This window comes from Nocardia sp. NPDC058658, from assembly GCF_042716665.1.
Lineage (GTDB): Bacteria > Actinomycetota > Actinomycetes > Mycobacteriales > Mycobacteriaceae > Nocardia.
Genome location: NZ_JBHXRR010000002.1, coordinates 274,832 through 385,658, shown reverse-complemented (window position 1 = coordinate 385,658; position 110,827 = coordinate 274,832). Strand labels below are relative to the sequence as shown.

General features: G+C 66.4%; 119 protein-coding genes, 1 tRNA gene and 1 pseudogene (1 of these 121 only partly in view). 46 read left to right on the top strand and 75 right to left on the bottom strand.

Annotation, left to right across the window (positions count from 1 at the left end; all coding sequences use genetic code 11):
* The 6 genes from ACFWUP_RS07170 to ACFWUP_RS07145 form a co-directional block, all read left to right on the top strand.
* Positions 1-603: the 3' portion of a hypothetical protein gene (locus tag ACFWUP_RS07170; protein ID WP_379231661.1), read on the top strand. The gene continues 477 nt to the left of window position 1, outside the view; 603 of the gene's 1,080 nt are visible here — the last part of the coding sequence; the start codon falls outside the window, past its left edge; its stop codon occupies positions 601-603.
* Positions 604-643: 40 nt separating this feature from the next.
* Positions 644-1,372, top strand: coding sequence for a lytic transglycosylase domain-containing protein (locus ACFWUP_RS07165; protein ID WP_379231659.1), 729 nt, complete (start codon positions 644-646; stop codon positions 1,370-1,372).
* Positions 1,373-1,487: 115 nt separating this feature from the next.
* Positions 1,488-2,774 carry a phosphopyruvate hydratase gene (eno, locus tag ACFWUP_RS07160; RefSeq protein WP_379231657.1) on the top strand — a complete coding sequence of 429 codons (1,287 nt, stop codon included), beginning with the start codon at positions 1,488-1,490 and terminating at the stop codon, positions 2,772-2,774.
* Positions 2,775-2,797: 23 nt separating this feature from the next.
* Positions 2,798-3,361 (top strand): septum formation initiator family protein, encoded by a 564-nt coding sequence (locus tag ACFWUP_RS07155; RefSeq protein WP_379231655.1) that lies wholly within the window; start codon positions 2,798-2,800, stop codon positions 3,359-3,361.
* Complete coding sequence (locus ACFWUP_RS07150) at positions 3,358-3,873, top strand: DUF501 domain-containing protein (protein WP_379231653.1); 516 nt, start codon at positions 3,358-3,360, stop codon at positions 3,871-3,873. The genes ACFWUP_RS07155 and ACFWUP_RS07150 overlap by 4 nt, the downstream gene beginning before the upstream one ends.
* Positions 3,874-3,902: 29 nt before the next feature.
* Positions 3,903-4,859, top strand: coding sequence for an exopolyphosphatase (locus tag ACFWUP_RS07145; protein WP_379231651.1), 957 nt, complete (start codon positions 3,903-3,905; stop codon positions 4,857-4,859).
* Between the two features lie 25 nt (positions 4,860-4,884).
* Here ACFWUP_RS07145 and ACFWUP_RS07140 read toward each other — a convergent pair whose 3' ends face one another.
* From ACFWUP_RS07140 to ACFWUP_RS07130, 3 genes are read right to left on the bottom strand one after another with little or no spacing between them, the layout of a single operon-like run.
* A complete protein-coding gene (locus tag ACFWUP_RS07140; RefSeq protein ID WP_379231649.1) occupies positions 4,885-5,313 on the bottom strand; it encodes a type II toxin-antitoxin system VapC family toxin in 429 nt (142 codons plus the stop codon).
* The gene (locus ACFWUP_RS07135; protein WP_379231647.1) at positions 5,310-5,525 is read right to left on the bottom strand and encodes a type II toxin-antitoxin system CcdA family antitoxin; all 216 of its coding nucleotides are present in this window, start codon (positions 5,523-5,525) and stop codon (positions 5,310-5,312) included. Before ACFWUP_RS07135 ends, ACFWUP_RS07140 begins: the two co-directional genes overlap by 4 nt.
* Before the next feature lie 44 nt (positions 5,526-5,569).
* A complete protein-coding gene (locus tag ACFWUP_RS07130; protein WP_379231645.1) occupies positions 5,570-5,836 on the bottom strand; it encodes a YdeI/OmpD-associated family protein in 267 nt (88 codons plus the stop codon).
* 193 nt (positions 5,837-6,029) lie between these two features.
* Here ACFWUP_RS07130 and ACFWUP_RS07125 point away from each other — a divergent pair, with 193 nt between their 5' ends.
* Entirely contained in the window at positions 6,030-7,109 is a 1,080-nt protein-coding gene (locus ACFWUP_RS07125; protein WP_379231643.1) for a hypothetical protein, read from the top strand.
* A gap of 44 nt (positions 7,110-7,153) precedes the next feature.
* Positions 7,154-7,774: a YdeI family protein gene (locus tag ACFWUP_RS07120; RefSeq protein WP_379231641.1), complete on the top strand. Its 621-nt coding sequence runs from the start codon at positions 7,154-7,156 to the stop codon at positions 7,772-7,774.
* A 138-nt stretch (positions 7,775-7,912) separates the two neighbouring features.
* Here the strand turns inward: ACFWUP_RS07120 and ACFWUP_RS07115 are convergent, their stop codons facing one another.
* From ACFWUP_RS07115 to ACFWUP_RS07095, 5 genes are all read right to left on the bottom strand, one after another.
* Positions 7,913-8,371 (bottom strand): hypothetical protein, encoded by a 459-nt coding sequence (locus tag ACFWUP_RS07115; protein WP_379231639.1) that lies wholly within the window; start codon positions 8,369-8,371, stop codon positions 7,913-7,915.
* Between the two features lie 57 nt (positions 8,372-8,428).
* Positions 8,429-9,775 carry a lipase family protein gene (locus ACFWUP_RS07110; protein ID WP_379231637.1) on the bottom strand — a complete coding sequence of 449 codons (1,347 nt, stop codon included), beginning with the start codon at positions 9,773-9,775 and terminating at the stop codon, positions 8,429-8,431.
* 250 nt (positions 9,776-10,025) lie between these two features.
* Positions 10,026-10,099, bottom strand: a tRNA-Leu gene (locus ACFWUP_RS07105).
* Between the two features lie 116 nt (positions 10,100-10,215).
* Positions 10,216-11,727, bottom strand: coding sequence for an APC family permease (locus tag ACFWUP_RS07100; protein WP_379231635.1), 1,512 nt, complete (start codon positions 11,725-11,727; stop codon positions 10,216-10,218).
* Between the two features lie 54 nt (positions 11,728-11,781).
* A complete protein-coding gene (locus ACFWUP_RS07095; protein WP_379231634.1) occupies positions 11,782-13,269 on the bottom strand; it encodes a peptide MFS transporter in 1,488 nt (495 codons plus the stop codon).
* Between the two features lie 163 nt (positions 13,270-13,432).
* On the opposite strand from ACFWUP_RS07095, the gene ACFWUP_RS07090 reads away from it, so the two are divergent.
* Positions 13,433-13,879, top strand: a complete 447-nt coding sequence (locus ACFWUP_RS07090; RefSeq protein WP_379231632.1) for an SRPBCC family protein — start codon at positions 13,433-13,435, stop codon at positions 13,877-13,879.
* Positions 13,880-14,020: 141 nt separating this feature from the next.
* On the top strand, positions 14,021-14,863 hold the full coding sequence (locus tag ACFWUP_RS07085) for an MHYT domain-containing protein (RefSeq protein WP_379231630.1): 843 nt from the start codon (positions 14,021-14,023) through the stop codon (positions 14,861-14,863).
* A gap of 36 nt (positions 14,864-14,899) precedes the next feature.
* On the opposite strand, the gene ACFWUP_RS07080 is transcribed toward ACFWUP_RS07085, so the two are convergent.
* From ACFWUP_RS07080 to ACFWUP_RS07045, 8 genes are all read right to left on the bottom strand, one after another.
* Positions 14,900-15,112 carry a hypothetical protein gene (locus tag ACFWUP_RS07080; RefSeq protein WP_379231628.1) on the bottom strand — a complete coding sequence of 71 codons (213 nt, stop codon included), beginning with the start codon at positions 15,110-15,112 and terminating at the stop codon, positions 14,900-14,902.
* 35 nt (positions 15,113-15,147) lie between these two features.
* Positions 15,148-15,303, bottom strand: coding sequence for a DUF6131 family protein (locus tag ACFWUP_RS07075; protein ID WP_379231626.1), 156 nt, complete (start codon positions 15,301-15,303; stop codon positions 15,148-15,150).
* A 170-nt stretch (positions 15,304-15,473) separates the two neighbouring features.
* Positions 15,474-15,734, bottom strand: a complete 261-nt coding sequence (locus tag ACFWUP_RS07070) for a hypothetical protein (RefSeq protein WP_379231625.1) — start codon at positions 15,732-15,734, stop codon at positions 15,474-15,476.
* An 83-nt stretch (positions 15,735-15,817) separates the two neighbouring features.
* Positions 15,818-16,549, bottom strand: a complete 732-nt coding sequence (locus ACFWUP_RS07065) for a GntR family transcriptional regulator (RefSeq protein ID WP_379231623.1) — start codon at positions 16,547-16,549, stop codon at positions 15,818-15,820.
* 106 nt (positions 16,550-16,655) lie between these two features.
* A complete protein-coding gene (locus ACFWUP_RS07060) occupies positions 16,656-17,195 on the bottom strand; it encodes a hypothetical protein (protein ID WP_379231621.1) in 540 nt (179 codons plus the stop codon).
* Positions 17,196-17,349: 154 nt separating this feature from the next.
* Positions 17,350-17,946, bottom strand: a complete 597-nt coding sequence (locus tag ACFWUP_RS07055; protein WP_379231619.1) for a DUF305 domain-containing protein — start codon at positions 17,944-17,946, stop codon at positions 17,350-17,352.
* 66 nt (positions 17,947-18,012) lie between these two features.
* Complete coding sequence (locus tag ACFWUP_RS07050; RefSeq protein ID WP_379231753.1) at positions 18,013-18,474, bottom strand: DUF6153 family protein; 462 nt, start codon at positions 18,472-18,474, stop codon at positions 18,013-18,015.
* Between the two features lie 51 nt (positions 18,475-18,525).
* Entirely contained in the window at positions 18,526-19,101 is a 576-nt protein-coding gene (locus ACFWUP_RS07045) for a hypothetical protein (protein WP_379231617.1), read from the bottom strand.
* 127 nt (positions 19,102-19,228) lie between these two features.
* Between ACFWUP_RS07045 and ACFWUP_RS07040 the strand changes: the two genes are divergently transcribed.
* Together ACFWUP_RS07040 and ACFWUP_RS07035 are read left to right on the top strand one after the other, a co-directional pair.
* Positions 19,229-20,377 carry a class I SAM-dependent methyltransferase gene (locus ACFWUP_RS07040; protein WP_379231615.1) on the top strand — a complete coding sequence of 383 codons (1,149 nt, stop codon included), beginning with the start codon at positions 19,229-19,231 and terminating at the stop codon, positions 20,375-20,377.
* 149 nt (positions 20,378-20,526) lie between these two features.
* Positions 20,527-21,399 (top strand): Bax inhibitor-1/YccA family protein, encoded by an 873-nt coding sequence (locus tag ACFWUP_RS07035; RefSeq protein WP_379231613.1) that lies wholly within the window; start codon positions 20,527-20,529, stop codon positions 21,397-21,399.
* Positions 21,400-21,531: 132 nt separating this feature from the next.
* Here ACFWUP_RS07035 and ACFWUP_RS07030 read toward each other — a convergent pair whose 3' ends face one another.
* Complete coding sequence (locus ACFWUP_RS07030; RefSeq protein WP_379231611.1) at positions 21,532-22,920, bottom strand: cystathionine beta-synthase; 1,389 nt, start codon at positions 22,918-22,920, stop codon at positions 21,532-21,534.
* Between the two features lie 113 nt (positions 22,921-23,033).
* On the opposite strand from ACFWUP_RS07030, the gene ACFWUP_RS07025 reads away from it, so the two are divergent.
* Both ACFWUP_RS07025 and ACFWUP_RS07020 read left to right on the top strand, forming a co-directional pair.
* On the top strand, positions 23,034-23,903 hold the full coding sequence (locus ACFWUP_RS07025; protein WP_379231609.1) for an SGNH/GDSL hydrolase family protein: 870 nt from the start codon (positions 23,034-23,036) through the stop codon (positions 23,901-23,903).
* A 61-nt stretch (positions 23,904-23,964) separates the two neighbouring features.
* Positions 23,965-25,185, top strand: a complete 1,221-nt coding sequence (locus ACFWUP_RS07020; protein ID WP_379231607.1) for an acetyl-CoA C-acetyltransferase — start codon at positions 23,965-23,967, stop codon at positions 25,183-25,185.
* Between the two features lie 80 nt (positions 25,186-25,265).
* On the opposite strand, the gene ACFWUP_RS07015 is transcribed toward ACFWUP_RS07020, so the two are convergent.
* Positions 25,266-26,231, bottom strand: a complete 966-nt coding sequence (locus ACFWUP_RS07015) for an Rpn family recombination-promoting nuclease/putative transposase (protein WP_379231605.1) — start codon at positions 26,229-26,231, stop codon at positions 25,266-25,268.
* A 58-nt stretch (positions 26,232-26,289) separates the two neighbouring features.
* A complete protein-coding gene (locus ACFWUP_RS07010; protein ID WP_379231603.1) occupies positions 26,290-27,207 on the bottom strand; it encodes a LysR substrate-binding domain-containing protein in 918 nt (305 codons plus the stop codon).
* A gap of 143 nt (positions 27,208-27,350) precedes the next feature.
* Here ACFWUP_RS07010 and ACFWUP_RS07005 point away from each other — a divergent pair, with 143 nt between their 5' ends.
* Entirely contained in the window at positions 27,351-28,571 is a 1,221-nt protein-coding gene (locus ACFWUP_RS07005) for a Glu/Leu/Phe/Val dehydrogenase dimerization domain-containing protein (RefSeq protein WP_379231601.1), read from the top strand.
* 133 nt (positions 28,572-28,704) lie between these two features.
* Here ACFWUP_RS07005 and erm read toward each other — a convergent pair whose 3' ends face one another.
* From erm to ACFWUP_RS06990, 3 genes are all read right to left on the bottom strand, one after another.
* Complete coding sequence (erm, locus tag ACFWUP_RS07000; RefSeq protein WP_379231599.1) at positions 28,705-29,529, bottom strand: 23S ribosomal RNA methyltransferase Erm; 825 nt, start codon at positions 29,527-29,529, stop codon at positions 28,705-28,707.
* Positions 29,530-29,779: 250 nt separating this feature from the next.
* Entirely contained in the window at positions 29,780-30,943 is a 1,164-nt protein-coding gene (locus tag ACFWUP_RS06995) for an NAD(P)-binding protein (protein ID WP_379231597.1), read from the bottom strand.
* On the bottom strand, positions 30,940-31,563 hold the full coding sequence (locus ACFWUP_RS06990) for a TetR family transcriptional regulator (RefSeq protein WP_379231595.1): 624 nt from the start codon (positions 31,561-31,563) through the stop codon (positions 30,940-30,942). Before ACFWUP_RS06990 ends, ACFWUP_RS06995 begins: the two co-directional genes overlap by 4 nt.
* Before the next feature lie 223 nt (positions 31,564-31,786).
* Here ACFWUP_RS06990 and ACFWUP_RS06985 point away from each other — a divergent pair, with 223 nt between their 5' ends.
* Positions 31,787-32,602 (top strand): hypothetical protein, encoded by an 816-nt coding sequence (locus ACFWUP_RS06985; protein WP_379231593.1) that lies wholly within the window; start codon positions 31,787-31,789, stop codon positions 32,600-32,602.
* Between the two features lie 55 nt (positions 32,603-32,657).
* Here ACFWUP_RS06985 and ACFWUP_RS06980 read toward each other — a convergent pair whose 3' ends face one another.
* Positions 32,658-32,999 (bottom strand): DUF6401 family natural product biosynthesis protein, encoded by a 342-nt coding sequence (locus ACFWUP_RS06980; protein WP_379231591.1) that lies wholly within the window; start codon positions 32,997-32,999, stop codon positions 32,658-32,660.
* 328 nt (positions 33,000-33,327) lie between these two features.
* On the opposite strand from ACFWUP_RS06980, the gene ACFWUP_RS06975 reads away from it, so the two are divergent.
* Entirely contained in the window at positions 33,328-33,630 is a 303-nt protein-coding gene (locus ACFWUP_RS06975; RefSeq protein WP_379231589.1) for a hypothetical protein, read from the top strand.
* A gap of 1 nt (position 33,631) precedes the next feature.
* On the opposite strand, the gene ACFWUP_RS06970 is transcribed toward ACFWUP_RS06975, so the two are convergent.
* Positions 33,632-34,813 (bottom strand): acyl-CoA dehydrogenase family protein, encoded by a 1,182-nt coding sequence (locus tag ACFWUP_RS06970; protein WP_379231587.1) that lies wholly within the window; start codon positions 34,811-34,813, stop codon positions 33,632-33,634.
* Between the two features lie 98 nt (positions 34,814-34,911).
* Between ACFWUP_RS06970 and ACFWUP_RS06965 the strand changes: the two genes are divergently transcribed.
* Entirely contained in the window at positions 34,912-36,054 is a 1,143-nt protein-coding gene (locus tag ACFWUP_RS06965) for a cystathionine gamma-synthase (protein ID WP_379231585.1), read from the top strand.
* 85 nt (positions 36,055-36,139) lie between these two features.
* On the opposite strand, the gene greA is transcribed toward ACFWUP_RS06965, so the two are convergent.
* Positions 36,140-36,631 carry a transcription elongation factor GreA gene (greA, locus tag ACFWUP_RS06960; RefSeq protein ID WP_056813695.1) on the bottom strand — a complete coding sequence of 164 codons (492 nt, stop codon included), beginning with the start codon at positions 36,629-36,631 and terminating at the stop codon, positions 36,140-36,142.
* A gap of 238 nt (positions 36,632-36,869) precedes the next feature.
* On the bottom strand, positions 36,870-37,316 hold the full coding sequence (locus ACFWUP_RS06955) for a DUF4307 domain-containing protein (RefSeq protein WP_379231583.1): 447 nt from the start codon (positions 37,314-37,316) through the stop codon (positions 36,870-36,872).
* Between the two features lie 120 nt (positions 37,317-37,436).
* Here ACFWUP_RS06955 and mca point away from each other — a divergent pair, with 120 nt between their 5' ends.
* Together mca and ACFWUP_RS06945 are read left to right on the top strand one after the other, a co-directional pair.
* Positions 37,437-38,297: a mycothiol conjugate amidase Mca gene (mca, locus tag ACFWUP_RS06950; RefSeq protein WP_379231581.1), complete on the top strand. Its 861-nt coding sequence runs from the start codon at positions 37,437-37,439 to the stop codon at positions 38,295-38,297.
* On the top strand, positions 38,297-38,542 hold the full coding sequence (locus ACFWUP_RS06945) for a hypothetical protein (RefSeq protein WP_379231751.1): 246 nt from the start codon (positions 38,297-38,299) through the stop codon (positions 38,540-38,542). The genes mca and ACFWUP_RS06945 overlap by 1 nt, the downstream gene beginning before the upstream one ends.
* Here the strand turns inward: ACFWUP_RS06945 and ACFWUP_RS06940 are convergent.
* The 8 genes from ACFWUP_RS06940 to ACFWUP_RS06905 all read right to left on the bottom strand — a co-directional run bounded on the left by ACFWUP_RS06940 (position 38,539) and on the right by ACFWUP_RS06905 (position 46,374).
* The gene (locus tag ACFWUP_RS06940; protein WP_379231579.1) at positions 38,539-38,712 is read right to left on the bottom strand and encodes a hypothetical protein; all 174 of its coding nucleotides are present in this window, start codon (positions 38,710-38,712) and stop codon (positions 38,539-38,541) included. The genes ACFWUP_RS06945 and ACFWUP_RS06940 overlap by 4 nt on opposite strands.
* Before the next feature lie 128 nt (positions 38,713-38,840).
* Positions 38,841-39,239 carry an NUDIX domain-containing protein gene (locus ACFWUP_RS06935; RefSeq protein ID WP_379231577.1) on the bottom strand — a complete coding sequence of 133 codons (399 nt, stop codon included), beginning with the start codon at positions 39,237-39,239 and terminating at the stop codon, positions 38,841-38,843.
* Positions 39,240-39,297: 58 nt separating this feature from the next.
* A complete protein-coding gene (gene eutC / locus ACFWUP_RS06930; RefSeq protein ID WP_379231575.1) occupies positions 39,298-40,086 on the bottom strand; it encodes an ethanolamine ammonia-lyase subunit EutC in 789 nt (262 codons plus the stop codon).
* A 22-nt stretch (positions 40,087-40,108) separates the two neighbouring features.
* Entirely contained in the window at positions 40,109-41,521 is a 1,413-nt protein-coding gene (locus ACFWUP_RS06925; RefSeq protein ID WP_379231574.1) for an ethanolamine ammonia-lyase subunit EutB, read from the bottom strand.
* 66 nt (positions 41,522-41,587) lie between these two features.
* On the bottom strand, positions 41,588-43,030 hold the full coding sequence (gene eat / locus ACFWUP_RS06920) for an ethanolamine permease (RefSeq protein ID WP_379231572.1): 1,443 nt from the start codon (positions 43,028-43,030) through the stop codon (positions 41,588-41,590).
* A gap of 144 nt (positions 43,031-43,174) precedes the next feature.
* Positions 43,175-43,552: a DUF779 domain-containing protein gene (locus tag ACFWUP_RS06915; protein WP_379231570.1), complete on the bottom strand. Its 378-nt coding sequence runs from the start codon at positions 43,550-43,552 to the stop codon at positions 43,175-43,177.
* Positions 43,552-45,069 carry an aldehyde dehydrogenase gene (adh, locus tag ACFWUP_RS06910; protein ID WP_379231568.1) on the bottom strand — a complete coding sequence of 506 codons (1,518 nt, stop codon included), beginning with the start codon at positions 45,067-45,069 and terminating at the stop codon, positions 43,552-43,554. The genes ACFWUP_RS06915 and adh overlap by 1 nt, the downstream gene beginning before the upstream one ends.
* 87 nt (positions 45,070-45,156) lie before the next feature.
* Positions 45,157-46,374 carry a transcriptional regulator gene (locus ACFWUP_RS06905; protein WP_379231566.1) on the bottom strand — a complete coding sequence of 406 codons (1,218 nt, stop codon included), beginning with the start codon at positions 46,372-46,374 and terminating at the stop codon, positions 45,157-45,159.
* 113 nt (positions 46,375-46,487) lie between these two features.
* Here ACFWUP_RS06905 and ACFWUP_RS06900 point away from each other — a divergent pair, with 113 nt between their 5' ends.
* Genes ACFWUP_RS06900 through ACFWUP_RS06890 form a run of 3 tightly spaced genes read left to right on the top strand, consistent with a single transcriptional unit; the run spans position 46,488 to position 47,681 of the window.
* Positions 46,488-46,640: a hypothetical protein gene (locus ACFWUP_RS06900; RefSeq protein ID WP_379231564.1), complete on the top strand. Its 153-nt coding sequence runs from the start codon at positions 46,488-46,490 to the stop codon at positions 46,638-46,640.
* A gap of 58 nt (positions 46,641-46,698) precedes the next feature.
* Complete coding sequence (locus tag ACFWUP_RS06895) at positions 46,699-47,112, top strand: hypothetical protein (protein WP_379231562.1); 414 nt, start codon at positions 46,699-46,701, stop codon at positions 47,110-47,112.
* Entirely contained in the window at positions 47,109-47,681 is a 573-nt protein-coding gene (locus ACFWUP_RS06890) for a Fic/DOC family protein (protein WP_379231560.1), read from the top strand. Before ACFWUP_RS06895 ends, ACFWUP_RS06890 begins: the two co-directional genes overlap by 4 nt.
* A gap of 19 nt (positions 47,682-47,700) precedes the next feature.
* On the opposite strand, the gene ACFWUP_RS06885 is transcribed toward ACFWUP_RS06890, so the two are convergent.
* Positions 47,701-48,486, bottom strand: coding sequence for a helix-turn-helix domain-containing protein (locus ACFWUP_RS06885; protein ID WP_379231558.1), 786 nt, complete (start codon positions 48,484-48,486; stop codon positions 47,701-47,703).
* Between the two features lie 160 nt (positions 48,487-48,646).
* Here ACFWUP_RS06885 and ACFWUP_RS06880 point away from each other — a divergent pair, with 160 nt between their 5' ends.
* Positions 48,647-49,039: a hypothetical protein gene (locus tag ACFWUP_RS06880; RefSeq protein ID WP_379231556.1), complete on the top strand. Its 393-nt coding sequence runs from the start codon at positions 48,647-48,649 to the stop codon at positions 49,037-49,039.
* A 46-nt stretch (positions 49,040-49,085) separates the two neighbouring features.
* Here the strand turns inward: ACFWUP_RS06880 and ACFWUP_RS06875 are convergent, their stop codons facing one another.
* Genes ACFWUP_RS06875 through ACFWUP_RS06860 form a run of 4 tightly spaced genes read right to left on the bottom strand, consistent with a single transcriptional unit; the run spans position 49,086 to position 54,206 of the window.
* A complete protein-coding gene (locus tag ACFWUP_RS06875; RefSeq protein ID WP_379231554.1) occupies positions 49,086-50,354 on the bottom strand; it encodes an ABC transporter permease in 1,269 nt (422 codons plus the stop codon).
* Entirely contained in the window at positions 50,351-51,601 is a 1,251-nt protein-coding gene (locus tag ACFWUP_RS06870) for an ABC transporter permease (protein ID WP_379231552.1), read from the bottom strand. The genes ACFWUP_RS06875 and ACFWUP_RS06870 overlap by 4 nt, the downstream gene beginning before the upstream one ends.
* The gene (locus tag ACFWUP_RS06865; protein ID WP_379231550.1) at positions 51,598-53,109 is read right to left on the bottom strand and encodes an ABC transporter ATP-binding protein; all 1,512 of its coding nucleotides are present in this window, start codon (positions 53,107-53,109) and stop codon (positions 51,598-51,600) included. Before ACFWUP_RS06865 ends, ACFWUP_RS06870 begins: the two co-directional genes overlap by 4 nt.
* Positions 53,109-54,206, bottom strand: a complete 1,098-nt coding sequence (locus tag ACFWUP_RS06860) for a BMP family protein (protein ID WP_379231548.1) — start codon at positions 54,204-54,206, stop codon at positions 53,109-53,111. Before ACFWUP_RS06860 ends, ACFWUP_RS06865 begins: the two co-directional genes overlap by 1 nt.
* Positions 54,207-54,454: 248 nt before the next feature.
* Here ACFWUP_RS06860 and ACFWUP_RS06855 point away from each other — a divergent pair, with 248 nt between their 5' ends.
* From ACFWUP_RS06855 to ACFWUP_RS06845, 3 genes and pseudogenes are all read left to right on the top strand, one after another.
* On the top strand, positions 54,455-54,931 hold the full coding sequence (locus ACFWUP_RS06855; protein ID WP_379231546.1) for a recombinase family protein: 477 nt from the start codon (positions 54,455-54,457) through the stop codon (positions 54,929-54,931).
* A gap of 4 nt (positions 54,932-54,935) precedes the next feature.
* A complete protein-coding gene (locus tag ACFWUP_RS06850) occupies positions 54,936-56,108 on the top strand; it encodes a recombinase family protein (RefSeq protein ID WP_379231544.1) in 1,173 nt (390 codons plus the stop codon).
* A gap of 58 nt (positions 56,109-56,166) precedes the next feature.
* A pseudogene (locus tag ACFWUP_RS06845) lies at positions 56,167-58,242 on the top strand (thioredoxin domain-containing protein).
* A gap of 7 nt (positions 58,243-58,249) precedes the next feature.
* Here ACFWUP_RS06845 and ACFWUP_RS06840 read toward each other — a convergent pair.
* Positions 58,250-59,731, bottom strand: a complete 1,482-nt coding sequence (locus tag ACFWUP_RS06840) for an adenylate/guanylate cyclase domain-containing protein (protein WP_379231542.1) — start codon at positions 59,729-59,731, stop codon at positions 58,250-58,252.
* A 115-nt stretch (positions 59,732-59,846) separates the two neighbouring features.
* Positions 59,847-60,500 carry a hemolysin III family protein gene (locus tag ACFWUP_RS06835; protein WP_379231749.1) on the bottom strand — a complete coding sequence of 218 codons (654 nt, stop codon included), beginning with the start codon at positions 60,498-60,500 and terminating at the stop codon, positions 59,847-59,849.
* A gap of 249 nt (positions 60,501-60,749) precedes the next feature.
* Here ACFWUP_RS06835 and ACFWUP_RS06830 point away from each other — a divergent pair, with 249 nt between their 5' ends.
* From ACFWUP_RS06830 to ACFWUP_RS06820, 3 genes are all read left to right on the top strand, one after another.
* Positions 60,750-61,529 carry an isoprenyl transferase gene (locus ACFWUP_RS06830; RefSeq protein WP_379231540.1) on the top strand — a complete coding sequence of 260 codons (780 nt, stop codon included), beginning with the start codon at positions 60,750-60,752 and terminating at the stop codon, positions 61,527-61,529.
* 29 nt (positions 61,530-61,558) lie between these two features.
* Positions 61,559-62,125 carry a hypothetical protein gene (locus ACFWUP_RS06825; RefSeq protein WP_379231538.1) on the top strand — a complete coding sequence of 189 codons (567 nt, stop codon included), beginning with the start codon at positions 61,559-61,561 and terminating at the stop codon, positions 62,123-62,125.
* 114 nt (positions 62,126-62,239) lie between these two features.
* The gene (locus ACFWUP_RS06820; RefSeq protein ID WP_379231536.1) at positions 62,240-63,343 is read left to right on the top strand and encodes a hypothetical protein; all 1,104 of its coding nucleotides are present in this window, start codon (positions 62,240-62,242) and stop codon (positions 63,341-63,343) included.
* A gap of 78 nt (positions 63,344-63,421) precedes the next feature.
* Here ACFWUP_RS06820 and coaA read toward each other — a convergent pair whose 3' ends face one another.
* Positions 63,422-64,354 (bottom strand): type I pantothenate kinase, encoded by a 933-nt coding sequence (gene coaA / locus ACFWUP_RS06815; protein ID WP_379231534.1) that lies wholly within the window; start codon positions 64,352-64,354, stop codon positions 63,422-63,424.
* A 199-nt stretch (positions 64,355-64,553) separates the two neighbouring features.
* Here coaA and ACFWUP_RS06810 point away from each other — a divergent pair, with 199 nt between their 5' ends.
* From ACFWUP_RS06810 to ACFWUP_RS06795, 4 genes are all read left to right on the top strand, one after another.
* Complete coding sequence (locus tag ACFWUP_RS06810) at positions 64,554-65,765, top strand: DUF885 domain-containing protein (RefSeq protein ID WP_379231532.1); 1,212 nt, start codon at positions 64,554-64,556, stop codon at positions 65,763-65,765.
* Positions 65,766-66,166: 401 nt separating this feature from the next.
* Positions 66,167-67,462 carry a serine hydroxymethyltransferase gene (gene glyA, locus ACFWUP_RS06805; RefSeq protein ID WP_379231530.1) on the top strand — a complete coding sequence of 432 codons (1,296 nt, stop codon included), beginning with the start codon at positions 66,167-66,169 and terminating at the stop codon, positions 67,460-67,462.
* A gap of 221 nt (positions 67,463-67,683) precedes the next feature.
* Positions 67,684-67,896, top strand: coding sequence for a hypothetical protein (locus ACFWUP_RS06800; protein ID WP_379231528.1), 213 nt, complete (start codon positions 67,684-67,686; stop codon positions 67,894-67,896).
* A 4-nt stretch (positions 67,897-67,900) separates the two neighbouring features.
* Complete coding sequence (locus ACFWUP_RS06795; protein WP_379231527.1) at positions 67,901-69,199, top strand: hypothetical protein; 1,299 nt, start codon at positions 67,901-67,903, stop codon at positions 69,197-69,199.
* 22 nt (positions 69,200-69,221) lie between these two features.
* On the opposite strand, the gene ACFWUP_RS06790 is transcribed toward ACFWUP_RS06795, so the two are convergent.
* From ACFWUP_RS06790 to ACFWUP_RS06780, 3 genes are read right to left on the bottom strand one after another with little or no spacing between them, the layout of a single operon-like run.
* A complete protein-coding gene (locus tag ACFWUP_RS06790) occupies positions 69,222-69,605 on the bottom strand; it encodes a type II toxin-antitoxin system VapC family toxin (protein WP_379231525.1) in 384 nt (127 codons plus the stop codon).
* Entirely contained in the window at positions 69,592-69,837 is a 246-nt protein-coding gene (locus ACFWUP_RS06785) for a type II toxin-antitoxin system Phd/YefM family antitoxin (protein ID WP_379231523.1), read from the bottom strand. The genes ACFWUP_RS06790 and ACFWUP_RS06785 overlap by 14 nt, the downstream gene beginning before the upstream one ends.
* Before the next feature lie 34 nt (positions 69,838-69,871).
* Positions 69,872-70,855 carry an LLM class F420-dependent oxidoreductase gene (locus tag ACFWUP_RS06780; protein WP_379231521.1) on the bottom strand — a complete coding sequence of 328 codons (984 nt, stop codon included), beginning with the start codon at positions 70,853-70,855 and terminating at the stop codon, positions 69,872-69,874.
* Between the two features lie 101 nt (positions 70,856-70,956).
* Between ACFWUP_RS06780 and ACFWUP_RS06775 the strand changes: the two genes are divergently transcribed.
* Positions 70,957-71,181 carry a hypothetical protein gene (locus tag ACFWUP_RS06775; protein ID WP_379231519.1) on the top strand — a complete coding sequence of 75 codons (225 nt, stop codon included), beginning with the start codon at positions 70,957-70,959 and terminating at the stop codon, positions 71,179-71,181.
* A 119-nt stretch (positions 71,182-71,300) separates the two neighbouring features.
* Here ACFWUP_RS06775 and ACFWUP_RS06770 read toward each other — a convergent pair whose 3' ends face one another.
* A complete protein-coding gene (locus ACFWUP_RS06770) occupies positions 71,301-72,380 on the bottom strand; it encodes a hypothetical protein (RefSeq protein WP_379231517.1) in 1,080 nt (359 codons plus the stop codon).
* Positions 72,381-72,474: 94 nt separating this feature from the next.
* On the opposite strand from ACFWUP_RS06770, the gene ACFWUP_RS06765 reads away from it, so the two are divergent.
* The gene (locus tag ACFWUP_RS06765; protein WP_379231515.1) at positions 72,475-72,627 is read left to right on the top strand and encodes a hypothetical protein; all 153 of its coding nucleotides are present in this window, start codon (positions 72,475-72,477) and stop codon (positions 72,625-72,627) included.
* Here the strand turns inward: ACFWUP_RS06765 and ACFWUP_RS06760 are convergent.
* From ACFWUP_RS06760 to ACFWUP_RS06715, 10 genes are all read right to left on the bottom strand, one after another.
* Positions 72,608-73,129, bottom strand: a complete 522-nt coding sequence (locus ACFWUP_RS06760) for an RDD family protein (protein ID WP_379231513.1) — start codon at positions 73,127-73,129, stop codon at positions 72,608-72,610. The two genes, ACFWUP_RS06765 and ACFWUP_RS06760, sit on opposite strands and share 20 nt — an antisense overlap.
* Positions 73,130-73,338: 209 nt before the next feature.
* Positions 73,339-73,824, bottom strand: a complete 486-nt coding sequence (locus tag ACFWUP_RS06755; RefSeq protein WP_379231511.1) for a hypothetical protein — start codon at positions 73,822-73,824, stop codon at positions 73,339-73,341.
* 422 nt (positions 73,825-74,246) lie between these two features.
* Positions 74,247-75,137 carry an RDD family protein gene (locus tag ACFWUP_RS06750; RefSeq protein ID WP_379231509.1) on the bottom strand — a complete coding sequence of 297 codons (891 nt, stop codon included), beginning with the start codon at positions 75,135-75,137 and terminating at the stop codon, positions 74,247-74,249.
* Positions 75,138-75,499: 362 nt separating this feature from the next.
* Complete coding sequence (locus tag ACFWUP_RS06745; RefSeq protein WP_379231507.1) at positions 75,500-76,141, bottom strand: hypothetical protein; 642 nt, start codon at positions 76,139-76,141, stop codon at positions 75,500-75,502.
* Positions 76,138-77,385 carry a hypothetical protein gene (locus ACFWUP_RS06740; RefSeq protein WP_379231505.1) on the bottom strand — a complete coding sequence of 416 codons (1,248 nt, stop codon included), beginning with the start codon at positions 77,383-77,385 and terminating at the stop codon, positions 76,138-76,140. The genes ACFWUP_RS06745 and ACFWUP_RS06740 overlap by 4 nt, the downstream gene beginning before the upstream one ends.
* Positions 77,382-77,720 carry a hypothetical protein gene (locus ACFWUP_RS06735; protein WP_379231503.1) on the bottom strand — a complete coding sequence of 113 codons (339 nt, stop codon included), beginning with the start codon at positions 77,718-77,720 and terminating at the stop codon, positions 77,382-77,384. The genes ACFWUP_RS06740 and ACFWUP_RS06735 overlap by 4 nt, the downstream gene beginning before the upstream one ends.
* Before the next feature lie 16 nt (positions 77,721-77,736).
* On the bottom strand, positions 77,737-78,342 hold the full coding sequence (locus ACFWUP_RS06730) for a DUF3558 family protein (RefSeq protein WP_379231501.1): 606 nt from the start codon (positions 78,340-78,342) through the stop codon (positions 77,737-77,739).
* 3 nt (positions 78,343-78,345) lie between these two features.
* A complete protein-coding gene (locus ACFWUP_RS06725) occupies positions 78,346-78,732 on the bottom strand; it encodes a hypothetical protein (RefSeq protein WP_379231499.1) in 387 nt (128 codons plus the stop codon).
* On the bottom strand, positions 78,729-79,505 hold the full coding sequence (locus tag ACFWUP_RS06720) for an ESX secretion-associated protein EspG (RefSeq protein ID WP_379231497.1): 777 nt from the start codon (positions 79,503-79,505) through the stop codon (positions 78,729-78,731). Before ACFWUP_RS06720 ends, ACFWUP_RS06725 begins: the two co-directional genes overlap by 4 nt.
* Positions 79,502-81,079: a hypothetical protein gene (locus tag ACFWUP_RS06715; protein ID WP_379231495.1), complete on the bottom strand. Its 1,578-nt coding sequence runs from the start codon at positions 81,077-81,079 to the stop codon at positions 79,502-79,504. Before ACFWUP_RS06715 ends, ACFWUP_RS06720 begins: the two co-directional genes overlap by 4 nt.
* 229 nt (positions 81,080-81,308) lie before the next feature.
* Between ACFWUP_RS06715 and ACFWUP_RS06710 the strand changes: the two genes are divergently transcribed.
* Complete coding sequence (locus ACFWUP_RS06710) at positions 81,309-81,581, top strand: helix-turn-helix domain-containing protein (protein WP_379231493.1); 273 nt, start codon at positions 81,309-81,311, stop codon at positions 81,579-81,581.
* Between the two features lie 25 nt (positions 81,582-81,606).
* Here ACFWUP_RS06710 and ACFWUP_RS06705 read toward each other — a convergent pair whose 3' ends face one another.
* The 5 genes from ACFWUP_RS06705 to ACFWUP_RS06685 form a co-directional block, all read right to left on the bottom strand.
* Positions 81,607-82,230, bottom strand: coding sequence for a Uma2 family endonuclease (locus tag ACFWUP_RS06705; protein WP_379231491.1), 624 nt, complete (start codon positions 82,228-82,230; stop codon positions 81,607-81,609).
* 60 nt (positions 82,231-82,290) lie between these two features.
* Positions 82,291-82,941, bottom strand: a complete 651-nt coding sequence (locus ACFWUP_RS06700) for a Uma2 family endonuclease (protein WP_379231489.1) — start codon at positions 82,939-82,941, stop codon at positions 82,291-82,293.
* A gap of 75 nt (positions 82,942-83,016) precedes the next feature.
* Positions 83,017-83,841, bottom strand: a complete 825-nt coding sequence (locus ACFWUP_RS06695; protein WP_379231487.1) for an RNA-guided endonuclease InsQ/TnpB family protein — start codon at positions 83,839-83,841, stop codon at positions 83,017-83,019.
* A complete protein-coding gene (locus ACFWUP_RS06690) occupies positions 83,838-84,449 on the bottom strand; it encodes a helix-turn-helix domain-containing protein (protein ID WP_379231485.1) in 612 nt (203 codons plus the stop codon). The genes ACFWUP_RS06695 and ACFWUP_RS06690 overlap by 4 nt, the downstream gene beginning before the upstream one ends.
* A 103-nt stretch (positions 84,450-84,552) precedes the next feature.
* On the bottom strand, positions 84,553-85,734 hold the full coding sequence (locus tag ACFWUP_RS06685) for an FAD-dependent monooxygenase (protein WP_379231483.1): 1,182 nt from the start codon (positions 85,732-85,734) through the stop codon (positions 84,553-84,555).
* A gap of 102 nt (positions 85,735-85,836) precedes the next feature.
* On the opposite strand from ACFWUP_RS06685, the gene ACFWUP_RS06680 reads away from it, so the two are divergent.
* Entirely contained in the window at positions 85,837-86,544 is a 708-nt protein-coding gene (locus tag ACFWUP_RS06680; protein WP_379231481.1) for a TetR/AcrR family transcriptional regulator, read from the top strand.
* Positions 86,545-86,588: 44 nt separating this feature from the next.
* Complete coding sequence (locus tag ACFWUP_RS06675) at positions 86,589-87,002, top strand: limonene-1,2-epoxide hydrolase family protein (RefSeq protein WP_379231479.1); 414 nt, start codon at positions 86,589-86,591, stop codon at positions 87,000-87,002.
* Here ACFWUP_RS06675 and ACFWUP_RS06670 read toward each other — a convergent pair whose 3' ends face one another.
* The gene (locus ACFWUP_RS06670; RefSeq protein WP_379231477.1) at positions 87,003-87,269 is read right to left on the bottom strand and encodes a hypothetical protein; all 267 of its coding nucleotides are present in this window, start codon (positions 87,267-87,269) and stop codon (positions 87,003-87,005) included.
* A 302-nt stretch (positions 87,270-87,571) separates the two neighbouring features.
* Between ACFWUP_RS06670 and ACFWUP_RS06665 the strand changes: the two genes are divergently transcribed.
* The 3 genes from ACFWUP_RS06665 to ACFWUP_RS06655 all read left to right on the top strand — a co-directional run bounded on the left by ACFWUP_RS06665 (position 87,572) and on the right by ACFWUP_RS06655 (position 90,701).
* A complete protein-coding gene (locus ACFWUP_RS06665) occupies positions 87,572-88,951 on the top strand; it encodes a PhoH family protein (protein WP_379231475.1) in 1,380 nt (459 codons plus the stop codon).
* A 180-nt stretch (positions 88,952-89,131) separates the two neighbouring features.
* Complete coding sequence (locus ACFWUP_RS06660) at positions 89,132-89,755, top strand: esterase (RefSeq protein WP_379231473.1); 624 nt, start codon at positions 89,132-89,134, stop codon at positions 89,753-89,755.
* A gap of 91 nt (positions 89,756-89,846) precedes the next feature.
* Positions 89,847-90,701 (top strand): acyl-ACP desaturase, encoded by an 855-nt coding sequence (locus ACFWUP_RS06655; RefSeq protein WP_379231471.1) that lies wholly within the window; start codon positions 89,847-89,849, stop codon positions 90,699-90,701.
* 74 nt (positions 90,702-90,775) lie between these two features.
* Here ACFWUP_RS06655 and ACFWUP_RS06650 read toward each other — a convergent pair whose 3' ends face one another.
* The 3 genes from ACFWUP_RS06650 to glpX form a co-directional block, all read right to left on the bottom strand.
* Complete coding sequence (locus ACFWUP_RS06650) at positions 90,776-92,176, bottom strand: class II fumarate hydratase (RefSeq protein WP_379231469.1); 1,401 nt, start codon at positions 92,174-92,176, stop codon at positions 90,776-90,778.
* A 77-nt stretch (positions 92,177-92,253) separates the two neighbouring features.
* Positions 92,254-93,096, bottom strand: coding sequence for a patatin-like phospholipase family protein (locus ACFWUP_RS06645; RefSeq protein ID WP_379231467.1), 843 nt, complete (start codon positions 93,094-93,096; stop codon positions 92,254-92,256).
* A 30-nt stretch (positions 93,097-93,126) separates the two neighbouring features.
* Positions 93,127-94,170 (bottom strand): class II fructose-bisphosphatase, encoded by a 1,044-nt coding sequence (gene glpX / locus ACFWUP_RS06640; RefSeq protein WP_379231465.1) that lies wholly within the window; start codon positions 94,168-94,170, stop codon positions 93,127-93,129.
* Between the two features lie 127 nt (positions 94,171-94,297).
* Between glpX and ACFWUP_RS06635 the strand changes: the two genes are divergently transcribed.
* Positions 94,298-94,864 carry a DUF4245 domain-containing protein gene (locus ACFWUP_RS06635; RefSeq protein WP_379231463.1) on the top strand — a complete coding sequence of 189 codons (567 nt, stop codon included), beginning with the start codon at positions 94,298-94,300 and terminating at the stop codon, positions 94,862-94,864.
* A gap of 38 nt (positions 94,865-94,902) precedes the next feature.
* On the opposite strand, the gene ACFWUP_RS06630 is transcribed toward ACFWUP_RS06635, so the two are convergent.
* The 4 genes from ACFWUP_RS06630 to ACFWUP_RS06615 form a co-directional block, all read right to left on the bottom strand.
* Positions 94,903-96,321: an FAD-binding oxidoreductase gene (locus ACFWUP_RS06630; protein ID WP_379231461.1), complete on the bottom strand. Its 1,419-nt coding sequence runs from the start codon at positions 96,319-96,321 to the stop codon at positions 94,903-94,905.
* A gap of 122 nt (positions 96,322-96,443) precedes the next feature.
* Positions 96,444-96,698, bottom strand: coding sequence for an exodeoxyribonuclease VII small subunit (locus ACFWUP_RS06625; protein ID WP_379231459.1), 255 nt, complete (start codon positions 96,696-96,698; stop codon positions 96,444-96,446).
* Positions 96,695-97,969 carry an exodeoxyribonuclease VII large subunit gene (xseA, locus tag ACFWUP_RS06620; protein ID WP_379231457.1) on the bottom strand — a complete coding sequence of 425 codons (1,275 nt, stop codon included), beginning with the start codon at positions 97,967-97,969 and terminating at the stop codon, positions 96,695-96,697. Before xseA ends, ACFWUP_RS06625 begins: the two co-directional genes overlap by 4 nt.
* An 83-nt stretch (positions 97,970-98,052) precedes the next feature.
* Positions 98,053-98,640: a lipid droplet-associated protein gene (locus tag ACFWUP_RS06615; protein ID WP_379231455.1), complete on the bottom strand. Its 588-nt coding sequence runs from the start codon at positions 98,638-98,640 to the stop codon at positions 98,053-98,055.
* 114 nt (positions 98,641-98,754) lie between these two features.
* On the opposite strand from ACFWUP_RS06615, the gene ACFWUP_RS06610 reads away from it, so the two are divergent.
* Entirely contained in the window at positions 98,755-99,774 is a 1,020-nt protein-coding gene (locus ACFWUP_RS06610; RefSeq protein ID WP_379231453.1) for a 4-hydroxy-3-methylbut-2-enyl diphosphate reductase, read from the top strand.
* Between the two features lie 269 nt (positions 99,775-100,043).
* Here ACFWUP_RS06610 and ACFWUP_RS06605 read toward each other — a convergent pair whose 3' ends face one another.
* Entirely contained in the window at positions 100,044-100,904 is an 861-nt protein-coding gene (locus ACFWUP_RS06605) for a DUF6542 domain-containing protein (RefSeq protein WP_379231451.1), read from the bottom strand.
* 51 nt (positions 100,905-100,955) lie between these two features.
* Positions 100,956-102,104, bottom strand: coding sequence for a DNA recombination protein RmuC (locus ACFWUP_RS06600; protein ID WP_379231450.1), 1,149 nt, complete (start codon positions 102,102-102,104; stop codon positions 100,956-100,958).
* A 146-nt stretch (positions 102,105-102,250) separates the two neighbouring features.
* Here ACFWUP_RS06600 and ACFWUP_RS06595 point away from each other — a divergent pair, with 146 nt between their 5' ends.
* Both ACFWUP_RS06595 and ACFWUP_RS06590 read left to right on the top strand, forming a co-directional pair.
* Positions 102,251-103,438, top strand: coding sequence for an exonuclease SbcCD subunit D (locus ACFWUP_RS06595; protein ID WP_379231448.1), 1,188 nt, complete (start codon positions 102,251-102,253; stop codon positions 103,436-103,438).
* Positions 103,435-107,322 (top strand): AAA family ATPase, encoded by a 3,888-nt coding sequence (locus ACFWUP_RS06590; protein WP_379231446.1) that lies wholly within the window; start codon positions 103,435-103,437, stop codon positions 107,320-107,322. The genes ACFWUP_RS06595 and ACFWUP_RS06590 overlap by 4 nt, the downstream gene beginning before the upstream one ends.
* A 76-nt stretch (positions 107,323-107,398) precedes the next feature.
* On the opposite strand, the gene ACFWUP_RS06585 is transcribed toward ACFWUP_RS06590, so the two are convergent.
* From ACFWUP_RS06585 to ACFWUP_RS06570, 4 genes are all read right to left on the bottom strand, one after another.
* Entirely contained in the window at positions 107,399-108,067 is a 669-nt protein-coding gene (locus ACFWUP_RS06585; RefSeq protein WP_379231444.1) for a YitT family protein, read from the bottom strand.
* Between the two features lie 131 nt (positions 108,068-108,198).
* A complete protein-coding gene (locus ACFWUP_RS06580) occupies positions 108,199-108,711 on the bottom strand; it encodes a methylated-DNA--[protein]-cysteine S-methyltransferase (RefSeq protein ID WP_379231442.1) in 513 nt (170 codons plus the stop codon).
* Entirely contained in the window at positions 108,704-110,362 is a 1,659-nt protein-coding gene (locus ACFWUP_RS06575) for a DNA-3-methyladenine glycosylase 2 family protein (protein WP_379231440.1), read from the bottom strand. Before ACFWUP_RS06575 ends, ACFWUP_RS06580 begins: the two co-directional genes overlap by 8 nt.
* Before the next feature lie 57 nt (positions 110,363-110,419).
* A complete protein-coding gene (locus ACFWUP_RS06570; RefSeq protein WP_379231748.1) occupies positions 110,420-110,635 on the bottom strand; it encodes a YbdD/YjiX family protein in 216 nt (71 codons plus the stop codon).
* Positions 110,636-110,827: the final 192 nt, after the last annotated feature.

Here is a 110,827-nt window from a genome sequence, read left to right as displayed (position 1 = left end):
CTCGAGGTGATCGCCATCGAGATCCACGCGCGAGTCCCCGTCACCGATCAAGCCTGCAAGGCCCACACCGCGACCCGCGACACCACTGCCCTGGTCTCGCTCGGTGGTCGCGCGATCGTCGTGTGCGCCCGCCCCACCGCGAATTCGACCTCGTTGTCGGGCAGTGAAGTCGGTGACTGCGCCACCCAGACGACGATGACCCTGGTCTCCTGCGACCAACCGGGCGTGCGACACCGGGTCCTGTCGGTGCGAACCCAGCACGTCGAGCCTCCGTTGCTGCAGTGCCCGGACGACGGCAATGTCAGCGCGGTGGTCGTCACCAACAGCGCGACAACTGACCTGCGCGTGGTGGTCTGCCTCGGCCCGTCGAACCTCGACCACCTGGGGTACGGGAAACCCGGTGACTGTGTGATCGGCTTCGGCGCCGAGGACGGCCCGCCAGCGACGCTCGTCGATTGCGCCGATCCGGCCGCCGACGCGACGGTGTCCGAAGTGCATCGGGGTGCGGACGCGGAATGCCCACGGCCACCAGGGGCTTCGGGCGCCTTCACCATGAAGCGAGGCACGGGGCCAGGATTGGCGGTTTGCTACGTGCCACTCTGAGAAGTGCCTGTGAGATGTGCACAAATGGCGCTGGATCTGGATGATTGAGCTGGTGACAGTGCAAAAAGTCGGCGTGCTCGCCGCAGTCGCGATCAGCGCCCTTCTCGCGGGGTGCAGTTCGCTCGCGTCGATCCCTGACGACATGCCGCCGGGACCGGGCGTAGCGCTGCCCGTCATCGATGTCGACGCACCGGGTCGCGCGTCCGAGCAGCTACGCGGCTGGGCCGACGAGCAGTCCGGCGCGGTCGGCATCGAACCGATCGCACTCGAGGCCTACGGCTACGCCGCGGCCGTGCTCGCGAAGTCCAGGCCCGAATGCGGGATCGCCTGGACCACCATCGCGGGCATCGCCAGTGTGGAGAGCGGGCACGGCACCCATCGCGGCGCGGGCATCGATGCCGACGGTGTGGTGCGCCCGGCGATCATCGGCGTCGCGCTCGACGGCACCAAGAACAATGCCGACATCCGCGATACCGACGGCGGCGCCCTCGACGGCGACACCACCTACGACCGGGCCGTCGGACCGCTGCAGTTCATCCCCGAAACCTGGAAACGCTGGGGCGTCGACGCCAACGGCGACGGCGTGGCCGACCCGCAGAACATCGACGACGCCGCTCTCACCGCCGCCCGCTACCTGTGCACCCGCGGCGGCGACCTGACCTCGGCAGACGGCTGGCAGCGTGCCCTGTTCGCCTACAACCAGTCGAACAAATACATGCACGTGGTGCGCGATCGGGCCGCGATATACAGCATCGGCCGCAGCGTGTAGTTGCCCACGGCCCGGAGTGCCGGTTACTCCGCACTCCGCCGAGACGATAGGCTCGCCAGTGCACGGCCCTTTCCCGTGATACCTACCGTGCCTTCCGTCGTAAGGAGCAGTTTTCGTGGCCATTATCGAACAGGTCGGAGCTCGCGAGATTCTGGATTCGCGCGGCAATCCCACTGTCGAGGTCGAGATCGCCCTCGACGACGGCACCCTGACCAGGGCAGACGTGCCGTCCGGCGCGTCCACCGGCGAGCACGAGGCCGTCGAGCTGCGTGACGGCGGCGACCGCTACGGCGGCAAGGGCGTCACCAAGGCCGTCGAGGGTGTCCTCGACGAGATCGCGCCCGCCATCATCGGCCTCGACGCCGTCGAGCAGCGCACCGTCGACCAGGTCCTGCTGGATCTGGACGGCACCCCCGACAAGTCCCGCCTCGGCGCGAACGCCCTGCTCGGTGTGTCGCTGGCCGTGGCGCGCGGTGCCGCCGAGTCCTCGGGTCTCGAGCTGTTCCGCTACCTGGGCGGCCCGAACGCCCACGTGCTCCCGGTGCCGATGATGAACATCCTCAACGGTGGCGCGCACGCCGACACCGGTGTGGACGTGCAGGAATTCATGATCGCCCCGATCGGCGCGCCCACCTTCCGCGAGGCACTGCGCTGGGGCACCGAGGTGTACCACACGCTCAAGGCCGTGCTGAAGGAAAAGGGCCTGGCCACCGGGCTCGGTGACGAGGGTGGCTTCGCCCCCGACGTCGCGGGCACCATCGAGGCCCTCGACCTGATCAGCATCGCCATCGAGCGCGCGGGCTACAAGCTGGGCACCGATATCGCGCTGGCTCTCGACGTGGCCGCCACCGAATTCCACACCGAGGGTGAGGGTTACAAGTTCGAGGGCAAGATCCGCACCGCCGAGGAAATGGGCGCGTTCTACGCGGACCTGCTCACCAAGTACCCGCTGGTCTCCATCGAGGACCCGCTCTCGGAAGACGATTGGGACGGCTGGGTCGCCCTGACCGACTTGATCGGCGACAAGGTGCAGCTGGTCGGCGACGACCTGTTCGTCACCAACCCCGAGCGCCTCGAAGAGGGCATCGCCAAGGGTGCGGCCAACGCGCTGCTGGTGAAGGTCAACCAGATCGGCACGCTCACCGAGACCCTCGACGCTGTCGAGCTGGCGCACCGCAACGGGTACAAGACCATGATGTCGCACCGTTCGGGCGAGACCGAGGACACCACCATCGCCGACCTCGCGGTCGCCGTCGGTTCGGGCCAGATCAAGACCGGTGCCCCCGCGCGTTCCGAGCGGGTCGCCAAGTACAACCAGCTGCTGCGCATCGAGGACGCCCTCGGTGATTCGGCACGCTATGCGGGTGACGTGGCCTTCCCGCGTTTCACCGGCGAATTCTGAAAGCAGTACAGGGGCGGTAGCGAATGACCGAGCGACGTGCGCGTGGGACCAGTCCGGGTGGACGAGGTAACAGGCGCACGTCGCGCACCCGGCCCAAGATCGACGCACCCGGCCGCCCTAGCACGGCCAAACGCCCCACGCGCCGTCATCCGGAATCGGCCAAGCGCAAGTCCAGCGGCAAGCTCGAACGCGGCGAACACACCATCCTCGGTCTCTCGACCGGCAAAGCGGTGATCCTCGCGGCCGTGCTGTGTGGCCTCGCGCTGACCTTGGCCGTGCCGACGCGCACGTATTTCAGTCAGCGCGCCGAAGCCGTGGCACTGGCCAAGCAGCGGACCGAACTCGAAGCCGACCTCGCCGGTTTGCGCGATCGTCGTGCGCAACAACAGGATCCGGCCTACATCCGCTCCGAAGCGCGCGACCGCCTTCGCCTGGTGATGCCCGGCGAAACCCCCTACATCGTGCAGATTCCCGGCATCGAAGCACCAGCCCCGCCGCCGATGAGCACCCGAACCGCGGCGCCCGACCCCTGGTACACCGACCTGTGGCGCAGCATCTCCGAACCAGCCCCGGAAGGACCACGGTGACGACACCGAACGCCGACGACCTCGAGATCATCGCGAAGCAGTTGGGCCGCGAGCCTCGCGGCGTGCTCGAAGTCGCCTACCGCACCCCCGACGGCCTGCCCGCCGTGGTCAAAACCGCGCCCCGCCTGCCCGACGGCACGCCCTTCCCCACGCTCTACTACCTGACCGACCCGCGTTTGACCGCTGAGGCGAGCAGGCAGGAGTCGGCCGGGGTGATGCGTGAGATGACCGAACGCCTCGCTACCGACCCCGAGTTGGCCGCCGCGTACCGTCGTGCGCACGAGAGCTATCTGGCCGAGCGCAACGAAATCGAGTCGCTCGGAACCGATTTCACCGGTGGTGGTATGCCCGACCGGGTCAAATGCCTGCATGTGCTGATCGCGCACTCCCTCGCCAAGGGTCCCGGCGTGAATCCGCTCGGTGACGAGTCGGTGGCTCTGGCTGCCGCTGCGGGCTTTCGTGGCACCGCAATCCCCGCCGACTGGCCCGCGGCCCCTGGCGAACAGGCATAATCGCGGGAGCACGAAACCTGGAGGACACCATGAGTGAGCGCATCGCCGCCATCGACTGCGGCACCAACTCGATCCGCCTGTTGATCGCCGAAGTCGGCGCCGACGGTGGGCTCACCGATGTGCACCGGGAGATGCGGATCGTGCGCCTCGGCCAGGGTGTCGACGCCACCGGCCGGCTTGCGCCCGAAGCGCTCGACCGCACCCGCCGCGCCCTCGGTGATTACGTGAGCATCATGTCCGAGCACGAGGTTTCGCGCGTGCGCATGGTCGCCACCTCCGCCACCCGTGACGCGGAGAACCGCGACGAGTTCTTCGAGATGACCCGTTCGCTGCTCGGCCTCGTCGTGCCCGGCGCGGTCGCGGAAGTGATCTCGGGTGATGAGGAGGCGCGGCTCTCGTTCGCCGGAGCGGTCGGCGAATTGTCCGCCGACGCAGGACCTTTCGTCGTGGTCGACCTCGGCGGCGGCTCCACCGAACTTGTAGTCGGCGACGAAAACGGCGTCCAGGCAGCCTATTCCGCCGACATCGGCTGCGTCCGCATCACCGAACGCTGCCTCCCCGGCAACCCGCCGACTCCCGAACAGATCACTGCCGCAAGGGAATTCGCCCAGCAGAAACTCGACGAAGCCTTCCAGAAGGTCCCCGTCGACAAGGTCCACACCTGGGTCGGCGTAGCCGGCACGATGACCACCATCACCGCCGTCGCCCTCGACCTCCCCGAATACGACTCCACCCGAGTCCATCTCACCCGCCTGAGCCTGGCCGAGGTCCATCAGGTCTGCGACCGCCTCGTCGCCATGAACCACGACGAACGCGCGGCCCTCGGACCGATGCATCCCGGCCGCGTCGACGTCATCGGCGGCGGTGCGGTCATCACCGAGGTCCTCGCCGACGAATTAGCCCGCCGCGCAGGGGTTTCCGAACTCGTCGTCAGCGAACACGACATCCTCGACGGCATCGCCATGTCGATCGTCAACGCAGCCTGACCACGCGATCACCGAAACCGCAGAGTCAAGCCGAGCCCGACTCTGCGGTTCCGGACTCGTCGCCGATGTAGTCGGCTCCGGGGTATGCCCGCGCCAGTCGGCCGTCCGTGGTGACCAGCGCCATCTCGAACTGCTCGGCAAGTTCTACGTAGAGTGCGTCGGCGAGCCTGATCGGCGCTCGGCGGTTCCAGGCGCCCATGGTCAGGTTCACGACGTGGTGGCGAGTCAGCGGCGCCCGCGCAAGACGACCGAGTGCGGTCTGCACTTCGGCAACGGAAACCAGACCGGCTCGGTTCAGTCTGCCGAGGGCGGAGAGAACCTCCACGTCGAAATGTGCGGGTACGTGGAGCGCGGCTGCTGAAATCCGTTTGCTGACCGCGTCCGTCCGGTCATTGCGAACGAGGAGATCAACCATCGCACTGGCGTCGAGGACGATCTGCTCGAGTTCGCTCACTGGTCGAACTCGTCTCGGGCTACGTCGATCGCCGCCAGTACTTGATCGTGGGAAATCTCGGGACGATCGACAAGATCAGCCAACCACGCCGACGTCGCGTTCTCTTCGAGAGCCGCCACAATCGCTGCCTGAGTCAATGCCGAAACATTGACCCCGGCCGCTCTGGCTCGTTCGGCCAGTTCATCGGGCACGTACACATTGAGTCTCGCCATAGTTCAAACTATACACACCTGTGTGTGTATAAAGTCTTGCGCTGCTATTCGCCGGTGCGCGCTCGATGTTTGCATCCGGGCCAGCAGCAGGGACGCCGCTGACCTTCCTCCAGCTCCTCCTGCGTCCGGCGAATACGCCGTTCACGAGTGGCGTCCTGTTTCGCGTCCTCGACCCAGCAGATGAATTCGTTGCGGGCCAGCGGGGTGATGTCCTGCCAGGCTGTCAGCGCTGCGGAATTGGCGAGCAGCGCGTCGCGCAGGTCCGTGGGCAACTCGTGCACCACGCCACCGGCCACCTGTCGACTACCCATGAGTCGGTTCCGGCATCGATAACACCTCTTCGTGTCGACGGTTCGCGTGCAGTCGAACCTACGCCGCAACGCCGCCGAACCCCAGCGCGCTTCCGATCGACAGGTACATCGGCCGATCTCGCGGGCGGGCAGACTGTCGTTCATGGTTGGTCTGCCTCCACTGGTTCGGGTCCTTGCTTCCACGATGGCCCTCGTGGCTGTCGCGTCGTGCGCGCAGCGCGAGTATCCGGGAAGCCAGTCTGAGAAGCTGAGTGCCGATGTGGTGGGGGCTGTTTCGGTTGGACCGCTCGGCTGGGATGACGTCGGCAGGAAGGACCGGACGCGGGTCTATCTCTTCGATGCCAAGGGCGAAGTCGTCTCGCGATTGGACGGTGCCGCGATCGCCAACAACCGACTGCTCGTCTCCCCACAACGCGTGGTCACCGCTGCCGGAAACACTGTGACAGCGCTCGACCACACGGGTCGATTCACGGCTCCGATCGATCCGGAAACCATCGTGAAGGCCGCTGCCAATAATCCTGACACGGGTGCGGCGACCATCTGGTTCCACAGAGCGCTCGAGACCCGATACGCGTCGATCGGCCCCGACCGCACCTCGCGAACCGGGCTCGTGCCCGGCACCGTCGGGATCGTCGGGTATTGCGGTGACAAGCACTTCGCTGTGGTCGGTGACTCTTCGACACGGACTCGCCAGCGACTCTACGAAATTCCATTCGATGGCGACCCTGTGGTTGTCGGTGAATGGCACCACGACCCGGAGTTCCAGCCGATATCTTGGGCAACCTGTACCGGGCGTGGGTACCTGCTCGCCCTGTACGCGCCCGAGGGGACTACCGCCACTGACAAGGGCGGCCCGAATCCGACGCTGGTCAGCATCGACACCACCGACGGTTCACGGACCGAAACCCGGCTGGACCTGCTCGACGACAGCTGGCGCACGGGTTCGGGAACGCTCACCGTCGTAGGCGACCGGCTGTACTGGATCACCCACGAAAACGACGTGTTATCCGTTGCGTTGGATGGATCATCCACGGTACGCAAAGAATGGAGCTTGCCCGGCCTCGGCGACGAAACATCGGTGTCGGTCGAAGGCACCACTGTCTCCGCTATCACCCATCGAGAAGTCCCGACGTTCACCCAATACGACCTGCGCACCGGGCGCATAACACGAGAGCCGGTGGCCCTGCCGTGGCTCGAATCGATTCAGGGCGTGGTATCCGACAGCGGCGGCACCATTTACACCATCGACGCGTCCGCCGGCATGGTCGGATGACTTCGTAGCTCGCCCTTCACCTCAGCGTCGCGTCAGGAGAACAGATGCCCACCTCGGAGTCATTGCCACCCGTCTCCACACACCCAACGACGTGGAAATTCGACTACCCGATCTTCCACGCCGAGACGCGGACCCAGTGGCGAACCTGGCTCACGCACAACCACGCGTCGGTCCGTGGAGTGTGGCTGTGCTCCTGGCGCAACACCACCGGCCGACCACGCTGCCCGTACCCCGAGGCCGTCGAGGAGGCCATCTGCTTCGGCTGGATCGACTCCACCACCACCATCCTCGACGAAGAACGCGGCTTGCAGCTGTTCACACCGCGTCGACCCAAAAGCGCCTGGACCCGGCTCAACCGTGAACGCGCGGCCGAGATGGACAAGCGTGGCCAGATGACCGACGCCGGCCGCCACGCCATCGCCGCGGCGAAAGCCATTGGCTGGTGGACGATTTCGGACCAGGTCGAAGATCTCATAGAACCACCTGACTTGACCGCGGCGCTGGACCGAGACCCGCGAGCTCGAAGCAACTGGGACGGTTTCGCACCCAGCGTCCGCAAGCAGATGCTGTGGTGGATCGTCAGCGCCGCTCGAGACGCGACACGGTCAGGTCGAATCGCGGAGATCGTCACCAAAGCCGCCGACGGCCAACGCGCCCGTGGTTGACGATCTCAGCGCGGGTGCGGCACCGCGCATCAATGACGCTGCGCTGCAACTCGATCCACCCGCGCGCGGCTTGCGTGTTCTGCGCGATGACCCGCCACGGTTTCGGTCGTGGCAACTCGTCACCGCGCTTGACCCCGCTCACTCTGCAGCCTTTGGTCGACCGATCTCCCCATGGTTCGTGCGCTCGAACGGTCCGCTGAGATCGCGGACGAGCGCCGGATCGGTGTAGATCTGCGCGGTGTGCTTCCATGCGATCAGGTTTCGCTGGAATGGCAGATAGAAGCCGGTATCGGCACCGGCGACGAGGTCGTCGAGCAGTTCGCGAACGGCTTCGGCACGGTGCTCTGCAGGCAACCATGTGAGCCAGGGGAGTTCCTCGGCGAATACTTCTTCCGCCATCTGCCGGTTCGCCTTGGCTACCAGCGCGAGAGACCTCGCGGCGATCCGCAGCGCGCCGTCCATCGCCTGATAGCGCTCATCACGCATGAGCACAACGTTCTCGGCGTCCCGCCGTTCAAGCGTGACATCGGACTCGGCCAACAATGGAAAGACCGACGTTTGTTTACGGATGAGCTCGCTGAACGGTAGAGACTTCATCGCCCCAGGCTACTCCTAGTGCTGAACTAATTCAGCACATCAGTGAGCCAAGTCGCGTCAGTGGCAGCTGTTCGGTGCGGGTTCCCCGCGGAGGCGGGCGTCGATCCACGTCATCGAGCCCGGCCATCCGCCGAACAAGCCGATGATGTGTTCGCCGAAAAGGGGCTGGTGGAACGCGGTGACGCCCAGTTCGCACTGCTTGCGCTGGAGGGCGAGGCCCTGTTCTATCGGCACGCCGAAGTCCAGCGACCCGTGATAGATGTACATCGGCGCGACGGCTTTGCGTCCGGTGAGGTCGACGTGTTCGAAATAGCTCTCGATGAAGTCGGACCGCAGCGGGTCGGCCACGTCGAGGCCCACGTCGATCGGCAGTCCGAGGACACCGAGAGGGCCGTTGCTGTCGCCGCAGGTGTCCTTGATCGGCGAGATGGCCACCCATTGCGCGAGGTTGTTCAGATGGGCGAGCATCTGCGGATGCTCGCGGGCGATCGCCAAGCCGGCGGCCATCAGAATGCCGGACGCGACATTGCCGTTGAACTTCTCGGCGATAGCGCGATAGTCGGTGATCAGCCCGCCCATCGACGTTCCGGCGACGACCTGCGCCAACTCCGGCGCGTACTCACCCAGCAGCATCGCGGCGCCGAAGGACGCGATGGCCCCGCCCGAATACCCGCTCACCGCGAAGCGGCTCTCGCCGAACTCCACGGGCAGCTGCTGCCGCACCGCGCGGATGGCATCGAGGACGGCATGCCCGGCGACGATCGGTTCGCCGTACGCCATCCGTGGCCCTTCGTGGTCGGGGACCAGCACCGCGTACCCGCGCTGCACCGCCCAGGCCGTGGTGGGCGGAACCAGGTCGCCCGTCGAGAACTTCTGATGCAGACCGTGCGCCAGGGCGTAGGAAGGGGTGCAGGTGCGGCCGAGGGAGTTGATCGGCAGCGCGTTGACCACGACCGGACGGCTGCCGGCCCCGGTCCATTCGGCGGCGGGCACGATCAGGGTGGCGGTGCCGAACGACGGCTTGCCGTAGGAGTCCGAGCTGCGGAACTTCAACAGCAGCGCCCGCCGGATGGGGACGACGACCAACGGTGCCGCGGTCGCGGTGACATCACGCCATTCGACGATCTCCCCAGGGGCGCGCCCGGCCAGATCCTCGGGCCACCTGTCGAAGATCGGGTCGCCTGTCGGTGACGCCGACACCGCGTTCCACAGCGCGGACAGTTCGGGGGAGAGGTCGCGTTCAGCAGGTGTGGCGGCGGGTGGAAGGGCGGGCGCGGGCACCACGTCATCGATCCACTGTTGGGTCGGCGACGGTCCCGGTTCATCGGCCGACGCGTGCGTGTGTCCGCTCAGCAATGCGCCGATCACAGCGATCGCGCCGACGACAAGTCGAATGTTGGGCATTTCGCAACGCTCCTTCGAACCCCCGGATGCGACTACCCACCACCCTGCCCTTGTCTCACCGTACGAAGCTGTTCGTTGAACGAATTCGGTGTCAGCTCACCATGTCCGGTGGGATTTCCCGTGCCGAGCTGCACGCGCGGACCGAGTTGCCCGACACATCTCGCACGCCGTTGCGGACGAATCGCGGACTTTGCAGGTCGGTTGACCGACCTCCCGGTGGTCTTCACGCCGCCCACCTGCGACGAATGAGTGCCCCCACAGGGACTCGAACCCTGACTGTGCGGATTTTAAGTCCGCTGCCTCTGCCAATTGGGCTATAGGGGCGTCCCGGACAGCGTAGCGAATCGTACGGGTGTACCGGAATCGTGTTGGCCTACAAGGTCGGCCCGGCGTGTCGGAACAGACCACGCCGGGACCGATCATGTCATCGAAGGGGCTGGTCAGTCTTGCTTCGCGGCGGATTTGCCGAGGATGGAGTGACGGCGGCCGTAGGCGAAGTAGACGACGAAGCCCAGTGCCATCCAGAGCAGGAAGCGCAGCCAGGTTTCCACCGAGAGGTTCACCATCAGCCACAGGCAGGCCGCGACGGCCAGGATGGGGATGAGGGGGACCAGGGGGACGCGGAAGCCGCGGGGCAGGTCGGGACGGGTGCGGCGCAGGATGATCACGCCGATCGAGACCAGGACGAAGGCGAACAGGGTGCCGATGTTCACCATTTCTTCCAGGGTGCCGAAGTCGACGAAACCGGCCAGGATCATGCAGACCACGCCGACGATGATGGTCAGCCGGACCGGGGTGCCGCGCTTGCCGGTGTGGGACAACCAGCGCGGCAGCAAGCCGTCGCGGGCCATCGCGAAGCCCACCCGGGTCTGGCCGAGGAACAGCACCATCACCACGGTGGTGAGGCCGGCCAGCGCGCCGATGGAGATGACGTTCTTGGCCCAGTCGATGCCGTGGATCTGGAATGCCGTTGCCAGCGTGGCGTTCTCGCCGGCCAGTTCGGTGTAGGGCACCATGCCGGTGAGCACCAGCGTGACTGCGACGTAGAGCACGGTGACGATCAGCAGCGAACCGAGGATGCCGCGCGGCACGGCCTTCTGCGGGTTCTTGGTCTCCTCGGCGGCGGTGGCGACCACGTCGAAACCGATGAACGCGAAGAACACCAGGCTGGCCGCGGCGAGTAGGCCGTACCAGCCGAAGTTGCTGTCACCGGCGCCGGTGACGAAGGAGAACAGCGACTGGTGCAGGCCGCTGTCACCGCCGTCGCTGGCCTCCGACGGCGGGATGTAGGGGCTCAGGTTCGAGGCCTTGAAGTAGGTGATGCCGAGCACGAGCACCAGGGCGATGACGGCCAGCTTGATCGCGACCGCTACCGCCGACACCCGCGAGGACATCTTGGTCCCGAGCGCGAGCAGCACGGTGAGCACGGCGAGCAACAGCACCGCACCCCAGTCGAAGGTGACCGAGCCCAATTGGACTGTGGCCGAATCGAATCCGAATACCGTGCCCAGATACTGCGACCACCCCTTCGCGACCACCGACGCGGCAAGGGTGAATTCCAGGATGAGGTCCCAGCCGATGATCCACGCCACCAATTCACCGAAGGTGGCATAGGAATAGGTGTAGGCACTACCGGCCACCGGCACGGTCGAGGCGAATTCCGCATAACAAACCGCAGTGAGACCACACGCGATCGCGGCGAAAACAAAGGCCAGCGACACCGAGGGGCCCGCCACATTGCCCGCGGTGCGTGCGGTGAGGGTGAAAATACCCGCGCCGACGACGACGGCGACACCGAAGATCGTGAGATCCCAGGCGGTCAGATCTTTGCGAAGTTTGGAATCGGGTTCATCGGTATCGAGAATCGACTGTTCCACCGATTTGGTGCGGAACAGCCCGCCCCCTCGGCGGGGCGATCGACCCACCCCTGGAGCATCCTGCGGTGTCGGCACGGTATTTCTCCTTCTGCTGCGAAAAACGTAATCGGGGGTTACCCGTAAATCGGGTCAGTGCACGCCCTGCATGTGGCGCTTGATCCAGGGCGCGCAGGCGACCACGACGAGGCCCGCCGCGATGGCGGCGCCACCGCTGAACCCGAAGTAGGCGGCTTCGCTGTCGGGGCTGTAGAAGCGGGCCAGCGTGCCCGCCATCGACGTGCCGATACCGACCGAGAAGAAATACAGCGCCATCATCTGCGAACGGAACGCGGCGGGCGCGAGATGGGTGGTCACCGCGAGACCGATCGGCGAGAGCAGCAGTTCCGAGATCGCGAAGCCGCCGAGAATGGCGAAGACCGCGAGCACCGGGACGGTCTTGCCCTCGAAACCGCTCAGCAGCGCGAACAACCAGAACGCCACGCCCATGCCGATCACGCCGAGCGCGAACTTGATCGGCGTACTCGGCGCGCGGTTGCCCAGTTTGGTCCACATCAGCGCGAACAGCGGCGAGAGCGCGATGATCCACACCGGCTCGACCGAACCGATCCAGCTCGCGGGCGCCTCCCAGCCGAAGATGCGCCAGTCGACGCGCTCGTCGGAATACACCGCGAGCATGGTGAACATCTGCTGGAACAGCGACCAGAACACGGCATTGGCGATGAACAGCGGGATGAACGCGACCACTCGGGTGCGCTCGATCGGGGTCACCTTGGCGCTGCGCAGCATCACCGCGAAATAGGCGATCGAGGCGACCACGATGACGGCGGTGGTGACGTCGGAGAGGTTCTCGAGGGTGATCAGCTTCGTCGCGATGGCCACGGCGACCACGACGGCGGCGACGGCCACCCCGATCAGCACGGGCGTCAGTTCGCGGCGAGTGATCGGGTTGGCCACCTCGCGTCCGTGGGTGCCCAGGTTGCGGCGGAAGACCACGTACTGGGTCAGGCCGAGCGCCATACCGACAGCCGCGGCGGCGAAGCCGACATGGAATCCCCACTCGCGCTGCAACAGCCCCGTCAGTAGCGGGCCGCAGAACGCGCCGATATTGATGCCGAGATAGAACAGCGTGAATCCACCGTCGACGCGGGCGTCCGTCGGCGAATACAGCGTGCCGAGCAGAGACGACGCATTCGCCTTCAACGCGCCACTGCCCAGCGCCACGAGCACAAGACCGACGCCGACCCCGACCATCCCGGGCAACACCGCAAGCGCGATGTGACCGGCCATCACCACGACGCCGCCGTAGAAGACGGTCCGCTCCATCCCCAGCACCCGGTCGGCAATCCATCCGCCGAGCACGGTGGACAGATACACCAGACCGCCGTAGGCGCCGACGATGCCGAGCGCGGTGCTCTGGGCGATGCCGAGGCCGCCCTCGGTGGTGGAGTAGTACAGGTAGTAGCCGAGGATCGTGAGCATGCCGTAGAAGGAGAAACGCTCCCACAGCTCGACGCCGAACAAGTTCGTCAGGCCGATGGGGTGACCGAACAGGGTACGTTCGGCCGCCGGATCGGCTGGGTCCGGCAGGTGGCCGACCCGTGTTTCTTCCGTGGGCATTGCGGAAGTTTCCCACGTCGAAACGGCCGACAGCAATTTTCCCGCATCGTCGCGGGTTCGGCGTGCCGCGGGCGTTGTACGCCGCAAACCTGTCCGGCGGTGCTCGCCGACACGAATTACGCTGGGGTAGTCGGTGATCCCGCGACGGACGAGGTATTCAGACGTGCTCACAGCCGAGGTGACCGTGCCGGTGTCGGCCGAGCGGGCGTTCGCGACGCTGGCCGACGGCTGGCTCTACGCGAGCTGGGTGGTCGGTGCCTCGCATATCGGCAAGGTCGACGCGGACTGGCCCGCCGTCGGCAGTCGCATCCACTACCGATTCGGGCTGTGGCCGGTGCTGATCAGCGATACGACGGTGGTGCGCACGATCGACGCGCCGCACCGGCTCGAGCTGGAGGCGCGGCTGTGGTCGGTCGGGTCGGCATGGATCACCCTCACGGTGGTTGAACAGTCTCCCGGTCACGCCACGATCCGGATGGTCGAGCGGGCCGCCCGCGGGCCCGCGCGGCTGATTCCGGGTCCCGCGCAAGATCTTCTTTTCGCGGCCCGCAATCAGGAATCTCTCGACCGATTGGCGGACTTGATTCGTGCTCGTTCGCAAAATGAATGACTCGGTATAAATGCCGACCGGTATGTATTTCGCCATGCTGAGGATTTCGCGCCGAAAGAATTCCATCGAATTCAACGACATCATGTAGAAACCGCACATTTGGTTTAGTCTCTGATCCAATCGAAATGTGTAGGTCAGGGGATGCGCGTGCTACATATCGAGCACTTCAACAATGGCTGGATGAATCCGGTACTTGCTTTCGGGCTGTCGTTCATCGGCTCGGTGTTGGGTCTGCGCTGCGCGGTGCACGCCAAGACCTCGTCGACACCGCTCGGCTGGCTCATCGCCGCGGCCGTCGCGCTCGGTGGTGCGGCGATCTGGGTCATGCACTTCACCGCCATGCTCGGGTTCAGTGTCGACCGGGTGCCCATCCGCTACGACGTGCCGTTGACGCTGCTCAGCGCGGTGATCGCGATCGTGGTGGTGCTGATCGGGCTCACCATCGTCACCGGGGGCGGCAACGAGCGGGTGACGCTGCCGTTCGGCGGCGCGATCACCGGACTCGGCGTGGCCGCCATGCACTACCTGGGGATGTGGGCGATGCGCGCGCAGATCGTCGTCGAATACGACCCGGCGCTGGCGGCGCTCTCGCTGGTGATCGCGGTGGTCGCGGCCACGGCGGCGCTGTGGTTCATGCTGCACGTGCGCGGGCTGCTGATGACGATCAGTGCCGCGCTGGTGATGGGAATCGCGGTGTGCGGCATGCACTACACGGCGATGGCGGCGATGCGGGTGCACCACGGCGCGGCCACGACCGAGGTCGACGGCGTCACGCCGGTGCAGTTGCTGCTGCCGTTGATCGCGACAGTGTCGCTGGTGATCGCCGGATTGGTGATCGTGGTCGGGCTGGCGGAATTGGAAGTGGCAGGGGAGAACCGGTCGGCATCGGAACTGCTGCTGCGCACGGAGGGGGGCGTGATGTCCAGCACGGATCCGGCCACGCTCGCCGACAGCGGAAAGCAGTGGCCGCGATTGCCGAATTGACCGCCGTGGCCGAATGATTCGGCCACGGCGGTTCGGTCAACTCGGCTGCGGCAGTTCGCAGTTCTCGACCGTCGGGTTGACGCCGAGGTAGTTGAGCGGGCCCGCGATGATCGTGATCGCGATGGTGCCCAACGTGGCGCAATTCTGATCGCGTTCGGTGTAGTAACCGCGCTGGCCTGCGGCGAGAACGCCGATCAGCAACCACACCAGAACGACGATCGATGCGATTCGAGGTGTATTGCTCGTCATGGCAGTGCCTCTTGTTCTGCGGATTCTACGCATGATCAGTAGTAATGCCGACGGCCGCCGACCGGGCGCCCTAGGCCGCCGATCAGGGCCAGCGCCACGCCGACGACGAGAAGGATGACGCCCACCGTGTTGAGCAGTGGGATGCCGAAAACGAGTCCGGCTATGAGAAGGACTGCGCCGAGAAGAATCATTAGAGCTCACCTTGTTCGGTGTCGGGACTGTGGATACCGGTGGGCACCCACAGTTGCCGCATGCCCGCGATTCCGGAACCGAAACAGGCTGTGGCACAAAAGTCCCCGACTGTGACCAAACCCGGCCCGCCGTGACCTGACGTGTCGGTCGACGGCGGGCCGGGGGTGGGTCAGCGGCCGAAGATGGGCAGGGCCGCCGAGCCGGTCGAGGGTCCGCCCGAGCCGAGGTCGGCGTCGAACGAGCCGGTGCCGCTTCCTGCGTCGACCGAGCCCATCGAGCTGCCGGTGGGCGGGCCGAGTTCGACCGAACCGGACGGGAACAGGTCCCAATCGGCACCGCCGATCGCGTTGGCAGGGCCCGCGCCGAGCAGGGTCGTCGCGGCGAGCAGGGTCAAAAGACCGGCCCGCGTGGTGGATTTACGGATGGACATGGGGTGATACCTCCGAGCGCTTCGCTGTGATAGCACTGGAGACGTTAACTGAAATATGTGTGCTTCACACCGAATCGGGCCGGTCAGGCCTGAGGCCGCTGGCCGACTTCCATCTGCACCCTATAGCGATCGGAGCGATACCAGCTGGCCGTGTGCTCGATCGGCAGCTCCGCGCTGAACGACACCCGGTCGAAATGCAGTACGGGAGCGCCCTTCTTGATGCCGAGCAGCGCCGCGACGCCTGCCTCGGCGGCCTGGGCGTCGACGGTCTGCACCGCGCGTTCGATCGGCCTGCCGTACCGGTCGGCGGTGGTCCGGTAGATCGAACCGGTGAGGTCGTGCGAGATCAGGCCGGGCACCAGTTCCGGGTTGAACCAGGCGTCGTCGACGCTGACCGGATCGTCGTCGGCCAGCCGCAACCGGCGCACGTGATAGGCGAGCGCGCCTTGGGGCAGTCGCAGCGAGCGGGCGGTGGCCTCTGGCGCGACCGCCTCCTCGGCGACCAGCACCAGCGTGGTCGGATGATGGCCGAGCGCGCGCATCTCCTCGGTGAACGAGGCCAGGTGCAGCCGCGATTGCAGCGGCCGGTGCGCGACGAAGGTGCCCTTGCCACGCACCCGGACCAGATACCCTTCATTGACCAGTTGGCCCACCGCCTCACGCACGGTGATCCGGCTGACGCCGTAGTCCTGCATCAGGTTTCGCTCGCTGGTCAGCAGATCGCCCGGCTGTAGCTCGCGCGTGCACTTCTGCAGCAGGATCGCGCGCAGCTGTTCGTGTTTGGGCACTGCGCTGTCGCGCAGCGGTGCGGGCATCGCCAGTGGCTCCTTCTCTGGTAGGCCGACCGGTCCCTACTGGTCCTATCCGGTTGATTCGAGCGTACGCGACCGGCGCCGTGGAGCCCAGAGATCTCCGCGGTGATCAGCTGCCGTAGGGCCTGCACACGTCGATGGCGATGTCCTTGGACGCGTTGAAAGTGTCGATCACACCGTTGAGTTCGTCGGTGGGGACCCGGCGTTCGAGGGTGTCGGCGAGAGTGTTGGTCTTGGCGACGTAGTCGCGCAACGGCCCGGACAGCTCGGGGATCACGTCGGCGGTGATCCGGCGGTCGAGGTCCTTGGCACTGTTGCGCAGGGTGGTGACCGCCTCGGTGGCCTTGGCGTCGGCATCGGGCGCCTGATCGTTGGAGGCCTCGATGTAGGCGTTGAACGAGCCGACCGAGGTCTTGTTGGCCGAGCGAAGCCCGTCGCAGGCGGTGTCGTTGGCCTTCTCGATCTTGGCCGCCCGCGACGACGAAGCCGCCGCCGACGACGCCGCCACCTCGGAGGTGTAGGAGGCGAGCTCGCCCTGGTTCACCTCGGCGGTCCCTGGTACCTGCTTGGAACAGGCGCCGATGAAGATCACGCCGGTCACGGCGGCCGCGAGCGCGGTTCCGAGTCCCAGCCGTTCCAGTACTCGCATTTCTCTCTCCTGCCTCGAGATTGCAGGCACCGGTTGGGCCGGAGCCGAACATATCGACCGTACTGTCTGGTTCCGGGTGACGTCAGGTCGCGGTGGCGATTTCGATGATGAAACGAGACACGGCGCCGGGTGTTCGCCCCGGCGCCGCATCCGATCAGTTCTGCCCGAGCATCCCACGCATGGTGGCGATTTCGGACTCCTGATCAGCGATGATCTTCGTCGCGAGCGCACGCGATGCCGGGTTCACGCCGCTGTTCAGCTCGGTCTGGGCCATCCCGACGGCACCTTCGTGGTGGGCGATCATCATCTCCAACCACTGCTCGTCGAAATCGGCGCCGTCGGCCGCCTGCAGACTCGACATCTGCGCGTCGGTCATCATGCCGGGCATGTCGTGTCCGCCATGGCCGGTCGCACTCGGCGCGGGCTTGCCGAAACCGGTGAGCAGGTCGGTGATCTGCTGCATTTCCGGCGCCTGCGCCTGCTCGACCTGCGCGGCCAGCGCGATGAGCTGCTGGTTCTGGGTGTGGCTCGGCACCATCTTCGCCATCTCGACGGCCTGCGCGTGATGCGGGTACATCATCTGCAGGAACGTCACGTCGGCATCGTTGAAGTCGGTGCTCGCGGCCGCGCCGGTCGTGGTGGTGGTCGAGTGCTCGGTGGTGTGGGTGGTGGTGCTGTCGTCGCTGCAACCCGCCGCGAGCAAGACGGTGGCGACCGCGGCGACGAGAACATGGGTACGGCTGATGGACATGGTGATCCTCCTGGGGATTCGGGTGAGGTGTCGAAACCGGCGGGGCGCGCGGTGGTGCCGTGCCTGTCAGATCCGCAGAATCGCCAGTTGAGAAAGGGTGAGGACGGTCCATGGTGGTGGGCGCGCACGGCTGCCACGCCAGATTCTCGGTGTGCGCCGGGCGGTTTCGGCGGTGTCGCCGAGGCGGTAGAGCAGGACCAGGGTCAGTGCGATGGCGAGTGCGGCGAGGATGAAAACGCAGCCGTGGACGGCGGAGTGCTCGTCACAGCCCGCCGAGCCGCAGCCGGTGTGCGGGTCGGCCGGGGCGGCGAAGGCAGGGGAGACCTGGGCGGAGTGATCGCCGGTGGCATGGTGGTCGGTCGCGGACGGCGCCGGATCGAAGTGGTCGGCCGGGACGGCCGCAGCTTCCTGACCGTGCGCGTGGGCGGTGCCGAAGACCGCCGAATGCATCGCGACGATCCCGGCCAGCAGCATCAACACGGCGAGCGCCCTGGCGATGCCGGGTGCGCGCGCGGGATGCTTGTCCATCACGGTGGCCAGTCTAGCGAGCGTCCTCGCGATACCCGGTAGGGGTAGGACCTACTGGGTGGCGATGTCGACGACCAGGCGCGGGGGATCGGCAAGCACGGTGACAGCGAAAGGCGGCTGATCAGCGTCGATGCCGATGAAAGACTGGGTGACGCCCTCGTAGACGAGTTTCTTGTAGACCCCGGTGATGGCGGGCGCGCCCGGATCGGTCACCGGATCGGGCCCGGCGAACGGGGGCACGGTCGAATCGAACGGATATGCCGAGCCGAGGATGCGCACCTCGAGAATCGAGCGGCCTGCCACGTCGACGGTCTTGCCGCTGCCGTCCTGTACCGCGCTGTCGGCGTAGGACACCTGCCAGCCGGGCGCCCCGGTCCCGCCGAGCTCGAAGACCACCCGGTCGAAACCGGGCTGACGGCCGATGCGGATATCACTGACGGTCAACGCCGCGCCCGGTGAGGCCGCGCCGGACTTCGGGCCCGCGTCGGTGGGCACCTCGCCGGTGGCGTCGGCGAAGGTACTGGTGGTGCTCGTCGTCGTCGATGGCGTCGCGACCGGCGTGGTGTCGGTGCCGCAGCCGGCCACCGCGGCCACGGCGATCGACACGAACACGAGGGCGTTGCGCATGAGGCTGATGGTACGCAGAGTCGGTGGTGCGGTGGGCGAAGGAACGCGAGGTGTGTTCGGCTACGGGAAGATAGCTGGCGGCGGGCCCGGATGTGACGCTGGGGCAACGATCTAGCACACTTGCCGGGTGGACAGTGTTGAGGACGTATTCGACCGACTGCGCCGGTATCCAGATGTGGAGGCGCCGAACCTCTATGCCGTCGACGCCGCCGACCGGCTGATCCTCGACACCGCCGCCGACGCCCTCGCGGCCGTGGGTAGCGGTGAGGTTGCGGTGATCGGCGACGCGTACGGCGCGCTCACCCTCGGCGCCGCCGCGCGGCACGGACACACCGGCCTGCGCGTGCATCAGGACCTGATCACCGGCGAAGCGGCGCTGGCGGCCAATGCCAAGACCCTCGGACTCACCGACCGCTACACCACTCACGCCCTCGACGCCGACCTGCTCGCAGGCGCGCGGGTGGTCCTGATGCGGTTGCCGCGCATGCTGTCCGGTGTCGCCGAGATCGCCGAGGCGATCGCCCGCTACGCCGCCGACGACGTGGTGGTGTTCGCGGGCGGTCGCGACAAATACCTCACCCCGGCCATGAACGAGGTGCTCGCCGAATCCTTCGGGCAGGTCAGGGCGGGTCGGGGCAGGCAGAAGTCGCGGGTGCTCATGGTCAGCGAGCCGTTGCCGGTGGGCGAATCGCGGTTTCCGGTGAGCGAGCACGTCATCGAGATCGACGGCGATGTCGTCGCGTTCGGCGCGGCGTTCTCCGGCTCGCGCCTCGACATCGGCACCCGCTTCCTGCTCGAACACATGGACCGGATGAAGCCCGACGCGCGCGATGCCGTCGATCTCGGTTGTGGCACCGGAATTCTCGCGGTCGCGTTGGCCAAATCGCGCCCGCACATCCGGGTGGTCGGCACCGACCAGTCCGCCGCCGCCGTGGCTTCGGCGCGGGCCACCGCCGAGGCCAACGGGGTCGGCGACCGGGTGACGGTGGTGCGCGACGACGCCATGTCCTCGGCCGCCGACAACAGCGCCGACCTGGTGCTGTGCAATCCGCCGTTCCATGTCGGCGCGGCCGTGCACACCGGTTCGGCGATCAAGATGTTCGTCGAGACCGGGCGGGTGCTTCGTCCCGGCGGCGAGCTGTGGACGGTGTACAACTCGCACCTGAACTACCGCGGCGTGGTGGAGCGGATGGTCGGGCGCACCGATGTGATCGGCCGGAACCAGAAGTTCACGGTGACGCGGTCTGTGCGTGGTCTGCGCGACGTACAACGATAGGGCGACCCGAAAGCGGTAGAGTCCGATTTGTCCGAACGGGCGGCGGTGTGGTCCCTGGACTGGATCGCTGGGAACTTTGTCCGATCGTGGCGCGTTGAACAGGGCAGTTGGAGCTTCACAGCTACTCGTAACTCCAAGAAAGGCGCACGGTGCGTACCTCATCGAATCCGGTGTTCAAGAACCTTCCTCGCCAGGAGGGTGTCGGCGGTTACGCGAACTTCGGTTCGGGCGCAGCCGCGGCAGGCCAGTTCGGCAACCAGCAATACGGCGAATACGGGCAGCAGTACGGCCAGCAGTTCCAGCAGGCCCCCGCCACCCGCGCGATGACCATCGACGACGTGGTCACCAAGACCGGCATCACCCTCGCGGTGCTCACCGTCTCGGCGATCATCTCCTTCGCGCTGTCGAGCGCGAACCCGTCGCTGGCACCGCTGTTCGTCATCGGCGGCGGCATCATCGGCCTGGTGCTGGTCCTGATCGCGACCTTCGGTCGCAAGATGGACAACCCGGCCATCGTGCTGTCCTACGCGGCCTTCGAGGGCCTGTTCCTCGGCGCGCTGTCGCTGATGTTCACCGACGTCACCTTCGGCGGTGTGGGCGGCAGCGCCCTGATCGGCCAGGCGGTGCTCGGCACGTTCGGCGTGTTCTTCGGCATGCTCGTCGTCTACAAGACCGGCGCCATCCGCGTCACTCCGCGCTTCACCCGCATGATCATCGGTGCGATGGTCGGCGTGCTGGTGCTGACGGTCGGCAACCTGATCGCGAGCTTCTTCATGCCGGGTGGTTTCGGTCTGCGAGGTGACGAGAACGGCAACGGCACGTGGCTGGCGATCGTGTTCAGCCTGGTCTGCATCGCCATCGCCGCGTTCAGCTTCCTGTTGGACTTCGACTCCGCCGACCAGCTGATCCGCGCCCAGGCCCCCGAGAAGGCCGCCTGGGGTGTGGCGCTCGGCCTCACCATCACCTTGGTCTGGCTCTACGTCGAGATCCTGCGCCTGCTGAGCTACTTCCAGCGCGACTGATAGCCCATACGACAACGCGGCTCCCCACGTCGGTGGGGAGCCGCGTTGCTGTTTTCGGCCTTACAGGTTCATGGCAAGCGCGACGATGAGGAAACCGCCGCCTCGAACCCGAGGTGTGACGCTCCTGCTACCTCAGTGGCCGATGGATCCGGTGCTCAGGAAGCCCAGCAGATCGTGGCGGGTGATGACGCCGACCGGCTTGCCGTCTTCGACGACCATCAGCGCGTCGGAGTCCGACAGTGCCTTGGTGGCGGTGGAGAGGGGTTCGCCCGAACCGATCAGCGGGAACGACGGGCTCATGTGCTGGGCGACGGAGTCGGTGAGGTTGGCGCGGCCTTCGAAGACGGCCGAGAGCAGGTCGCGTTCGGTGACGCTGCCCGCGACTTCACCGGCCATGACCGGGGGTTCGGCGCCGACGACGGGCATCTGCGAGACGCCGTATTCGCGCAGGATCTCGATGGCGTCGCGCAGGGTTTCCGACGGGTGGGTGTGGACCAGGTCGGGCAGGGCGCCGGACTTGCCGCGCAGCACGTCGCCGACCAGCGGTTCCGGCCCCGCCTCGAGGGGAGTCTGGAGGAAGCCGTAGGAGCTCATCCACTTGTCGTTGAAGATCTTCGACAGGTAGCCGCGGCCACCGTCGGGCAGCAGCACGACCACCACGGCGTCGGGATCGCGACGGGCGACCTCGATCGCGGCGACCACGGCCATCCCGCACGAACCACCGACCAGCAGGCCTTCCTCGCGAGCCAGACGACGGGTCATCTCGAACGAGTCCGCGTCGGAGACGGCGATGATCTCGTCGGGGATCGACGCGTCGTAGGCGCTCGGCCAGAAGTCCTCGCCGACACCCTCGACCAGGTACGGACGCCCGGTGCCACCGGAGTACACCGAGCCCTCGGGGTCGGCGCCGATGATCTTGACCTTGCCGTCCGAGACTTCCTTGAGGTAGCGGCCGGTGCCGGAGATGGTGCCGCCGGTGCCGACGCCCGCCACGAAGTGGGTGATCTTGCCCTCGGTGTCGGCCCAGATCTCGGGACCGGTGGTCTCGTAGTGGCTGTCGGGGCCGCCCGGGTTGGAGTACTGGTTGGGCTTCCAGGCGCCTTCGATCTCGCGGACCAGGCGATCGGAGACGTTGTAGTAGCTGTCGGGGTGCTCCGGCGGCACGGCGGTCGGGCAGACCACGACCTCGGCGCCGTAGGCACGCAACACGTTGCGCTTGTCCTCGCTGACCTTGTCCGGGCACACGAACACGCACTTGTATCCGCGCTGCTGCGCGACCAGCGCCAGGCCCACACCGGTATTACCCGAGGTCGGCTCGACAATCGTGCCGCCGGGCTTGAGCAGTCCGTCCTGCTCGGCCGCGTCGATCATCTTGACCGCGATCCGGTCCTTGGAACTGCCGCCCGGGTTCAGGTATTCGACCTTCGCGGCCACCAGGCCCGCGTTGGGGCCGACCACCGAGTTCAGCCGAACAAGGGGGGTGTTGCCGATGAGATCGACGACATGATCCGCGATGCGCATGGTCCCGAGGGTAGCCGAGCACTTGCGCCCGACGCCGAGCGGAGGGCGCCCATCAGGTGGGCAAGTGGTCGATATCTCCGTCCTCGCGGACCCGCGTCGTAGAATTTTCCGATGTGAGCGCACCTCGAATCAGCTGGCGTACCGCTGTTGTCACCGGAGCGACGACGGTGCTCGCCGGATCGAGCGCCGGAACGGTCTCCTGGGCGACGTATCGATTGCTGATGACGCAGGCGGGTGCGGCGCGCGCGGTGATCGGCCGCGACACCTCCAAGCCGCCCGAAGCCGACGGTGTCTACGCGCCGGGTGCGATCCTGCCCGAGCCGTGGCGCAAGACCACCCCCGTCGACCTGCACCTCATGATCTTCGGCGACTCCACCGCGGCCGGGCTCGGCTGTCTCGGTGCCGCCGACGTGCCCGGCGTGCGCTTGGCACGCGGACTGGCCGACGCCACCGGCCTGCGAATCCGCTTGAGTACCAAGGCAATCTCCGGTGCCACCTCGAAAGGCCTGGCCGGGCAGGTCGACGCGATGTTCGTCGCGGGCCCACCGCCGGACGCCGCGGTGATCCTGGTCGGCGCCAACGACATCACCAAGAAGCACTCCATCCGAGCCTCCGCGCGCAGGCTCGCCGCCGCCGTCTCACGACTGCGCGAGGCCGACGCGCTGGTGGTGGTCGGCACCTGTCCGAACCTGGGCACCGTCACCGCGATCCAGCAGCCGCTGCGCACGATCGTCGCGAACTGGAGTGTGCGCCTGGCCAAGGCGCAGACGGTCGCGACCACCATCGCGGGCGGCATCGCGGTGCCGATGGGTTCACCGCTGGTCGCCTCCGAGTTCCGGGCCTCGCCCGAAATCCTGTTCGCCACCGATGGTTTCCATCCGTCGGCGGCCGGCTACGAACTGGCCGCCGCGCAGCTGCTTCCCGTGCTGATCGCCCAGGTGCGCGACCGCCCTGCTCTTCCCGTGGGGCAGCTGGAGACGTAGATTCGAAGACGACCGGCATGTAAACAGCCGTTCACATCAATCATCGCGAAAAGGAGTCCTCATGCCCGAGGCCGTCATCGTCTCCACCGCCCGTTCCCCCATCGGCCGTGCCGTCAAGGGGTCGTTGGCGGGCATGCGCCCGGACGACCTGACCGCGCAGATGGTGCGGGCCGCGCTGGCCAAGGTGCCCTCGCTGGACCCGACGCAGATCGACGACCTCATCCTCGGCACCGGTTCCCCCGCCGGTGAGGGCGGCTTCGGCATCGGCCGCAACGTGGCGGTCCAGCTCGGCCTCGACGTCGTCCCCGGCACCACCGTGCAGCGTTACTGTGCATCCTCGTTGCAGACCACCCGGATGGCCTTCCACGCGATCAAGGCGGGCGAGGGCGACGTGTTCATCTCCGCCGGTGTGGAAACCGTCTCGCGCTACGCCAAGGGTTCGGCCGACAGCTGGCCCGACACCAAGAACCCCGAATTCGCCGAGGCCGAGGCCCGCACCGCCGAGGCCGCCAAGGGTGGCGCCGGTGTGTGGCACGACCCGCGCCAGGACGGCCTGCTCCCCGACGCCTACATCGCGATGGGCCAGACCGCGGAGAACGTCGCGTCGCTGACCGGCATCTCGCGCGAAGACCAGGACCGCTGGGGCGTGCGCTCGCAGAACCGTGCCGAGGAGGCCATCAAGGCAGGCTTCTTCGAGCGCGAGATCACCCCGGTGACCCTGCCCGACGGCTCGATCGTCAGCAAGGACGACGGCCCCCGCGCCGGCGTCACCTACGAAGCCGTCAGCCAGCTCAAGCCGGTCTTCCGCCCCGACGGCACCGTCACCGCCGGCAACTGCTGCGCCCTCAACGACGGCGCCGCCGCCTTGGTCATCATGAGCGACACCAAGGCCAAGGAACTGGGCCTGACCCCGCTGGCCCGCATCGTCTCCACCGGCGTCTCCGGCCTGTCGCCCGAGATCATGGGCCTCGGCCCGGTCGAGGCCGTCAAGCGCGCCCTGGCACTGGCGGGCAAGTCGATCTCCGACATCGACCTGTTCGAGATCAACGAAGCCTTCGCCGTCCAGGTCCTCGGCTCGGCCCGCGAACTGAAGATCGACGAAGACAAGCTCAACGTCTCCGGCGGCGCGATCGCGGTCGGCCACCCCTTCGGCATGACCGGCGCCCGCATCACCACCACCCTGCTGAACAACCTGCAGACCTACGACAAGCAGTTCGGCGTGGAAACCATGTGCGTCGGCGGCGGCCAGGGCATGGCCCTGATCATCGAACGGCTCAGCTGAGATAAACCAAAAGCGGCCCACCTCGATGAGGTGGGCCGCTTTTGGTCTAGCCGACCAGGCTAGCTCGACCGCTCCGGCGGCTAGTTGAGCGTTTCTTCGATGGTCGTAGCGGTGAGGATTTGGTCGGCCCAGCGGTGCAGGTCTCGGGGATCGGCGGACCTGACACGACGGATGGTCGATTCGGGTACATCACCGAATTTGCGCCAGAGTAGCCGGATCAGCAGGTCGGCCTCGCCTTTGGCTTGGCCTTCGGCACGCAGCATTTCTCCGGTAGTCATAATGACCTCCCTCGCGTGCGGATCGAGTCGCTTGATCAGCGGATCGAAGTCCGCCGGAACAGTTTTGCTGACAGTCGTAATATACGTGACCACGGCTTGAAGGTCACGGTCCCCGCCTGGGACTTTAGCCATCGCGGACAGGTCGGCGACCAGCGGCATCATCGTGACTCCGAGGTCTTTGCGGCCCGAGGCGTTCTGTTGCAAGAACAGCATCACGCGGACGGCGGGGGTCAGTGGACGTTTCTGGAGGTCGGCCAGGTCGGTGCGCGCGATGTCATCGAGGATGAACCGCATTCGTGGGACGAGGTCACCGAGTGAATCCCGCAATGGCGCGGACAGCGCGAACAGTTGTGAGAGGTCCGTCGGCGCTTTCCACCGGTATCCGCGCGGGCTGGTGTGGAGTACGACCGGGATGACGATCGGCAGAGTCTTGGTGTTGGGGTGGGTGTCGACGTACTGGGTCCAGATGTTGACCATGTATTCGGTCAGGCGCAGGGCCATGAGGTGGTCGTTGCTGCTTTGGTGTTCGATGAGGAAGTAGATGATGGCTTGTTCGCCGTTGATTTCGGCTGAGAACGGTAGGTCGGTGTAGCGCGACCGGAGTTGGGGTGAGACGAAGCTGCCCGGCAGTAGGCGTAGGGTTTTCCAGTTCACCTGTTGGACAAGATGTTCGGGCAGAACCGAGCGTAGTTCCGAGGCTGCGTTGGCTGTTCGGCCGAGAATGAGGCGTGTGAAGGCGTCGTGGGGGTTCGATGGTTGCTCGGCCATGGCTACACCGTAATGTCGGTGCGATTTTGCCTGTTTGCAGGTTATGTGAAACAGGTTGCTAGGTAAGAGATCTGGTGAGGCCCTTCTGGACTGCGGCGGTGCGGATGGCGTCTACTACCAGGAGCAGCGCGGCTCGACCTGCTGAATTGGTGCGGTAGGCCAAGGAGACTGTGCGGGTGAGGGGGTCGGTGAGGGTGACGATGTCTACGCCGGGTGGGCGTAGGGCGAGGCCGAGGTCCGAGACCAGGGTGACGCCGAGGCCGGCGGCGACCATGGCCATGGCGGTGGCTTGTTCTTCCAGTTCGTGGTCGATGCGGGGGCGCAGGCCTGCGGATTGGAAGGCCAGGCGGGCCGCGTGGCCGAAGTGGGAGCGGGCGGGGGCGATGATCCAGGGGTGTTCGGAGAGTTCGGCGAGGGTCACGTTCGGTGCGGGGACCGCGCCGGAGGGGACGGCGGCGTGGATGCGTTCGACACCGATGATGGCGCGTTCGAGGCCACGGTCCCAGGTCATCGGGTAGTTGGAGTAGTCGAGCACGAACGACAGGTCGAGGGTGCCGTCGAGAACCGCCGCGGCGGTGGACTCCGGCGCGAGTTCGGTGGTGCGGACCAGGATGCCGGGGTGTGCGGCGGCGAGGGTGGTGAGTGCGTCGGGGAGCAGGCCTGCGGCCACCGACGCCCAGACCCCGGCCGTGATCGTCGCGGTGACCGAGCCGCCCGCTTCTTCGAGGGCCTGGGTCGCGCGTTCGACGGCGGCCAGGATTTCCTCGGCGTGTTCGGCGAGCACGATCCCGAGGTCGGTGAGTTGCACGCGGCGTCCGCGTCGTTCGAACAGGCGGGTGCCCGCGTCGCGTTCGAGTTGCGCGAGCTGTTGGGAGACCGCCGACGCGGTGTAGTGCAGAGCCGCCGCGGCGGCCGTGATCGTGCCACGCCGGTGTAGTTCGCGCAGCATTCGCAGGCGGGCCAGTGACAGGTCCATGCCATCGAGGGTAAGGAATGTGCAGCAACGGTGAACGGTGCCGTGAACGAACCGTAAATAGACGCGCGCTCATGGGGTGCCGCACGCTGGTGCTACCAGGGACGACGAGGTCCGCTACGGCCGTGAACGAGGAGGTGGGCACCATGACGATGCTGAACCCGGGTCCGAGCACATCGCAGGCTGTTTCGGGAATACCCACTACTCGTCGTTGCGAACCATATATGCGGCTGCACTGGACGGATTCGGCCACCGACGCGGTCGGCTACCTCGTCGTCCACACCCTGCGCGGTGGCCTGGCCACCGGCGGCACCCGGATGCGAGCCGGTTGTTCCTTGACCGAGGTCGAGGACCTCGCACGCGGCATGGCCAACAAGACCGCCACGTTCGACCTGCCGATCGGCGGCGCCAAAGGCGGCATCGACTTCGACCCCAAGGACCCGCGCGCCGTGGAAGTGCTCGAGCGATTCTGCGAGGCGATGCGCCCGTGGCTCGACGCGCACTGGGTGACCGCAGAAGACCTCGGCGTTCCACAGCACCTGATCGACGAGGTCTTCGAAAAGCTCGACCTCGGTCAGAGTTACCACGCCGCGATCCGCCGCGCCGCCGACCCGGCAGCCACTTTGGAGCGAGTCCGCAACGGCCTCAACGCCGCCGTCGACGGCGGTTTCCTGCTCGGTGACGTCATCGGCGGTTACGGCGTCGCGCACGCCTGTCTCGCGACCGCGGTGCAGTGGGGCCAGGCGCCTGCGCAGACCACGGCCGCGATCCAAGGTGTCGGCACGATGGGCGGGGCGGCGGCCTACTACCTGCACGAGGCCGGCATGAAGATCACGACCGTCGCCGACGCCGCGGGCACCCTGTACTGCGCCGACGGCCTCGACATCCCGGCCCTGCTCGACCTGCGCGACGGCTACGGCGAGATCGACCGCTCCCGCCTGCCCGAGGGCATCGAGCAGCAGCCGCGCAACGCCATCATCGCGGCCGACGTCGATATCCTTGTGCCAGCGGCTATTTCGTACGCGATCACCCCGGACAACTCCTACGACATCCGGGCCCGCGTCATCGTCGAAGCCGCCAACGCCGCCACCACCCCCGAAGCCGAGGCCATGCTCGCCGCCCGCGGCATCCCGGTCCTGCCCGACTTCGTCGCCAACGCGGGCGCGGTGGCCTGGGCTTGGTGGCTGCTCCTCGGCGAAGTCGACGACACCCCGGCCACCTCCTTCGACCGCCTCCGCACCACCATGCACAACAAGGTCGCACAGCTACTGACCGCCTGGTCCGACGAAGGCGTCAGCCCGCGCGAGATCGGCCACCGCTGGGCCGCCGACCCGGCACCCCTCACTGGACCGGTCGTCATTCCCTGATAACACCGAAGACGCGACTTCCCGCCGGACTGGTCCACTCGCCCGGCGAGTTCGTCACGGGCCCGAAGCCCGCGGCTGCCTCGGAACACAGAGGCGGTGCTGTCTCGAAACAGCAGACAGCACCGGCTCTCGATCAGCGCGTGAGCATCGAGTGCACGTCCACCCACTGATCCGGGTGGACGTAGGCGACCACGGTGTCGTCGGCGATACCCGCCGCTGCCAGGGCTTCGTCCGCGCCGTGGTAGCGGGTGCGCAAGGAAGCGCGGACTGTGCCGCCTATTCCCGAGAAGGCGGTCCGCACGAGTTCTGTGTAGGAATCGCGATGGGAGACAAGGGGTTTCGCTCGACGCGCGATCCGCACGATCGCTGAGTCGACCGACGGAATCGGGCGGAAGCTGGTGCGTGGCACCTGCCCGTGGAGTTCCCAGGTGAACCACGGCCAGGTTGTCGCGGTCAGGAGACTCCAGCGCCCGTAGTCGCCGGTGCGTTTGCGGGCGTATTCGCGTTGGGTGAGCAGGGTCGCCGACGTCAGTGCCGGTGCGGTCAGGCACCAGTCCACGATGTCGGCCGTCGCGGAGAACGGGATGTTCCCGACGACGGCGAAGGGCTCGCGGGGAGCCTTGGCCTTGGTGAAATCACCACGGACAACACGAATTCCGTCCTCGGAACGTGTCTGCGCCGAGAGCTTGGCCGCGAGCAGCGGATCGATCTCGTACGCGGTGACCTGCGCACCCCGTCGAGCGAGGGCACGTGTCAGAATGCCTTCGCCCGCACCGGGTTCGAGGACGATCCCCGTCGGATCGGCCACGGTCACCATCGAATCGACGGCGCCACTATCCACCAGAAAGTTCTGGGAGAGAGTCCTTCTCGCGTGATCACGTGCGGTGCGCCCGCCACCTTTACCGGTGACCTTGCGCTGAGTGTGTGAGTAGTTTCGGTGTGCGAAATCCTGCGCCACGGCAGTTGCCCCTTCGGGTCTTCGAGTTGTTGGAGGCTCGAAGGGCCCTTGGCGCGCCGGTGGACGCCGATGAAGTTATCCGCGTCCGCTAGCGGGCCAGAGCCCGGTGGTGGCGGATGCGAATGAAGAAGTGGCACGACATGGGAACGAACTCTAGAAACCGAGTCAACTGTGGCGCAACCGAATTTATGGACGGCGGGGACGGTTCCGGTCGACGCCGCGTAGACCAGCGCCGAACGGATCGAGAGGACTAGGTGGTGTTCACACGGGAGGTCGACCGCACTGCTGATGCGGCGGCGACGATCGCACTGTTGATGGAGATCTCCCCGCGCATGCCGGGTGCGGCGACCATGTCGCCCACCAGGTAGATACCGTCGCCGCGATCGATGGCAGGCCGGTCACGCCATGTGGTTCCGGGCAGATCCAGTGCGCCCGTGCGGCCCTTGGCGGTGGATGTGCGACGGAAAGTGTTGCGCGCACGCCAGTCCGGGATGGTGGCGTCGGCGAACAGTTCCAAGCGCTGATGGGCTTCATCGCGGGACTCGTTGTCGCGCACCGGCATCTGGAGTTGGTAGAGGGATTCCCCTGCGGGAGCGATGGTGTCGTCCTGCATGGTGTAGCTCTCGTGGAAACCGCCCTCGTCGAGATCGAAGACAATGCTGCGGTCTCGGCGGTCCAAGGTGGCGCCGAGGTCGAGAAGAGCCGCGAAGCCGCTGGTGCCCCGCAGTGTGTCGTCGCCGAGCAGGCGCCGAGCGGAGTCGAGGTCGGTGGCGACGATGACCGGTCCGCCGGTGGGCAATTCGGTGATCCGCGAACCGGTTTCGATATCGACGCCGAGTTCGGTCGCACGGTCGACCATGCGATCCATCGTCTGCTGCCAGCCGCCGCGCACCCAGCGCACCGCCGGCACCACGGGGCCGAGCACGCGCTGGAACAGGCCCCAGACGAACGCGGCGGAGAGTCTGCCGGTGTCGGCGTCGTAGGTGGCCACGCTGATCGCATTGGCGACCTGGGTGGCGGTGCGCTCACCCCAGCGCTCGGTGGCCCAGGTGTGGAAGTCCACGTCGACGGGGGCCTGCAACCACTTGCGTGACTGCGCCCGCAACATCCCGAGCGGTGGCACTCGCCGGATCACACCGTCGGTGCGGAACCCGAGTTTCATGGCGTCGGCGAGCCCCGGCCACCCGAGTCCGGCGACGAAACCGCGCTCCTTCAACCAGGTGTAATGCGGGCCGTCGGCGTAGAACACGTGCGCGCCCTCGTGCGCCACGTGTGGCGGCGGTGTCGCACGACCGCGCCCGCCGAGCGTTTTGTGCGCCTCGAAAAGCCGTACCGGAGCCCCGGTTTCAGCTGCGGCGATCGCGGCCGTGAGTCCGGCCAGCCCGCCCCCGACCACGGTGATGGGTGTACTCATCTTGGGTCCTCTCCTTCGGAATCCGCCCAGTCGAGCCGGGCGGCGATCATCTCTGCGGTAGCTCGTAGATAGCGATCGGTATCGATGCCGGCCGGGTGGTCGCCGTCGAAGATGTCGCGCATGATCCAGAAGTGGGCGAGCGCGCCGACCAGCACCGCCGCGGTGGCGTCCCAGTCCTGCTCGCCTGCCCGCTCGTCGGCGAGTTCGACCAATCCGCGGGTGACCATCGACATCACCACCGCGTACTCCTGCTGCCGGAAGACCTCCAACAGGGGGGTGGGAATCGAATTGTCCCGCAACAGAATTCGGGTGATATCGCGATCGTGGTCCAGGCGTGCCAAGCCGATCCCGCACAGCGCGACGATCTTGTCGACGGTGCCGCTCGACGGCCTGATCGCGTCCAGCACCGCCGCGACGGAGAACGAGGGCGCCAGGAACTGCTCCCACTCGCCGCGGTCGTTGAGCCGCGTGTCCACCGCCTGCACCAGCAGTTCGTCCTTGGACTTGAAATGCCGGTACAGCGCCCCTGACCCACCTGACAGCCCCGCCGCCCGCTCGATCTGCGCGACGGAGGTCTTGGCGAAGCCCTGTTCCCCGAACAGGCGCAGTGCCTCGGTCATGATCCGCTCCCGCGACGTGGGTGACTCGCTGTAAGTAACCACTTACTTACAGTGGCTCGAGTGCCCGACGAGCGCAAGACCCGATGCATCACTGTGCCACTGACCGGCCGTGAGCGAATTCGTCGCTACTCGGCAGATTCAATGAGGATTGCCTGGGTAACCACCACAAACAGGTGCTTCGGCAATTCAGCCGCACTGATCGGTATGAGCGAAAGGAAAGGCCGTGGATACCTCCGTCATTGCGATAGATTTCCAGCAGGGCTTGACCGACGCGTGGAGTTCGGTCGCGCAGTTCGTCCCCAAAGCAGTGGCATTCATCGCCATACTTCTCGTCGGCTGGATCATCGCGAAGGTAGTCGCCAAGATCGTGAAGGCGGTGCTCGAGCGCGTCGGATTCGACAAACTGGTCGAACGCGGCGAACTGCGGAAAATGCTGTCCCGCAGTAAATATGATGCTTCCGGCATTCTCGCCAAGATCGCCTACTACGCGATTCTGCTGATCGCGCTGCAGGTCGGTTTCGCGGTGTTCGGGCCGAACCCGGTCAGCGCGCTGCTCACCAGCATCGTGGCCTGGCTGCCCAAGGCGGCGGTCGCGATCGTGATCGTGGTGATCGCGGCGGCCATCGCCCACGCGGTGAGTGAACTGGTCTCCAATGTCCTGGGCGGGCTGTCCTACGGGACCATGCTCGGCCGGATCGCGGCGGTATTCATCTGGGGTATCGGCATCATCGCCGCGCTGAACCAGATCGGCGTCGCGACCTCGGTGACCACCCCGATCCTGATCGCCGTGCTCGCCACCATCGGCGGCATCCTGGTGGTGGGCGTCGGTGGCGGTCTGGTGCGGCCCATGGAGCAGCGCTGGAATGGCTGGCTCGGCAATCTGGAATCGGAGATGCCCGCGATGAAGGGGCATGCCGAGGCCTACCAGCGTGGCCGTGAGGACGCCGCGCGTCAGGGCTCGCAGGTGGCGCCGAGTGCGACCCAGCGGGTCACCCCCGGTGTGGGCGAACCCGGCTGGGGTGGTGAAACAGCTCGATGACCAACCGGCGTCGGCGCACCGTTACCTTTTCGGGTGGCGGGGCGCCGTCGTCGTTCTAATCGGCGTACGCGCACACTGCGGCAAGACGTAATTGCAACCAGTCGGCGGCGAGCCAGCTATCCGGTGCGCCCGCGAAGAATCCGTCGGCACCCTCGGCGAAATGATCGAGAAGTCCGCGCACATAACCGGCGAGCAGAATGACGAGCGGCACCCGCGCCGAATTCTCTACGCCGAGTTCGAGAATGTCGCGCACCGCGGCAGCGTGCTGATCCAACTGAGCCGACAGTGCGGGCACCGTCGCGGCGACGGCTGCCGCGGGCACTCCGAAGTCGGTGTTCAACTGCTGTAATTGTCGTTGCGCCGAAAGTTCGAGCAACGCGGGACCTGGCGCAAACATTGCAATATGATAGCAATCTATCCGGCATAGTTGAAATTGTCCTGTTTCAAGATCAATAATGCCGCCGGGCGAATATGACGCAACATCGAACGCGCTCGATCGAATTCCGTTGAGCGCAACCGCGGTCGCTGTGCGAGCCCCTGCTGACCTGTCGAACAGGGCAGCGAACCGCGAGTTCCCCGCGCAGACCGGAACGGTGGGCCCGGTCGACGAGACCCGATCGATACTGCTCCGGTTGCGCGAACCGGGCCCCCGATGGACTCTGAGTGGGTATAACCGTTCCGAGTCAACTTTCGGCAAACCAGCTCGGCGAGCGAAAGGATCCGCAGTGCAGGTCACCGACCCGGCCGTTCAACTGGTCGGCATGAGCCCGGTTATCGCAGCTAGCGCAGGGTATTCAGCACAGACGAAAATCGTCGGCGTTTGGCAGAGCTCGCCCTATGCGCCACTGCTCGGACGTCTTGCCGCAGCGATCATTTGGGGTTGCGGCGGTGTCGCCGGGCTGACCGTGATCGGCATTCCCGCGGCGATCACCGTGCCCATCGCGCTGACCGTGCTCACGGTGGTGCTCGTGATGCTCGCCGCGGCCTTCGCGAGCGGGATGATCAGGCCGCGACCGGCCGGTACCTGATCTATCGGAAGGCGTTGGCGTCGGTGAGTGCTTTGCCGATGACCAGTTGATGCACCTCGGCCGTACCCTCGTAGGTGAGCACCGATTCCAGGTTGTTGGCGTGGCGCAGGACGGGATAGTCGAGGGTGATTCCGTTGGCGCCCAGGATGGTCCGGCATTCGCGCGCGATCTTGATGGCTTCACGGGTGCTGTTCAGCTTGCCCGCGCTGATCTGCTCGCCGGTGATCTCGTGGCGATCCTTCAACCGGCCCAGGTGCAGCGCGAGTAGCTGCCCCTTGCCGAGTTCGAGTGCCATATCGGCCAGCTTGGCTTGCGTGAGTTGGTAACCGGCGAGGGGCTTGTCGAACACCTCACGGGTGCGGGAGTAGTCGATCGCCGCGGTCAGGCAGTCGCGCGCGGCGCCGAGCGCGCCGAAGATGATGCCGAATCGTGCTTCGCTCAAACAGGCCAGTGGCGAACTGAGGCCGCGTGATTCGGGCAGCACCGCATCGGTGGGCAAGCGCACATCATCGAAATCCAGTGCGGCGGTGATGGATGCGCGCAGCGACAGCTTGCGGTGGATCTCGCGCGTGGTGAAACCTGGTGTGCCGGAAGGGACAAGGAACCCACGCACCCGCGGCTTGTCCGCGCCCGGCTCGTCGGCGTAGGCCCAGACGACGGCGATATCGGCCACCGACCCATTGGTGATCCACATCTTGGACCCGTTGAGCACCCAGTCGTCACCATCGCGCCGTGCCCGCGTGCGCATCCCGCCGGGATTGGACCCGAAGTCCGGTTCGGTGAGCCCGAAGCACCCGATCATCTCACCGGCCGCCATCGCGGGCAGGTACTGCTGCTTCTGCTCCTCTGACCCGAAGAAGTGGATGGCCGCCATCGCCAGCGAGCCCTGCACCGACACCATGCTGCGCACGCCGGAGTCGATGGCTTCCAGCTCCTGACACGCGAGTCCGTACGCCGTGGCCGACGCGCCCGCGCAGCCGTAGCCCTCGAGGTGCATGCCGAGCAGTCCGAGCTTGCCCAGTTCCGGCGCGATCTCACGGGCAGGGAAGGTGCCCTGTTCGAACCAGTCGGCCAGGTGCGGTCGCAGCCTACGTTCGCCGAATCGCGCCACCGTGTCGCGGATTTCGCGCTCCTCGGACGAGAGCAGCGGATCGATGGCGAACAACTCTTCGACAGTGACCATGGCGTGAGCTTAACCGCAGTACCACGCCCGAATCCGACACTTCGGCCATGCCAATACCCCTACGAAAGCACGCGAAGCGAGCCAACTAGTCTGGGGCAATGAGTGAGCTGGGATTCTCCACCAGGGCCGTGCACGCCGGATACGAACCCGATCCTCAGACCGGTGCGGTCAACGTGCCCATCTACGCGAGCTCGACCTTCGCCCAGGACGGCGTCGGCGGCATGCGCGGTGGCTATGAGTACGCGCGCACCGGCAACCCCACCCGCACGGCACTGGAAGCCAACCTCGCCGCCCTCGAATCGGGCAGTTACGGGCGCGCCTTCGCCTCGGGCATGGCGGCGACGGACTGTGCGCTGCGCGCCATGCTGCGCCCCGGCGACCACATCGTGATCCCCGACGATGCCTACGGCGGCACCTTCCGGCTCATCGACAAGGTCTTCAGCCAGTGGGGCATCGAGCACTCGCCCGCCCACATCGCCGACCTCGACGCGGTCCGCGCGGCCATCCGCCCCAACACCAAGCTGGTGTGGATCGAAACCCCCACCAACCCGCTGCTGAGTATCGGTGACATCCCCGCGCTGGCCGATATCGCCCACGAGGCCGACGCGAAGCTGGTCGTGGACAACACCTTCGCCACCCCGTACCTGCAGCAGCCGCTGCTGCTCGGCGCCGACGTGGTGCTGCACTCGACCACCAAGTACATCGGCGGCCACTCCGACGTCGTCGGCGGCGCGCTGATCACCAACAGTGCCGACCTCGACAAGGATTTCGCGTTCCTGCAGAACGGTGCGGGCGCGGTCCCCGGCCCGTTCGACGCCTTCCTCACCATGCGCGGCATCAAGACCCTGGCCGTACGCATGGAGAAGCACTGCGACAACGCCGAGGTTATCGCGAACTTCCTGACCAACCACCCGGCCATCTCGCAGGTCATCTACCCGGGCCTGCCCACGCACCCCGGTTACGAGATCGCGCAGAAGCAGATGCGTCGCAGCGGCGGCATGATCTCGGTGCGCCTGGTCGGTGGCCGGGAAGCGGCGCTGAAGTTCTGCTCGCGCACGGAGATCTTCACCCTGGCCGAATCGCTCGGCGGCGTCGAATCGCTCATCGAACACCCCGGCGCGATGACGCACGCGAGCACCGAGGGCTCGGCTCTGGAAGTTCCCGCCGACCTCGTCCGCCTCTCGGTCGGTATCGAGGACATCAGCGATCTACTCGCCGACGTCGAGCAGGCGCTGAGCTGAGCAGGGCCACCCGAACATGACGAAGCGGCCGCATCCGAGTATCGGGTGCGGCCGCCTGCGTTCGGGTTCTAGATCTTCAGCGCGCTCAGCTGTGGTACGGCTCCGCGCTGACCAGCGTGACCTTCATGGTGTTGCCATTGGGGAGTGTGTACTCGCGGGTCTCGCCCACCTTGGCGTCGATCAGCGCACCGCCCAGCGGCGAATTCGGCGAGTAGGCCTCGAGGCCGGTGGCGCCCAAGCCCTCTTCGCGAGTCGCGATCAGGAAGGTCTCGGTATCGCCCTCGTCGCCGTCGTAGTAGACCGTGACGACCGAACCCGGCAGTGCCACACCGGACTTGGTGGGGGCGACGCCGACCTTGGCGTTGTTCAGCAGTTCCTGCAGCTGGCGGATACGCGCCTCCTGCTGACCCTGCTCTTCGCGCGCGGCGTGGTAGCCACCGTTCTCCTTGAGGTCGCCTTCTTCGCGACGCTCGTTGATCTCGGCGGCAATGACCGGACGATTGGCAATGAGCGAGTCGAGCTCGCCCTTGAGCCTGTCGTGCGACTCCTGGGTAAGCCAGGTCACATTCTCGGTCATCTCGATCACTCCCTAGTAGTTGTTCCCGGCGCACCGGGATTCCCTGAAACCGGCGCTATCCCTCCCGGAGGAGGGCATGCACCAGCCCGACGGCTGGAGCGATCCTGGGGGTGAACCCGATACCCGCAAACAGCACCGCTGGCCGCCAATGCAGCAAACACGGCTCCGAACCCCGGAACCGTGTATCAGACCATTTTAGCATGTCTCACAAATATGCAGGTCAGGCCAGTCAGGCGGGCTATTCCGCTCGTAGGTAGCCCGGAACCTGGTCGCTGCAACCGTAGATGTCGCCCGCCGAGGGGCGCGCGGATGACTTCACCGTAGTGCTGATCTGCACGCTGGTCGAATCCGATCCGGGCACGAGAACTTCGCGTCGCCCGACCTCGGCGCCGTCGCGATCCATCGCCCGGACGAAGCAGACCACGGCCTGCTGGGGGTTGTCGCGGGTGACCTTGACGCGCATGTCCAGGGTGGAATCATCGACGACCACATAGCCCAGCTGCTCGGTCTCGACCGCCTTCGGGCCGTATTTCTGGAAACCCAGATAGGCGACCGCGAACCCGGCCGCGACGACGCCGACACCGAGCAAAACCAGCACCCACACGCGACGCACGGGCGGTTTCGTACCGTATCGATCGGCGTGTCGCGCTGCTGCGGTGGCGGAGTCGGGGGCGGGTTCGGTCATCGGTTTCGCGCTCCCGGGGGTGGTCGGAACAAACAGGGGGTCGGATGGAACTATAGGTAACGACATCTGACACCCGCGAGCGAGAGCGACGGTGAACGAGAAGTGAGTGGCCTTCGCCTCATGGCAGTGCACGCCCACCCCGACGACGAATCGAGCAAAGGCGCCGCCACGATGGCGCGCTACGCCGACGAGGGTGCCGAAGTGCTGGTCGTGACGTTGACCGGCGGGGAACGCGGCAGCATCCTCAACCCGGCGATGGATACCCCCGGCGTGCTCGACCGCATTCTGGATGTGCGCCGCGAGGAGATGGCCGCCGCGGCCGCCGCGCTCGGTGTGCGTCAGCACTGGCTGGGTTTCATCGACTCGGGCCTGCCCGAGGGTGACCCGCTGCCGCCGCTGCCCGAGGGTTGCTTCGCGCTCGTTCCGCTCGAGGAGTCGACCGAGGCGCTGGTCCGGGTGATCCGCGAGTTCAAACCGCAGGTCATGACGACCTACGACGAGAACGGCGGCTACCCGCACCCCGACCACATCCGCTGCCACGAGGTGTCGATGGCCGCCTACGAGGCCGCCGGTGATCCCGAGGCGTTCCCGGACGCCGGGCCGCCGTGGACGGTGTCGAAGATCTACTACGACCACGGTTTCTCGGTGAAGCGGCTGGCCGCGTTCGCCGCGGAGTACGAGGCCAACGGCGAACCGTTCCCCCTGCAGGAGTGGCTGGACCGGATGAAGGAGTTCGGCCGCGAGGACATGTGGGGCCGGATCACCACCCAGGTCGAATGCTCGAAATACTTCCCCCAGCGTGACGACGCCCTGCGCGCGCACGCGACTCAGATCGATCCCAACGGCGCGTTCTTCGCGATCCCGTTGGAGATGCAACAGCGGCTGTGGCCGACCGAGGAGTTCGAATTGGCCAAGACGCGCGTTTCCACCGCCATCCCGGAGACCGACCTGTTCGCCGGCATCGAGGACGCTGACCGGTGATGTTGGTCTACCTCGCACAGCAACCCACCGGCCCCGAATTCGGCAAGGCCTCCCCGCTCGGCCTGCTGGTCATCCTGATCCTGCTGGCAGGCACCGTCCTGCTGGTGCGCTCGATGAACAAGCACCTCAAGGGCCTACCCGAAACCTTCGAACCCGAACACCCGGAACCGGACCAGAAAGCCGACGAGGGCACCGACCCCGGCGTGATCACGGCCGAGGATGCCGAACCGAAGACGAGTAGTTAGCGCGCTGCGGCGAGATCGGCGACGAGTTCGCCGACCAGGTCGCGCGCGGCGGTGGCATGCTCGGCCACCGACCGCGGCGCTCCGCTGGCGTTGAGTTCGATCATCGTGTTCATCAGACCGAACAGGGCGATGAGACGGCGCAACGCGGCGCGACGCTCCGATGCGGTCATGGGCGCGGTGGTTACGGGCATGTTCACAACTAAGGCATCGTCGCAGGTCGCGGTAGTGTTTCGCGCTTTATCAAACCGACGCCTCGGCAACCATCAGCCGTGCGTAAGAGAGTCGGTTGGTTGACTCGTCACCAATCGATGAGGTTGAGTTCGTGCAGGCGGCGGAAGACCATCATCGAGCCTGGTGCGACGTGTTCCATGGCCTCGTACTCGCTGCCGGTGAAGTAGCGGAATTCGGCGATTTCGCCGGTGGCGTGGGGTTCGCCGGTGAGTTCGGCACGGAAACAGGTCATGTGCAGGCCGGTGTTCCTGGCGTGCCCGTAGGCCTCCGCCTCGAAGATGCCGAGCTCGGCGACACCGGCGAGGCCGACGCCGAGTTCTTCCTCGATCTCGCGATGTAGCGCCTGTAAAGGGGTCTCGCCGGGGTCGATCTTGCCGCCCGCCATGTAGAAGACCTCTTTGCCCTCGGGGCGCGTCTGAATCAGCCTGCGGTCGCGGACATGGGCGAGGGCGGCGGTGCGGATCATGGGTTCACTCTAGGGAGCGATCGGCTCCGGTTCACGTCGAACCGCTCTGGTGTCTGGGTCAGTTCGTGATGGTAGGGGTGTCGGAGCCGGTCAGGGCGCGGGAGGTGTCTTTGAGGTCGACACCGGAGCGGCCGAGTGCCCGAGCGCCCGCGACCAGGCCCGCCACCACGCGGGCCGCGTCGGTGTAGGTGAGGCCGTCGGGCGGGTGGATGTTGGAGATGCAGTTGCGTTCGGCGTCGGCGCGGCCGGGGCGCGGCAGGTGGGTGAGGTAGATGCCGAGGCTGTCGGCGACCGAGAGGCCGGGGCGTTCGCCGATGATGACCAGCACGGTGCGCACACCCATGGCCTCGGCGATATGGTCGCCGAGTGCGACCCTGGCCTGGGTGGCGATGACCGGCGGGGCGAGGGTGTAGCTGTCGCCGAGTTCTGTTGCGAGAGCGGACAACAGGCCGGGGGCGTGCTCGGTGAGGGCCAACGGGGACAGGCCGTCGGCGAGGACGAAGCCGATGTCGGCGCCGGTGTTCGGGACCGCGGTCAGGTCGTCGGGCAGTCTGCCGAGGTCGGGGCGGCGCAGGTATTCGGCGCGATCGGCCGCGCGGCTGGCGACGGTGACCGGGGTGCCGAGGCCGACGGCGGTGATCTGCTCGGTGAAGGTCGCGACGTCGAGGGGTAGATGCACGGCGTCGCGGGCAGCGGCGTGGGCGGCGCGCAGTGCGAGGACGTCTGTTGTCGGCAGCGCGTCGCCGGTGCGGCCCAGCCCGATCCGGGCCTGCGTGCTGCTGCGAAGATCCCGCCAGAAGTCCTCGGCGACAGTCGATTCGGCCGCATCGGGAATGGGCTGGTTCACAGACGGTTCCGTCCTGTCTCGATCATCGGGTGCCTGTCAGGGCGCGCAGGGGCGAGGACAGCGGCTCTACTTGTCGCACACGGCCGTTCGCGTCGAGCATGCCAAGGCTCGACAGCCACGCCTCGAATTCCGGTGCGGGACGCAGGTTCAGGACCTGCCGGGCGTAGAGCGCGTCGTGGAACGACAGGCTCTGGTAGCCGAGCATCACGTCGTCGGCGCCGGGCACTGCGATGACGAACGCGCAACCGGCCGCACCCAACAGCGTGAGCAGGGTGTCCGTGTCGTCCTGGTCGGCCTCGGCATGGTTGGTGTAGCAGACGTCCACCCCCATCGGCAGGCCGAGGAGCTTGCCGCAGAAGTGGTCTTCGAGCCCGGCGCGGATGATCTGTTTTCCGTCGTAGAGGTATTCGGGTCCGATGAAGCCGACGACCGTATTCACCAGCAGCGGTTGCAGATCCCTCGCGACGGCGTAGGCGCGCGCTTCGAGTGTCTGTTGGTCGACAGGCCGATCACCGACGCCCAGATGGGCATTCGCGCTCAGCGCCGAGCCCTGCCCGGTTTCGAGGTACATCACGTTGTCGCCGACGGTGCCGCGTCCGAGCGAACGCCCGGCCTCGTTCCCTTCACGCAGCAGCGAAATGTTCACGCCGAAGCCGGTATTCGCGCCCTCGGTACCCGCGACGGACTGGAACACCAGGTCCACCGGCGCGCCCTCTTCGATCAAGCCGATGGTCGTGGTGACGTGGGAGAGCACGCACGACTGGGTGGGGATGTCGAAGCGCACGCGCACTTCGTCGAGCAGGTGCAGCAGGTCCGAGGTGGCCTGCGGTGAATCGGTGGCGGGGTTGATCCCGATCACCGCGTCGCCGCAGCCGAGGAGCAGGCCGTCCAGGGTGGCGGCGGCGATGCCTCGCGGATCGTCGGTCGGGTGGTTGGGTTGCAGCCGGGTGCTCAGGCGGCCGGGCAGCCCGATGGTGGTGCGGAATCCTGCCGTGACCTGGGTGGCCTTGGCCACGGCGATCAGATCCTGGTTGCGCATGATCTTGCTGACCGCGGCCACCATTTCCGGCGTCAGCCCCGGCGAGACCGCGGCCAAGGTCACCGCCGAATCCTCGGTGGCGGCGACCGCGAGCAGCCAGTCGCGCAGCCCACCGACGGTCAGATGCGCGATCGGCGCGAACGCCACCCGGTCATGGCTGTCGATGATCAGCCGGGTGACCTCATCGGTTTCGTAGGGCACCAGCACGTCGTTGAGGAACGTGGTCAGCGGCACCTCGGCCAAAGCCCATTGCGCCGCAGCACGTTCGGCGTCGGTCTCGGCCGCGCATCCCGCGAGTTCGTCGCCGCTGCGCAGCGGCGTGGCTTTCGCCATCAGCTCGATCAAGCCGTCGAAGGTGTAGGTCGTGACGCCGATTGTGCTGCGGTACACGGTCATCCCTTTCGCTAGATTTCATCGGCCGGTCGAAACCCGGCAGCGAACGGTGCCGCTGCCGGGCGACGACTACTCCAGTTCCGATTCCGCCTTGGCGATCGCCGCGAACTCCTCGTCCGGCGACTTGGCGACCAGGTGCTTGCGACTGTAGAGCCCGAAGTAGGCCATGAAGGCGACGAACACACCGAGCGTCCACAGCGCCGCCTGCTGGTCGACCAGGAACGTCGCCGCCACCGAGGCCGCCGCGATGACCAGCGCGAATCCGGTGGTGATGATGCCGCCGGGCGTGCGGTACGGGCGCGGCATGTTCGGTTCACGCTTGCGAAGCACGATGTGCGACACCATCATCAGCACGTAGCTCACCGCCGCGCCGAACACGGCCATGTTCAGCAGCATCGCGCCCTTGCCGGTGAGCGAGAGGGCGAAACCGATCACGCCGGGCACGATCAGCGCCAGTACCGGCGCCTTGCGGGAGTTGGTGATCGACAGGACGGTCGGCAGGTAGCCGGCGCGCGAGAGGGCGAAGGTCTGGCGGGAGTAGGCGTAGATGATGGAGAAGAAGCTGGCGATCAGACCGGCCAGGCCGATGTAGTTGACCACCTTGGCCACCGAACTGTCGCCCAGCGCCTCGACCAGGGGGTTGCCCGAGGCGGACGCGCTCTGGGCGCCGAGCGCGCCGGTGACCAGGAACAGCACCACCGCGCCGGTGACGCACAGCAGCAGCATCGCGACGATGATGCCCTTCGGCACGTTCTTCTCCGGCTCGCTGGCTTCCTCGGCGGCCAGCGGCACGCCTTCGACGGCGAGGAAGAACCAGATCGCGAACGGGATCGCGGCCCAGATGCCGAGGTAGCCGAACGGCAGGAACGCCGACGACCCGGTCGCGGCGGGGTCGGCGGCGATATTGGTCAGGTTGGCCGCGTCGAACTTGCCGACGGCCGCGAACGCGAAGATCACCAGGCCGACGAGCGCGATCCCGGTGATCACGAACATCGCCTTGAGCGCCTCGCCCGCACCGGTCAGGTGGATGCCGATGAACAGCGCGTACACCGCCAGATACACCCACCAGCCGTCGGTGATGCCGAACAGGTTCAGCGATTCCACATAGGCGCCGATGAAGGTGGCGATCGCGGCGGGCGCGATGGCGTATTCGATGAGAATGGCTGTGCCGGTGGCGAATCCGCCCCACGGTCCGAGCGCGCGCCGGGCGAAGGTGTAGCCGCCGCCCGCCGCGGGCAGCGCCGAGGACATCTCGGCCATGCCGAGCACCATGGCCAGATACATCGCCGCGATCACGACGGTGGCGATGAGCAGACCGCCGAAGCCGCCTTCGGCGAGGCCGAAGTTCCAGCCGGAGAAGTCGCCGGAGATCACGTAGCTCACGCCGAGGCCCGCGAGCAGCACCCAGCCCGCCGTGCCCTTGCGCAGGGTGCGTTTGGCGAGATAGTCGTCGACTGGTGCGCCCTCGCCGGTGGCGGGGCTGATTTCTGTGCTCACGGTGGTGCTCCTCATCAACAAGCAAAGCGCGTTCGGCAACGGTGATCGTCGAGGGTTGAAGAATGGTTGACGACTGTTACGGCCGTGGATCCGTCAGGTCAGCGGCGCGTATCAAACGCCGCTGACCTGCGGAAACTATCTGATTACGGGTGTTTCAGATCACCCGGTCGGTGGCGGCGTCGATTCGAGCGCGGCCACTTCCTCATCGGTGAACAGGCGTGAGCGGATCAGGAACCGCACGCCTTCGGGGGCCTCGAGGGAGAACCCGCCGCCGCGGCCAGGGACCACGTCGACGGTGAGGTGGGTGTGTTTCCAGTATTCGAACTGGTCGGCACTCATCCAGAACGGTGTTTCGCCGGGCAGGTACCCGAGCAGCACGTCGGAACCGCCCACCCGGAATTCCCCGCGCGGGTAGCACATGGGCGAGCTGCCGTCGCAGCAGCCGCCGGACTGGTGGAACATGACCGGGCCGTGTTGCCCGGTCAGTTCCTGCAGCAGCGCCGCCGCCTTTTCCGTGAGGTCGACGCGCTGCACCATCAGAAGAAGCCGAGCTTGTTCGGCGAGTAGCTGACCAGGATGTTCTTGGTCTGCTGGTAGTGATCGAGCATCATCTTGTGGTTCTCGCGGCCGATACCGGACTTCTTGTACCCGCCGAACGCGGCGTGCGCGGGGTAGGCGTGGTAGCAGTTCGTCCACACCCGACCGGCCTTGATGCCGCGACCGAGTCGGTAGGCGGTGTTCATATCGCGCGTCCACACGCCGGCGCCGAGGCCGTAGAGGGTGTCGTTGGCGATCGAGAGAGCTTCCGCGGTGTCGTCGAAGGTGGTGACCGCGACGACCGGGCCGAAGATCTCCTCCTGGAACACGCGCATGTCGTTGGTGCCCTTGAAGATCGTCGGCTCGATGTAGAAGCCGCCGGCCAGCCCGTCGACGCTGCGGACCGCGCCGCCGGTGAGCACCTCGGCGCCTTCCTTCTTGCCGATGTCGATGTAGGACAGGATCTTCTCGAACTGATCGTTGCTGGCCTGGGCGCCGATCATGGTCGCCTCGTCGAGGGGATTGCCACTGATGATGGCCTTGGTGCGTTCGACGCAGCGAGCCATGAACTCGTCGTAGATCGAGGAGGCGATCAGCGCGCGCGACGGACAGGTACAGACCTCACCCTGGTTGAGGGCGAACATCACGAAGCCCTCGATGGCCTTGTCGAGGTAGTCGTCGTCTGCGGCCATCACGTCGGCCAGGAAGATGTTGGGGCTCTTGCCACCCAGTTCGAGGGTAACCGGGATGATGTTCTCGCTCGCGTACTGCATGATCAGCCGCCCGGTGGTGGTCTCGCCGGTGAACGCGACCTTCGCCACGCGCGGGCTCGACGCGAGCGGCTTGCCCGCTTCGACACCAAAGCCGTTGACCACGTTGAGAACTCCCGGCGGCAGCAGATCCGCGACGAGTTCGATGACCTTCATGATCGAAGCCGGTGTCTGCTCAGCGGGCTTGAGCACCACCGCATTTCCCGCGGCGAGCGCCGGTGCGAGCTTCCAGGTGGCCATCAGGATCGGGAAGTTCCACGGAATGATCTGTGCGACAACGCCGAGCGGCTCGTGGAAGTGGTAGGCGATGGTGTCCTTGTCGACCTCGCTGATCCCGCCTTCCTGCGCGCGCAGCACACCGGCGAAGTAGCGGAAGTGGTCGACGGCGAGGGGGAGATCGGCGGCCAGGGTCTCGCGGACCGGCTTGCCGTTGTCCCAGGTCTCGGCGACCGCGAGGGCCTCGAGGTTGGCCTCGATCCGGTCGGCGATCTTGTTCAGGATGTTGGCGCGCTCGGCCGGCGAGGTCTCACCCCAGGCGGGCGCGGCGCGGTGGGCGGCGTCGAGGGCCAGTTCCACATCGGCGGCACTCGAGCGGGCGATCTCGCAGAACGTCTGCCCGTCGACCGGGGAGGTGTTCTCGAAATAGCGGCCTTCTACGGGCGGAACCCACTTGCCGTCGATGAAGTTGTCGTACCTCGGCGCGTAGCTGACGATGCTGCCCTCGGTGCCCGGCTTGGCGTAGATCATGTGCGGTGGCTCCTCGCTGTGTCCGGTGAAGCGTGACGCCCATCACTATCCGCCTAGCGGGTTGATAAATGGTTGAAGCCTGACCGATCAGGCGCGAAGTGCGCTGTGCAGGCGGGCGGCGGCGACGGCGCGGCGTGCGTCGCGGGCGGGGAGTAGAGCTAGCGCGTGTTCGTGGACGGCGATATCGTCCGGCGCTGTTTCGCCGTATGCCAGTGCATGATTCGCGTTCGGGCTGTTCAGGACCGCGTTGCGCATGGCGACTTCGAGGTAGTCGCGCCATTCGCTGATGCCCGGTGTATCCGAATCAGGAAGCAGCGGACCGTGGTACAGCCGCACGGCGGTATCGACATCGCCCTTTTCCAAGGCGTGCAACATGTCCACCGCATCACAGGAAAGGGCAGTGGTGAATCGGTATATGCGACTGGTGATCTCACCACCGGTCGCGCGCCGCAGGTAAGACATCTCCGATTTCAGCGTGCTCGCCCCGACCGCACGATCACCGTAGACCGCGTAGTGCAGGCGCTCGTGGTTGTAGCCGTCGTCGTCGAGCGCGAGCAGGGTCAGGATCTCGAGCTGGCGCGGCCGCAACCGAATCTGCTGACCGTCACGCATCAACCGCCCGGTCCCCAGACAGGTCAGCCGCATCCCGGCCGGCGCGGGCATGGCGGCGTGCAGCTTCGCTTCGATCGCGCTGGTCATCGTGCGCACGGTCGCCATGGCCAGCGGGTGCGAGCGTTTCCAGGTGGTCGACAAATCGAGCACCCCGAGCAGCGTCCCGTCGGCCGCCCTGATCGGCGCGCAATAACAGACCCACCCGTGCAGCGCCGCCACCAGATGCTCGGCCGAGAACACCGTGTGCGGCTGATCGGTCCGCAACGCCAACGACAACGCGTTGGTCCCCATATGCGCCTCGTCCCACCGCCCACCCGGCGCGAAGTTCACCTGCTCGGCCCGCCGCTGCATCACCGGCCCGCCATAAGTCCACAGAATCGTCCCCGAAGCATCGGTCACCGCCGCGACATATCCCGCATCATCGGCCACACTGTGCAACTGCTCTTTCAACTCCGTCACCGGCCCCCGCAACGGCGACTCCGCCCACCGCGGCCCGATATCGGTCTCGCTGACCGGCGCGTGATCACGCCCCGGATCCACCGTCCGCAACGACCGCAACCAACTCTGCGCCACCTCGTCCCGCACCCCCGGCCCTGCACCGCCGCCCCCCGAAACCTCACCCCCACCGGGCACCCGCAACGCCCACTCCCGCTCCAACGCAGCCCGCTGCGCGGAAAGCGTGAGTTGCACCATCCCGGCTCTTCCTAACTAGACGAACTCGACAACGATCCCCTCCCCATCATGCCCCACCTCCCCCCGCTGAGCAGCAGTTTCGTCAGCCAGCAGCAGCTCCATACACTTTCCGCATGGAGCCACCAGAACGCGCGCAGCGGTACAGCGCGGACGAAATGGTCGCGCGCCACCGAGCGCTGCCTCGGGTGGATTGTGCGTCGATGCGACAGGAAGCGGAGGAGTTCTTCGGCTCGGAGGACCGGATCGGCGACGACACTGGGCGGTGAGCGTTATCGCCCTCTGATCTCAACTGGGCGCGATGATGCGGGGCCGAGGTCGAAGTGGATGCCTGCGCCGAGCATTTTGGTGGCGGGCAGGCCGATCATGGCTCGGAAGGATTCGCTGAAGTGGGAGGCGATTGTGTATGCAATTGTGTACACTTTTTCTATGGAGACCTTATCGGTGCGTGAGGCTCGGGCCCAGTTGTCTGGTCTTTTGGCGCGGTTCCGCAACGGTGATCGGCGACCGATCGGGGTCGGATCACATCGGAAGACCGAGGCTGTGATGGTGCCTGTCGAGGTCTTCGAGGAGCTGACTATGGAGCGGTCACGATCCTTGGCGCAGGCCGCGGCGTCGGTCAGGGCCGAAGGCTCGTCGGCGAGTCCGGCTGCTGAGGGGGTTATGGGGCAGTGGGCTCGTGGCGAGATCAGCACCACGCGCATGCGGGAGCTGATCCGGGGCCTGCACGGCGCAGCGTGACGGCGGATCCGTACCTCGACCCGAAATCGGGAGTGCTACGCAATCGACTGGGGATCGTAGACGCAGCCTCGTTACGTCAGGCGGAGGCTGATCTGAGTCAGGCCGCGCTGGCGGATCTGGGAATGAGGCCGTTGCACGGCCGCTATGACCTGCAGCATCTGTGCGCGTTTCATCGTGAGATCTTCGCCGACGTGTACCCGTGGGCGGGTGAGATTCGAACGGTTGGTATCGCCAAATCGGATCCGTTTTGCCTTCCTGACCACATCGCGAGTTACTCAGCGGAGGTCTTCGCCGCGCTGGCGGCGGACGGGTACTTGCGTGGGCTGGGGCGAACAGACTTCATCGTGAAGCTGAGCCATTATCTCGGTGAGGTCAACGCGATTCATCCGTTCCGTGAGGGGAACGGACGTGCTCAGCGAGCGTTCTTTCACCAGCTAGCTCGTGAGGCCGGCTGGGTGATCGACTGGTCAGGCCTCGATCCGGAGGAGAACACGCAGGCGTCGATGTCGTCGCTGCGCGGTGACAACGAGCCGATGCGGGATCTGCTGGACCGGCTGGTCGGGGGGTGAGCGTTGTCGGGCTCTGCGCTCAGCGGGGCGCGATGATGCGGGGGCCGAGGTCGAAGTGGATGCCTGCGCCGAGCATTTTGGTGGCGGGCAGGCCGATCATGGCTCGGAAGGATTCGCTGAAGTGGGAAGGGGTGGCGAAGCCGGCATCGATGGCGGAGCGGGTGAGGTCGTGGCCGTTGACGGCGTTGGTGATCGCGGAGACCATGCGGTTCCAGCGTTGGTAGCCGCGGAAGGTGGTGCCGCAGTGCTGGGTGAACAGGTGTAGGAAGTGGCCGGTGGACAGGCCCAGGTTCGCGGCGATCTGGTCGGCGCGCAGGGCGTCGGAGGGCTGGTCGCGGATGGTGGCGGTGAGCCGGGCGATCCGGGGGTCGGTAGGCAGGTGCGGGCCTGCGATGGCTCGCTGGTAGATGCGTTCGGGGTCGACGACGGGTTCGCCGCACAGTTCGACGAGTTCACGCTCACAGCGGTGCCGAAGGCCGAAAGTTCCTGCCGCGTCCGTCATCTCGTCGGCGATCATGGTGGCAGGCGCACTCGACGGGTCGATGAACAGCACCAGAATCCACCCTTCGGTGGCGACGACACGGTGCGCGGTCCGAGCGGGCGTGAACGAGCTGCCGGTGCGAATCAGCCCGCGCGAGGTGTGCACGATCAGCGGCCCGTCCAGCCCCACGGTGAGCATCGCGACCGGCGGCGCGTGCGTATCGGGTCGCAGATCCGGCCCGACGTACCCGATATGACCCGGCCGGGTCCACGCGGTCGGCATCCGCACTGAATCGCGGATCGGCGAACGGGCGATGGTGCTCACCTCACCAGAGTATCGACGTGCCGCCATTGTGTCCGGGGGTGATCGATGCCTCGACCTTGCCCAGCCGATCGGTCAAATATGCGAAGCTTCGAAAGGGTCGGCCTGCTGTTGGATCCGACGGCCCGAATCACTGATCCGCATATCCCACGAGGAGAGCTCCTTGAACCGAATTCGTGTCTCGGTCGGTATAGCCGCACTGGGTACCGCAGCCGCTGCCGTGCTCGCCCCGCCTGCTTCGGCGACGGTCACCGGCATCGCGATCGCATCCGGGAACACTCTCGGCACGCACAGCCAGGGGACGGGCTGTTCCTACACCGTGACCGTCACGGTGGACGACAACACCAAGCCGGTCTTCTTCTTCGAGGAGGGCCAGGGGCCGAGCGGCTTCGCCGAGGCGATGCCGAAAGACGGTGTAGCCGTGGCGACTTGGACGCCGTCCTCGACCACGCCCACCTACATCTATGCCTTCCAGCCGAACGCGACCTCGCAGATGAGGCAGCCGGTGGACATCGGCACCGGCATCAACCTCGGCTCCGCTTGCGTCGCTACGTAATTCGCGAAACCGCGAGGCCCGGCTGGTCGACAGCCGGGCCTCGCGGCTACTTGTCCCCCGGCGTGTAGGGGATGCCGTCGGCGGCGGGTGCTACGGCTCGGCCGATGAAGCCGGCGACCATCACCAAGGTGACGATGTAAGGGAGCATGCCGAGGAACTCGGTGGGGATCGGGTTGCCGGGCATGGTGTTGAGGAAGCGTTGCAGGGCGCTGGAGAAGCCGAAGAGCAGGGCCGCGGTGAGGACGCCGAAGGGGTGCCAGCGGCCGACGATCATCACGGCAAGGGCCACGAAGCCGAGGCCCGCGGTCATGTTCTTGCTGAACGACACATTGTTGGCGATGGTGAAGAACGCACCACCGAAACCGGACAGCGCGCCCGCGACGGTGACGTTCCAGAACCGCAACCGGTTGACGTTGATGCCCGCGGCATCGGCGGCGGCGGGGTGCTCGCCGACGGCGCGCGTGCGCAGGCCCCACCGGGTGCGGAAGAGCAGGAACGAAACCGCGAACACGCAGGCCAGCGCCACGTAGACGAAGATGTTCTGGTCGAACAGCACCGGTCCCAGAATCGGGATGTCGGGGAGGAAGCCCAGCGAATCGCCCAGTTTCTGCACGCCCGCAGGCTGGTTGAGTGAGCCGTCGGCGCGCATCAGCCGCTCGTAGAGGAAGCCGGTCAACCCGAGCGCGAGCAGGTTGAGGATGATGCCGGTGACGACCTGGTTGACCTGGAATCGGGTCGCGAGCCAGGCCAGCAGCAGCGTCGAGCAGACGCCGCTGATGGTGGCCGCCAGCATCCCGACGTAGGCGTTGCCGCTGACCGATGCCAGCAGCGCCGCGGTGAACGCGCCGGTGAGGAACTGGCCCTCGATCCCGAGGTTGATCACGCCGGAGCGTTCCGCGACGACGCCGGACAGCGCGCCGAAGATGAACGGCAGTGACAGGAAAAGGGTTGTCGCCAAAACGAATTCGATCGGGAATCCGACGCCGGGAGTGACGGTCCACGACAGCGCGGCGATCACCAGAGCAGCGGCCCCACCGCCGACCGCGACGCTACCGAACCGCAGATCTGGCATCACCAGCACGGCGATACCGGCAAGTGCGGCAAGCACACTCAGCGTCACGACGACCGGGAGCGTCCCGACCGTCCAACTGCTGTCGACGGTTTGGTCGAGTCGGTAGGTGGTGGTTCGCCCGGCATCGATCAGCAGCAGACCGAGCCCGCCCAGCACGACAGCCAAGCCGATCAGGCCGTAACCCACCGAGGTGAAGCGCCGAGAAACCTTGTCGGGCACCGCAACCTGAGCCTGTGTACTCACCAGCCCCTCGCTTCCAGAGTATTGAGTCCGCCACGCGGAGTTCGCAGCCGCAACAGCGTTTTGACCAGGGCGGGCGCTGCGACGAACAGCACGATCACCGCTTGCAGCAGAGTCGACATCTCCACCGGGATGGCGGGCTGCATGTGCAATGTGCCGGACTTCAACGCACCGAAAAGCAAAGCAGCGGCGACGATTCCGCCGGGATGCGCGCGCCCGAGCAGTGCGACAGTGATTCCGTCGAAACCGTATTCGACCGCGGTACCCGGGTTCAGCGTGTACGGGCTCAACCCGAGCGCGATAGCCGCGCCACCGAGCCCCGCGAGCGCCCCGGCCACACCCATGGTGGTGGTGAAGGTACGCCCGATATCCATGCCCGCGGTCTGCGCGGCCCGGTCATTGGCGCCGACCGCGCGAATACGAAAACCGAAGGTGGACTTGCTGAGCAACCACCAGGTCGCACCCGTCAAAGCGAGGCCGATCAGCAGCGCGAGACTCACCCGAAGCCCCGATCCGGCCCACCCCAGCAGTTGCGGCAACCGCGCAGATTCGTCGACCGGCTTGGACACGAGCTCCTGCGAGGTGACCGACCCGATGAACGTGGTGCCCAGCGCCCAGATCAGAAAATAGGCGGCGATATTGTTCAGCATGATCGACGAGATGACCTCGTGCGCACCGGTTCTCGCCTTGAGATAACCGGGAATCGCGCCGAACAAGCCACCCGCGAGAGCGCCGGCCAACAGCGCCAGCGGCAGATGCAGCACGAACGGAAGATCCACCGCGAAGCCCACGATCAGCGCACCGAGCATGCCGAATACGAACTGCCCTTGCGCACCGATATTGAACAGCCCGGCACGGAACGCCAACCCCACGGCCAGTCCAGTGAAGATCAGCGGGGTCGTGTAGGTCAGCGTCTCCGAGATGGGCCGCAACACCTGCGCCAAGGTGGCATCACCGGCGAAGAACAGTTGCAGGCGTCCGAAGTCCAGGATCGAGCCTTCGAACAGGTCCTGGTAGGCGGTGGAAACGGCGTACCAGGAGGCGCTGATGGCGTCGCCCGGCCGCGCGAACAGGTAGCTCCAGGTGCCGCGCACCCCGGGATCGGAGACGATGATGAGCACCGCCCCGATGGCGAAAGCCAACACCAGCGAATAGACCGTCACCATCACGCTGTTGGCTTCGGTCAGATAGCGAACAAAGGTGGGGCCGAACCCTTTTCGTTCCGTCTTGGTCTCGGTTGTAGTGTTCACTCGTTCTCCGGAGAAGGCAGATGGCCGATCATGAGCTGGCCCACCTCGGACCGTGGACGGTCAGGTGTCACTTCGCCCACGATCCGGCCGTTGAAGATCACCGCCACCCGATCGGACAGGGCCAGGATCTCGTCCAGTTCCGCCGAGATGAGCAGGACCGCGGTGCCGGTGTCGCGTTCGGCGACCAGCCGGGCGTGGATGAACTCGATGGCGCCGATATCGACGCCGCGCGTCGGTTGCGCGGCCACGAGAACTTTTCGGGGCCGGGAGAATTCGCGCGCGATGACCACCTTCTGCTGATTGCCGCCTGACAGTGCCGAGACGTGTTCGGTCGGTCCCTGCGTGCGAATGTCGAACTCCGAGATGGCCTTTTCCGCCACCTCGCGCACCGCCTCGTCGTCGACTACGCCGCGGCGGGACAGCGGCGCCTCCCGATACTGGTTGAGCACGATGTTCTCGGCGACGGTGAAATCACCGACAACACCGTCGCGCGCCCGGTCCTCCGGGATGTAGCCGAGCCCGGCCGCGATGCGTCGGGCCGGTTGCCAGCCGGTGACCTCGGTGCCGAGCATGTCGATCGACCCGCCCGCCGGTGCGACCGTGCCGAGGATGGCGCGCGCCAATTCGGTCTGACCGTTGCCCTCCACCCCGGCCAGGCCCACGATCTCCCCGGCGCGCACGGTCAGATTCAGCCCGTCCAGTACCGGAACGCCGCGATCGTCGAGCACGGTGAGATCTTTGATCTCCAAGGCCGTCGCGCCCGGTGCGGCGGGTGTCTTGTCGACGGTGAGCGTCACCTCGCGGCCGACCATGGCGGCAGCCAGCTCCGCTTCGGTGTCGCTGGGGGAGGCCTCGGCGACCACCTTGCCGCGCCGGATCACCGTGATGGTGTCGGCGACCGTTTTCACCTCCTTCAGCTTGTGGCTGATGAAGATGATCGACATCCCCGAATCCGCGAGTTTGCGCATGATCGCCAGCAATTCGGCGACCTCGGGAGGGGTGAGCACCGCGGTGGGTTCGTCGAGAATCAGCAATTCGGTATGACCCGACAGCGCTTTGACGATCTCCACCCGCTGCTGCACCCCGACCGGCAGGTCCTCACAGAGCGTATCCGGGTCGAGGGCGAGCCCGAACCGCTGCGACACCTCCTGCACCGCCCGCCGGGCCGCGGCACGGTCGAGAATCCCGGCCTTGGCGTGCTCGCGACCCAACTGGACATTGTCGGCGACGCTGAACGGGCCGACCAGCTTGAAATGCTGGTGCACCATGCCGATACCCGCCGCGATGGCGTCACCGGGCGATCGAAACCGCACCGGCGAGCCATCGATCAGGATCTGCCCGTCGGTGGGTTCCAGAATCCCGTACAGCATGTTCATCAGCGTGGATTTGCCCGCGCCGTTCTCACCGAGAACAGCGTGGATCTGGCCCGGCGCCACCACCAGATCGATGGCGTCGTCGGCGACGAAGTCACCGAAATTCTTTGTCAGGCCCCGTAATTCGAGACGCACTACTTCGGGGCTGCGGGAGAGGCGACCACAACGGTGCCCGCGACGATATCGGCGGCCAGCTTCGTCAGCTCCTGCTTCAACGCATCGGGAACCTTGCTGTCGAAATCGTGGAACGGTGCCAACGCCACACCCTTGTTGTTCAGTGTGCCCACGTAGCGACCGTCTTTCGCGCCGCCGGCGACGGCGTTGTTGATCGCGACCTGGATCGCCGAGGAGATGTCCTTCATCGACGACGACAGCATGATCTGCTTGTACTCCGGAACCGCCTGGTACCCATCGGAATCCACCCAGATCATGGTCGCGTTGCCCTTGTCCTTGATGGCCGAGGCGCCACCGAGACCGACCGGGCCCGCGACCGGGTGCACCACGTCGGCGCCTTGGGCGAGGAAGTTCTCGGTTAGCGAGCGGCCCGCGCTCGTGTCGTCGAAATTGCCGGTGAACGAACCCTTTTGGGCCACGGTGTCCCAGCCGAGGACTGCGGTGGTGGTGTTGTGCACCTTGTTGTACTCGGCGACCCCGGCGGCGAATCCGTCCATGAAAATGGTGACCGCGGGAATCTGCATGCCGCCCCAGGTGGCGACCTTTCCGGTCTTGGTGGTGCCCGCCGCCAAATAGCCTGCCAGATAAGAAGACTGGGCCGCGTTGAATTCCATCGAGTACACGTTCGGCAGGTCGACATGGGAGTCGACGATCGCGAATCGCTTCTCGGGATTCTCCTTGGCCACCGCGGTGACCGCGTCGGCCATCAACCCGCCGACCCCGATCACCAGTCCGCACTTCTCGTCGTCGGCCGAGGCCCGCAGGTTGGGCTCGTAGTCGGCGCTGCTGTTGGACTGCCGGTAGCTACCGGAAATGGCGGGATTGGCGTCGATCGCCGCCTTGACGCCACCCCAACCGGATTCGTTGAACGACTTGTCGTCGACACCGCCCGCGTCGGTCACCATGCAGGCCCGGAACTTCGCGTCCGCGGATCCGTAGGTGTTGCCGGAGGTAGCGGCGTCCTTACCTTCGGGCGGTGAGCCGCAGGCGGGCAGCAGTGCGAGGGTGATGGCGGCACCGCAGGCGACGGTAGCCCGAAGGGCATTGGCAGTTCTCATTCGTCACATTTACCCGATTTCGGACCGCTGTGATTGGAAATGAAACATTGTTTTACACAACTGGAGTGCGCCGATAACTGCACAAAATGAACAGAAACGGCGCACGTGCCCAGTTCGAGTAGGCGTCCTCGGTCTGGCAGCGGGACCGTCGGTGTCCGGTTGCGTCATCCAGGGGCTCCCGCGGCCAAGTTGGAAGCTCTGCTCCAGCGCTCGGTGAGTCGCTACAAGCACGTACGATCAGTGCTGTTGTGTCCAACACTCAGGGGGTTGATGTGGCGCTTGATGATTCAGATGCACTCGGCTTGCGTGCGGCAACCCGACTCTGCGTACCGGAGCAAGGCGTGCCGCCGGGGATTCCTAGCCCGGCGGAACTGATCGAGGACGAGGTGATGTGTGTCCTCGTCTACGCCCGGATCAGTGACATTTCAGGAAAGCGCGGGAATCCCGAGACGTGCCTCAAAGGTGTCGCCAACCAGCATGCCACGGGCCGCGAAATTGCCTGTCGGGAAAATCTGGTGATTGTCAAGCGGTACACCGACAACGGTCGTTCTGCCAGCAAAGGTGAATACCGGCAAGGCTATGAATCGATGCTGATGGACCTGCATCGAGGGCACACTCTCGAGGGCTATCCGGTTCATGGTGTTATCGCCGTTGATGAGGACCGAATCTGGAAGACCCCGGAACAATGGCATAGATTCATTGCGGGCGTTCCGCTCGCTTCCTGATCGGGTGTTCGTTGACGACTACGGAACGCGAGATCTGTATGCTACCGATGCCGAAGATGTCGGGTTGCGCAGTGTGGCAGTCTCGCTGGGCGAGAACCAGAAACGCAAAGCGCGAGTTCGGCGCTGGCACGAGGGGCAGGCGCGGCGAGGTATCGCTCACACCGGTGGTCGGGTCTTCGGCTACCGGCCGACGGAGGGACGGCCTGGGAAGATCGAAGTAGTCCCCCAGGAAGCCGATGTGATTCGCCGGGCGGTGGCAGCCTGCATTGAAGGGAAGTCGCTGGCAAGCATCGTCCGGCTCTTCCAGGCATCCGGTCTCGAGACTGAGAAGGGTGGTCCGTGGCGCTGCCAGACTGTCAGGCAGATCATCTCGAGTCCGCGCAATGCCGGGCTGCGGATTCTGGGTGAGAAGTGCGACGTACTTCGTGATGGCGACGGTGAGCCGGTGATCGGCGAATGGGAGGCGATCATTTCCCCCGCTGACTGGGAATTGGTTGCCGCGAGGTATCCCCGGCGGCACCGCGGGGATCGTGCGAACGCGCGGTCGGCCAGCGGCGTCAGTGCGCGAAAATACCTTTGTTCGGGGCTGCTACGTTGCGGCAAGAGTGTCGACGGCCGAATGTGTAACGGGTTGTTGGTTGGGTTCTCAACGGAAAAAGACAGTCGTAGTAGATCTAAATACCGCTACTCGTGCAGGCCTTCCGGGGATGGGGGATGCGGCGGCGTCAGCATCGCTGGCGAGGTAATCGACAAGGCTGTCTCCGATGCGGTCCTCGAGATGCTCGAACGCAGACCGGTTGCTCAGTCAGAGCCGTGGTCGGGCGAGGCTGCTCTCGCCGATACCATTCGTCGGCGCGATGCCTTCGAAGCACGTTGGAGCAATGGTGACGAGTCCGACGAGCGGTTCTACCGGCTGTCGACGCTCCTCGATCAAAATGTGGACGTCTTACGAATGGCGAAGGCGGACTACGAATACTCACAGGCGATGTCGTCCCAGTTGGTACGCGAGCGCTGGTTCGTGCCGGTCGGCGAGGGCGGGCTCGACTTGGACCGCAAGCGGTCGATCATCCTTGCGGAACTTTCCACCGTTCTGATCTACCCAGTCGGTAAGGGGACCCAGAAGCGGCCGCCCGGCAGTATTCGCATGGTTCCACGATCTGCGGGACTCGCAGCGTAAGGGCGACTCCCAGGCGCAGTGACCTCGCTGCGGATCGCATCCGGGGTACGGTGAGCAGATGAATCGGTTAGGCGAGGCCACATCGCCCTACCTGCGCCAGCACGCGGCTAACCCCGTGCACTGGCACGAGTGGGGAGAGGAGGCAAGTAGCGAAGCGACCAGGCGAGACGTGCCCATTTTACTTTCAGTAGGGTATGCGTCTTGCCACTGGTAGCTGCGCTACTACCAATCATGGTGTCACGTAATGGCCCACGAGTCCTTCGAGGACCTCGCGACCGCCGAGCAGATGAATGCCGACTTCGTGTGTGTGAAGGTGGATCGGGAGGAGCGGCCTGATCTGGATGCGGTGTATATGAACGCCACCGTGGCCATGACCGGGCAGGGTGGCTGGCCGATGACGTGTTTTCTCACGCCCGACGGTGCTCCGTTCTACTGCGGCACGTACTACCCGAAGCAGCCGCGTGGCGGGATGCCGTCGTTCACGCAGTTGCTCACCGCGGTGACCGATACCTGGCGCAATCGGCGCGAGGATGTGGACAAGGCCGCGGGACAGGTGACCGAGGCGTTGCAGGCGCAGGCTTCCGGGCTGCCCGATGCCGAATTCGCCATCGGCCCTGAGCTTCTCGATCAGGCCGTGCTGGCGATCGCCAAGGACGAGGACCCGGTGCACGGTGGGTTCGGTGGGGCGCCGAAGTTTCCGCCGTCGGCGATGTTGGAAGGGCTGCTTCGGCATTGGGAGCGGACCGGGGACCAGGCGGTGTTCGATCTCGTCGAGCGCACGGCCGAGGCGATGGCGCGCGGCGGGATCTATGACCAGCTGCGCGGTGGGTTCTCGCGCTACTCGGTCGATGCGGGGTGGCTCGTGCCGCACTTCGAGAAGATGCTCTACGACAACGCGCTGCTGCTGCGCGCGTACGCCCACCTCTCGCGTCGAGCGCCCGCGACTCCATTGGAGTCGTTGTCGCACAGGGTGACTCGGGAGACGGTCGAATTCCTGGTGGGCGACCTCGGGACAGCTGATGGCGGCTTCGCATCGGCTCTCGACGCCGACACCCACCTCGAACCGGGTGGCCCCGGCGTCGAGGGCGCCACCTATGTGTGGACGCCCGCCGAGCTGATCGGCGAACTCGGTCCACTCGAAGGCATGTGGGCCGCAGACGCTTTCGGCGTCACCACCGCGGGCAATTTCGAACAGGGCACCTCGGTGCTCACCCGGCACAGCGATCCTGTCGACGCCGAACAGTCTTCGCGTTTCGATCGCCTGCGGTCCCAACTGTTCGAGATCCGTAGGAAGCGTCCGCAACCTGCCCGTGACGACAAAGTGGTCACCGCATGGAACGGCATGGCCATCACCGCGCTCGCGGAATCCGGTGCGGCACTGGAAGAACCGTCGTGGATCGCCGCCGCCGTGCGCTGTGCCCGCTACCTGCTCGACGTCCACCTCGTCGACGGCAGACTGCGCCGCGCCTCCCTCGACGGCGTCGCGGGCACCCCGCCCGGTGTCCTCGAGGACTACGCCTGGTTCGTCACAGGCTTGCTCGCCCTCTATCAGGCCACCGGTGAACCCGACTGGCTCGCCGCCGCACAGTTGTTGCTGGACAACACGATCGACCACTTCGCCGACCCCGACCGCCCCGGCAGCTGGTTCGACACCGCCGACGACGCCGAAACCCTGGTCGCGCGCCCCCGCGACCCCGTCGACGGCGCCACCCCCTCCGGCGCCTCCGCACTGGCCGAGGCCCTGCTCACCGCCTCGGCGGTCGCCGACCCCGAGCGCGCCGTCCGCTACCGAGAACTCGCCGACCGGACCCTCGCCCTCGGCGCGATCCTGCTGGCCCGCGCACCCCGCACCGCGGGTAACTGGCTCTCGGTCGCCGAGGCGGCGGTTCGCGGCCCGTACCAGGTAGCGATCGCCGCCACCGAACAGTCCTCCGCCGCAATGGAACTCCTCGCCGCCGCCCGTGACGCGGCGCCCGGCGGTTCGATCGTCCTCGCGGCCCCACCGAACACCGCACCACTGCTGACCGACCGCCCCCTCGTCGACGGCGCCCCGGCGGCCTACGTCTGCCGAGGCTCGGTCTGCGACCTCCCGGTCACCGATCCCGTCGCCCTGACAGCGTCCCTGCGGCGGTAACCGCTGGTCACCTACCCGGCGCGATATCGGTCCAGGTGCGGGTTCGGCCGGGGATGCCGCGTAGGCGTAAGTCCTTGTAGCGCTTCCACTTCGACCGTTCAGCAGGTGTCGCCGCCTGCCACACCGAATCGCTGACCAGAACGCGCCGCGGTGCCTCTTTGGCGACGGTAGTGAGCCGAGCCGCCTCGTTGACCGCATCGCCGATCACGGTGAACTCGAGGCGGGTATCGGCCCCCACGTCGCCGGCGAACACCTGCCCGCGCGCCACCCCGATGCCGACGTCGAGTTCCCCGGTCGCGACCACTTCGTCGCGGATGCGGCGGGCGGCGCGCAGGGCGGGGGTGGCGTTGTCGTGCAGGGCGGACGGCGCGCCGAAGATGCACAGCGCCGCGTCGCCGGCGAACTTGTTCACCAGGCCGCCGTTGTCCTCGGTGGCCGCGACGACCGTGGCGAGCAGCCGGTTCAGCTTGTGTACGAACTCTTCCGGCTCCATCTCCGCCGACAGCTGCACCGACCCGGTGACATCGACGAACAGCGCCGAGACGATCCGCACATCGCCGGTGAGGTCGGTGCTGCCCGACAGCGCGCGTTCGGCCACGGTGGAGCCGACGTGCCTGCCGAACACGTCCTCGGTGTGCAGCTGGTCGCGCAGGGTGGCGGCGAGTTCGTTGACGGAATGTTCCAGCCGCCCGATCTCGCTCGCGCTACCGACCGGCACCCGCACATCGAGTTCGCCGCGGGTGATCCGGTCCAGCGCCCGATACATCGTGCGCATCGGCGTGGCCACCGAACGGGCGAGCAGTGCGGTGGCGAGCGCGCCGACCAGGAGCGCGACGATCGAGAACATCCAGGCCGCGCGGACCCGGTCGTTCGCCGAGGTGGTGCTGTCGCTGAGCACGACGATGATGATCAGCCCCGGTAGCGCCCCCGAGACCGCCCAGGTGACGAGCACGCGCACCAGCACGGTCGAACTCGGATGCACGGTGGGGCCGAGCACCGCGGCGATGATGGGGACCGTGGGCCGGATCAGCCGGTCCAGGATCAGATAGATCGCCCCTGCGGCTTCCAGCGCGCCGAGCGTGAACCCGGCGAGCAGCACGGTGAGGTTGTGATAGTCGGTGAACTCGTCGACCAGCAACGCGGTCAGGATGACGCCCGGTGTCCACAGGGCGATCGCGCGCAGGGTGACCGCGGCGGGCAGCCGGATCAGCACCCGCGCTTCCTCGGGTGTCGGTTTGCGATTGTCGTCGAGCCAGCGCATGTATCGGCGCCGGTCGTAGAGCGCGATGCCGATCCCGACGGTGAAGGCGAGCACCGGATAGATCAGGATCAGCGCGGCGGCGTCACTCCAATCGTCGCCGACCCGAGTGAATACCCCGCCTGCCCAGCAGACCAGGAAGATGGCCGTGACCCCGACCATGTTGGCGGAGATCACCACCAGCGCCAGCCCCCAATAGGACCGCAGCGCCCACCGGACCAGCCGGTTCACCGCGCACGTCCGACCCCGGTGCCCGAGGGCACCCGGGCATCACGACCTGCGCTGACGGGTGACACAACTACTGAGCATAGAAGGCGCGCAGGTCGGTGCCGCGCGCCCGCGCCGTTCATCCCAGCACTACCAGCCAGATCGCGATGTAGTGGCACAGCGCCGCCACCACGGTCATCGCGTGGAAGAACTCGTGATGCCCGAAGTCCGGCCACGGATTCGGCCACTTGGTCGCGTACAGCACCGCCCCCACGCTGTAGATCACCCCACCCACCGCGAGTAGCACCAGCGGCGCGACCCCCACGTTGTGCAACAACTCGGGAATCACAGGCACGATCGCCCACCCCAACAGCAGATACAGCGGCACCCCCACCCACGCGGGCGCGGTCGGCCACAACAACTTCAGCGCCACCCCGGCGACAGCCCCCGCCCACACCACCACCAGCAACGTCTGCCCGGTCTTGCCCGGCAACCCGAGCAACGCGAACGGCGTGTAACTACCCGCGATGAACAGAAAGATCATCGAATGATCCGCCCGCTTCATCCGCACCCGAGTCTTCACACTCGCCCAGGTAACCCGGTGATACACCGCACTCACCCCGAACAGCGCACACACCGACACCCCATAGAGCAGCGTCGACAACCCCGCCGTCAACGAAGTGAGAAACCCGAACACCACGAGCACCGTCACCGCAACAGCGGAAACCCCCACCGCCCACGTATGAATCCACCCCCGAAACCGCGGCTTCAAGTGCGCACCGGCCTCAGTCAGAACCGCTTCCACGAAACCTCCCAAGCCAAAACCTACGGTACCGTAGGTTAGCCCAAACCGTACGCCGATCCCCACCTCGACACCACAAACGTGCCCACAACCACACCCACAGATCTCGCAAGAACATGGGTAACTCACCGGGTACGGGCTAACCCATCCCGTCCCCAAAAGCTTGCCGCGTCGCCACCCCATCTCGCACCTGGGTCTGGCCTAAATACTCGGGGAGGCGGGGGAGCGTAGGGTGCGGCTGTGGAGTTTCTTGGTCGGGTGCGTGGATTGCCGTACCGCATCTACGAAGCCAGGCTGTCGCAGCACCTGGCAGACAAGCAGCACCCCCGCCATGTCGCGGTCATGTGCGACGGCAATCGTCGCTGGGCGCGCGAGAACGGGTTCACCGATGTCAGCCACGGTCATCGCATCGGCGCGCTGAAGATCGCCGAGCTGGTCGGGTGGTGTTCGGAGCAGGGCATCGAGATGGTCACCGTCTATCTGCTCTCCACCGAGAACCTGCGCCGCGATCCCGAAGAACTCGAGACCCTGTTCGAAGTCATCACCGACGTCGTCGAGGAGTTGTCCGCCCCCGAGCAGAACTGGAGCGTGCGGATCGTCGGTTCGCTCGAGGGGTTCCCCGAACTGATCGCCAAGCGACTGAGGGTGGCCGCCGAGCGCACGAGTGGGCGTGACGGCGTGCACGTGAACGTGGCGGTGGGCTACGGCGGTCGTCAGGAAATCACCGACGCGGTGCGTTCGCTGGTGCGCCAGGAGATCGCCTCGGGCGAGTCGGGTGAGGATCTGGTGCAGTCGATCACGGTCGACGCGATCGGCCAGCACCTCTACACCTCCGGCCAGCCCGACCCGGATCTGGTGATCAGAACCTCTGGTGAGCAGCGACTTTCGGGTTTCCTGTTGTGGCAGAGCGCCTATTCGGAGATCTGGTTCACCGAGGCGTACTGGCCGGAGTTCCGCCGCGTCGACTTCCTGCGCGCACTAAGGGATTACGCCGCACGTCACCGCCGTTTCGGCGTTTGATGTCGTAGGGGTCGCGTACTCTGCGGTCAGTGCAACCCGAACAGCCTTCTTACATCAGCTACGAGGAATTCGGCAGGCGTTTCCTGGAATACGCCGTCTCCGAACAGCGTATCGCCGACGCGTTCGGCCAACTCACCGGAGCCGCTTTCGATTTCGGTCCGATCGGCGTTGGTCCGGGGCGGCTGGCGAAGGTCACCGCGCAGGTGGAGCTCGGGCAACCGCGAATCCTGCGCTTCGTCGACGCCTTCATCTCCTTCGAACTGACCATCCCGTTGCACGTGGACCTGGTGCTCGATCTGGCGGTCGACCGCTCCCGTTTCCGTGTCGACGGCACCGTCCATCTGCACCTCACCGCGCGCACGGCCGACCCGCTGCGGGTGGTCATCGATATCGCCGAGCCGCGGCCGGGGGATGTGCGGGTCAATGTCGCCAGCAGTTCCAAGCGTGGCGAGTTGCTGCGGGTGCTGGCCAGTGTCGATCACGAGATCCGGCGGTTCGTCGCTCGGTACATCGCGCAGGAGATCCGCAAGCCCGAGATCGCGGCGGTCCGCAATATCGACGTGGCGACCAGGTTGGACGCGGCCTGGAAGTTGTAGGCCCGCTTTCGGGCGGCTGCGCCGACTGTGTGGTTTAGGCTCCTGCGTGGGATCGGCCCGACGACACAATTGCAGGCAGGCAGGCAGGCAGGGGTGCTAGCTGTGGGAGTTGCGATGCAGGCGAGCGGATGGCGTGCGCGGATCGCGGTGATCGGTGCGGTGCTGGCGGTCGCCGGGTGCGGTGGTGTCGACCAGCCCGCGCTGCCGCAGATGACACCCGCCGAGGAGCAGGCCGCCGAGGGCGATGTCTTCGCCTATCGCACCGATGCCGAACTGGCGGTGGTGCGTGGCACCGAAACCGCCCGCGCGCCGGGCAGTTTCGGCTATTCGTCGGGACCGGTCTCGTTCACCAGGGATGGGAAGTACGCGTTCGCGGTGGAGGCCAACAGCAAGACGATCGTCGCGTTGGGTGTGCAGGACCGGTCGGTGTCGCGCATTCCGTGTGAGTGCACCGACGCGGTGGGATTGCGCGGGTCGGTGCTCGGCTGGTGGCGGGAACCGGGGCAGATCATGATCATGGACCTGGCCGGGAACGAGCCGCCCGCACCCGAACGCGAGATCGTCCTGCCGGAATCGCCGAGCCCGCTGACCGGCGGTGGCTGGGACGGCGCGAAACTGGTCGCGGCCACCGACGAGTACGTGCTGCTGGCCCGGGTCGAATCGCGCGGGCTGTGGTGGGAGAAGAGCCACCTCTACGCCATCGGCGCCGACGCGATCCTGCCGCTCGGCCGCGTGCCCGGCATCGACGCCGGACTCACCGCCGCCGCCGGACCCGACGGACATACCTTCGTACTGGCCGGTGCCACGGCCCGCAGCGCCACCTGCGGCAGCGGCAATGTGGCGACCATCGACGCCGCCACCAACGCCGTCCGCGCGCTGCCCACCCTGCCGGGCGAGTGCTCGGCCGCCTACAGCCCGCGCTGGAGCGCCGACGGTTCGATCACCATCGCCGCCCGCAAGTGGCCCGACGTCACCGGCGCGCCGAGCATGGTCGACCGCCTGCAGTCGGCGGCGCAGGGCTGGGCGCCGGTCGGGGAGTACCCGGTGGTCGACATGCTGCCGCGGACGCCGAACTCGGCGATCGAGGTGGTCGCCGGTGAGCCCACCGCAGCACGCGGCGCCCCGCACGGGGTGTTGGTGGTGCACAAGGGCGGCACCCGTGCGGAATTGGCGACGCAGGTCGTTTCGTTGGGCGCGCCAACTCCCGCCGCCGGGTAGGCGCTACCCCGCGGCCGGGTAGACGTTACTGCGCAGCAGTCATCCCCCGGCCGTGAAAGCTGTTGGTGCTCAGGCGGATCAGAGCTTGCGTAACCGCAGCCTGTTGATCGTGTGGTCGGAGTCCTTGCGCAGCACCAGGGTTGCGCGCGGACGGGTCGGCAGGATGTTCTCCACCAGGTTGGGCCGGTTGGTGGAGTTCCAGATGTCGCGCGCGGCCGAGGTGGCCTGCTCGTCGCTGAACGCCGCGTAGTGGTGGAAGTGGGCGTCGGGGTCGGCGAAGCCGGTGTTGCGCAATGCGAGAAAGCGCTGCACGTACCAGTTTTCGATGTCCTCGATGCGGGCGTCGACGTAGATGGAGAAGTCGAACAGGTCCGAGACCATCAGTCGCGGACCGGTCTGCAGCACGTTCAGGCCCTCGACGATGAGGATGTCGGGCTGGCGCACGCAGTGCTTCTCGTCGGGCACGATGTCGTAGGACTTGTGCGAATACACCGGCGCGCACACCTCTTCGGCGCCCGACTTCACCTCGGTGACGAACCGCAGCAGCTTGCGCCGGTCGTAACTCTCGGGAAAGCCCTTGCGGTGCATGATCCCGCGACGGGTGAGTTCGGCTGTGGGATAAAGGAATCCGTCGGTGGTCACCAGGTCGACGCGGGGATGGTGATCCCAGCGCGCCAGCAGCGCCTGCAGCACGCGCGCGGTGGTCGACTTACCGACCGCCACACTGCCCGCCACGCCGATCACGAACGGCACCTGCTTGTCGGGATGTTTCTCCCCGAGGAACGTGGCGGTGGCGGCGAACAACCGCTGCCGCGCCGCGACCTGCAGGTGGATCAACCTGGCCAACGGCAGGTAGACCTCGGCGACTTCCTCGAGGTCGATCTGCTCGCCGAGACCGCGCAGGCCGGTGAGCTCGTCCTCGGTCAGTACCAGGGGAGTCGACTTGCGCAGGGTGCGCCACTGGCTTCGATCGAACTCCACATAGGGGCTCGGTTCACTCATCCGTGCCACCTACCCGACCCTCCGTCCGGGCGCATCCGCACAGCTTGGCTGCCCGTCTGGTGAGATCCGGGATAACTCTGACCGCATAGCGAGATTGTGCTCCGTACGCGCCGTCCGCGCGCAACGGGGGGTTTGGCTACTCGTCGGTAACTAGCAACAATGCCGAGGTAAGGCGCCATTTTCCGACCGACCACGTACTGTCGGTCGGATGGGGTCTCATCCACTTGTCACTGAATATCTGCGCCTCGGACTGGCTTTCGACCGCCTCGAAGACGGCTTCGTCGACGCCTACACCGGCGACCCGCAGCTGCGTCGCGATGTCGAGAACGCGCCGGTCCCCGAACCCGCCGACCTGGCCCGGCGCGCCGTCGACCTGCGCGCGGCCCTGCCCGATGCCGGGCTCTCGGCCCAGCGCACCGAATTCCTCGACGCCCACCTGGTGGCGATGGAGTGCTCGGCCCGCAAGTTCGCCGGCGAGCAGATCGGCTTCGTCGACGAGGTCCGCGCCTACTTCGACGTCGACATCGCCCCCGGCGACCCCGACGACTACCGCGAAGCGCACCGCCAGATGGACGAGGTGCTCGGCGGCGACGGACCCCTGGCAGAACGCGCCGCCGCCTTCCGGCGCGGCGACGAGATCCCCCCGGAGCGGCTCGCTGTCTGCGTCGAAGCGTTCTCCAGCGCCCTGCGCGAGCGGGTGCGTGACCGGTACCCGCTGCCCGACAACGAGCACGTCACCTATGAGGTCGTCGGTGACAAGCCGTGGTCCGGCTTCAACTACTACCTCGGCAATTTCACCTCGACGGTCGCGATCAACTCCGACCTCAAACAGCACATGGGTCACCTGCCCGCGCTGATCGCGCACGAGGCCTACCCCGGCCACCACACCGAGCACTGCCGTAAGGAAGCCGGACTGGTCGCGGCGGGCGAGGACGAGCAGACGCTGTTCCTGGTCAACACCCCGCAGTGCCTGATGGCCGAGGGCCTCGCCGACCTGGCCCTGCAGTCGATCGTCGGATCCGGCTGGGGTGTGTGGGCGCAGGAGATCTACGCCGACCTCGGCCTTCGATTCGACGGCGAGCGGGCCGAACGCTTCTCGATCGCGTCGGCGAAACTGCTGAACGTGCGTCAGGACGCCGCGCTGCTGCTGCACGATCAGCATCGCAGCGAGGACGAAGTGGCCCTGTTCCTGCAGCGGTGGATTCTGGCGACGCCGGAACGGGCACGGCAGTCGCTGCGGTTCCTGTCCTCACCGCTGTGGCGGGCCTACATCAGCACCTATGTCGAGGGGTACCGGCTGCTCGGCGGCTGGCTCGACGGTGCCGTGGACGCCCAGGATCGGGTCGAGCGGTTCGGGCGTTTGCTCGACGAGCCGCTCACGCCGGGGGCGATCCGGCGGATGAGTGTCGTTACTGGATGACGGCGCAACCACCAGGGTTCATCAGATTGCAGACCAGGTAGCTCAGGTGCAGCAGCAACGCCTCGATCGGATTCGACGGGGCGACGGCGGGGGTCACAGCGAACATGAGAGGTCCTTGGGTCAGAGGGATCAGGTGTAGATCACGCAATTCTGGCCGCCGGTCATGGTGCAGATCAGCTGCTGAATCGCCATCAGAAAAGCTTCGAACGGGGTGACCGGTGCGAAGTTCATACCTGTGTCATCGGTCACCGACGCACGAGTCGTTACGTGGGCGACCCGTGTTCGACGTCTATCGAACCTGGTCAGACCGGCTGTGACCCCGGTCTCCCGGGTGGCGGCCGCGAAGGTGTTGCGGTATCCCCGTGCTCGGCCCGCACACGGTCGGCAATAGACTCAGGTCCGTGACGCAGACGACCGCTTCGGTGAATACCCAGTCTCTCGGTGAGCTCGATCCCGAGTTGGCCGCCGCGATGGCGGGCGAGCTCGCCCGCGAACGCGACACCCTCGAGATGATCGCCTCGGAGAACTTCGTGCCGCGCGCGGTCCTGCAGGCGCAGGGCTCCGTCCTCACGAACAAGTACGCCGAGGGTTACCCGGGCCGCCGCTACTACGGTGGCTGCGAGGCCGTCGACGTGGTGGAGACCCTGGCCCGCGACCGCGCCAAGGAGCTCTTCGGCGCCGAATTCGCCAATGTGCAGCCGCATTCCGGCGCGCAGGCCAACGCCGCGGTGCTGATGGCGCTGATGAACCCGGGCGAGACCCTGCTCGGCCTCGACCTCGCGCACGGCGGTCACCTCACCCACGGCATGCGCCTGAACTTCTCGGGCAAGCTCTACGACGTGCACTCCTACGGTGTGTCGAAGGAAGACCACCGCATCGACATGGACGAAGTGCGCGACATCGCACTGAAGGCCAAGCCGAAGGTGATCGTCGCCGGATGGTCGGCCTACCCGCGCCACCAGGACTTCGCGCGCTTCCGCGAGATCGCCGACGAGGTCGGTGCCTACCTGTGGGTCGACATGGCGCACTTCGCCGGCCTGGTCGCCGCCGGTCTGCACCCCTCGCCGGTTCCTTACGCCGACGTCGTGTCCTCCACCGTGCACAAGACCCTCGGCGGTCCCCGCTCCGGCCTGATCCTGGCCAAGCAGGAGTTCGCCAAGAAGCTCAACTCCGCGGTGTTTCCCGGCCAGCAGGGCGGCCCGCTCATGCACGTGATCGCCGCCAAGGCCGCCGCGTTCAAGATCGCCGCCACCGAGGAGTTCGCCGACCGTCAGGTCCGCACCCTCGCGGGTTCGCGCATCCTCGCCGAGCGTCTCACCGGCGCCGACGTCAAGGACAAGGGCATCTCGGTCCTCACCGGCGGCACCGACGTGCACCTGGTCCTGGTCGACCTGCGCAACTCCGAGATCGACGGCCAGCAGGGCGAAGACCTCCTCCACGAGGTCGGCATCACCGTCAACCGCAACGCCGTCCCCTTCGACCCGCGCCCCCCGATGGTCACCTCCGGCCTGCGCATCGGCACCGCAGCCCTGGCCACCCGCGGCTTCGGCGACGCCGAATTCACCGAGGTAGCCGACATCATCGCCGCCACCCTCGCAGGCACCTCCGACGTCGAATCCCTGCGCGCCCGAGTCTCCCGCCTGGCCCAGAGCGTCCCGCTCTACCAGGGCCTCGAAGACTGGCGTCTGCTCGGCTGAGCCCGAAGTCCTTGTGCGGCAGTCCCGTTGGTTCCTCGGAGCCGGCGGGACTGCCGTTTTTTGTCGCGGAGTTGTGGTGCCGTTCGACCGGCCGCGCTTGCGGCAACAGGGGCCGACGTGCTGCGTCGGGGCGACAGGGGTCGCGGAATGTGATTGTCGGAACACACAAAGTTCTGGGGAATTGCCTACGGGGCGGACGAAATACGGAATGGTCAGTCCGTATGGAATATCGACGTGAGCTCGCGCGTGCGGTCGGTGGGGAGGTGCACGCGTTCGAATTGCTGTCCGAGGCCGAGGCCAGGGAGCTGATCGAACTGTTCCACACCGCGCGAGACAACGAGGGTCGGGCGCTGCGCCGAGCCATCGACGCCGCACTCACGGCGATGCCCGTTTCGTTGCGCAAGGTCACGCGCAGAATCATTTTCGGTAGCTGAACCCATGATCGAAACCGAACTGGAAGCCCAGACTCAACTCGTCGTCCTCGCACGCACCCTGCAGGTGCCGCCGCAACACCTCGCCCCACTGGCCCGCCTCGGCGCGGTGCATCTGTCGGCGATCCACGAGCAGATGTTGCGCGCCCTGCACGCCGAGCACGCCGATACTTTCCGGCGGGTCAGTCCGGTCGTGCCGATCTTCCCGGTCGCGCTCGGCGTCAACCTGTTCGAGCGGGTCGTTCCGCCGGTACTGGCGGCCAGGTTCCTCGGCGCCATCGGCGTTCGCCACGCCGAGAAATGCGCCCAGGCCCTGTGCATGGTCGACGCCATCTACGCCGCCGACGGTGCCCCCTTCCTCGACCCGAACGTCTTCGAAGTGCTGATGCGCTACGGCAAGCCCGAGCCGATCACGCTGATCATCAACGAACTGCTGCGCCGGCGCGATTATGTGACCGCGGCCCGATTCCTGTCGGTGGTCGACGAACGGATCATCGCGGAACTGGAACGCAACGTCCTCGACGACGCAGGCCTGATCTTCACCGCCGCCTACGCCTACCCCGCACACACCCTCACCCGGATCGTCGAGCAGTTGCTCGCGGGCCCGCGCCAACGGATACCGGGCATGCTCCAAACGGTATTGGCCGGTCCACCCGCCCTGCATCACGCGATGCTGGCGCTGCTGTGCAAGATCGATCCGGCGGTGGCCGCCACCCTCGGCGACATTCTGTTCGGCCGCGGTTCCGTCCACGAAGTCGGCCGGTTCCTGTTGACCGCGGTGGACCGCAACGCCTCCGCCGCCCTGCTCACCGTGATCGGCCGTCTCTATCCCGTTGCCCTGTGGGCACTGTCGACCAACCCGCAGTTCGCCGACTTCGGTGTCCTGGACGCGCTGGTCCGCTCACTGGACGGCAGGGTCGAAGCCGACCCGTGGCGCGGCCTGTTCGCCCTCTCCGCCCGCCTGAGCGAACCCGCGCGCCGCCACATCGCCGCCACCCTCACCGAACTCGACGAAAACTCGGTAGCGGCCCTGCCCGCCCACGCCACCGACGCCGCCTACTGGCCCGCCCTGCTCCAACTCCTCGCCGAATCCGAACCGGCCGCCCAATCCCGCGTCGCCGCGATCTGGTCGCGACTTTCCCCCGAATGGCAATCAGGCATCGAACGCCACATCCACGAAAACCGCTACGACACCCGCCTGAGCCGCATCACCGAAGCCCTCACCACCATCACCCCCGAGGAAGTCTTCTTCCGCCGCCGCCAGCAGATCCGCCAACGAGGAGAAGACCACTTCGCGTCCTGGTAAGGGCCGCCGATGGCCGAGCTCGCTACCTCCTCGAGTCCGTGATGAAGTCGCGATTCAGGTCGAGTAGAACGTGGTCGGCGGTAAGGAGTTGGAGCCCTTCGTAGTTCGCTTGAGAAACGATCAACCGGTCGAAGGGATCGTGCTTGGCCAGTTCTGGGAACTCGCGCAGGCCCTCCGCGTGTTCACCGGTGACGTCGAGAACGCTCAGGCCCTGAGCGGTCAACAATTCGGTGAAGGCAGCCGGAATGCTGAGCTTGCCGAGCATCGACTTGATTGTCAGCTCCCATACGGACGCCGCAGAGACATAGACCTCCGCAGTTGTGGAAATCGACTGACGAGCGGCGGCTCCCAGTCGAGGATTGCCATCGAGCGTCCACAGTGCGGTTTGGCTGTCAAGCAGAAGCATCGGCGTCGTCTCCGTAGAACATCCGCTGAATGTCTGCGTCGACATCGAACGCCGAGTCGTCGTAGGTGAGTTGACCCCGCAGGCCGCCGATGGTAACCGGGGCGCTTCGATGCGGCACAAGGTCGGCGATGGGCTGACCTGCCTTCGAGATCACGATCCGCTCGCCCTTGGACACCCGCTCGAGCAGCCTCGACAGGTGTGTCTTCGCTTCGTGGATGTTAACCGTCGTCATTCTTCGGATTCTACCGGACTTAGTTCAACTTAGTCTATGCAACAAGAGGGCGCAGGGTTCGGCCGACCTGGTCGACGACGCCGGGTTCGTGGCCGTTGGCGACCATGTTGACGATGATGCCGTCGATGCCTTGGTCGAGCACGCGGGCTTGGATCTGTTCGGCGACTTCGGCTGGGGTGCCGGCGAATTGGCGGTCGGCGAGGCTGGCGCGGCGTTCGGCTTCGGTCATGGTGGACAGGTCGATGCCGAGGCGAGACAGCATGGTGGACTGCAGTTTTCGGGCGCGGTCACCGTCTTCATCGGCGATCACGAAGGCGAGGAAACTGGTTTCGAGAGTGGCGGGATCGCGGCCTGCCTCGTCGCAACGTTGGTGCAGCGCATCGAGCTTGCGCGGCAGCTCGGAGGCGTTGCAGATGATGTTGAGGTGATCGGCGAAACGGGCGGCCAGCCCGAAGGTCTTCTTCTCGCCGCCACCACCGAGCAGAATCGGCAGGTCGTCGCGGATGCGCGGCTCGTTCATCGCGTTCTCGGTGCGATACCACTTGCCGTCGAAGGTGGAACGCTGCCCGCGCAGCATCGGCGTGATGATCTGCAACGCCTCGTCGAGCCGCTCGAACCGCTCGGTGAACGTCCCGAACTCGAACCCGTACTGCTGATGCTCCAACTCGAACCACCCCGCCCCGATCCCGAGCACCGCCCGCCCATCACTGACCACATCGAGGGTGGTGACAGTCTTGGCGAGCAGCGCCGGATTCCGATAGGTATTCCCGGTCACCAAGGCCGACAACTGAATTCGCTCGGTCGCGGTAGCCAACCCCGACAGCGCCGAGTAGGCCTCGAGCATCGGTTCCTCGGGCTCCCCGATCACCGGCAACTGATAGAAATGATCCATCACGAAAGCGGCATCGAACCCCGCCCCCTCAGCCTCCCTGGCCTGCGCGATCACCGCGGGAAACAACGCCCGCACCGAAGCGGTGTTGCTGAAGTTGGGCATCTGATAACCGAGGCGAATGCTCATGTCATCGACGATAGAACCTGGAGTGCACTCCAAGTCAAGACCTGCTCCGCGGGCATCGCGGCAAACTATAGGTAGATATGAAACATGGAAGAGGAAGGCCAATGATGAGCAGCTTCAGAAAATGGGATCGGAACGCCTATCGTCAGCGCATAGGCGACGAGGAAGCCGCGCGTCGTCGCAGCGCCATCATGGCCGAACAGATGGGGTACCAGGTCGAGCGTGACAACCTCGATGAGTTGATCGCGGACTTCGAACGGGTGAACGGCACTGCCGACCTAGATGCAGTGGCGGACAAGGTATCCCGGCTGCGCAAGCCATCGAGGTAGGCGGTGAGTCCCCCTTGTGTGCGATAGAACGTACACTCGCGGCGTCGTCGCTGATCACGGCCCGCTGCTGTCGATGATCCCGTGCGTTGGCGGACGAGCTATCCGGCGTGGAGTCGGCGTCATCCCTGATACGACGATCCATTCGAAGGGGCGATGATGCCATCGCCGACAGTATCCCGGACCTTCGCGGCATTCGACCGATCAGAATCGGGTGCGGAGTGGGACGCGGTTGTGTCGGTCGGTGGACTATCGGTCGGTGCGCCCGCTTCCACATCGGTTCGGCGGACGGCCGGTAGGAAGTACCGTTCCGGGCGCTCTGTGCACTCCAAAGTCACCAGGGTCCAAGCGAAAACACCGTACACCCACACCGTGAGCAACCAGCGGAATCGTGGATAGCGGCCGGTGTCGCGATCGACGATCACCAGGTCGAACATCAGTTTGCCGATGGTGGTGTGGGAAAATGTTTGCAGTACAACGCGATCGAGGAACGAGACGGCAAGGAAGGTTGCGACCGCGACCCGTGGATCCACCGGTGGGAGGTCGCCCGTGCGTGTGGGAGCTGTCATGGTTTCGATGGCGAGGGCGATTCCGGCGGCGAGAGTCAGGTGAATGGCGACATCGGTCAGATAGGCCAGCCAGCGGCGAAGCTTTCGCGGGGTCGGGTACCGGGTGTCGTCGAACCCGCCGAAGTCGGGTGGGAGCTCGACGGTGGGAGAGCCCGGCGGCGGCACCATCCGCAGGTGTCCGTCGACCCGCTTCGCGGTGAACCCGTTCGCGGCCACAGACTCGGTTGGCGCAAGTCCGTGTTCGTCGTTGCCCGCCACGTTCGCCGGATTTTCGTGCTGGTCGGGCATCGCTCGCCGCTGCGGGGCGCCTTCTTGTGCGAGGTGGGCGCGGATTTCGAAGGTCGTCGGCATGGACGCCCAGCAATAGCGCAGATCCGCGCCGCCGGGGCGTGAGAGAACCCCGCGTCGCAGCGGATCGCCGGCGAACCAAACATGCGTCGTCGACTCGTCGAAGAGTTGTCCGCGCACGGCGGGCCAGGTGTTGAGCTTGTGGGTTCGGACCGCTTGCCCCTGCTCGTCGATCAGCGTGATGTATTCGTTGTTCCCACACCAGTATTGGACCTGCCAGCGCGTCCAATGTTCGCGCAACGCACGCCGTCGTCGCTCGGCGATCCACACGCCGAAAGGTGCCACAGGTCCACAACAAACCAGCATGAGGAACCCCACGCCTAAACCCAGACTCGCTGCCGCACGGCCGATCTGGCTGCTCGGTGCTGGAGCGCTGAGGATGAACCAGATCATCGGCACGCACGCGATCGTCGCGACGAACACCAGCCACCAGCGCAATGTGATCGAGATGAAGGCAGAACGCGTGGCTGACAACGTATTCGCTGGCACCGGCGGTGGGGGAATATCGGCGTTCAACTGGCACTTTCGGTAGGAGGCTGGACGACGTCGCGTCGGCGAACTGCTGGCAGGAGGTAGCGCTCCGGACGATCAGGACCCGCACCGCCGCCCATAGCGATGAGGACGATCGGGACCATCAGTGCCAGGAACAGACCTACCAGCCATGTGGCCAGCAGCCAGCGCATTCGTGGATATCGGCCCGTGTCGCGGTCGATGATGACCAATCCGAAGACTACCTTCCCGATAGTCGTGTGGGTCTTGGCTTGCACGAGTACGCGATCGATGAAGGAGATGAGCAGGAAGCACCCGATGATGGCACCCACGCTGGGGCGCAGCGCATTCCAGTCCTCCTGTGCTATCGCATGTTGGGCAGCGGGGTTGCCGACGAGGACCAAGCAGGCAGCGATCGATACGTGTGCCGCGACATCGAGCAGATAGGCGAGTATGCGCCTGAGCGTGCGGGGCGTGGGGAAACTGTCATCATCCAGTCCGCCGAAGAACTGACCTTCCGGATGCCCCTTCGGCGGTCGCATCATGAGACCGCGACCGGTCCGCACGAGTGTGAAGCCTGTCGCTGTGTCGGCAGCAGGTTTCGGGCTTGCGGCTGTGTGTTCGCGGAACCTCAGCCGCGGTGGTTGTGTCGATGACATGCGGAGCTTTCGCGGGGTCGGGTGCCGGGTGTCGTTGAATCCGCCGAAGTCGGGTGGGGGCTCGACAGGCCCGGGTGGCGGGACGATGTCGTTCGTCAATTGACACCTTCGATGGCGTGCCAGCGGTCTGTTGAAGATTCTGCTCCGAGCTCTGCTCGTAACGTGGGATTCGCGATATAGAAATCAAGGTACCGGTATAGGGCAATGCTGTCGACGGCGAGCCGCGGGCATTCAACAATGATCCAATTCGGGTGCAATGACTTGCCCATGTTCCATAGCCGGCTCGGATTGTCGGAAAGTTTGAAAAACGGACGATAATAGCGGTGGGAGCATTGTGCGGAACTGATTCCGGCGATGTTGAGCAACCGCTGCTGGGGTTGCAGATTGAACGACGCGTGGAGTCTGTTTACCTCGGCCCAGTTGAGCGTGACCTGTGAGGTCCAGTCGTGATAGATGATTGAATCAGCAGACAAGACCAATTTCCCGGGTCGGAGCTGGCCGACTGCAGCGAGAACCAGTGGAACCAAATGAAAACGACCCGATAGTCCCGAATATGATAGTGAGCGGCCAATGGATGCCATCGTCTGAGGTTGCCGATCCATATGAGGCAAGCAGCGATATCGTCGCGAAGCATAGGAAAATGGCTTGGGGTAGCCAGAAGTAGACCTTGGATCCGGGCACGATCAGCACTGGTTGGTCGCGCTCCTCGGCGAGACGGACCGTGCGATCGAAAAATGGCCCCGATTGCGGGCGAAGCGCAAGGGTGAGCATAAGCGCCATGCTGATTCCGAAAACAATGACATATTTTGATGCGCTAACAGCAATCGGCTCTCCACTGCGGAGCATGGAAATGCTGATACCTGTGGCGAGGATCGTGAGAATTACGGCGGTCGAGGTCGAGAGTATGCGGCGTCGCATGAAACCTCTTGGTTGAATGAACCATGGGTCTGCTATCGCTCTATTCTCGGAATGTCGCATTCCAGCCTCTCGAGACTACGTCACATTATGTCGAAGGACCGATGATGCCATCACCGACGGAATCTCGGTGCCTCACGTGGTTCGGTTGTTCGGATTCTGAACCCGAGGGGCTCGTGGTTGTGGCGGTGGGCGGACTCCCGCCGTTCGGTGCACCGGCTCGCACATCGCGGCGGCGGACGGCGGGCAGCATGTACCGCTCGGGGCGTTCGGGGCCGATGCCGTCGAGCGACATCAGGGCGAACGGTAGCTGAATTGCCAAGAGTCCACTGACAAGCCACGAGGCGAGCAACCAGCGCATTCGTGGATAGCGGCCGGTGTCGCGGTCGATGATGACCAGGCCGAAGACAGCCTTTCCGATGGTCGTGTGGGTAATCGTCTGGAGAACTACTCGGTCGATGAACGATGCGAGCAGTGAGTAGCCGATCACCGCGACCCAATTGATTTGCAGCTCAGTCCATTCCCGGTGTGTTACCGCGAATTGAGTGGCGGGGGAGCTGACGAAGAACGTGCCGAGGCCGATCGTCACGTGAGCGACGACGTCGAGCAGGTAGGCCAGTGTGCGTCGAAGTTTCCGAGGTGAGTGGAACCTGACGTCGTCCAGTCCTCCGAACAGTGCGGCCGGCGGGTTTGTGCTCGGTGAACGCGTGGAGGGGTGGCCGCCGTTATGTCGAGGTTCGGATTCGTGTGGAGTGGAGTTTTGCAACAGCTCCGATGGCGATGCCGGATCCGAGCCGGACGGTGCAATCGCGCGACCGAACTGTGGCGGGGTGTGAATGCCTGATCGGTGCGCTAACCGGGAGCGTGCGCCCCCTGGCTGCGCGATCAGACCAATCTTGTCAGGGTCTCCGGCGAACCAGGCGAAATGGTCATCGATACCGAATATGCGAGAGGAGGATTTTCCGAGCAGCAAGGTCACGGTGATGGATCCCTGATCATCGATCAGATGAACCCATTCTTTGGCTGCTGGACGGTGGAATTCGACTTGCCATTTCGTCCAACGGTGTCGCGCGGCTCGCCACCGTCGGACAGAAGCTCGCACCATAGCCAAGCCAGTTATGCTGATCGCCAGGAATGCCAGGAAGGCGACCTGGGCTGCCGGACCTGCCCAGGTTGGCGCCGCTCCCCCAGTCGTATCGGTTTCGTCGTTCAAGTGTAAGAATGCTGCCCCGCAGGCTAATCCGAGAATGAGGGTGAGGATCGCACGGAGCGTGGTCCATGCCAGTGTCCACCGGGTACTCGGGGTACTCCACGCTCTTGGCAACTGCAGATCCATGCCGGTCATAGCGTCAGGCTGCTGGTTCCGGCGGTGGTGGACCGGAACTGAATCGATGCGGCTAGCGACATCATCATCGGCCGAAAATTTTGTCCGTATGCAATGTCGGCAGTTGAGAGTATCGCGGTGGCTATTCGGCTGCCGTCGTCGGATGGGATGATCGCCTCGATCTGGTGAATAGTTGCTGTTGGCCGGTCATCATCGCTTTTGTCAGCACCAACGCGGTACGTAGGTGTCGATTCGCTGAAGAGGAGGGTCCGGCCACCTATGTTGACAGCCTCCATGTATATATCGGGCCTGTCGGTGGTTCTTTCTGCTACGAGGTCGGCAATTCTCAGGCGAGGATTTCGGGCCGAATCGTACTTGAGTATCGAGAGGGTCAACCACGATGTAACGAGGATCCCGTCGGGCGCAGCGTGTTGCCCGATCCCGCAATAGCAGGAGTTCTGCTCCCGTAGATCGGATAGGAGATTTGCAATCACTTGCGCCGCCTCGGCGAACGTATCGTAGGCATCACCGAGTTGACGCTGCACGATAGATTCAGACCTGGCGATTGCGGTCGGAATATCAGTGAGCGGCAGCTCGTGGTAGCCGCCTGGTATGTTCGCGGTGATTGTGGTGGGGTATTCGTCGATTGGGTTATTCAACTGAAGTCCAATTCGTTGTTGGACAGATCGATCCCCTTATAGGAAGAGCCCGTGAATCGCTGCATTACTGCCAGTGCCCGCGCGGGGCTTGCTTCAGCGGCGTCTTTCCCAACGGCCGTTGTGAGCTCGAGCAATGAATGCACTCCCGTAGTAGCGCCTGACGATGCGAGCTTGTCGGTGACACCGAAGACATTTCTGTCCGTGAACGCACGTGCAACGAGTCCTGGATCGGCCGCACCGTCATTCCAAGCATTCCATGTTTGTGTGAAACGGCCGACGTCGTCGGCACCGCCTCCGAGCGTCAATGCTTTTCCGGCTTTGAGCACGCCGCCCACTCCGGGGAGGACGCTGAGCGCATCACCTGCGATCCGGCCGGCGGCACCCGCCTTCTCTGTTGCGCTTCCGTGTAGCAGGTCGTCTCGGAGCTCGTCGTCGGTCGCGTCCAATGCGAGGGCGCCCGCTCCGGCAGCCAGCGAGATACCGAGTGCGACGCCACTGAACGGTGGCGGCGTGATGATTGCCAGCAACCCGCCGACTGCGGCTGTCGTCGAGAGAACTGTGTGGATATCGTCGCGATTTCGGTCGATCCAGTCCAAGAATTCATCCCAGATGCTCTTGTCCGGCTCACTGGGGGAGAAGTTGGCGGCGGCGTCGAGTTCGGTGGCGATGGTTCTGGCCTTCGCCGTGTGGTTGGTTTGGAGGCTGGTGGCGCGGGCGATAATCGCGTCGATGGCGGACTGGCAGTTGTTGACTGCGGTGGCGGCGGTGCTCAGTTTCGTGCTTGCCGCGTCGAGGCGGGACTGGGCGGCGGCCAATTGGGCTGAGTCGGTGAAGGTTTGGTTGGCTAGGCCGAGGTCGGGGTTGGTCTTGGCCTGTTGGAGTGCGGTGACGGCTGTGGCGTGTTCGGCGCGGGCGGCGGCGGCTTCGGTTTCCAGGCTTTTGGCGGTGTCCTGGAAGCCGATGAGGTCGGCGTGCCAGGTGGTGATCAGGGTGGATGCCCCTTGGAGGGCTGACTGGGCGCGGTCGAGATCTTGGGACAGGGTCGCGTCGTAGTTGTCGCGAAAGGCTTGGCCCGCATCGCCTTTCCAGACGTCGTCGTTGTTGTTGCGCAGGCGGTTGAGCAGGGCATTGGTTTCGGTGACGGCGTCGGCGGCTGCCTTGACCTTGGTACTGAGGGTGGCGACCTGGGCCGCGTCGCCCGGGGTCGGATTGAATCCCAGGTTCGGGTACGGGTTCGTTGTCACTGGCCGTTCACTCCCGGCACGGACGCTTGCGGGGCGATTTGCGTGCCTGTCATCGCGATCAACAACGCCGTCGACTTGTCGAGGTCCTGGTACGCGGTGCTGCATTGGGCGACACCGTCGGCGGTGACTTTCGCGGATTCGCAGATTCGTTCGATGCCGTATTCCCAGCGGCGCTGGAAGTTGTCGGCGGACTCGTTGAGCGTGGTGGTGCCGATGTCGGCGTTGCCGTCCTTGGACATTGCTTTCATGACGTCGGTGAGTACCTGTTCCGAGCCGCGTAGTGATTGGACGGTCTTGTTCAGTAGGTCGATGTCGGCCTGGAAGATTCCTGCCATGTTCCCTCCCCTTTTGCTATCTGGCTGGTAGAGCGGCTTCGACGGTGCTGGCGGCTTCGTCGATGTGGTCGCAGCCGACCCAGGTGGTGAAGGCTCCAGAGCTGCCGACACGCACGTCGATCGTTGCGTCAGGCCCGGGGAACGCAATGTTGCACGACTCGGCAGCGCGTTTTGTGCTGAACAGCGCTTCTTTGCCATTTACCGTCGTCTGCCGAGCGCCCTCATAGTTGCGGCCGCGCATCTCGTCGAGGGTGATGTTCGTTGAAGAGATCGTTAAAGAGCCGACCTCGAGCTGCTGACCTCGGATAGCTTCTTTCCGCGAGAATTCGCAGCCGATGAACGCGTAGTCATCGAAAACGAAGTCAACGCGCTTCCTCGTCGTCGGATCGAAGCCCAGCGCGGCGGGCACAGCGTCATCGATTCTCGAACACGGATCGAACGCGACTGTCCGCCGCCCGCTGGATGGCTGAGTGGGTGGGGGAGCGACCGGCGCGGCGATCGCAACTGGAGGACCGGTGTCACCCGAGGTATTCGTGGGCTGGGGTTGGGTTGTTGATGGTGAGCACGCTGCTAGCACCAGGCCGCAAACCAGGGCTCCTGCGAGGGTTGCGAGATCTCGCATCGGCTACGCCTGCCCGTCGGTTTCGCGCTGGAGCATGGCGATTCGTTGGCCACTGAGCGCATCTGCTTCGGGAAACTTGTTCGCTGCGCAGAGCAGACCCTCTTGCATCTGCATCGCCGCATCGATCAGTTGCCCGACCACCTCGAGGCCGCCTGTCGCCTTATCTGCGAACCCCTTCTGCAGTTCCTGTGCTGACGGGAATCCACCGAACCCACTAACGCGGCTTGCCTGGTCGAAGTGGGTCCGAACGGCGATCAGGTCACGAATCATCGTGTCGTACAACGACACAACCGCCATCGCCGCAGTCGGATCGAAGCTGAACTCACCTGCCCTCGCGGACTGGGTGAACGCTGAGATCTCTTCTCGGCCGTAGTCGATTTCGATGGTCATCGGTCATCCTGTCGTTTCGGCGTGGCGTGGAAGTAGCCGCGTTTGCTGATCTCGCGGGCGAGAACCGCGGGGTCGGCGGGCGTGACGGTGGTGTCGTTGTCGTCGACCTCGATGAGGTAGCGGCCGCTCGCGAATTGACCTGGGGGGATATCGATCCAGCTCAGGTATCGGATGGGGCGGGTGCCGGGGTCGCGTTCGATGACGAAATAGCCTTCGGCGCTGCGGCTTATCCGCATCAGTTTGCGGATGCGTTCGTCGACGGGGAGGCGGCCTTCGGCGTCACGGGTCCAGTGGGTCGGCGATTCCTCGCCTCGGACTCGGGGTGTGTAGCCGAGCATCGGGCCCGCACCGCCGGGTTCGGCCTTGGGCAGGATCGCTGCCAGATGGGCGGGTACCAAGGCGCGGGAGACGAGGGCGAGGCGGACGTCGCCGCCGCCTTCGTTCGGGGTGAAACGTTGTGCGGCAACGACACCGAGCCCGTCGAGTGCTGCTCCGTGGCTGCGGATCTCGGTGTTGCCGATGGTGCTGACGCAGGCCACCCGGGTGTCGGCGTTGGACAGGATGGTGAACACCGCGGACAGGCCGCGGTCACCGCCTCGGGGGAAGCGTTCGCTCAGGACGGTTCGTAGTTTGTCGGCGTCGGCTTCGGTAGTGGGGGTGGTGCGGACGGCGAGGGGGTCGGGGTGGTCGTAGGCGTCGTCGAAACGGGTTTCTTGGCGCCAGACCCAGGCGAATTCGTCGCAGGTCAGGGTCCAGGTCGGGGGTTTGGTCATCGGTCGGTGCGCTCGTTTCCGGCGGGAGCGGGCTCCGTGGTGCCGTGTTCGGCGAGCAGCGCCGCGACTTCGGGGGGCAGGGTCGGCGCGGTGGGTTCGATCGACGACTGGCTGGGTGCGGAGGTGGTCGGTGCGCTCGCTGCTTCGGCCGGCTGATCGAGCAGCGACGCAACCGGGGGTGCGGAGAGGGCTGATGCGGTGACGTTCGGTGTGGGTTCGCTCAGCTCGTCCACTGGATCGTCGCCGATGACGCCGGCGAGAACGTGTGTGGTGTCGAGCAATTCGGGTTGCACGCCGCGCAGGTAGTCGGGGGAGCTGTGTTCGTCGTCGGAATCGCCGGGTTTGCGTCCTGCGCCTGCGCCCGCTCCCGGCATCATGCCCATGCCGGGTGTGCCTGCGCGCGATCCCGCGGCGGACCCGCCTGACGCGAGAGTTGCTCCGACACCGGGTGATTGGGGTTGGCCGGGTACTGCCGCACCGGCACCCGGGGCGCCGAGACCGCCGGGTGAGCCGCCGCTGCCGAGCGGTGAACCCGTGCTGCCCAGCGGGGAGCCCGAACCTGACGGGGTCGAACCAGTGGGAGTGGTGGCCGCAGGCGCGGTGCTCGCGGGGGATGTGTCGTCGGTGTCCGTCGGCGTCGTGCTGGGACTCTCTGCCGCTGACGAATCGTCGTCGGTCGATGCCGGGCTGGTCGGCTCTTGTTCGGTCGCGGGAGTCTCTGGCTCCGTTGGTGTTTCAGCGGTCGGGCTACTGGCTGCCGGCGAACCGGCGTTCGGCGATCCGTCGGATGGTGACCCAGCGGATGGCGAGCCGCCCCCGGAACCGTCCGGGTTGCCGCCGGAACCAGGTCCGCCGGGCACTACCGAGTAGGACGGAACGCCCGAACCGGTCGGTGGGATCGTCGGGGTGTAGATCCGGTTCATGGTCGCCTGCGCGTCCAGTTCCGCCTGCCGTTGGGCTTGCCGGTCGACCGTCGCCACCACGGGGCTGGTCAGGCCGGGGATGACCTGGATGTAGTTGTCGTCGGGTTTGGCCGCGACGATCTGCGCTGTCGGCGCCTGCACGGCCATCCGGATCGCCTCCACGGCGGGGCCGACGATGTCGAGACGGGTCTTCATCGCCTCGCACACCTGGGCCATCTGCTGGATCGAGGTGTTGAGCGCGGCGATCCCGGCGCGCACGGCGTCACCGCTGGCACCGGCCCATTCACCGTGCGCCAGTAGCGCATTCGCGCTGGTCTGGTGGGTGGTCGCGATGCGGGTGAGTTCGGTGTCGATGGTGTTCCAGGTTTCGCGCAAGGTGTTGATGGTGGTGACGCTCATGCCACCCTGGCCGCCCTTGCCGTGGACGCCTTCGTAGATCTGTTGATGGGAGAGACCGTCGAACTCGTCGACGGTCTTCACGTAGTCGGGATCGGTTCCCGCCAGCTTGTCGCGCAGCGCCTGATCGATCGACTGCGTCCGCGACAGTGCGTCGATGACCTTCTGATTGTTCGGAAACACCGCGTTGAGTGCGGCCGCGTCCAGATTCGTAAACGGAAACATCGGATTGGACGGCGGATTGTCACCGGTCATTTCTTGCCCCTCCCACAGGTGATTTCGCTCAGACGCTCGCGGCAAGCCGATCGACGATCGTCATCGTCTGGACGGTGGGGAGCAGTGACTCGCGCAGGCGCCACTCCTGTTCGACAACCACGAACCCCCACCCGCGTCGGGCCATCTATAGATGGCAATTCCCAGACGCGCACATAATGCCATCTATAGATGGTCGACGCGAGTGTGATGGCTCGGAAGCCTCTTAGGGATGTCCGAGTCCGCCGTTGAGAAGCAGCTCATGGCGATTTTGGGGCAGCATCTGGCCACGCTGCGGGAGGCGAGGGGCCTCACCCAAGAGGCGGTGGCGGAAGCTGCGGGCATCAGTCGGAACTACTACCAACTGCTCGAGAACGGCATGGGCAATCGCAAGACGAAGAAGCCGCCGAACCCGAGGTTCTCGACGCTGATCGGGCTGAGCGAGGCCCTCGACACGACGGTCCCCGACCTCGTCGACGTGATGTTCGGTCGCAGCGCGAGCTGACGCGGAGGTCGCGTCTCGCGAGGGACTACAACACGAGGTCGGTCAACTGGTCCCAATCCAGGTTGATCCGGATGGGCAGTTCGACCGCGAACGCGGTGCCGGGCTTCAAGATTCGGGCGAGGCGGTAGTGGCCTACGCCGTGGTCGAGGGCGTAGGTCTCGATGGAACTGACATCGGCGTCGGTGATGCTGACGAGCCAGTACCAGGGGATGCCCGCTGCCGCGTACTCGCTCATCTTCTCGAGGCGATCGGTCTTCACGTGGCTCGGCGAGATGACCTCGACAGCGATCTTCAGGTGGCGGGCGGGCACTGGTCGTACCTCGGACGGCACGCAGTCGAACAGTGCGATGTCCGGTCGCCGGATCGTGGCCCGAGGGATTTCCCAGAGCACTACGTCGAAATCATGGTTGGTGTCGAGGCAGGACGACGGGTCCTCGGACATGTATTCCTTGGCCGCGGCTTCGAACATCGCGAGCAGTCGATGGACGGCTTTCTGATGTGCCCGCGTCGGTGACTCGCAGCGGACAGCGTCGCCATTGACGACCTCGACCAGGCGGCAGAACTCTTCGGGGAGTTCGCGCCAGATATCGAGGGTGATCGGCTCGGGCTGAACGTTGTCCGGCCGCGCCCAATCGAAGATCGCTGACATGGTCTGGAGTCTATCGAGTGCGGCGGTCGGTCGCGTCCGCGATCGTTCTGTGCCGCTCCTTCACTCCTCGGTCCACGTCGTCCAGCTGTCTGTGGTGAGGGTGAGGTGGAAGGGGGTGGGGAGTTCGATTGGTTCGCCGAATTTCCACTGGCGGTGGTTGCCGTAGGTGCCTGCGGTGCGATCGGGGGACCAGAACAGGGTGGCGCAGCCGGCCTGGGGGTCGCGGTCTATGAGGAGGTAGAAGGGGACGCCCGAGGCTGCGTAGCCGTTCCATTTGGTGCGGCGGCGGCGTGGGCGCAGGCCGGGTGGGCGGTCGTCGGCGGCGTTGGAAGGCGATGTCACCTCGACGGCGAGGGCCAGTTGGGCCGGGTAGACGCGCGGCGAGTCGGCGGCGAGCAGGGCCGCGTGGGTTTCTCGGTCCAGGAGGAAGAGGTCGGGCACGTAGCCGTCTTGGATCTCGATCAGGCTCAGGTCGACATTGGTCGCCAACTGCCAACGACTCGATTCGTCGGCGTACACGGCCCGGGATGCCGACTGAACTACGTGCCCGTGGCCGAAACTTGGACAAGGTGACACGACAACTTCCCCCCCGATGATTTCGACGCGACTGCCATCCGGGACGTGGAGATACTCGTCGAGCTCACCGCGCTCCCACATCGCGAAGGCGGAATCGGGCATCTTCATCGGTCCACGAACCTCTGCGGTGGTCATTGCGGCCAACCTCCTCTTACAGCGTGTCTGAAAACCAAGTGGTTTCAGATACCGCCCTTCTCGGGCGTCGTCGGTTCACGCCACAAGTGTGGCGTGAACTTCGGTTCCCGCGTCAACCGGGACTGTTTCACCGACACCCGCAGGGTGTCGGTCAGCGCCTTCCCGTCGGCGGACATTTGTAACCCGGCCTCCTGCTCGGGGGTCCGGGGATCGTGAAAAGTCCTGCTGCATTGTCGGCCACAGCGCAAGATTGATCGCCGCGTTGCGGTCACGGTCTACACGAAAACCACATCCACAGAAGAACACTCGATCCGCCAACGACAAGTCGGCGTTGATTGCCCCGCAGGCCGAGCACCGTTTACTCGACGGATACCAACGATCCGCGACAGTCACCGTGCCACCACGCCAACCCTGTTTGTAGACCAAAAGGCGAGCGAAGTCGGCCCATCCGGCATCACCGATCGCACGAGCCAAACGGCGGTTACCGAGCATCCCTGTCACATTCAGATCTTCGATCACGAGCCGGTCGTGGGTTTTGACCAGCTGGTTGGCGACCTGATGCGCGAAATGGCGGCGAATGTTGGCGATTCGGTGATGATGACGGCCCAACTTGGCGACTGCGCGCTGACGGTTGCGTGAACCTTTCTGTTTGCGTGACACCGACTTCGCCAGACGGCGTTGCCCGGCCAGCCGGGTAGTCAACGGTCGCGGCATGGTATCGATACGGGCGACCTCGGTTCCGTCGCTGGTCGCGGCGACCGCAAAGACGCTCAATCCGCGATCGATCCCCACCCACCTGTCGGCGTCGTCGGGTTGACGTGGTCGGTGGTGGTGGTTGGGGTGCAGGTCGGAGGCTTCGACTGTCAGGCTGATCCACCACTGACAGGCACGGAAGGTCACGGTGGTGTGGAGATCTTCGCCCGGTCCTTGGCGAGCATGCGGCGCAACCGGCGGGTGTCCTCACGGACCCTGATCGCACCGATCCCGGGCAACGTCACCGACCGCGCGGACTCGGTGTCACCGACTCGGATCCCCGCCCGCCCGGTTTTCGCGATTCTGTTGCGGAGCCGAAAAGAGGGAACCGATTTGTCCTTTTTCTTGAAGCGAGGGAATCTGACTGGTCTGCCCGCGCGTTTACCGGTCCGTGAGTCCGAGAACGCGGTAAGAGAGCGACCGCAGTCGACGGCGGCTTCCTCGAAAACCTGCTGGCATACCTGGGTTCGCCAGTCCAATCCGGTGACCTGCACTTCGGTGTCCCCATTGGTGCTGACTGCGAAGACTCGGCCTGCGGCTTCGGTTTTCTTCCAGGTGTTGAACGTGTTGATCAGGTCGAACCCGGTCCACGGCACCCGGTGGTCGGGGCAGCTTTTGCGGGTGGTGAGCGCGGCTTTCACGAAAGCCAGGCTTTGGTTGAACGCGAACCGCGCTGCCCCGGCATGCCGTTTGAGCACGATGGACTGCTCGACTGTGGGGTCGAGGCAGTACCGGAAGGTGGTGTGGCGGCTCATCGTCGACGAGTGTGACACAAGCCACCGACATCAATAGTTCGCGAGCTCGCTGCCGTCTATCCCCTCGGGGTTCTGTGGATAACTTCGGGGTTGTGGATAGGGCTCAGTTCACCTGTGGCGTGGACTCGACCAGTTCCGGGTAGTCGAGGAGGTCGATATCGTTGGCGGCTTTGTCGCCGTATTTGAGCATGAGGGTGAACAGGCGGGAGCCGAGGAACCAGTTGCGGACCTTGATTCCGGGCGCAGTCTTCGGGGCGAGGAAGGGGCCCGCGTTGCTGTTGCCCGCTATTTTGGCGTAGCGCTTCATGATTCGGTCATAGTTGGCGAACGCTGTCACGTGATCGCCAGCGGCGCAGGCCAGTTCGCCTGCGAGGACGTAGGCGCCGACGATGGCCAGTCCGGTTCCGAAGCCTGCCAGGGTGTTTCCGTAGGCGGCGTCGCCGATGAGGGCGGTGCGGCCTCGGGTGTAGGTGCCGTTCATGCGGACCTGGCTGATGGAGTCGAGGTGGATGTCGTCGAAGTCGGCGAGGTCGGTGAGCATGCGGGGGGTGTGCCAGGTCATGTCGGCGAAGGTTTCGGTGATGATGCGGCGTTGGGCGGCGGGGTCGTTGCGGGGGTAGTCGAGTTCGGGGGCGGCGAACAGGTACATCTGCTGGGCTTTCGGGCCGCCGTCGATGGCTAGTTTGCCGGGGGTGTTGTGGGCGTAGCCGGTGGCGCGTTCGCGGGGAGTGGTCGTGTCGCTCGCACCTGCGACGCAGTAGTAGTAGCCGAGGTGTTTCACGTAGTCGGCTTCGGGGCCGAACGCCAATTTCCGTACCCGCGAATGGATTCCGTCGGCGCCGAGGACGAGGTCGAAGGTGCGGGGTGGGTTGTGCTCGAATCGCACGGCCACACTGTCGCCGGTGTCGTGCAGGTCGGTGATGGTGTCGCCGAAGAGGTATTCGACGGTGGCGGCGGTTGTGTCGTACATGATCTCGGCCAGGTCGCCGCGCAGGATCTCGAGGTCGCCACCGGTGAACTCGCCCGACATCAGGCCGAGCTCGCGCCCGTTGTCGTCGACGAACACCATGTCGGTGGTGCCGGTGCGGCGGGCGCGAACTTCGTCGAGGATGCCCATTCGCTCGAGCACTTTCAGGTGGGTCTTGCCCTTGAAATCCACCGCCTGACCGCCTGCCCGAAGTGCGGGGGCGCGTTCGACGACGGTGACGGAGAAGCCGTAGCGGTGCAGCCAGTAGGCGAGGGCGGGCCCGGCGATGCTTGCGCCGGAGATGAGGACAGTACGCATGGGGGAACTCCTGGAGATCTGTGTCCGATGGAATCTGTATCCGGTGGATGCAGATCAGAGTATGGTAGACACAGTTTCGCGTCAAGACGAAAGGATGAGCAGATGCCGACCACTGTCGAGCTGCTGTGGGGGACCGCGCAGCGCCCCAAGCGCGGGCCCAAACCCGCGCTCACCCTCGACGGGATCGTCGCCGAAGCCATCGCGCTCGCCGATGCCGAGGGGCTGGCGGCGCTATCGATGCAGCGGCTGGCCGAACGGCTCGGATTCACCAAGATGTCGCTGTACCGGTACGTGCCGGGCAAGGAGCAACTGACCGCGCTGATGCTCGACGCGGCAATCGGTGAGCCGCCGAATTCCGCAGATGTGCAACAGGATTGGCGTTCGGGATTGCGGGACTGGGGTACGGCGATCTTCGCGCGCTACCTCGCGCACCCGTGGGCGATCGAGCTCACCCTCGGCGTGCGCCCCTTCGGTCCCAATGAGATGGGGTGGACCGAGGCCGCGCTCATCGCGTTGGCAGGCACCGGCCTCACCGGTTCGGAAAAACTCGACACGATCGTCCTGCTCAACGGTCACGCCCGCAATCTGGCCCAGCAGGTCGCGTCGATGAGCGGCGAGGGCGAAGTGCAGTTCACCGAGCAGTTCACTGCGATGATGGCCGCCGCGGCGGGCCGCTACCCGGCGGTCGGCGCGGCCTTCGCCGAGGAAGTCGCCGCGCCCGCCGGGAAAGGCGGCCCGGACGACGCCCTGCGTTTCGGCGTCGACCGCATCCTGGACGGACTCGCCGTGCTGATCGACCAGCGAAACTGAACGGACCCCTGGTCCCGCCGCGATCGGCACCCTAGGCTCATCCCATGACCGATCAGCTGCCCGAGCCCGCCGTCACCATCGTCCGTGAGTTCTTCGGCGCGCTCGAACTCGGCGTGGTCGACGAGGCGCTCGACCTTCTCGATCCCGCGATCGTCTGGAAGAACACCTCGCTGCCGACCCTGCGCGGCAAGAACCGGGTCGCCACCGTGTTGCGCGGCTTGGATCGCCCGAAGCTCGGGTTCTCCGCGGACATGCACCACATCGCCGCCGACGGTGACATCGTGCTCACCGACCGCACCGATTACCTGCACGTCGGTCCGGTGCGGATCGGCTTCTGGGTGAGCGGCACCTTCGAACTGCGCGACGGCCGAATCGTGCTGTGGGACGACCACTTCAGCAAGGGCAATGTCGTGCGCGGCGCCGTCGTGGGCGTGGTGAAGGCGATCACCGGGCGCTGATCACTGGTGCTTGCGTAAGTAGTCCAGGTAGGTGGGTCGCAGCACGTCGGCCAGTTTTCCGTCGCCCGCATGGATGTAGTCGTCGATCATCGGCACCACGTATTTGATGTCGGCCGAGCTCTCGCCGAGGTCGCCCGCCTCGGCCTGGGCCGCCGGAATCGACTTCAGCAGGTCCCACAGGAACTTCACGTCGCCGTGGCGCACGGCCGTCTTCACCGCGCGGTCGTGCAGTTCCTTCGACGACAGGTTCTCCAGATCATCGGCCATGGCATCGACTGTAGCGCTCGGCGGCGCACGCACGCCGGATCCGCCACGACAGTGGTGGTTAACGACAAATTCACGGACACGTGCGCCGGTCCAGCAGCGCGACCGCGAATTCGGCGGTAGCGTCGTAAATGCGAGTCGCGTCGGTGTGATTCGTACGGGAGGTCCTGACCGTGACTGAGCTACTCAGTGCGAGAGGGCCGGCACCTGGCCCTCGGGGCGGTTGATCCAAACTGCCCACAAGGACGGACCGGTCCAGCGAGATCGTTCGCGCGGGTGCCGTGCGAACACATAAGGAGCCCACCGTGACTGCTGCACGCTCCGTTTCCGCTTCCGCGAAGCACACGGCCCCGGCCTCGGCCCAGAAGAAAGGGGCTCGCCCCTCACGTTCCGGTCGCAAGACTTTTGTTGTCGACACCTCCGTACTCCTGTCGGATCCCTGGGCCGTGACCCGGTTCGGGGAACACAGTGTGGTCCTACCCCTGGTCGTGATCAGTGAGCTGGAGGCGAAACGGCACCACCACGAGCTCGGCTGGTTCGCCCGCGAGGCACTGCGCATGCTCGATGACCTGCGGGTTCAGCACGGCAGGCTCGACCAGGCGCTGCCCATCGGCACCGAGGGCGGCACCCTGCAGGTAGAGCTCAACCACACCGATTCGTCGGTGCTGCCCGCCGGATTCCGTTCCGACACCAACGATTCCCGCATCCTGGCCTGCGCGCTGAACTTCTCGGCCGAGGGCGAGGACGTGGTGCTGGTGTCCAAGGACATCCCGCTGCGCGTCAAGGCGAGCGCGGTCGGATTGGCGGCCGACGAGTACCACGCGCAGGACGTGGTGACCTCCGGCTGGAGCGGGATGGTGGAACTCGACGTCGCGGGCGCGCAGATCGACCAGCTCTACACCGATGCGGTGATCGACCTCGACGAAGCGCGAGAGTTGCCCTGCCACACCGGTGTTCGGTTGCTGGGCAGCAGCTCGAGCGCACTGGGCCGGGTCACCGCCGACAAGCGGATCCAGCTGGTTCGGGAGCGGGAGGCCTTCGGTCTGCACGGGCGTTCGGCTGAACAGCGCATCGCCCTCGATCTGCTGCTCGACGAGAGCATCGGGATCGTGTCGATGGGTGGGCGCGCAGGCACCGGAAAGTCGGCGCTGGCGTTGACCGCCGGGCTGGAAGCGGTGCTGGAGCGGCGGACTCAGCGCAAGGTGGTCGTGTTCCGGCCGCTCTACGCCGTCGGCGGGCAGGAACTGGGCTATCTGCCGGGTTCGGAGAGCGAGAAGATGGGCCCGTGGGCACAGGCCGTCTTCGACACGCTGGAGGGGCTGGCCAGCAAGGAAGTACTCGAGGAGGTGCTCAGTCGCGGCATGCTCGAAGTGTTGCCGCTGACCCACATTCGTGGCCGGTCGCTGCACGATTCGTTCGTGATCGTCGACGAGGCGCAGTCCCTCGAGCGCAATGTGCTGCTCACGGTGTTGAGCCGCCTTGGCACAGGCTCGCGGGTGGTGCTCACCCACGATGTCGCCCAGCGCGACAATCTGCGGGTCGGCAGGCACGACGGTGTGGCGGCGGTGATCGAAAAGCTCAAGGGGCACCCGCTTTTCGCGCACATCACCCTTACGCGCAGCGAACGCTCGCCGATCGCGGCGCTGGTGACCGAGATGCTCGAGGAGTACGGACCGAACGCGTAATCGGCGGCAATCGGGCCGCGTCGCGGCCCGAATCCGTTTGATTACCGCGAACAGTGGGTATTATCCGCTCCGACACCAATCCAGCAACGGCTCGGCGAACTACGTTCCGCCGGGCCGTTGCGGATGTCGGCCAGGCTGGCGAGGGTGCGAGCCCCGCGAGCCACTCGCGAGAGGATGGATATGAACCACTTCGCTCGACGTACTGCCGCCGGAAGCGCCGCGGTCCTGGCCGCAGCGGGTCTGCTGCTCGCCGCGGGCTGCAGCGATGACAACAAGGACAAGGCCAAGGACGCGGTCGCCTCGGTGACCTCCGCCGTCGGCGCCCCGGGTGGCAGCGCCACCACCGAACCCGGCGCGGGCGGGATGACCACCACTCCCGGCTCGGAAACCACCTCCGGCTCGGAAACCACCTCCGGTGCGGCCACCAGTGGGGCGGCAGGCGAGTCGACCACCATCTCCACCCCGAACGGTGACATCACCGTCTCCGGCGAGGTGTACAAGAAGTACATGGCGGCAGGCGGCGCGAGCAGCCCGCTCGGCGCACCGGAAGAAGCCCAGGAATCCGGCCCCAACGGCGGCGAGTACCAGGACTTCACCGGCGGCACCGTCTACTGGAGCAAGGACACCGGCGCCCATATCGTGTGGGGCGACATCCGCGAAGCGTGGGAGGAGAACGGCGGCGCCAACGGCACGCTTGGCTACCCGACCAGCGACGAGAAGGACATCACCGGCGGCAAGCAGAGCGACTTCACCGGTGGCACCATCACCTGGGTCAACGGTCAGACCACGGTGACCCCGAAGTAATACCAGCTCAGCGTTGCCTTCCGCCCAGCGCGGGGACCACGGTTCACCCCGTAGGTCCCCGCGCTTGCGTAGGAAGTACTAGGTTGTCGGGGTGCAGAAAACTTTGACCGACCGCGAGCTGCTGGATTCGCTCGCGGACGAGGTGGAACTGAACATCCGTCGCCACATCGAGGCGGCCGACGCCTGGCAGCCGCACGAGCAGGTGCCGTGGTCGGACGGGCGCAACTTCGCCTTCCTCGGTGGCGAGGACTGGACCCCGGAACAGTCCGAGCTCAGCGACACCGCCCGGCTCGCGCTGACCGTGAGCGTGCTGGTGGCCGACAATCTGCCGTCCTACCACCGTGAACTCGGCAAGCACCTGCGCACCGGTCCCTGGTGGCGCTGGGTCGGCCGGTGGACAGCGGAGGAGAACCGCCACGAGATCATGATCCGCAACTACCTCATGCTCACGCGCGCGGTGGACCCGATCGCGCTCGAGCGGGCCCGCATGCAGCACATGACCGACGGTTTCAACCGTCCCCCCATGCACCTGATCGACGTGCTGGCCACCTGTGCGTTCGAAGAGGCCGCCGCCGCGATCCGGCACCGCAACACCGCCGCGCTCGGCGAGAACCCGATCGTCACCGCGATGGCGGAGAAGCTGGCTGCTGACGACGAACTGCAGGCGGAGTTCTTCGCCGTGCTCGTCGCCGCCGCTCTCGACCTGGTGCCCGACCAGGCAGTGCGTGCGATCGCTGATCGTGTCGCCGACTTCCGTGTGCCGCATGTGGATCTGCCCGGTGGTGGATCCAGTGACGAGGCGCTGGCCGAGGCGGGTATCTACGACCCGTCCAAGGAAGGCGAGCTGGTGTTCAAGCCGCTGCTGCAGCGTTGGAACATCTTCTCCCGCACCGATTTCAGTGAAGAGGGCGAGAAGGCTCGCGCGGAACTCGCGCACCTGGCCTGATCGTGCACAGCGAACGGCCGTCACCTCCTGGCACACGCTGAGCGTGGTGCGGGAGGTGACGGCCGTTCGGCGTTTCAGCGGTCGACGTCGGCCATGGCCAGCACGTCGAGCTTGCGGTCGAGCTCTTCCAGCGAGAGCTTGTCGGGGACGAGCCCGCGATCGATGACGGTCTGACGGATCGTCTTCTTCTCGCGCAGCGCCTGTTTGGCGACGGCGGCTGCCTCCTCGTAACCGATCGCCGAGTTGAGCGGGGTGACGATCGACGGCGAGGATTCGGCGAGCATGCGAAGGTGCTCCTCGTTGGCGACCAGACCGCTGATGCACTTGTCGGCGAACAGCCGAGAGACGTTGGCCAGCAGGCGAATCGACTCGAGCAGGTTGCGTGCCATCACCGGAATGTAGACATTGAGCTCGAACGCGCCGCTCGCCCCGCCGAACGCGATCGCCGCGTCATTGCCAACCACCTGCACCGCCACCTGTGTAACCGCCTCGGGCAGAACGGGATTCACCTTGCCGGGCATGATCGAACTTCCCGGTTGCAGGTCCGGCAGCTGCAATTCGCCCAGCCCCGTCAGCGGGCCCGAACCCATCCAGCGGATGTCGTTGGCGATCTTGGTCAGGCTCACCGCGATGGTGCGCAGCGCACCCGAAGCTTCGACGAGCCCGTCGCGCGCGGCCTGGGCTTCGAAGTGGTCGCGGGCTTCGCGTAGTGCGTCGATTCCCGTGGTGCGCACCAGTTCCGCGACAACCTTCGCCCCGAAACCGGCGGGCGCGTTCATGCCCGTGCCGACCGCGGTGCCGCCGATCGGCAGCTCACCAAGGCGCGGCAGCGTGGCCATCGCACGCTCGATGCCCGCCGCGATCTGGCGGGTGTAGCCGCCGAACTCCTGGCCGAGCGTCACCGGCACCGCGTCCATCAGGTGGGTGCGGCCCGACTTCACCACGGTGCGCCACTGCTGCGACTTGTCGAGCAGGGCCAGTCGCAGATGTTCCAGTGCGGGGACGAGTTCGGTGATCACGGCCTCGGTGGCGGCCAGGTGCGTCGCGGTGGGGAAGGTGTCGTTGGACGACTGCGACATGTTCACGTCGTCATTGGGGTGCACGGTCACGCCGTTGCGGGCGGCGATCGAGGCGATCACCTCGTTGGCGTTCATGTTCGAGCTGGTGCCGGAACCGGTCTGGAACACGTCGATGGGGAACTGGTCGTCGTGCTCGCCGTTCGCGATCTCGTTCGCCGCCGCGATGATCGCGTCGGCCTTCACCGGGTCGAGCAGGCCCAGATCCTTGTTGACCTGCGCGCAAGCGGCTTTCAGCAGACCGAGCGCGCGGATCTGGGCTCGTTCGAGTCCTCGTCCGCTGATCGGGAAGTTCTCGACGGCCCGCTGCGTCTGCGCCCGCCACAGTGCATCGACGGGGACGCGAACCTCCCCCATGGTGTCGTGTTCGATCCGGTACTGCCCGTCATCGTCAGCCATAGTTCGACCCTAGGACGAGAACACCGGGAATGGTGGCCACACACCAGCGCGAAATCCCACATCCGTGGCAGGAATACTCAGTCGGTGGGCCAGACCGCGCGCACCTCGTCGGCATAGTGCTCGGCCTGCGCGCGACCGGCGCGTGCGGCGTCGTCGACGCGCACCGGGTCCAGATCGTTGGGGCCGATGGCCTTGCGGCAGGTCCCGTTCGGGGTGATCACGGTGACCTTCGCCGAGCCGAGATGGGCGAGCTGGCTGGCGATCCGGCCGCTGCGACGCGGGGTGAGAATGTTGGATGCGAGCCCGACGATGCGATCGTAGCCCTTCGCCAGGTCCAGATTCAACGGCGAACGGACCCCGCCGTCGAGGTAGGTGTGGCCGTGTACCGATGCGGCGGGCCAGGCGAACGGGATCGCGCAGCTCGCGTTGACGGCCTCGGCGAGCGTCACGTGGCTGTCGCTGTCGAAGACCTTCAGTTTTCCGGTGTCGGCGTCGACCGCGGTGATCCACAGCGGCCGCTTCGGCCAGGTGCGTTCGGGTAGTCGCGAGGACACCGCGGCCAGTCGGAGCACCGGGTCCACCTTGGACTTGCCGCGCGAGGCCCTCGCGATCCGGCGGGCGGCGCTGGTCTCGTTGCGCGCGGTCCGCCCGACCAGCCCCCAGGTGGCCAATTGCGAAACCGTGAGCCGGTTCGGGATCTCGGCGAACAACGGCTTCAGTTGTTTCTCGTACAGCTCGTCGGTGGTCAGCTTGCTGCGGATTTGCGCGCCGACCACCGCGCCAGCCGACGTGCCGATCACCAGATCGGCTGTTCGCAGGTCGATCCCGGCGTCGGCCAGACCGGCGATCATGCCGATCTGCCAGCCGATACCGACGATGCCGCCGTTGCCGAGGACCAGGGCGGTGCTGGGCGTTCCCATAGTTCGACTATAGGGACGCCCAGCCCCGGATCACGGTAGCGGCGGGTTCGCGCTGTCGTCGCCGTCGAAGTCGACCGAGGAGTACTCGCGCAGCTTCTCGAGGCGGTGGTAGGCGTCGATCATGCGCACGGTGCCCGACTTGGACCGCATCACGATCGACTGGGTCGAGGCGCCGCCGGGGTAGTAGCGCACGCCGCGCAGCAGGTCACCGTCGGTGACGCCGGTCGCGCAGAAGAACACGTTGTCGCCGGAGACCAGGTCGGTGGTCGAGAGCACACGGTCCAGGTCGTGGCCCGCGTCGAGGGCCTTCTGCCGCTCCTCGTCGTCCTTGGGGGCCAGCATGCCCTGCAGTTCGCCGCCGAGACAGCGCAGCGCGGCGGCCGCGATGATGCCCTCGGGAGTGCCGCCGATGCCGACCAGGATGTCGACGCCGGACTCGGGACGCGCGGCCGCGATGGCGCCGGCGACGTCACCGTCGGAGATGAGGCGGATGCGGGCGCCGGCGTCGCGGGCCTGCTGGATGGTGTCCTCGTGGCGGGGACGGTCCAGGATGCACACGGTCAGGTCGGAGACCGAAAGACGCTTGGCCTTGGCCACGCGGCGGATGTTCTCGCCGATCGGGGCGGTGATGTCGATCGAGCCCGCGGCGTCGGGGCCGACGGCGATCTTGTGCATGTAGAACACCGCGGACGGGTCGAACATGGCACCGCGCTCGGCGACCGCCAGCACGGAGATGGCGCCGGGGGAGCCCTTCGACATCAGGGTCGTGCCGTCGACCGGGTCGACCGCGAAGTCGACCTCGGGGCCGGTGCCGTCGCCGACGAGCTCACCGTTGTAGAGCATCGGCGCTTCGTCCTTCTCGCCTTCGCCGATGACGACGATGCCCTTCATCGAGACCGAGCTGACGAGCTGACGCATGGCGTCGACCGCCGCGCCGTCGCCACCTTCCTTGTCGCCACGGCCGACCCAACGGCCACTCGCCATCGCGCCTGCCTCGGTGACGCGGACCAGCTCGAGTGCCAGGTTGCGATCGGGTGCCTCGCGGCGGCTGGGAACGGGCGAGGTGGGCGTCATTGCGGAGTGCCTCCTTGGCGTTGGTGATACGGGTGCATTGTCGCATTCCGAAACGGCACGCCCGTGCACGACCTCCTGCGACGACCCCTGAGCGGCCTGGTCACGGCTCGAGTGGATACTGATAGCCGTGTCCCAGAAGAAGCACCGCATTTTCAACGACTACCGCGATCTGTTCTGGTCGTTGATCCCGTTGGTGCTGGCCGCGGTCGTGCTGGCGGGTGTCGCGAGCCAGTGCTCGGTGGCAACGAACGGCCCCACCCAGGGTCAGATCCCGCATTTCGACGCCACCGCCGCCCTGAAGTCCGACGCGAAGACGCTGTCGTTCCCGATCCGCCAGCCCGCATTGCCGCAGGGTTGGGTGTCGAACTCGGGCAGTCGTGACACCATTGCCGCCGCCGGTGGGGGCGATGTGAGCACCGTCGGCTACATCACACCGCAGGGCACCTACATGCGGTACTCGCAGAGCAACGCCTCCGAAGAGGCGCTGTCGCGGCACGTGCTGAAGTCGCGGTATCCGACCGGGACGACGGACGTGGCGGGCCAGAAGTGGGTGGTCTACGACGAGCCGACCGAGGAAACCGGGTGGATCGCCGACCTCGGCGGGGTGCGGATCCTGATCACGGGTGCGGGCAACGAGGCTGCGTTCACCACGTTGGCCACCGCGATCACCAGCGCACAGCCGCTGGCCAAGTAAGGCCCGCGACTCCCGGCTGGGCAGCCTCGGGTCGGCGCTCAGGTGCTGAGCCGGTAGGACCACCCGTTGCTGGGGAGCGCGGTCGAGGTGTTGATGGTGTCCTCGGTGTCGTCGGACTTGCCCTGAGCCAGCAGTCCGTAAGGGTCGAATTCGCGTTTGGCGGCGATCTCTTTCGGGCCCCACGGCTTCATCCCGCCCGCACCCAGGACCGGGGTGTGGGAATTCGCGATGAACAACCCCGCCCGCTGCAACCGCTCGGTGACCTCGGCCAGCTGCTCCTTGCTCACGAATTCGAACACCGGTGAACCCTGGCAGGACAGGCCGCCGTCGATCCGCTTCATCTCCACGTGCAACGGGCCCAGCTCGGCGAATTCACGGTGGACGCCGACGATCGTCTCGTACAGGTTCTGCTGCGGGTACAGCGCCATCAGGCCGGTGAGCTTGTCGTTGTGGCGCTGGTAGCGCAGCATCGAATGCCCCCAGGTGAACTCGTACAGGGGCGCGCCGTAAGTGCCCTTGCCCTCGAGACAGCGGTAGCGGATCCGGCCGCCGTTGGCGTGCACCAGGTCCTCCACATTCGGCACGGACTGGACCGCCGCCATCAGCAGCACCATCGACTCGCCGTCGGGAATCAGCGCGGCCAGCTCGGGAAAGTACTGGGGGAGTGGATGTGCGTGCGGTGACACGACTTTCGTCACTATGCCGTCGCTGCTGCCGATATCGACCGAGAAGCGCGCCGCCTGCTCGAAATCCGGGAACGAGATGACCAGCTCGTGCCATTCCCAGGCCGGGGCCAGCGGCAGTTCGACCTCGGTGATGATGCCGTTCGCGCCGTACGCGTGGTGCACGGTGTTCACATCGCGCCCACGTAACTCGATCAGGCGCGGGTGCTCTTCGACCGTCATCACCTCCAGTGCGGTGATGTTGCCGGTGTCGCGCAGGATGCCCCAGCGGCAACTACCGATGCCCGCGTGCCCGCCCGCGATGTACCCGCCGACGGTGGCTTGACGCGCCGTCGACGGGTGCATGCGCAGCTCCCAGCCGGACGGGCGGATCGCGGCATCGATATCGGCGACCACGGTGCCGGTGAGCGCGCGCACCGTGGTCGGCAGGCGTCTGCCGGGCTCACCGTGCCAGCCGAGGACGCCGCTGAGCGCGGTGACGTCGACGACCGCGCCACCGCGCAGCGGCACACCCTGACCGAACTGCCCCGACCCCGCGCCACGCACGGTGATCGGGATGCGGTGGCGCGCGCACGCCGCCACCGCGGTGCGCAACTCGTCCTTGTCGCGCGGGGCGATGTAGATCTCGGCATTGCGCCCGCGCAGCAGATCGCGCAGCACCGGGCTCTCGGCGAACCGGTCGCGGCTCTTGGTGCGCAGCTTTCGGGTCTCGGTGGAGTAGGTGATGGGACCTAGATCGGCGCGCAGGCTCGTCAGCGAATCGGTAGGTGACATCGGCCGCACTCCGTTATGGTTCGAACTCTTCCGTGCGCCGCACGGATGGCGATCCATCATCGGACCCGCCGAGCAACAGCGTGCCCGACCAGTATTTCCTCGCGGTAAACCAGTCGCGCGGCCTATTCGGCGGTGTCGAGATCGGCGCGGGAGAGCGCGTCCTCCACGCGGCGGCGGGCGCCGGCGAGGTGTTGTTCGCAGCGGTTGGCCAGTGCTTCGCCGCGTTCCCACAGGACCAGCGAGTCGTCGAGGTCGAGGCCGCCCTGTTCGAGCATCTTCACCACGTTGATGAGTTCGTCGCGGGCGCGTTCGTAGCCGAAGGCCGCGATCTCGGCCAGGGTGTCGGTGTTCTCGGAACCGGCGTCGGCCACGGTCACTTCCTCTTCTCGTCGGTGGATTCGGGGGTCAGTCGTTGGGCGCCGAGTGCGGCGGCGGTGACGGCACCGTCGGCGACCCTGATGCGTAGCTGGCTGCCTGCGGGGGAGTCCTCGATCGAACGCACGACGTGTCGTTCGGGACCGGCGACGCGCTGCACGACAGCGTAGCCACGGGCCAGCGTGGCGGCCGGACCCACCGCGGTGAGCTTCTCGCGCAGATGCAGGGTGGTCGTCGACTCGCTGCGCAGGTGCTGTTCGATATTGCGCTGTGCTGCGGTGCGTAGTCGTTCGAGCTCGTCGTGGCGGTGGGTCAGCTCGCGCAGGGGGTCGGAAAGGACCGGGCGCGAACGTAATTGGGTGAGGGTGTGCGCTTCGCGCTGGACCCAGCCGCGCAGGGCGGCGGCGGACCTGGCGCGCATCTCGCGGACACCGGCCAGTTCGGCGGCGGCGTCGGGGACGATGCGTTTGGCGGCGTCGGTGGGGGTGGCCGCGCGCAGGTCGGCGACCAGGTCGAGTAACGGGTTGTCGGGTTCGTGGCCGATGGCGCTGACCACCGGGGTGCGGGCGGCGGCGACCGCGCGACACAGGGCTTCGTCGGAGAAGGCCAGCAGATCCTCGACGCTGCCACCGCCACGCGCCAGCACGATCACCTCGACATCGGCGTCGCGATCCAGCTCGGCCAGGGCTTCGAGCATCTGCGGCACCGCGGTCGGGCCTTGAACTGCCGTGTTGCGGATGACGAAACGTACTGCGGGCCAACGTTTCTGGGCTACCGACAAGACGTCACGTTCGGCCGCGCTCGCTCGCCCGGTGATCAGCCCGATCGTGCCGGGCAGAAACGGCAACGGACGCTTGAGTCGGGCATCGAACAACCCCTCGGCCGTCAACAGGGCTTTCAAGCGTTCGATCCGCGCCAGCAACTCCCCGATGCCGACCGCGCGAATCTCGGTGACCCGCAACGACACCGTGCCGCGGCCGGTGAAGAAGTGCAGCTTGCCGTAGACGACCACCCGGCTGCCCTCGGTCAACGGCACCGGCAGCTTGCGCAACAGCTCGGGATCGCAGGTCAACGACAGCGACATGTCCACCGAGGCGTCGCGCAGCACCAGAAACGCGGTGCGGGTGCCGGGACGCGCGTTGATCTGGGTGACCTGCCCCTCCACCCAGATACTGCCGAGCCGTTCGATCCACTGGGCGACCTTCACCGCGACCGAACGCACCGGGTACGGCTGCTCCGCCGAATTGGCGGCCGCGACGTCGTCCTGAGTCATACCGACAGTTCTACGCGGGGCCACCGACACAACCAAAAGGCGGCCGCGTCCTCGAAGGACACGGCCGCCTGGGATGAGGTCTGTTACTTCGCCTGGACGGTGGCGATGCGGTTGGTCAGCATCGTGACGAAGGGGGCGCGGGCGCGCGTCTGCTGTTCGAACTCCAGGAGCTGACCCAGCTCCTCGATAGTCAGCATGCGCAGGCGGGCGCGCAGCTGGGCCAGCGTCATCGCGGGGTAGTCGTAGCGGATCGCGACCTCGGGGGCGACGACCTCCTCGACGGCGGGCTCCGCGGCGGGCTCGATGACCTCTTCCTCGGTCTCGAGCAGCAGCAGCGACGCGGGCACGACCTTGCCGTTGGTCTGCGCGGGCTCTTCGAACAGGTCGAAGCGGCTGGCGTGGCCGTTGGTGGCAGGCGCGGGCTCGATGTCCTCGTCGAAGGTGGCCCACTCGGGCTGCTCGGCCGGGGCCGAACCCAGCCGTTCGAACACACCGTCACCCTTGAGCGCGAGACTGGTGACGAACTGCTGCACGTGCATCGTGGTCTGCAGCACGCGACTGAGCGCGGTGATCGGGAAATTGACCGCGGCGACGGGCAGTCGCCGGGTCTCTTCTAAGGCATAGACGGCGGCGCCGGCGGCCACCCTGGCCAGGAACGGAGGTCGAAACATGCCCCCAGCCTGCCCCAAACCGGGTGTGATGCAAAGGTCCAGGCCCCTGTTGTGTGACTTTCGCCCCTTGATCCGACCTGATCGGGCCCGTCGCGCGCACGTAAGCTGTGGGATATGACCTCGGCAATCCCCTTGAACGTCGGTATCACGCGCTCCGCGGGCGCGAATGCTGCCGGTGGCAAGCGCGTACTGCTGGCCGAGCCGCGCGGCTACTGCGCAGGCGTCGACCGTGCTGTCGAAACCGTGGAGAAGGCTCTCGAGAAACACGGCGCCCCGATCTATGTGCGCAAGGAGATCGTGCACAACCGCCACGTGGTGGAAACGCTACGTGAGCGGGGCGTGATCTTCGTCGACGAGACCGACGAGGTGCCCGAGGGCGCGCTGGTCGTGTTCTCCGCGCACGGTGTCGCCCCGATCGTGCACGAGACGGCCGCCGAACGGAACCTGCGCACCATCGACGCCACCTGCCCGCTGGTCACCAAGGTGCACCAGGAAGCCAAGCGTTTCGCCCGCGACGACTACGACATCCTGCTGATCGGCCACGAGGGCCACGAGGAAGTCGAAGGCACCGCCGGCGAGGCACCGGAACACGTGCAGCTGGTCGACGGGCCCGACTCGGTGGACAACGTGGTCGTTCGCGATCCGTCGAAGGTGATCTGGCTGTCGCAGACCACGCTCTCGGTCGACGAGACCATGCAGACCGTCGAGCGCTTGCGCGAACGCTTCCCGACGCTGCAGGATCCGCCCAGCGACGACATCTGCTACGCCACCTCCAACCGTCAGACCGCGGTGAAGGCGATGGCGCCGGAGTGCGATCTGGTGATCGTGGTGGGTTCGCGTAACTCGTCGAACTCGGTGCGGCTGGTCGAGGTGGCGCTGGGTGCCGGTGCGAAGGCGTCTTATCTGGTCGACTACGCCCGTGAGGTTGATCTCTCCTGGCTCGAGGGTGTGCAGACGATCGGCATCACTTCCGGCGCTTCGGTTCCGGAGATCCTGGTGACCGGGGTGCTGGATCTGCTCGCCGAGCACGGGTTCGGCGAGGTACAGCCGGTGACGACGGCCAACGAGACTTTGGTGTTCTCGCTGCCGCGCGAACTACGGCCGGCGCGCCGGGATGCAACCTCCCAGAGCTGAGCTCTGTTCCGCCTCTCCGCGGCTTCAAGCCAGGCTTGGGCGCGGGGAGGCTTGCGTCGGCGGCCAGACGGCGATTGTGGATGGGTTGGCCCGTACCCGGTGAGCTGCTCATCCGCCTCTCCGCGAACTTCAGCCAGATTCAGGTGCCTGGAGAGTTGGCGACGCGGCAAGCTTCGGCGTCGGGCCGACCAAGCCCGTACCTGGCGAGTTACCCATGTTCTTGCCGGATCCGTTCGTAAAAATCCCCGCCGTTCAGTGGCGGGGATTTTTTACACGTTGTCCGGGCGGCGGCGTTCTGTGCGGGAGGAGTCGGCGCGGTCGCGGTAGCGGACGTTCGGCTGGGGGTGTGGGGGTGCTTCGCCGCGGCGGCGGGGGACGCGGGCCGGTTCGGGTTCGCGGGGGGCTGCGGCGGCGCGGGCCGGGCGGGGTTCACCGCGTGCGGCGCGGGGTTCGCGAGGCCTGCCTGCGGCCGGAGCCCGTTTCGGGTCGGCGGGCCGGGCGGGGCGGCGAGCCGGGCTCGCCATGTCGACCTCGGTGTCGGGCTCGTCGAGGACCGCGGTGCCGCGGCGCGGGCGCTTGCGGGCGGCGGTGGCGAGGTCGGGGGTCGGTTCGGGGCGACGGCGCTTGGTCGGCTGACGTTCGGTCTTGGGTTTGGCGCGACGCTCCGATGCACCCGGACGGGCCGTCTGGGGCGTGCGCTTGGCGATCGCGATCCTGGCTCCACCGATCGCCAGGACCAGCACGGTCGCCAGCGCCATCGTCGGGAAGCGCTCCACCAGCGGGATGATCAGATTGATCAGCACTTCTTTGATCGAGAAGGCGGCGCGACCGCCCAGCATCTGGCAGGCCACCGGCACCGCGACGAACAACAGCAGCGGCGGCATCACCATGGTCGAGAACAGGCCGCGAAAGCGCACCGCGCAGACGGCGAGCACACAGCCGAGCACATACAGCGCCGAGAACGTGCCGGTCGGCAGGGACTCACCGCCGAACGCATCGATAAGGAACCCGACGCTCGTCGCACCCACGGCGAGCAGAATCGCGGCCCAGGCGGGGATGCCGGGTACCGAGGGCACGATCGAACGTTGCGGCGCGGGCACCCGGGGTCGCGCACGTTGGGAAGCAGCCACACTATGACACTAACTGCACATCGCCCCCGTGGGCGCCACGGCACGAGGATCTCAGAGGCGATCCTCAGCGTCCGCCAATGCCACCACACGCGGCCGGGCCTCGGTCAGCCGGATTGCCGGGAGCTCGGAATCGGCGATCCCGAGATCGTGCATCCGGCGCGCGGTGACCATCACCCGCGACTCCACCGAACCCACCGTCGCGTTGAAAGCAGCTACGGCCTTACCGAGATTCACGCCCAGATTGTCCAGATGTTCGGCGACCTTGCCCAGCCGGGTGTAGAGCTCCTTGCCCAGTTGCTGCACCGTTGCCATGTCGCGGGACAGCGCTTCCTGTCGCCAACTGAACGCCACGGTGCGAAGCAGCGCGATCAAGGTAGTGGGGGTTGCCAGAATCACGTTCCGGCCGAACGCGTACTCCAAGAGGTCGGCGTCGGTGGTGAGCGCGGCATCGAGGAACGGGTCGCCGGGCACGAACAGCACCACGAACTCCGGGGCCGGGTCGAAGGCCGCCCAGTACGCCTTGTCGGCCAGTTGGTCGACGTGGGCGCGCAGGTGTTTGGCGTGGCGGGCCAGCAATTGGGTGCGCGCGCTGGGGTCGTCGGTGGTCGCCGCGTCCAGATACGCCGAGAACGGCACCTTCGCGTCGACGACGATGTGCCTGCCACCGGCCAGCCGCACCACCATGTCGGGGCGGACCACGCCGCGATCGTCGCCACCGGGCCGCGACACCTGAGTGTCGAAATCGCAGTGCCGGGTCATGCCCGCGAGTTCCACCACGCGTTCCAACTGGATCTCGCCCCACCGTCCGCGCACCTGCGGCGCCCGCAGCGCGGCGACCAGCTGACCGGTCTGATCCGAGAGCCGATGCGAGGTGCGTTGCATGCCCGCCACCTGCTCGCGCAGCCCCGAGTAGGCGTCGATGCGGTGGTGCTCGACCTGCCTGATCTGCTGCTCGAGGGCTCCGACCGCATCGCGCAGCGGATCGACCATCGCACCGATCGCGGCCGAATGCCTGCGCGCCGCATCCTCATTGGCCGCGTGCAGCGACCGCTGCAGCAACTGTTGATTGTCCTCGGCCGCGGCTAACCGGGCCTCGGCGGTCGCGGCACGTTGCCCACCACGGGCCGAGTGCCCCAACCAGCCCAGACCGAAGCCTGCGGCGAAGACGAAGACGAGCGCGACGAGCATCGAAGCGGTCATGACGGCGATACTGCCCGAGGCCACCGACAAGTTCGCAATTCCCCGGCAAACCGGGCCTTTCCGCGGCGGGCGCGCCACGCCGGTGAATTACACGCGTGTGGTGCGTCGATTGAATTCTGTCGGTGGTCTGCCCTACGGTTCGCGACATGCGGATCCTGCACACCTCCGACTGGCACATCGGGCGCACCTTCCACGGTGTCGACCTGCTGGCCGATCAGGCGCGCGTGCTCACGGCGATCGCGGAGCTGGTCGCGCGCGAATCCGTCGACGTGGTGGTGGTGCCCGGCGACATCTACGACCGCTCCATCCCCAACGCCGATGCCATCGGAGTCTGCAATCGCGGCTTCGAGGCGATCCGGGCCGCGGGCGCGACGATCATCGCCACCTCGGGCAATCACGATTCGCCCGCCCGGCTCGGTGCCGGGGCCAGTTTCGCCGCGGCCGGTGGCTTGCACCTGTGCACGAGGGTCGCCGATGCAGGTCGGCCGATCGTGCTGGCCGATACCGACGGTGACGTGGCCTTCTACGGCATCCCGTATCTGGAACCGGAGATCACCCGCGTCGAACTCGGTGTGCCGCAAGCGCATTCGCATGCCGAAATCCTCGATGCGGCGATGGAGCGGATTCGCGCCGATATGGCGGGCAGGTCCGGCGCGCGCACGGTGGTGCTGGCGCACGCGTTCGTGATCGGCGGCGAGGCGACGGGTTCGGAACGGTCCATCTCGGTGGGCGGTGTCGAAACGGTGCCGATGTCGGCCTTCGGCGGCATCGACTATGTGGCGCTCGGGCACCTGCATTCGCCGCAGACGCTGTCGGATTCGGTGCGCTACAGCGGATCTCCGCTGCCGTACTCGTTCGGCGAGAGTTCGCATCGCAAGGCGGTGTGGATCATCGATCTCGATGCGTCCGGGCTGTCGGCGGTGCAGCGCCACGATCTGCCGCTGGTGCGCGGGCTCAGCAGGCTCACCGGGACCCTCGAATCCTTGCTCGCCGACTCCGAATTCGATGCGGCCGAACAGCATTACGTCTCGGCCACACTCACCGACACCACCCGGCCGGTGGACCCGATGCGTAAGCTGCGCGGGCGGTTCCCGCATGCGGTACATGTGGAATGGGCACGGCCGGAGGGCAATCCGGAGCTGCACTACCGCGAGCGGGTGCACGGGCGACGCGATGCGGAGGTCGCGGCGAGCTTCCTGACCGACGTGCGTGGCACACCGAGCAAGGGGGAGGTGGCATGGGTGGAGCGGGCGCTGGCCGCCGCGGTGCGCGAAAATGACTCGGTACCAGCCGAATCCGGCCATGAGCAGACTGTGTCGGAGTTGACCGCGTGAGGCTGCACCGGCTCGAACTCACCGCGTTCGGCCCCTTCGCCGAGACCACCGTCGTCGACTTCGACGCGCTCGGTGCCGACGGGCTGTTCCTGCTGCACGGGCACACGGGCGCGGGCAAGACGACCATCCTCGACGCCATCGCCTTCGCCCTCTACGGCAAGGTGCCCGGTGCGCGTGGCGAGAGCAAGCGCCTGCACTCCGATCATGCGGATCCACAGACGCCGCCGAAGGTCGTGCTGGAGGCCACGCTCGGTGGTCGCCTCCTGCGTCTGACCCGGTCACCCGAATACGAGCGTCCGAAGAAGAACGGCACCGGCACACGGCTGCTGCAGCCCCAAGCCACCCTCGCCTGGCTCGACGGCAGCGGCGAAAACCTTTCGCGCATCACCGATATCGGCGACGAGGTGCTGCGACTGCTCGGCATGAGCGCCGACCAGTTCTTCCAGGTGGTGCTGCTCCCACAGGGCGATTTCGCCAAGTTCCTGCGCGCCGAGAACGAAGACCGCGAGAAGCTGCTCGAAAAGCTCTTCGACACCCAACGTTTCGGCACCGCCGAACAGTGGCTCTCGGACCGCCGCCGCGCCGCCGCGGCCGATCTGGAATCCCGCAAACAGGGCATCGACCGCCTGATCACCAAGGTCGGCATGGCCGGTGGGTACGGCGGCGCGGAATCGGTCGGCGTCCTCGACGCGGTGAGCTGGTCCCAGGAACTGCTGGCCACCGCACGGACCGAACTGGCCGAGGCGACAACGAATGCCGAACTGCGCCAGAAGGAATCGGCCGAAGCCCGCACCGAAGCCGAAGAACAACGCCGCATCACCGACCTGCACGCCCGCATGGCGGCGGCCCGCGCCGAACTGGCTACGTACACCGAATCAGCGCCTCGCCGCACCGAACTCGAACGCGAACTCGCTCAGGCCCGTCGCGCCGAACCTGTCGTCCAAGCCATCGACGAAGCCCGCTCCGCGGTCCGCGCCCTGCGTCGCGCGCAGAGCGCTACCCGCAGCGCCGCTGCCGAACTCGCTGATCAACTGCTGGCACCGGCGGCCGCCGACATCACAGGTGTCGACCTGCTGGCCGTGGTGACGAACGAGCCGATCGACCCGAGTGGTGGGAGCCCGGACGGCGCAGGCACCGGTCACGGCAGGCCCGACCAGCACCTTGGTAAGCCGGGCGGCGAAGCGGTATCCGGGAGCGGTCACGGCAGGCTCGAGCAGCATCTCGGTAAGCCGGGTAGCGAAGCGGTATCCGGGAGCGGTCACGGCAGGCTCGAGCAGCATCTCGGTAAGCCGGGTAGCGAAGCCGAATCCGGTGCCGGCCGTGAATCGAACTCTGGCGGTGACGGGTCGGGGCACCGCTCGGCGTCGAGCGCAGGCGTTGTGGATGTTCGAGGTGATCTCGATGCGGCTGTCAGTCAGTGGAATTCGCTGCTCGGGGTGCTCGGGGAGGTGCGGGCCGACGCGGTGACCGCGCGTCGGCTCGCCGACGAACTCGCCGCGCACGAGAGTGCATCCGCACGGCTCACCCAGCGCTCGGCCGAACTGGGTAAGCGACGGCTCGAACTGCCGACGGCGATCTCCTCCGTGCAGGAACAATTGCGCGAGGCCACTGATGCGGCCGCCGCGCTGCCCGGGATTCGCAACGAGCTGAGCAAGTGGCAGGACTCCGCCGCCGCCGCGGTCGAAATAGCCCGGCAGCGACCGGCTTTGGACAAGGCGCAGGCCGAATTCGATGCCGCGCGCCGCACCCACCTCGATGCCAGGGAACGCGTGCTCGACCTGCGTGCCCGCCGTCTCACGGGCATGGCCGCCGAACTCGCGGGCGCGCTGACCGACGGCGCACCGTGCGCGGTCTGCGGTTCCGCCGACCACCCCGAACCGGCGCAGCCCACCGATGACGCGGTGTCCAAGGACGCCGAGGACACCGCGCACGCCGCCGAACAAGCCGCCGAGGCCGCACGGGACCGCATCGCCGACCACATCAGCGTCATCGAACGCGAGATCGAAGCGCTGACCGCCCGCGGCGGCGACGCCGACCCCGTCACCCTCGCCGACGCCGTCCGCACCGCCACCCACCGCTTCGACGACACCGCCGAAGCCGCCGAGCGGACCTCCGCCCTGACCACCCGCCTCGAGGCCCTTCGCGCCGAGGAAACCGCCCTCCACGACCAGTCCCGCGACCTCGACGCCCGCCTCGCCACCGTCACCACCACTATCACCGCTACCCGCACCCGCCTCGACGAACTCACCACCCGCCTGCGCACCGCCGCGGGCGCCGACACCACCGTCGAGGCCCGCACCACCCGCCTCGAATCCCTCATCACCGCCGCCACCACCCTCCGCACCGCCCGCACCGACGAATCCGCCGCCCACGACGCCGTCCACACCATCGCCACCCGCGTAGAAAACCTTTCCCGCACAGCAGGTTTCGTCCCCGCAGGCTATGAGGCCCCCGACACGACGACCTCCGCACACGACGGACCATCGGCTGACGGGGGTGAGGACACCGACGCCGCGACGGCTGATGCCGTGACCGCTGATGCCGGGACCGCTGATGCCGCGACGGCTGATGCCGGGACCGCTGATGCCGCGACGGCTGATGCCGCGACGGCTGATGCCGGGACCGCTGATGCCGCGACCGCTGCCGCCAGGACCGCCGGTGTCGGGATCGCTGCCGCCAGGACCGCCGGTGTCGGGATCGCTGACGCCGGGACCGCGGGTATCGGGATCGCTGACCCTGGGACCGCCGACGCCGCGACCGCGGGTGCCGGGACGACCAGCGCCGCGACTGGTCCCGCGACTTCCGCTGACGCCACGACCGCGACGGCATGTGTCGAGCCGTCCAATGGCACGGCCGCGCGTGAGGGGCGTCCGCGCACAGTTCGGGCCGAGCCTGAAATGCCTAGTCTGTTCGACCTTTTCGATGAGGATCCCACTGGCGAGGAACCTGTCGACGAGGATCCCGCCGACGAAGTCCCTGCGGCCGAGCCTGCAGCGCCTCGTGACGACATCGCACTGCTGACCGCCTACGCCCAGGTCGTCACCGCCGTCGCGCGGACCGCGCAGCAGCAGGCCGCGATCGAAGCCGAACTCACCGGCGCTGACCGGGCTCGTGCGCATGCCGAGGCGGTGCTCGCCGAACCGCAGATCCGGGCCGTCGCCGAGCAGATCCCGGGTGATCTCAACGCGCTCGAGCAACGCTTCGTCGAAGCTCAGCGCGCGCTCACCGCGGCGGTGGCCGCCCAGTCGGCGGCCGCTGAGCGGGTCGGCCAGCTCGAACAACTGGGTACGCAACTGTGGGGCGAGGTCGAGCGGATCGCGCCCAAGCAGCGTGATTTCGACGAGTTGGCGGCGCTGGCAGAAGTGGTCGCGGGGCGTGGGGAGAACAACAGGCGAATGTCGTTGCGGTCCTATGTGCTTGCCGCTCGGCTCGAAGAAGTCGCCGTCGCGGGGTCGTTGCGTTTGCGTCGAATGTCTGGTGGCCGTTACGAGTTCGTCCACTCGGACAAGGCGGGCCCGCGCGGCAGGCGCGGTGGCCTCGGCATCGACGTCCGTGACGACTACACCGGCGCCATCCGCTCCGCGAAAACCCTCTCCGGCGGCGAAACCTTCATGGCCTCATTGTCTTTGGCCCTCGGCCTCGCCGATGTGGTCGCCGCCGAAACCGGCGGCCTGGTCCTGGACACCCTGTTCATCGACGAAGGCTTCGGCAGCCTCGACGCCGATACCCTCGACGCCGTCATGGGAGTCCTCGATGAACTCCGGGCCGGTGGGCGGGTGGTCGGCGTCGTCAGCCACGTCGACGAGATGCGCCAACGCATCCCCAGTCGCCTCCACGTCCTGCGCGGCCGCACCGGCTCCCACCTCGAGGCCACGGTCGCGTAGCCGGAAGGCGCGCGGGATCGGTCAGCGGCGGACCGGCGTAATCACGCAAGCGGGCTTCCTGGAATCAGTTTTCTGACTATTTCTGAGCCGTTTGCGTGATTTCGCCGGATGTCGGCCGAGTATCGACGTCCGGTTGCCCGGATCCGACGTGGAGGGGCGTGAACCCGGGCAGCTTTCCGTCGACGAGCGGGATCATCAGCTGGACCAGCGGCCCGATCCCGAACGCGTAGACCAGCGTGCCGACCCCGACGCTGCCACCGAGGAACCATCCGGTGGCCAGCACCGTGACCTCGATACCGGTACGAACCGACCAGATCGGCCAGCCGGTCCGCGCGACCAGTCCAGTCATCAGTCCATCACGCGGCCCCGGACCCATGCCCGCACCGATGTAGAGCACCGTCGCCGCGGCATTCACCACCACGGCCCCGCCCATCGCCAGCACGCGCAGCCACAGGCCGTCCACCGCGGGGATCAACCACAACCCCACATCGACCGCGATCGCGATCACCACCACATTGCTGATGGTTCCGAGCCCCGGCCGCTGCCTTAGCGGAATCCACGCGAGCAGCACGGCGATCCCGGTCAGCGCGGTCACCACGCCGAAACTCAACGGCACATGCGCGGCAACCCCCTGGTGGAACACATCCCACGGATCGAGCCCGAGGCCCGCACGGATCATCACCGCCATGGAGGTGCCGTACAACCACAAACCGACATACAGCGCGACCAGGCGACGAGTGAGCATAGGTAACAGAGTCCGGCCTACTGGACCTGAAAAAAAGAGCCAATCAGTTATCACTGGCCTGATTGCAGGCTCAGGCGCTGCGAGTCGCACTCCTCGACCGTCGAACCTGAACGCTGCGGTCCGCAGCGCGGTCACCCCTCGTGCGTGAGCAACCAGGCCTTGGCCTCGAGTCCCCAGCGGAACCCGCCGAGCGCCCCGCCGATCCGCAGCACACGATGGCACGGCACGAACAGCGCGGCGGAGTTGCGTGCGCAGGCGTTGGCCGCCGCTCGCGTGGCCGCCGGACGCCCGGACAGTCCGGCGAACTCGGTGTAGGTCACCGGCTCGCCGGCAGGCACCTTGCGCAGCACTTCCCACGCGTGGACCAGGAATTCACCCGACTGCTGCCGCACGGGAATCGCATCGATCGCGGTCAGATCGCCCGCGTGATAGTCGACGACGGCTGTGGTGACCGCGCCGAGCGAATCCCGTTGCCGCAGTTCGGTCGGGCGCAAAGTGGCATGGATCAGGCCGGTCAGCGTGGACGCGTCACCGGTCCAGCCGGAAGCGAGCACGGCGCCGTCGGTGTCGACGATGGTGGTGAACGGGCCGATCGGGGTGTCGACGGTGGCGACATCGGCGAGACGAAGAGTGCTGTCAGACATGAGTTTTCGCTTTCTGGCTAGAAGGTTCGAGCGCGCCACGATGTTCGAGCGCGCCACGATGTTCGAGCGCGCCACGATGTTCGAGCGCGGTCTTCCACAGGTGCATGGACAGGTAGGAACGCCAGGGTGCCCAGCGGGCGGTCGTGCCGAGATCGATGTCCGCCAGCGCCGCACCCTGGCGAACCACCAGGTCGGTGTCGAGCAGGATGTCGGGATCGGCCAGCGATCGCATGATGACGTAGTCAGCCGTCCACGGCCCGACACCGTCCAGCGCGAGTAGGTCGCGCCGCAGGTCGGCCGTGGTGCGGCCGGAGTGCAGCACCAGCTCGCCGTCGGCGATAGCGCGCGCGGCGGACACGATGGCGCTCACCCGGCGCGCGGGTCCGGTCAACACCTCGGCACCGTGTTCGGCGATCGCCTCAGCAGTCGGAAACAGTCGCGGTACCGGCCCGTCGATCGGCTCGCCGAGCGCATCGACCAGCCGCGCGATGTGCGTTCCCGCCGCCCGCACGGAGATCTGTTGCCCGATCATCGTGCACAGCAACAACTCCGAGCCCTCGAGGCAACCCGGCACTCGAATCCCCGGCGTGAATCGCGCGACGGCATTCGCAACCCCCGTGGCGTCCGATTTTTCCGCGGCCCCACGCGAGCCCGCGATGCCGGGCGTCCGGCGGCCACCGGGGACGCCGTCACTCGCTGTGTCAACGCCGCCGTGATATCCGGCGCCGCCCGCCCGGCCGATGCCGAGGGCCGCATCGATCCCCATCGGATCGGCGTCCAGATCGAGCAGATGCCGCACCCGTGCCACGGTCGGCGCCAGGTCGCGCATATCCCGCAAAGCCAACTCCGCCCGCACATGCCCCGGCTGGAACGACAGCCGCACAGTCGCGTGCCCGTGCGGAGTACGCAGGCTGCGCGTGTAGACGCCGTCCTCCCACAGTTCCGTCCCCGCCACCGCGTGCGCCGAGAGGAACCAGCTCAGCCAGCCGGTATCGAGTGGCTCGCGATACGGCAGCCGCAGGGTCAGCAACCCGGGCGTGCCCGGCGCGACCACATCGGCGCGCGGCGATCGGCGCAACTCGGTGCGCATCGTCGACGGACTCACCGCGAACACCTCGCGCACGGTGTCGTTGAACTGCCGAATACTCGCGAACCCCGCCGCGAACGCGATATCCGACATCGGCATCTCGGTGGTCTGGATGAGCAGCCGCGCGGTGTGCGCACGATGCGCCCTGGCCAGGGCAAGGGGCCCGGCCCCGAGTTCGGTGGTGAGCACCCTGGTGAGCTGACGCTGCGAATAGCCGAGGGTGGCGGCCAGCCCCGGCACCCCACCCCGCTCGATCACCCCGTCGCCGATCAACCGCATGGCCCGCGCGGCCAGATCGGCCCGCACATTCCACAGCGGCGAACCGGGCGCGGCATCGGGCAGACACCGTCGGCAGGCGCGATAACCGGCCTGCTGGGCCGCCGCCGCGGTGGGCAGGAACGACACATTGGCGCGCTTGGGCGTGATCGCCGGGCACGAGGGCCTGCAGTAGATGCCGGTGGTGCGGACCGCGGTGAAGAACTGCCCGTCGAAGCGGGAGTCACGGGTGGAGACCGCCCGGTAGCAGCCCTCGAAGTCCAAAGCAGTGATGGTCACGAGTTCCACAATGGCACCCGCCCGGACGGGGTGCTAGCGGAAATCGGCCACCTATCCGACGGGGTGTCAGCAGCAGCGGTTGGTGGGATTGCGTTCGGCCTCGGCGTAACGCTCACGCCAGTAGTCGCGCACAGTCGGCACCGGGGCGTCCGGGTGGTTGCGGCGCAGATGGTCGACGTAGCGTTGATAGTCCTGGCCGCCGTTGATCGCGCTGTACCAGTGGGCGACTCCGCGCGCTACCGCCCACGCTCGACCGAGAACCACCCGCAGGCGAGGCGCCATGGAGGCGGCCGAGCTCGCGGTGGTCATCGAATCTGTCGTATCGACCGGCCCGGTGGGGTCGGTTATCACCGCAGTGGTGGGGGGGGGGGGGGGGGGGGGCGCGGCGGGCGCGGCCACGGGGGGCGGTCACACCGGGGATAAACGCACACAGGCCCCCGACCCGCCCCCCGCACCGGCCACCGCGGATAACAT

Excerpts from the sequence above, each read along its gene's own strand:
- ACFWUP_RS07165 (WP_379231659.1), top strand. The coding sequence starts at position 644 with ATGATTGAGCTGGTGACAGTGCAAAAAGTCGGCGTGCTCGCCGCAGTC.
- ACFWUP_RS07155 (WP_379231655.1), top strand. The coding sequence starts at position 2,798 with ATGACCGAGCGACGTGCGCGTGGGACCAGTCCGGGTGGACGAGGTAAC.
- ACFWUP_RS07145 (WP_379231651.1), top strand. The coding sequence starts at position 3,903 with ATGAGTGAGCGCATCGCCGCCATCGACTGCGGCACCAACTCGATCCGC.
- ACFWUP_RS07135 (WP_379231647.1), bottom strand. The coding sequence starts at position 5,525 with ATGGCGAGACTCAATGTGTACGTGCCCGATGAACTGGCCGAACGAGCC.
- ACFWUP_RS07130 (WP_379231645.1), bottom strand. The coding sequence starts at position 5,836 with ATGGGTAGTCGACAGGTGGCCGGTGGCGTGGTGCACGAGTTGCCCACG.
- ACFWUP_RS07120 (WP_379231641.1), top strand. The coding sequence starts at position 7,154 with ATGCCCACCTCGGAGTCATTGCCACCCGTCTCCACACACCCAACGACG.
- ACFWUP_RS07115 (WP_379231639.1), bottom strand. The coding sequence starts at position 8,371 with ATGAAGTCTCTACCGTTCAGCGAGCTCATCCGTAAACAAACGTCGGTC.
- ACFWUP_RS07110 (WP_379231637.1), bottom strand. The coding sequence starts at position 9,775 with ATGCCCAACATTCGACTTGTCGTCGGCGCGATCGCTGTGATCGGCGCA.
- ACFWUP_RS07095 (WP_379231634.1), bottom strand. The coding sequence starts at position 13,269 with ATGCCCACGGAAGAAACACGGGTCGGCCACCTGCCGGACCCAGCCGAT.
- ACFWUP_RS07085 (WP_379231630.1), top strand. The coding sequence starts at position 14,021 with ATGCGCGTGCTACATATCGAGCACTTCAACAATGGCTGGATGAATCCG.
- ACFWUP_RS07080 (WP_379231628.1), bottom strand. The coding sequence starts at position 15,112 with ATGACGAGCAATACACCTCGAATCGCATCGATCGTCGTTCTGGTGTGG.
- ACFWUP_RS07075 (WP_379231626.1), bottom strand. The coding sequence starts at position 15,303 with ATGATTCTTCTCGGCGCAGTCCTTCTCATAGCCGGACTCGTTTTCGGC.
- ACFWUP_RS07070 (WP_379231625.1), bottom strand. The coding sequence starts at position 15,734 with ATGTCCATCCGTAAATCCACCACGCGGGCCGGTCTTTTGACCCTGCTC.
- ACFWUP_RS07065 (WP_379231623.1), bottom strand. The coding sequence starts at position 16,549 with ATGCCCGCACCGCTGCGCGACAGCGCAGTGCCCAAACACGAACAGCTG.
- ACFWUP_RS07060 (WP_379231621.1), bottom strand. The coding sequence starts at position 17,195 with ATGCGAGTACTGGAACGGCTGGGACTCGGAACCGCGCTCGCGGCCGCC.
- ACFWUP_RS07055 (WP_379231619.1), bottom strand. The coding sequence starts at position 17,946 with ATGTCCATCAGCCGTACCCATGTTCTCGTCGCCGCGGTCGCCACCGTC.
- ACFWUP_RS07050 (WP_379231753.1), bottom strand. The coding sequence starts at position 18,474 with ATGGACAAGCATCCCGCGCGCGCACCCGGCATCGCCAGGGCGCTCGCC.
- ACFWUP_RS07045 (WP_379231617.1), bottom strand. The coding sequence starts at position 19,101 with ATGCGCAACGCCCTCGTGTTCGTGTCGATCGCCGTGGCCGCGGTGGCC.
- ACFWUP_RS07030 (WP_379231611.1), bottom strand. The coding sequence starts at position 22,920 with ATGCGCATCGCGGATCATGTCGTCGATCTCATCGGCAACACCCCCCTT.
- ACFWUP_RS07020 (WP_379231607.1), top strand. The coding sequence starts at position 23,965 with ATGCCCGAGGCCGTCATCGTCTCCACCGCCCGTTCCCCCATCGGCCGT.
- ACFWUP_RS07015 (WP_379231605.1), bottom strand. The coding sequence starts at position 26,231 with ATGGCCGAGCAACCATCGAACCCCCACGACGCCTTCACACGCCTCATT.
- ACFWUP_RS07010 (WP_379231603.1), bottom strand. The coding sequence starts at position 27,207 with ATGGACCTGTCACTGGCCCGCCTGCGAATGCTGCGCGAACTACACCGG.
- ACFWUP_RS07005 (WP_379231601.1), top strand. The coding sequence starts at position 27,351 with ATGACGATGCTGAACCCGGGTCCGAGCACATCGCAGGCTGTTTCGGGA.
- ACFWUP_RS06995 (WP_379231597.1), bottom strand. The coding sequence starts at position 30,943 with ATGAGTACACCCATCACCGTGGTCGGGGGCGGGCTGGCCGGACTCACG.
- ACFWUP_RS06990 (WP_379231595.1), bottom strand. The coding sequence starts at position 31,563 with ATGACCGAGGCACTGCGCCTGTTCGGGGAACAGGGCTTCGCCAAGACC.
- ACFWUP_RS06980 (WP_379231591.1), bottom strand. The coding sequence starts at position 32,999 with ATGTTTGCGCCAGGTCCCGCGTTGCTCGAACTTTCGGCGCAACGACAA.
- ACFWUP_RS06970 (WP_379231587.1), bottom strand. The coding sequence starts at position 34,813 with ATGGTCACTGTCGAAGAGTTGTTCGCCATCGATCCGCTGCTCTCGTCC.
- ACFWUP_RS06965 (WP_379231585.1), top strand. The coding sequence starts at position 34,912 with ATGAGTGAGCTGGGATTCTCCACCAGGGCCGTGCACGCCGGATACGAA.
- greA (WP_056813695.1), bottom strand. The coding sequence starts at position 36,631 with ATGACCGAGAATGTGACCTGGCTTACCCAGGAGTCGCACGACAGGCTC.
- ACFWUP_RS06955 (WP_379231583.1), bottom strand. The coding sequence starts at position 37,316 with ATGACCGAACCCGCCCCCGACTCCGCCACCGCAGCAGCGCGACACGCC.
- mca (WP_379231581.1), top strand. The coding sequence starts at position 37,437 with ATGGCAGTGCACGCCCACCCCGACGACGAATCGAGCAAAGGCGCCGCC.
- ACFWUP_RS06945 (WP_379231751.1), top strand. The coding sequence starts at position 38,297 with ATGTTGGTCTACCTCGCACAGCAACCCACCGGCCCCGAATTCGGCAAG.
- ACFWUP_RS06940 (WP_379231579.1), bottom strand. The coding sequence starts at position 38,712 with ATGACCGCATCGGAGCGTCGCGCCGCGTTGCGCCGTCTCATCGCCCTG.
- ACFWUP_RS06935 (WP_379231577.1), bottom strand. The coding sequence starts at position 39,239 with ATGATCCGCACCGCCGCCCTCGCCCATGTCCGCGACCGCAGGCTGATT.
- ACFWUP_RS06925 (WP_379231574.1), bottom strand. The coding sequence starts at position 41,521 with ATGACCGTGTACCGCAGCACAATCGGCGTCACGACCTACACCTTCGAC.
- eat (WP_379231572.1), bottom strand. The coding sequence starts at position 43,030 with ATGAGGAGCACCACCGTGAGCACAGAAATCAGCCCCGCCACCGGCGAG.
- ACFWUP_RS06915 (WP_379231570.1), bottom strand. The coding sequence starts at position 43,552 with ATGGTGCAGCGCGTCGACCTCACGGAAAAGGCGGCGGCGCTGCTGCAG.
- adh (WP_379231568.1), bottom strand. The coding sequence starts at position 45,069 with ATGATCTACGCCAAGCCGGGCACCGAGGGCAGCATCGTCAGCTACGCG.
- ACFWUP_RS06905 (WP_379231566.1), bottom strand. The coding sequence starts at position 46,374 with ATGGTGCAACTCACGCTTTCCGCGCAGCGGGCTGCGTTGGAGCGGGAG.
- ACFWUP_RS06900 (WP_379231564.1), top strand. The coding sequence starts at position 46,488 with ATGGAGCCACCAGAACGCGCGCAGCGGTACAGCGCGGACGAAATGGTC.
- ACFWUP_RS06895 (WP_379231562.1), top strand. The coding sequence starts at position 46,699 with ATGCCTGCGCCGAGCATTTTGGTGGCGGGCAGGCCGATCATGGCTCGG.
- ACFWUP_RS06860 (WP_379231548.1), bottom strand. The coding sequence starts at position 54,206 with ATGAGAACTGCCAATGCCCTTCGGGCTACCGTCGCCTGCGGTGCCGCC.
- ACFWUP_RS06820 (WP_379231536.1), top strand. The coding sequence starts at position 62,240 with ATGCAGGCGAGCGGATGGCGTGCGCGGATCGCGGTGATCGGTGCGGTG.
- ACFWUP_RS06810 (WP_379231532.1), top strand. The coding sequence starts at position 64,554 with ATGGGGTCTCATCCACTTGTCACTGAATATCTGCGCCTCGGACTGGCT.
- ACFWUP_RS06800 (WP_379231528.1), top strand. The coding sequence starts at position 67,684 with ATGGAATATCGACGTGAGCTCGCGCGTGCGGTCGGTGGGGAGGTGCAC.
- ACFWUP_RS06795 (WP_379231527.1), top strand. The coding sequence starts at position 67,901 with ATGATCGAAACCGAACTGGAAGCCCAGACTCAACTCGTCGTCCTCGCA.
- ACFWUP_RS06790 (WP_379231525.1), bottom strand. The coding sequence starts at position 69,605 with ATGCTTCTGCTTGACAGCCAAACCGCACTGTGGACGCTCGATGGCAAT.
- ACFWUP_RS06785 (WP_379231523.1), bottom strand. The coding sequence starts at position 69,837 with ATGACGACGGTTAACATCCACGAAGCGAAGACACACCTGTCGAGGCTG.
- ACFWUP_RS06780 (WP_379231521.1), bottom strand. The coding sequence starts at position 70,855 with ATGAGCATTCGCCTCGGTTATCAGATGCCCAACTTCAGCAACACCGCT.
- ACFWUP_RS06775 (WP_379231519.1), top strand. The coding sequence starts at position 70,957 with ATGATGAGCAGCTTCAGAAAATGGGATCGGAACGCCTATCGTCAGCGC.
- ACFWUP_RS06765 (WP_379231515.1), top strand. The coding sequence starts at position 72,475 with ATGAACCAGATCATCGGCACGCACGCGATCGTCGCGACGAACACCAGC.
- ACFWUP_RS06760 (WP_379231513.1), bottom strand. The coding sequence starts at position 73,129 with ATGATGCGACCGCCGAAGGGGCATCCGGAAGGTCAGTTCTTCGGCGGA.
- ACFWUP_RS06755 (WP_379231511.1), bottom strand. The coding sequence starts at position 73,824 with ATGGCATCCATTGGCCGCTCACTATCATATTCGGGACTATCGGGTCGT.
- ACFWUP_RS06735 (WP_379231503.1), bottom strand. The coding sequence starts at position 77,720 with ATGGCAGGAATCTTCCAGGCCGACATCGACCTACTGAACAAGACCGTC.
- ACFWUP_RS06730 (WP_379231501.1), bottom strand. The coding sequence starts at position 78,342 with ATGCGAGATCTCGCAACCCTCGCAGGAGCCCTGGTTTGCGGCCTGGTG.
- ACFWUP_RS06725 (WP_379231499.1), bottom strand. The coding sequence starts at position 78,732 with ATGACCATCGAAATCGACTACGGCCGAGAAGAGATCTCAGCGTTCACC.
- ACFWUP_RS06720 (WP_379231497.1), bottom strand. The coding sequence starts at position 79,505 with ATGACCAAACCCCCGACCTGGACCCTGACCTGCGACGAATTCGCCTGG.
- ACFWUP_RS06715 (WP_379231495.1), bottom strand. The coding sequence starts at position 81,079 with ATGACCGGTGACAATCCGCCGTCCAATCCGATGTTTCCGTTTACGAAT.
- ACFWUP_RS06710 (WP_379231493.1), top strand. The coding sequence starts at position 81,309 with ATGTCCGAGTCCGCCGTTGAGAAGCAGCTCATGGCGATTTTGGGGCAG.
- ACFWUP_RS06705 (WP_379231491.1), bottom strand. The coding sequence starts at position 82,230 with ATGTCAGCGATCTTCGATTGGGCGCGGCCGGACAACGTTCAGCCCGAG.
- ACFWUP_RS06700 (WP_379231489.1), bottom strand. The coding sequence starts at position 82,941 with ATGACCACCGCAGAGGTTCGTGGACCGATGAAGATGCCCGATTCCGCC.
- ACFWUP_RS06690 (WP_379231485.1), bottom strand. The coding sequence starts at position 84,449 with ATGAGCCGCCACACCACCTTCCGGTACTGCCTCGACCCCACAGTCGAG.
- ACFWUP_RS06685 (WP_379231483.1), bottom strand. The coding sequence starts at position 85,734 with ATGCGTACTGTCCTCATCTCCGGCGCAAGCATCGCCGGGCCCGCCCTC.
- ACFWUP_RS06680 (WP_379231481.1), top strand. The coding sequence starts at position 85,837 with ATGCCGACCACTGTCGAGCTGCTGTGGGGGACCGCGCAGCGCCCCAAG.
- ACFWUP_RS06675 (WP_379231479.1), top strand. The coding sequence starts at position 86,589 with ATGACCGATCAGCTGCCCGAGCCCGCCGTCACCATCGTCCGTGAGTTC.
- ACFWUP_RS06670 (WP_379231477.1), bottom strand. The coding sequence starts at position 87,269 with ATGGCCGATGATCTGGAGAACCTGTCGTCGAAGGAACTGCACGACCGC.
- ACFWUP_RS06660 (WP_379231473.1), top strand. The coding sequence starts at position 89,132 with ATGAACCACTTCGCTCGACGTACTGCCGCCGGAAGCGCCGCGGTCCTG.
- ACFWUP_RS06650 (WP_379231469.1), bottom strand. The coding sequence starts at position 92,176 with ATGGCTGACGATGACGGGCAGTACCGGATCGAACACGACACCATGGGG.
- ACFWUP_RS06645 (WP_379231467.1), bottom strand. The coding sequence starts at position 93,096 with ATGGGAACGCCCAGCACCGCCCTGGTCCTCGGCAACGGCGGCATCGTC.
- glpX (WP_379231465.1), bottom strand. The coding sequence starts at position 94,170 with ATGACGCCCACCTCGCCCGTTCCCAGCCGCCGCGAGGCACCCGATCGC.
- ACFWUP_RS06630 (WP_379231461.1), bottom strand. The coding sequence starts at position 96,321 with ATGTCACCTACCGATTCGCTGACGAGCCTGCGCGCCGATCTAGGTCCC.
- xseA (WP_379231457.1), bottom strand. The coding sequence starts at position 97,969 with ATGACTCAGGACGACGTCGCGGCCGCCAATTCGGCGGAGCAGCCGTAC.
- ACFWUP_RS06615 (WP_379231455.1), bottom strand. The coding sequence starts at position 98,640 with ATGTTTCGACCTCCGTTCCTGGCCAGGGTGGCCGCCGGCGCCGCCGTC.
- ACFWUP_RS06610 (WP_379231453.1), top strand. The coding sequence starts at position 98,755 with ATGACCTCGGCAATCCCCTTGAACGTCGGTATCACGCGCTCCGCGGGC.
- ACFWUP_RS06600 (WP_379231450.1), bottom strand. The coding sequence starts at position 102,104 with ATGACCGCTTCGATGCTCGTCGCGCTCGTCTTCGTCTTCGCCGCAGGC.
- ACFWUP_RS06595 (WP_379231448.1), top strand. The coding sequence starts at position 102,251 with ATGCGGATCCTGCACACCTCCGACTGGCACATCGGGCGCACCTTCCAC.
- ACFWUP_RS06585 (WP_379231444.1), bottom strand. The coding sequence starts at position 108,067 with ATGCTCACTCGTCGCCTGGTCGCGCTGTATGTCGGTTTGTGGTTGTAC.
- ACFWUP_RS06580 (WP_379231442.1), bottom strand. The coding sequence starts at position 108,711 with ATGTCTGACAGCACTCTTCGTCTCGCCGATGTCGCCACCGTCGACACC.
- ACFWUP_RS06570 (WP_379231748.1), bottom strand. The coding sequence starts at position 110,635 with ATGGCGCCTCGCCTGCGGGTGGTTCTCGGTCGAGCGTGGGCGGTAGCG.